Source organism: Streptomyces sp. NPDC002994 (assembly GCF_040611155.1).
In the GTDB taxonomy this organism is placed as follows: domain Bacteria; phylum Actinomycetota; class Actinomycetes; order Streptomycetales; family Streptomycetaceae; genus Streptomyces.
Genome location: NZ_JBEXNQ010000006.1, coordinates 1 through 110,585, shown reverse-complemented (window position 1 = coordinate 110,585; position 110,585 = coordinate 1). Strand labels below are relative to the sequence as shown.

Genomic DNA, 110,585 nt, shown 5'->3' with positions numbered 1-110,585 from the left:
CGTGCACCCCACGCCAAGTGGAGAAGTTCAAGAACCACAGCGCGAAGCCGACCACCTCCCCCTCCTCCGTCTCCGCGACATGCGCGTACGCAGCCGGCCGCTCCCCAAACAGGGCCTCGCGCAGCTGTTCCTCACTCGCACGCGCCTCATGCAGCGCCTTCTCGTACTCCGCGAGCTCGCGGACCATCTCGTGAATAACCGGCACATCAGCAGGTGTCGCGTTTCGAATCATCCCCGCAGCGTAAGCAACGCCCGCGCGACAGCCACCTGCTCCCCCACCAACTCCCCCTCCCCCTCCTCTTCCTCCTCCACCTCCCAAAGACAGTTCTGAAGCACGCGACCGAGCGTCCAAGCCCGCGCCCGCCCCCGATCCAGCCCCAGCACCTCCGTCATCAGGTCGAAGCGCCTCAGCACCTGCCCCTCGTCGAAACGGTTCACCAGCGCCGGCAGCAGCTCGAACCCCGGATCCCCCACCAGCGGCTTCGGGTCGATCACCACCCAAGGCTCAGTTCGCCCCGACCCCGGCAGCGGCGCGAGCACGTTGTCGTAATGCAGATCCCAGTGCAGAAGCTGCCCACCCGGCTCCCCCGCGACCTCCCGCACCGCCCCCGCGCACTGCTCAAGAAGCCGCCGTTCCGCCGGATCCGCGAGCGCCTTCACCGCCTGCGGTACGTCGTCGAGCATCGCCCCCGCGATGTCCCCGAGGCGGCGTACGCCCTCGGGCGCGGCCACCGCGTTCAGCCGCACCAGCAGCTCCGCGAGCACCCGCACCGCGGCCATGGTGTCCGGCACCACCGACAGATGCCTCCCGGCGTCCAGCCGCTCCAGCAGCATGGCGCCACTCACCTCGTCGTGCTCCAGCAGCCGCACCACGCGGTCCCCGCCCCACGCCCGCAGCGCCGCGGCCTCCCCCGCACTCTCCTCGTCCAGCAGCTGCAGCTTCAGAGCCGCCGGCGTCCCGTCGGCCCGCTCCACCGGCAGCACGAGCGAGGCGGCGCCGTGCATCGACGGCCCGGCGAGCCGCAGCCCCCACCGCTCCAGGTACGCCGCCACCTCCCCCGGCAGCGCGGCGATCCACTCCCGCCCCGCCTCCCCGTTGAACTCCACCTGCGTCACGGCCAGAGCTTCCGGAATCACGATCACGCCCCGGATCCTAAGACCACGCATTGCCGCACCCCACCCCCGCCCGCTAGCGTTCCGCGCCACCACCACTGGCCAGCACCGAAACGAAACGAACGCAGGGGCAACAGACACCATGAGCACCGTCAACGGCGGCATCTCCTACTGGTACGCGAACGAAGGCATACCCGACCCCCGCGAGCCCCTGCCCGGCGACGCGACGGCCGACGTCTGCATCGTCGGCGGCGGCTACACCGGACTCTGGACGGCGTACTACCTGAAGAAGGCCGTCCCCTTCCTCAACATCACCGTCCTGGAAGGCAAGTTCTGCGGTTACGGCGCCTCCGGCCGCAACGGCGGCTGGCTCTACAACGGCATCGCGGGCCGCGACCGCTACGCCAAGCTCCACGGCCACGACGCCGCCGTCCGCCTCCAGCAGGCGATGAACGACACGGTCACCGAGGTCATCAACACCGCCGCCGCCGAGAACATCGACGCCGACATCCACCACGGCGGCGTACTCGAAGTGGCCTACACCCCCGCCCAACTCGCCCGCCTCAAGCACTTCCACGCCGCCGAGATCGCCTTCGGCGAGAAGGAACGCACCCTCCACGGCGCCCGCGAGACCGCCGACCGCATCCGGGTAACGGGAGCCGTCGGCTCCACGTGGACCCCGCACGGCGCCCGCCTGCACCCGGTCAAACTCCTCAAGGGCCTGGCCACGGCAGTCGAATCCCTGGGCGTAACGATCCACGAATCCACCCCCGTCACGGAGATCAAGCCCAAACACGCCATAACCCCCTACGGCACGGTCCGCGCCCCGTACATCCTGCGCTGCACCGAGGGCTTCACTGCCGGCCTCAAGGGCCAGCGCCGCACCTGGCTCCCGATGAACTCCTCGATGATCGTCACGGACCCCATCCCCCAGTCCACCTGGGAAACGATCGGCTGGGACGGCCGCGAGACCCTCGGCGACATGGCCCACGCCTACATGTACGCCCAGCGCACCGCCGACGACCGCATCGCCCTCGGCGGCCGAGGCGTCCCGTACCGCTACGCCTCACGCACCGACAATGACGGCCGCACCCAGCCCGCCACCATCGAGGCCCTGCGCGAGATCCTGACCCGCTTCTTCCCCACCACGGCGGGCATCCCCATCGCCCACGCCTGGTCGGGCGTGCTCGGCGTCCCCCGCGACTGGTGCTCGACCGTCGCCCTCGACCGCTCGACCGGCATCGGCTGGGCGGGCGGCTACGTAGGCAGCGGCGTAGCCACGACGAACCTCGCCGCCCGCACCCTGCGCGACCTCATCCAGCAGGACTCCGGCCAGGGCGGCCCCACCGACCTGACCACCCTCCCCTGGGTCAACCACAAGGTCCGCAAGTGGGAGCCGGAACCCTTCCGCTGGCTAGGAGTCCAGGCCATGTACGCCGCCTACCGCACGGCGGACCGCCGCGAAGCCTCCGGCCGTACGACCGACACGGACCCCATAGCGAAGGCGGCCAACCGCATCGCCGGCCGCCACTGAGCACCACCCTTTGCAGAAAAAAACGCCCCGGACTGTGAAAGTCCGGGGCGTTTTCCCTGCTGGGGCCCCCTGTCGGATTCGAACCGACGACCTACGCATTACAAGTGCGTTGCTCTGGCCGGACTGAGCTAAGGAGGCGCGTCAGAGCAGTCTAACCGGATCGCCCGGCACCCCTGCCAACATTTTCGTCGCCTTCCGGCTACTGACAGGACGGGCATCGCCAGGTAGCGTCACGGCAGGTTCGCTCTAGTGGACCAGACCACACCACATCACTCCCTTACTCGGATCGTCCGGCACGTTCCTGCCGGTGAAGGAGAACATCACCATGGCAACTGTCTCGTTCGACAAGGCCACCCGGATCTACCCGGGGTCCACCAAGCCCGCCGTCGACCAGCTCGAGCTTCACGTCGAGGACGGCGAGTTCCTCGTCCTCGTCGGTCCCTCAGGCTGCGGCAAGTCGACCTCCCTGCGCATGCTCGCGGGTCTTGAGGACGTCAACGGTGGCGCCATCCGTATCGGTGAGCGCGACGTCACCCACCTGCCGCCGAAGGACCGGGACATCGCCATGGTGTTCCAGAACTACGCGCTGTACCCGCACATGTCCGTCGCCGACAACATGGGCTTCGCGCTCAAGATCGCCGGCGTGAACAAGAGCGAGATCCGCAAGAAGGTCGAAGAGGCCGCGAAGATCCTCGACCTCACCGAGTACCTGGACCGTAAGCCGAAGGCCCTCTCCGGCGGTCAGCGCCAGCGCGTCGCGATGGGCCGCGCCATCGTGCGTGAGCCGCAGGTCTTCCTCATGGACGAGCCGCTGTCGAACCTCGACGCCAAGCTCCGCGTCTCGACCCGCACGCAGATCGCCTCGCTCCAGCGCCGCCTCGGCATCACCACCGTGTACGTCACGCACGACCAGGTCGAGGCCATGACGATGGGCGACCGGGTCGCCGTACTGAAGGACGGTCTGCTCCAGCAGGTCGACTCGCCGCGCAACATGTACGACCGCCCCGCGAACCTCTTCGTCGCCGGCTTCATCGGCTCGCCCGCGATGAACCTCGTCGAGGTCCCGATCACCGACGGCGGCGTGAAGTTCGGCAACAGCGTCGTCCCGGTCTCCCGCGAGGCGCTCTCCGCCGCGGCCGACCGCGGCGACACGACCGTCACGGTCGGCGTACGCCCCGAGCACTTCGACATCGTCGAGCAGAACAGCGCGGCCGCGGCCGCGCTGACCAAGACCGCCGCCGACGCCCCGGCCGGCCTCGCCGTCACCGTCAACGTCGTCGAGGAGCTCGGCGCCGACGGTTACGTGTACGGCAGCGCGCAGGTCGGCGGCGAGCACCAGGACCTCGTCGTCCGCGTCAACGGCCGCGCCGTACCGGACAAGGGCACCGAGCTGCACGTCGTGCCGCGCGCCGGCGAGACGCACGTCTTCTCCTCGTCGACCGGTGAGCGCCTCAGCGACTGACCTCAACACGCGTACGTCAGCAGGCGTACGTCGCGTGAAGGGCCCCGTACCCAGGTGGTGCGGGGCCCTTCTCGCGCGCCCGGGTGTCGACAAATACCCCGGCAGACCGGTCATTTCGAACTCTGTTCGTCAACACGCAATTCGAAAAATGACATCGAACCATCACCCACCAGAGTGACTAAATGTCGCCAAATCATTACTGCCCGCTACGCTCACTGGCGTGACCCACACAGCCCGCCGAATCGGCCGAAGTCTCGCTCTCGTCCTGCCCGTCGTCCTGGTGCTCTCCGGGACCCTTGCGGTCGCCCGTGTCCCGTGGTCCACGAGCGGACCCGAGTCGCAGGTCCTGACCGCTGCGTCCTCCGAGAAAGTAAACGTACGCGCCAAGTCCCGCGCCCCGCAGGACATTCTGCGCGACAAGCTGCTCCTCGAACTCCAGGAGAAAGACCCCGGTGTCGCGCTGACGCATCTCCAGAGGGAAGTCGAGCGCCGTCCTTCGCTCGCCGAACACTGCATGTCGATCGCCCGCTCGCTCGGCCGCGCCGCGGTGAAGCAGTACGGTCCGACCCGCGCGCAGTCGTTCTCGCGCCCCGTGTGCGACACCTCCTACGCCTCCGGCGTGGCGCAGCAGACGGGCTGAGCAGCGGCCGGGCAACCGAGCTGCCGCATATCGTGCCCCGTATGACCCGTATGACGACGTCTCCGACGCAGGCCGTGGTCCTGGCAGGCGGCCAGGGCTCGCGACTGCGCCCGTACACCGACGACCGCCCCAAGCCGATGGTCGAGATCCCGGGCACCGGGACCCCGATCATCGGCCATCAGCTTGAATGGCTGGCCGCCGAGGGCGTGACCGACGCGGTCATCTCCTGCGGCCATCTCGCCGGCGTACTCCAGCAGTGGCTGGACTCCGCCGACCTCCCGCTGCGTGTCACGACCGTGGTGGAGAGCGAGCCGCTGGGCCGCGGCGGCGGCCTCAAGTACGCCGCCGCGCACCTTCCCGACCCCGGGCTCCCCTGGTACGCGACCAATGGCGACATCTGGACGCGCTTCTCGCTGCGCGAGATGGCCGCCTTCCACGCCGAGCGCGACGCCACCGCGACCCTCGCCCTCGCCCGCCCCCGGATCCCGTGGGGCGCCGTCGAGACGGACACCTTCGGCCACATCACGGACTTCATCGAGTCGCCGCCGTCGCCCTATCTCATCAACGCGGGCGTGTACGTCTTCTCCGCGGCCTTCACAGGGCTTCTCCCGGACCTCGGCGACCACGAACGCACGACGTTCCCCCGGCTGGCACGAGAGCGCCGCCTGGCGGGCTTCCCGCTGCCCCACGGGGCGTACTGGCGGGCCATCGACACCGCCAAGGACCTGAGCGAGGCCGCGAAGGAGCTCGCGGCCGCACGCGGCTGACCCGGCCCCGCCCGCCGCGTTCACCTCCCCCGTACGGCGAAGGGCCCGGCGCACATCGCGTGCGCCGGGCCCTTCGCGGTACGTACGGAACGTCGTCGCCGTCGCCTAGCCGAGCAGGCCGCCGATCACCCGGCCACCGCCGCTGCCGCCGCTCCCGCCCCCACTGCCGCCGGTGCCGCTGCCGCCCGTGGTGCCGCCGTCGGTGCCACCGCCCGTCGTGCCGCCGCCGGTGGTGCCGCCGCCGCCCGTGGTGCCGCCGCTGCCCGAGCCGCCGCTGGACGTCGGGCCCGCGCTGGTGGTGGGCGCCTGCGGGGGCGGGGGCTGCTGCTGCGTCGGGGCCTGGCCGGCCGTGCTGCCCTGCGTCTGGCTCGGCCGCTGGGCGTCCGGGCCGACCGTGCCGGTCTCGCGGACCGTGCCGGGCGTCGTGGTGCCGGCGGACGGCCCGGCGGAAGTGGTCGCCGACGGGGCGGGGTTCCGGCTGGCCGGAGCCTGCGAGGCGCGGCCCGTGCTGCTGCCGGTCTCCTGGGGCAGCGGGGCCCCGGGGAGGTGGTTGGTCGGGTCGTCGTTCGGGCCCGGCACCGTCACCAGGTCCGAGGAACGTACCGCCCCGCCCAGCATCGAGCCGATGAGCAGCGTCAGTCCGACCACCAGGGTGGCCACGACGGCGCCGCGCCGCAGTACGCGCCGCCGCAGCTCCCACAGTTCCGAGCGCGGCCCGAGCTTGCGCCAGGCCTCGCCGGCGAGCCGGCCGTCGATGGAGTAGACGGGCGCGCCGGCGATGATCAGCGGCGACCAGGCGGCGAGGTAGATGATGTCGGGCGCGTCGTACGCCGGTACGGTCTTCCAGCTCACCGTCATGAGCAGCGCGGCGGAGAGCAGGGTCCCGAAGCAGGCGGCGACGCGCTGCCACAGTCCCAGCACCGTCAGCACGCCGACCACGACCTGGAGGAACGCCACGGTCAGGCCGGCGCCCACCGGGTGGCTCAGCGCGAAGTCGCGCAGCGGCTCCGCGAGGGCCCAGGGGTGCAGCGACGTAAGCCACTTGACCATGGAGCCGCGCTCGCCGCCGTCGAAGTAGACGGGGTCGCAGAGCTTGCCCATGCCGGCGTAGATGGAGATGAAGCCGAGGAACACCCGGAGCGGCAGGAGCACCACGCCGAGGTTCATCCGCCGCCCGGGGTAGTACGCGTGCCGGACCGCGTCGGCGCCGCTGCGCCGGCCGCGCTCACCGTCCGCGCCGTACTCGTACTCGTCCTCGTCGTAATCGTCGTCGTCGAACTGGCGGGCGTAGGCATCGTCGGCGTCCCGCTCGGGGGCGTCGTACGCACCGACGGCCTGCTTCATCCTGGGCAGCATCTGCGTCATGGGCGGCTCGGACCTGCGCGGCCCCACGACGGTGGGGATCGCTGCGGTGTCCTCTGCGCTCCCGGCTTGCTCGTCGACGGAGATGCGGGGGATGACCTGCGTGGCGCCGCTGTCGGCGCGCTCGTCGACTGAGGAGGCGGAGGAGGAGTTGCGTACGGCCTGCAGCAGCCCGGTCGCGCCGGGGTCTCCCGGCTCGGACTTCCCGCTCCAGACAACGGGCGCCCGGCGTCGGCTCGCGGCCGCACCGGCCATCGCGGGAACGCGCGCCGTGTCCCCCAGCCCACTGCCCACACCGCCCGCCCCCGCGTACGGCGGGACGGGCCGTCGGCTCTGGGCCGGGGCGAGCTGCACGCGGAAGCTGGCGTGGTTGACGATGACCTGCGCTGGATCGCAGGGCACCTTGACCATGCTCAGGGCGGGCTGATCGTCGAACCCGGGTGTTCTGGTGTCCACACTCATCTAACCGAGTGACGTGTGCTTAGGACACTGCCTTGACGCTCCGGATCTGTCCGAGACCCGTCAAGACACCCTTACCGGGACATAACCGACCCCGCCCGCAACCCCGCTCAACGCCGACGCTGCGCCGCTTCGCGGGTGTGGCGGCCGGCACCGTCTGCCACCCTCGCACCGCTCCGCGGGCTTCGGCCGCCTGCGCCGGCCTCCGACCGTCGGCGCACAGCGAGCCAGGGCCGCACCCGCGCCTGCCCGCTCAACGCCGGCGCTGCGCCGCTTCCCACAGCACGATGCCCGCCGCCACACCCGCGTTCAGCGACTCCGCGCCGCCCGGCATCGGGATGCGGACCAGGTAGTCGCACGTCTCGCCGACGAGGCGGCCGAGGCCCTTGCCCTCGCTGCCGATGACGATCACGACCGGGCCGCCCAGCTGCTCAAGGTCCTGGACCGTGTGCTCGCCGTCCGCCGCCAGGCCGACGACCGTGATCCCGGCCTTCTGGTAGCCCTCCAGGGCGCGCGTCAGGTTGGTGACACGGGAGACCGGCGTACGGGCCGCCGTACCGGCGGAGGACTTCCACGCGCCGGCCGTCATGCCCGCCGCACGGCGCTCCGGCACGACCACGCCGTGGCCGCCGAACGCGGAGACCGAGCGGACGATCGCGCCGAGGTTGCGCGGGTCGGTCACGCCGTCGAGGGCGACGATCAGCGGGTCCTCGTGCTTGTCGTACGCCGCCGCCGTGAGGTCGTCCGGGTGCGCGTACTCGTACGGCGGGACCTGGAGGACGAGGCCCTGGTGGTTCAGGCCGTTCGTCATCCGGTCGAGCTCCGGACGCGGGGCCTCCATCAGGTTGATGTTGCCGCGCTCGCCCGCGAGCTGGAGCGCCTCGCGCACCCGCTCGTCGTTGTCGATGTACTGCTGGACGTACAGCGTCGTCGCCGGAACGCCGTCGCGCAGCGCCTCGAAGACGGGGTTACGGCCGACGACCATCTCGGACGTGCCCTTCGCGCCACCGCGGCGCGGAGCCGGGCGGCGGACCGCGGCCTGCTTGGCCTTGGCGGTGGCGATGCGGTTCTTCTTGTGCTTCTTACGGGCTTCGGCGGGCGGCGTCGGGCCCTTGCCTTCCAGGCCGCGGCGTCGCTGGCCACCGCTGCCGACCGTAGCGCCCTTCTTGTTGGACGTGCGGCGGTTCCTGCGCTGGCTGTTCCCGGCCATGACCTGTTACCTGTTCCGTTGCTTCAGACGTGCGTACGTATAAGTGAAAGTGTGCCCCGTGCCATGACCGGCGCGCCTCTCAGCGCGATCCGAGGCTCCATCGCGGGCCCGACGGACTGTCCTCGATGACGAGGCCGGTCTGCTGGAGCTGGTCCCGGATCGCATCGGCCGCGGCCCAGTCCTTGCGGTCACGGGCCGACTGCCGCTGGTCGAGTACGAGGCGTACGAGCGTGTCGACGACCCCGTGCAGGTCTTCGCCACGCTCCGAGCCGCCGCCCGACCACTGCTCGGCGAGCGGGTCGAGACCGAGGACGCCGAGCATGGCCCGTACCTCGGCCAGCCGCGCGACCGCCTCGTCCTTGTCGTCGGCGGCCAGCGCCGAATTGCCCTGGCGCACGGTGGTGTGGACGATCGCGAGCGCCTGCGGCACGCCCAGGTCGTCGTCCATCGCCTCGGCGAAGGCCGGCGGGACCTCGGCCGCGGGCTCGACGTCGCCCCCCGCCTTCTCGATCACTCGCTGGATGAAGCCCTCGATGCGCGCGAAGGCGGACTCCGCCTCGCGCAGGGCTTCCTCGCTGTACTCGATGGTGGAGCGGTAGTGCGGCGTACCGAGGTAGTAGCGCAACACGATCGGGCGCCACGCCTTGACCATCTCGCTCACGAGCACCGAGTTGCCGAGCGACTTCGACATCTTCTCGCCGGCCATGGTGACCCAGTGGTTGTGCACCCAGTACTTGGCGAAGTCGTCGCCGAAGGCCTTGGCCTGGGCGATCTCGTTCTCGTGGTGCGGGAAGATCAGGTCGATTCCGCCGCCGTGGATGTCGAACGCCTTGCCCAGGTACTTGTGGGCCATCGCGGAGCACTCCAGGTGCCAGCCGGGACGCCCGCGTCCCCACGGGGTCTCCCAGCTCGGCTCGCCGGGCTTCGCGGCCTTCCACATGGCGAAGTCGCGCTGGTCCCGCTTGCCCGTCTCGCCCTCGCCGGAGGGCTGGAGGAGGTTGTCGAGCTCCTGGTTGGAGAGTTCGAGGTACCCCGGGTACGACCGTACGTCGAAGTAGACGTTCCCGTCGGCCTCGTACGCGTGCCCGCGCTCGATGAGGCCGCGCATCATCTCGACCATCTCGGTGACGTGCCCGGTGGCGCGGGGCTCGTACGTCGGCGGGAGGCAGCCGAGGGCGGCGTAACCGTCGTTGAAGGCGCGCTCGTTCTCGTACCCGATGGACCACCAGGGGCGGCCCTGCTCCGCCGACTTCTTGATGATCTTGTCGTCGATGTCCGTGACATTGCGGATGAACGTCACGTCGTAGCCGCGGTAGGTGAACCAGCGGCGCATGATGTCGAAGTTCAGGCCCGACCGGATGTGGCCGATGTGCGGGGCGGCCTGCACGGTAGCGCCACAGAGGTAGATCGAGACGCAGCCCGGCGTGAGCGGGGAGAAGTCGCGAGTCTGCCGGGCGCTGGTGTCGTACAGCCGAATAGTCACTACACCAGGGTAGTGGGCGGACGACAGTGCCTTGCGACCCTTTCCCATACCAGTGGCTCACGCCGCCGGGCTCGCCGCCGTCGCGTTTCCCCCGTACGGCCGAAGCTGGGGGCAAGCCCCCTGGATGTTGCCGCTTGGGGCAACCTTCCAGCCCTCCGGCGTTTGAGGACACGCCCGCAGGGCGTCCGTGTTGTCTGGGGTGCTGGGGGGCTTGCCCCCCAGCACCGATCACTCAACCCGTACGGACCACCAGCGCCGTGGCGATCGCCGCCAGACCCTCGCCCCGGCCCGTGAAGCCGAGCCCGTCCGACGTCGCGGCCGACAACGAGACCGGCGCACCGACCGCCTCCGAAAGCACCTTCTGCGCCTCGTCCCGCCGCTTCCCGATCTTCGGGCGTACGCCGACGACCTGGACCGCGACATTGCCGATCGCGAAACCTTCGGCCCGTACGATCCGCGCCGCCTCCGTCAGCAGCGTGATGCCCGACGCGCCGGCCCACTCGGGCCGCCCCGTGCCGAAGTGCGCGCCGAGGTCACCGAGACCAGCCGCGGAGAAGAGCGCGTTGCAGGCGGCGTGCGCGACGACATCGGCGTCCGAGTGGCCGGCCAGGCCGGGCCCCTCGCCCTCCCAGAGCAGGCCGCCGCACCAGAGCTCGCGGCCTTCCTCGAAGGCGTGGATGTCGGTCCCGATCCCGACCAGCGGGAGCAAAGGCATGTCAGAAGCCATCGTTGGCCCTCCTGCGGGCGAGTACCGCCTCGGCCAGGACCAGGTCCAGCGGCCGGGTCACCTTGAATGCCTCTTCGTGGCCGGGTACGACCACGACCCGCACCCCGAGCTGCTCCACCATGCCGGCGCAGTCCGTCGCGCCTTCCCCGCTCGCCGCGACCGTCTCGTGCGCGCGCACCAGCGTGGCCCGGTCGAAGCCCTGCGGAGTCTGTACGGCGCGCAGCCGTGCCCGCACGGGCGTGGCGACAACCGGCTCGGGCTCGCCCTTCTCGCCGGGCTCGACCTCCTTGACGGTGTCGGCCAGCGGCAACGCGGGCACCACGGCCGGCGCGCCGTCCCGTACGGCCTCGATGACCGAATCGACGGTGTCGACGGGCACGAGCGGGCGGGCCGCGTCGTGCACCAGCACGGCGGTGATGTCGGCCGGGAGGGCTTCCAGCCCGAGCCGCACCGACTCCTGGCGGGTCTCACCGCCCGGTACGACCAGGAAGTCCGTTCGCTCGGGCAGCGCGTGCTCGCCGAGGAGGTTCTTGACCTCGACGGCGCCGTCCTTCGGGGCCACCACGACGACGAGCGAGACGGCCCTGGAGTTGGCCATGGCCCGTACGGCGTGGATCAGCATGGGGGTGCCGTTCAGCGCACGGAGCGCCTTGGGGGCGCCGGGGCCGAGCCGTACCCCGCGGCCGGCCGCGGGGATCACGGCGGCGGTGCGCGGGGTGGGCGTGGGGCGCGGTTCGTCTGTCATCGGTAGCTCCGGGGCCGACAGCTTCGGGGACGGGTTTGGGCCCGCCAGGTTTGTGTCCGCGGCCTTCGTGGGTATGGCCACAGCGTGCCGGGCGCGACGCCTTGACCGGCCCCTTCCGTGACGACTGGTCAAGCCAGCTGCCCGGGCCCGGCACACCAGAGAGCACCTGGGATCACACCTGGGACCCACTTGGAATCAGGGGCGCGCGGAGGAGAAAGCAACATGCCGCAGCGCCCGGCGACAAGGGCTGGAGACCTTGTCAGCGGGCACCACGGCATCGTTACTCATGATTGGGTATCAGGGAAGGAGCCCCTGGACCCGGAGTCAGGACGCGAGGACCTCGTCGAGCAGGGCCTCGGCCTTGTCTTCATTGGTGTTCTCCGCGAGTGCGAGCTCGCTCACCAGGATCTGGCGCGCCTTGGCGAGCATGCGCTTCTCACCTGCGGAGAGACCGCGCTCACGCTCACGGCGCCACAGGTCGCGCACTACCTCGGCGACCTTGATGACATCACCGGAGGCGAGCTTCTCGAGATTTGCCTTGTAGCGCCGGGACCAGTTCGTCGGCTCTTCGGCATACGGTGCGCGCAGCACCTCGAAGACCCGGTCGAGCCCTTCCTGACCGACTACGTCGCGTACACCGACGAACTCCGCATTGTCCGCAGGCACACGAACAGTCAAGTCACCCTGGGCAACCTTGAGCACCAAGTAGGTCTTGTCCACACCTTTGATCTGGCGAGTTTCGATAGCCTCGATCAGTGCGGCCCCGTGATGGGGATAGACCACGGTGTCGCCAACCTTGAACGTCATGTGACAGGTACCCCTTCCGTGGCTATCCAGAGTAACACGGAAACGGCTTCTTCTGAATGGCGTTTCCGCAGGTCAGGGCATATCTCGGGGCTTGACAACAGCAACAGGAACGTGCTGCGCAGACCTTCCGGAAGCGGGTATTCGCAGGTCGGAGCGGCTGTGCGGGCGGAGAGAAACGCGTACGTTACACACACCACAGAGCCCTCCGAAGGGGCCGAACGTCCCGGTTTGCCGGGTTCCAAGCGGTGAACTTGATGTACTCCGTTCGGTGATCGGTCACCCGTTCGGCCGGAATCCGGAATTGATCAGTGGCGGCGGTGATCAATTCTCCGGACCCCCATACATTCCTTACGGATAATCCGCACTCGGGACGCACGCACGCCCTCCCCGCGATATGTGAAGGGCGTACGAAACAAGCGTCCGGGCTTGCGGTGGCCGGTACGGGCGGGCCGGGTGGGGCGGGTCGGGTGCGAGGGCCGGAGGACGGCTCGGTAACCTAAGCGCGCTGACACACCCTTAGGGCGGCTTTACGCCGCTCGAACCCGTCTAACAGGAGATGCCTCCACCGTGAGCCGCAGCCTTCGACGCGGTGCCCTCGCCGCCACCGCCATCGTGTTCTCGATCGCTTCGCTTGCCGCGTGTGGTGCGGGCAACGACGCGCAGACGCTCGGGGTCAGGCCGGACAACGCCGCGACCACCGTCGACGACATCAAGATCCAGAACGCGACGATCGTCACCCAGCCCGAGCTCGACGCCAAGGGCCCCGCGGTCGTCACCGGGATGGTCTTCAACAACGGCACCAAGGCAGAGACGCTCGAATCGGTCACGCTGCCCGGCACCAGCGCCAAGGTGAAGCTCAGCCCTGCCAAGGGTTCGGGCCCGCTGACCGTGCCCGCCGGCGGCTCGCTCCTCCTCGGTGGCGACGGCAACGCCTCCGCCGTCATCCAGAACGGCAGCGAGGCGGCGAAGGCCGGCGACGCGCAGCCCGTGCGCTTCGAGCTCAGCGAGACCGGCGCGGTCGAGCTGCGGGCGTTCGTGGTTCCGGCGACGCACTACTTCAAGGGCGTCGGCCCGAGCGAGCTGCCGAAGCCGCCGGCCCAGGCGCCGTCCGGCTCGGCGACGGGGACGCCCGCGGGCACCGCTTCCGGCAGCCCGTCCGGCACCCCGGCGGGCACCCCGTCGCAGTCGGCTTCCGGCGCCGCGGGCGCCACTGCCACTACCCCTGCCGACGCCGATGCCGACGCCGACGAGCACGGCGCGGAGCACTGACGCCCGTACGCACGCAGCATGCTGATGGGGGCGCCCCGCCGGTCGGTACCGGCGGGGCGCCCCCATCTGCTTGAGCAAGCAGGCTGAGGTTTACGGCTTACGGCTCGAACTTGTAGCCGAGACCGCGCACCGTCACCAGGTACCTCGGTGCGCCCGGGTCCGGTTCGATCTTGGCTCTGAGGCGCTTCACGTGGACGTCGAGGGTCTTGGTGTCGCCCACGTAGTCCGCGCCCCAGACACGGTCGATCAGCTGCATACGGGTGAGGACCCTGCCCGCGTTGCGCAGCAGCATCTCCAGGAGGTCGAACTCCTTCAGCGGGAGATCGACCTTGCCGCCGCCGACGGTGACCACGTGACGGTCTACGTCCATCCGCACCGGGCCGGCTTCCAGGGCCGCCGGGGTGACCTCTTCCGGCTCTCCGCGGCGGCGCAGGACAGCGCGGATGCGCGCGACCAGCTCCCGCGAGGAGAAGGGCTTCGTGACGTAGTCGTCGGCTCCTATCTCCAGACCCACGACCTTGTCGATCTCACTGTCCTTGGCGGTCACCATGATGACCGGAACATTGGAATGGCTGCGGAGCTGGCGGCAGACCTCGGTGCCGGGCAGGCCCGGGAGCATGAGGTCCAGCAGGACGAGGTCGGCGCCGTTGCGCTCGAACTCGTCGAGCCCGTCGGGGCCGGTGGCCGCGATGGCGACCTCGAAGCCCTCCTTGCGCAGCATGTAGGACAGGGCGTCGCTGAAGGATTCCTCATCCTCGACGACGAGCACTCGGGTCACGGAAGGACCTCCGGGTGGGGAATGGGTTCGCGATCAGTGGTCTCGTACGGGCCGGCGTCGTGTGCGGACTCATTGACGCCGTGCGGGCGCGCGACCGATGACCGGTCGCGTGCTGCGGCTGCCTCGGGCAGTCGCAGGGTGAAGGTGGAGCCCTGTCCCTCGGAGCTCCACACCGTGACCTCCCCGCCGTGCGAGGCGGCCACGTGCTTGACGATGGCCAGGCCGAGGCCAGTGCCTCCGGTGGCCCGGGAGCGGGCCGGGTCCACACGGTAGAAGCGCTCGAAGACGCGCTCGCGGTCCTTCTCGGAGATGCCGATTCCCTGGTCGGTGACGGCTATCTCGATCAGGTCCCCGCCGGGGGCGGAGATCCGGCGGCCCGCTATGCCGACGCGGGTGCGGGCCGGGCTGTAGTTGACGGCGTTCTCGACGAGATTGCCGAGGGCGGCGGCGAGCTGGCCGCGGTGGCCCCAGACGTGCAGGCCCTCCGTTCCGCCCGACGCCATCGTGATGTTCTTGGTGGACGCGGCGTGGCGGCTGCGGTCCATGGCCTCGGCGACCAGTTCGTCCACGCGAACCGGCTCCGCGTCCTCCAGCGGGTCGTCGTTCTGGACGCGGGAAAGATCAATGAGCTCTTGGACCAGATTGGTGAGACGGGTCGCCTCGATCTGCATGCGGCCCGCGAAACGGGTGACCGCCTCGGGGTCGTCCGAGGCGTCCATGACGGCCTCGGAGAGCAGCGAGAGCGCGCCGGTAGGAGTCTTGAGCTCATGGCTGACATTCGCGACGAAGTCGCGCCGTACCGCTTCGATGCGGCGGGCCTCGGTGAGGTCCTCCACCAGGAGCAGCACGAGACGCGAGCCGAGCGGGGCGACGCGTGCGGAGACCGCCAGCGCCTCGCCGCGGCCGGTGCCGCGACGCGGAAGGTCCAGTTCGACCTGGCGTATCTCACCGTCCCTGCGGGTGTCGCGAGCCATGTGGAGCATCGGGTCCACGGCCAGCTTTCCGCCCCGGACCAGCCCGAGGGCGTACGCCGCCGAGCTGGCCTTGACGACGCTGTCGCTCTCGTCCAGTACGACGGCGGAGGAGCGGAGCACGGACAGCACGGTGTCGACGCCCGGCGGCAGCACGGCGTTGACGTCCGGCCGCATGGAGGACCGGGTGGGCCTGGCCTGCTCGCGCTCGCTCCAGCGGAACGTCAGCACGGCGATCACACCGGTCAGCAGACCGGCGATCGCTGCTGCTGCGGCGACTGCCGCGTTCACGTCCATGCACCCAGGTTAAGCGGGGGCTACGACACTCCCCCAGCCAAATGGGTGGCCGCTCGAACACTCGTCGCTCAGAGTTCACCGAGGGGATGGGGCTGGTTCACTTGGGGTGCCGGAATCGGACGCGTAACGGACAGAACGTGGGAGCGTGGGGTTCAGAGGCCTCAAGAAAGACAAGAGAGGGACTTTCATGCGCGACGCGTACCACGAGGAACTTGACTCGATCGGTGAAGCCCTGGTCGAGATGGCCCGGCTCGTCGGGTCCGCGATCGGACGGGCCACCACTGCCATGCTCGACGCGGACCTCAAGCTCGCCGAGAGCGTGATTGCCGGCGACCAGAAGGTCGACGATCTCCAGCACGAGCTGGAAGCGCGCGCGATAGCCCTGCTGGCCCGCCAGCAGCCGGTCGCGACGGACCTGCGGATCGTCGTCACGTCGCTGCGGATGAGCGCCGACCTGGAGCGCTCGGGCGACCTCGCCCAGCACGTGGCCAAGCTCGCCCGGCTGCGCTTCCCGGCCTCGGCCGTACCGCACGACCTGCACGCGACCATGCTCGAGATGGGGCAGCTCGCGCAGCGCCTGATGGCGAAGGCGGCGGAGGTCATCACCACGAAGGACGTCGACCTCGCGCTCCAGCTGGAGCACGACGACGACGAGATGGACCTGCTGCACCGCGCGCTGTTCCAGCACCTGATGGACGACCGCTGGAAGCACGGCATCGAGACGGCGGTCGACGTGACGCTGCTCGGCCGTTACTACGAGCGGTTCGCCGACCACGCGGTCTCGGTGGCGAAGCGCGTGGTGTACCTGGTGACGGGTGAGCACGCGGACGAGCTCCAGGCGGCGGCCGCGGCGGCGGCGACGCCGCCCGCCCAGGGCGAGTAACCGCAGTAACAATCGGAGCATTGCGCGTGTGCGCCGTTGATGCGCCCGCCGGGATGGGCATCCAATGGGCAGCAGGAGTACGCCACGTGCGTCGCCTTCGAGGAGGATCCCCATGGTCGATTCCCCCACGCCCAACTCCCAGCAGGAACCGCCGGTTGAAGTGGTCCACCACCGTCTCGCGCTACCCGTCCTCGGCGCCTGCGGGTGCGGGTCCGGCTGCGGCTGCGGCTGCCAGTCGGGCGGGCCGTGCCAGTGCGGCGGCTGCTGCGGCTAGGGCGACCGGTGAGTACGGAAAGGGCCCCGTCCGCTGAGGACGGGGCCCTTTCCGTACTGACGTGAGCCGCTTACGCCGCGTCGTCGTCGTACTCGTCCTCGTCGTCGTCCTCGAGGCCGAAGTTCTCCGGCACCTCCAGCATCGCCTCCCGGAACTCGGGCCGCGTCTCGTCCATGGCCGCTTCCCGGAAGAGCGCCGCGAGCCGGTGGCGGTCCTCGGCGGAGAGCCTGCCGAGGTGGTCGGCGACGTCTTCGAACCAGGTCGTCGCCAGATCCGGATCGACGTCGTCCTCGTCCGTCAGGTCGATGGCTGTGACCAACTGCGCCATGGCAGTGGCCAGTGTGGTCAGCAGGGTGTCGCTCATATCGTGCTCTCGCCTCTTCGCGGACCGCTCGGAACCTACACGTCACGCAGCACCGAGCCCCCTGCCGCGGAGAATCCGCGCCAGGGGGCTCGATCCGTACGTGTTACTTCTTCTTACCTTGGTTCTTCACGGCCTCGATGGCGGCCTTCGCGGCCTCCGGGTCGAGGTACGTGCCGCCCTTGGTGACGGGGCGGAAGTCGGCGTCGAGCTCGTAGTAGAGCGGGATGCCGGTGGGGATGTTCAGGCCGGTGATCTCCTCGTCGGAGATGCCGTCGAGGTGCTTCACCAGGCCGCGCAGCGAGTTGCCGTGGGCGGCGACCAGGACGGTGCGGCCGGCGAGCAGGTCGGGGACGATGCCGTCGTACCAGTACGGCAGCATGCGCTCGACGACGTCCTTGAGGCACTCCGTGCGCGGGCGCAGCTCGCTCGGGATCGTCGCGTAGCGCGGGTCGTCGGACTGGGAGAACGTCGTGCCGTCCTCGAGGACCGGCGGCGGGGTGTCGTACGAACGGCGCCAGAGCATGAACTGCTCCTCGCCGAACTCGGCGAGCGTCTGCGCCTTGTCCTTGCCCTGGAGGGCGCCGTAGTGGCGCTCGTTCAGGCGCCAGGAGCGGTGGACGGGGATCCAGTGGCGGTCCGCGGCCTCCAACGAGAGCTGGGCGGTGCGGATGGCGCGCTTCTGGAGCGAGGTGTGCAGTACGTCGGGGAGCAGGCCGGCTTCGACGAGCAGCTCACCGCCGCGCACCGCCTCCTTCTCGCCCTTCTCGGTGAGGTTGACGTCCACCCATCCGGTGAACAGGTTCTTCGCGTTCCATTCGCTCTCGCCGTGGCGGAGGAGGATCAGCTTGTACGGTGCGTCGGCCATGCGTACGAGACTAATGGACGCCTCGGACGGTTGACGGCTCGCGTCAATTGAGTGGCTCCGGACCACTCCCGCTTGTAAGTTGCGGATACCGCGTCAGCCGCTTACACGGGCGGTCCGCCACCGCCGCCGCCGAAGTCCCTGGGGGGATTGCTCATGTCCATGGCCTCGCTCAGACGTGCCGCGAAGGAAACGGTCTCGGGGCTTCCCGACGGTTTCTGGTGGCTGTGGACCTCGACCCTGGTGAACCGCACCGGGGCCTTCGTGCTGACCTTCCTGTCGCTGTATCTGACGCAGGAGCTGGGTTACTCGGCCTGGTACGCGGGGCTCGTCATCGCACTGCACGGGCTCGGCGGGGTGGCCGGTTCGCCGCTCGGCGGGATGCTCACCGACCGGTGGGGGCGGCGGCCCACGATGATCGCCGGGCACCTGGGTACGGCGGCGGGCGCGGCCGCGCTCGCCGTGGTGACCAGCGCGGTCGGCGTCGCGGTGGTGGTGCTGCTGATGGGTGTCGCCATGCAGGCGGTACGCCCGGCGATCGGCGCGACCATCGCCGACATGGTGCCGGAGCCCGAGCGGCGGCGCGCGTACGCCCTGAACTACTGGGCACTCAACCTTGGCTTCGCCATAGCCGCGCTCGGCGGCGGCGCGGCGATCGTCTTCGGCTACCGGACGCTGTTCCTGGTGGACGCGGCGGCGACTGTTCTGTGCGCGGTCATCGTCTTCATGAGACTGCCGGAAACCCGGCCCGTTGTGCCGCCCGTCGTCAAGGGCGAAGAAGCGGTCGCCGAGGCGAAGCTGAGCCTGCTGGAGGTGCTGCGGGACGCGCCCTTCCGGACGCTGGTGCTGCTCAACCTGCTCATCTGCCTCATCTTCACCGCGCCGTGGGTCGCCCTGCCGCTGACCATGGCCGGCGAGGGGCTGGAGCCGAGTGCGTACGGCATGGTCATCGCGGTCAACGGCGTCGTCATAGTGGGCTTCCAGTTGCTCGTCAACAAGATCACCGACCGGCGTTCGCCGGCCGCGCTGCTCACCGTCTCCGCGCTGCTGTTCGCCGCCGGGACCGGGGCGACCGCGCTGGCCGGGACGCCGCTGCTGTTCGCGGTGACCGTGGTGGTGTGGACGCTCGGCGAGATGGTGCACGTGCCGACCAACGCCGCCGCCACCGCGCGGCTGGCGCCGGAGCACGCGCGGGGGCGGTACCAGGGCGTGATGGGCATGTCCTGGGCGCTGGCCGGCTTCCTCGCGCCCCTCCTGGCGGGGTGGATCGTGGACGGGCCCGGGCCGGACGTGCTGTGGATCGGGTGCGGGGTCATCGGCGTGGTCGCCGCGGCGGGGTACGGGACGCTGCTGCGGCGGGTGCTCGCGGACTCGGAGGCCTCGCAGGCGGCGGTGGCTGTTGCCCCCGTCCCGGCTCCTGAGGCGGACGGGGAGAAGGTCAGCGGCTGAGGGCTCGTTGCGCCTCGTAGAGGTTGGACGGGCGTACGGAAGTGGGGGATCCGTATGCCTCCAGGCGGGAGTGCAGCGGGCCGGTGAAGTCGGGGACGTCGGTCTGGTCGAAGTCGCGGACCTCGCTGATGCCTACGGTCGCGCTGTACGGGGCGATGGTGTCGATCTTGACCAGGCCGGCGCGGGCGTTCGTGACGGTCACGTTCCAGTGGGTGAAGCGGGCCCCGTAGAGGGGGCCGGCGGAGGCGTCGCCGCCGTGGCGGCCGTTGTTGTTGACCGTGATCTCGGTGCGGACGTTGGCGAACGGCATGCCGCGGTGGGTGTCGAAGGTGCCCATGTGCATGACGCCGCGCGACCAGACGTTGTAGCTGGACAGCCCTTCGACGTTGATGCCGTGGAGCTGGGTGCCGGCGGGTGCGGGCGTGGTGCGCTGCGCGATGCTGAAGTCCTCGACGAGGTTGTCGTGGGAGCCCTCGCGGCAGAAGTACGGGTGGGTGGGAGCCGCGGCCTTCGACGCGGGTGCGGCGGAGCGTACACGCGGAGGCGGCGACGAGACCGAAGCCGTTGTCGACGTGGCGGACGGTGATGTCGTCGGCCCAGCAGTCGTACGCGCACTGGAAAGTGACGCCGTTGTAGCCCTTGTCGAGCAGGTGCGGGGACTGCGGTGTCTCGACCGCTTCGAGGGTCAGGCCTTCTACGCCGGAGCCGGTGAGCGGGGTGACGGGGGTGGTGAGGCGTGGGTCCCATGCGGGGCGGATGTCGAGGGGCAGGGGGCGTTCGAGGGTGATCCGGGCGCCGGAGACGCGGGTGATGCGTACGGGCCATTCGTACGGGACGTAGCTGGTCAACTTGGGCTTGTCGTCCCAGGTGTAGCTGTGGGCGCCGGGGCTGTCGCCCGCGATGTGCGCCAGGAGGGTGTGGGCGGGGTCGTCGGCGAGGCGCAGGAGGACCAGTTGGCCGGGGCGCAGGGGGACGGCCGGGTTGTGGACGGTGATCGTCCGGTCGCCGCGCTCGGCGGGTGCGACGGTGGCGAGGGTCTGCCATTCGTCGCGCTTGTTGCCGGTCCAGCCCTCGAAGGGCCAGGCCTTGGCCGTGATGGCGGCGGTGAGGGACTCGTAACGCTCCTGCGGGCAGAGCCAGATGAGGCCGCCGGCCCAGGACCAGGAGGATTTGTCGCCGCCGTAACGGCTGCCGTACGGGCCGATCAGCTCCGTGAGGCTCTTTGTCGCGAGCAGCTTGGTGCGAGCGCTACCGGCGCCGCGCAGGACGACGTCGCTGTGGCCGATGCGGATGACGTCGTCGATGCGGTACGTGCCGGGCGGGACGAGGACGGTGCCGCCGCCACGGGCTCCGGCGGCCGCGAGGGCGCGGTTGATGGCGGGGGCCGCGTCGGTCGAGCCGTCGGGCTTGGCGCCGTAGTGGAGGACGTTGGCGACGACGGGGCGGCGGGGAAGGCGGGTGGCCCCGGCGCGGGCTCCGGCTCGGCCGACGTACGGGATCTGGGGGTGGGTGTACGGCGCGGCGGCGAACTCCTGCCAGAGGAGGACGTTTTCCCGCTGCCCTGCCACCCCAGCCACCCCTGCCCCGAAGGCGGGCCGAGCGACGCCCGATGCTGCGACGGCTATCGCGCTGACGATCAACGCCCGCCTGGTGATGGCGCTTTGACCGATCCCCATGCTCGCCTCCATGTATGTGAACGGTGTTCAGGTGCGTGTCGGCGGTGAGCATGCCATGGCGCGGGACAGTGGGGAAGGGGGCGGTGTGCGACCGACCGGACGCATATGCCTCCTCCTTCTGGAGGAACCCAGGGCGTGTACGTCCGGCAGCCGTGCGCGAGTGGGGTGGAGTCAAACCCCCATCCGCCATATACGTACAGGAGAGCGCATCATGATTCGTCGCGTCGCGATCACCCTCGCCGGCCTCGCCGCTGCCGGCTTCATGGCAGCCGGACCCGCTGCCGCCGCCACCATGGACTTCGACGGGAACGGCGACCCCTACAACGGCGGCCCGTCCGACTCGGCCCCGTACAACAACGGGGGCATGAACGGCGGGGACATGAACGGCGACAGGAACGGGTTCGACAACGGCTTCGACAACGGGTTCAACAACGGGTTCACCAACAGGAACTCGAGCGGGGCCTTCTACCTCAGCAACGTCGGCGGCCCCTGGGGCATCACCGAAATCGAAGGCTCGCACTCCTCGGGCAACGGCAACGGCAACGGCAACTTCGACGACGAGGACTGACACGAAGCCGTCTGACGGCCTCCGTCGCCACTTACGAACCCGGCCCCGCCTTCACGTCTCTTCGTGGAGGCGGGGCCGTTCGTCAGCCGGAAGGCCGCTGGGTCAGGTGCGTGAACGCGTCCAGGTTTCTGGTCGACTCGCCGCGCGACACCCGCCACGCGTACTCCCTGCGGATAGCGCTCGCGAAGCCCAGCTCCAGCAGGGTGTTGAAGCTGCCGTCCGCCGCCTCCAGGACGCTCCCCAACAGACGGTCGAGCTCGTCCGGAGTCACTGCCGACAGCGGAAGCTTCCCTGCCAGGTAGATGTCGCCGAGGCTGTCGATCGCGTAACTCACCCCGTACAGGCGCAGATTGCGCTCCAGCAGCCAGCGGTGCACCGCCGCGTCGTTCTCGTCCGGGTGGCGGATCACGAAGGCGTTGATGGACAGCGAGTGCTTGCCGACGATCAGGGAGCACGTCGTGGACAGCTTGCGCGTGCCGGGGAGCTTCACCACGTACGAGCCGGGCTCAGGGCTCTCCCACTCGAGCTCCGCGTCCTTCAGCGTCTGCTCGAGCGTCTCGGTGACCTGATGCTGTACGTCAGCCATGGTGCGAGCGTACGCGACGGCGGTGTTCGTGCATCGCGGCCGTGTATACGTCGGCCGTGCCGGACGCGGCCGTGTCCCAGCCGAACGACTGCGCGTGGCGGGCGGCCGCCGCGCCCATCCGGTCCGCCAGGCCCGGCTCGTCGATGAAGCGCCGCAGCGCACGGGCGTATCCGGCCGGATCGTGGCCCTCGACCAGGATGCCGGTCCGGCCGTCCCGCACCGCGACCGGAAGGCCGCCCACCGCCGCCGCCACCACCGGTGTGCCCGACGCCTGCGCCTCTATCGCGACCAGGCCGAAGGATTCGCTGTACGACGGCATGACCAGGACCGATGCCGCCCGGAACCAGTCCGCCAGGCGGTCCTGGCCGACCGGCGGCCGGAAGCGTACAACGTCGGCGATGCCCAGCCTGGCGGCCAGCTTCTGCAGGCCCTCCGGCTTCGCGAGGCCGCTGCCGCTCGGTCCGCCGACGACCGGAACGACGAGCTTCGAGCGCAGCGACGGGTCCTCGTCGAGGAGCACCGCGACCGCGCGCAGCAGGATGTCCGGGGCCTTGAGCGGCTGGATGCGGCCGGCGAAGAGCGGAATGATCGCGTCCTGGGGGAGGTCCAGGCGGGCGCGGGCCGCCGCCCGCCCGTCGGCCGGACGGAAGCGCTCCAGGTTCACGCCGGGGTGTACGACGGCGAGCTTGCCGGGGTCGGCCTCGTAGAAGCGGGCCAGTTCGTCCGCCTCCTCCGCCGTGTTGGCGATGAGGCGGTCCGCCGCCCGTACGATCTGCGTCTCGCCGATGACGCGCGCGGCCGGCTCGGGGGTGTCGCCCTCCGCCAGCGCGGCGTTCTTGACCTTCGCCATGGTGTGCATGGCGTGGACCAGGGGCGCGCCCCAGCGTTCGGCTGCGAGCCAGCCGACGTGGCCGGAGAGCCAGTAGTGGGAGTGGACGAGGTCGTAGTAGCCGGGGCGCTGACCGGCCCAGGCCTGCATCACGCCGTGTGTGAAGGCGCAGAGCTGCGCGGGCAGCTCCTCCTTGGGCAGGCCTTCGTACGGGCCGGCGTCGATGTGGCGGACCAGCACGCCGGGCGCGAGCTCGACGCTGGGCGGCAGGCCGCCGGTGGACGCCCGGGTGAAGATCTCAACCTCGATATTGATCGCGGCGAGGCGCTTGGCCAGCTCGACGATGTAGACGTTCATGCCGCCCGCGTCGCCCGTCCCCGGCTGGTGCAGCGGGGAGGTGTGGACGCTGAGCATGGCGATCCGGCGCGGCTTGCGGTGGTGGCCGCCGGGCAGCCGGAGGCGGGGCGGCGCCGCCAGTGTGCCGGCGAATCGGGAGACGTACTGGCTCACGTCGACGGTCCTCATCGCTCGGGGTCATGGCATGGCGCACAGAGGGCGCGGGTGCGGCCCTCCGTTCAGCCCAAACAGCGGAATGCCTCCCTCCAATTTCCGTTTTACCAAATCATTACTTCACTGACTCAACCTTTACGAGCCGCAGCGGGCGCTTACCCTCGCTTCATGGCCTCCCGCATCTCCCCCTCGCGCCCCGTCGGCGCCGTCACCCGCGGGACGACCAATCCGAACCGCCTGCGCCGCATGGACCGCTGGATCGCCGCCGCGCACGGCGCTGAGCTGCGCCGCAGCGGTGACCCCGTCGCGGTCGACCTCGGGTACGGGGCCGCGCCCTGGACCGCCGTCGAGCTGCTCGGCCGGCTGCGCACCGCCGCGCCCGCCGCCGAGGTCGTGGGCATCGAGATCGAACCGGCCAGGGTGGCCGCCGCGAAGCCGTACGAGCGCGCGGGTCTCGCGTTCCGGCACGGCGGCTTCGAAGTGCCCCTGCCCGACAGCCGCCGCCCCGCCCTGATCCGGGCGGCGAATGTGCTGCGCCAGTACGACGAGGGGGAGGTCGCCTCGGTCTGGGAGCGGCTGTGCGCGCGGCTGGCGCCCGGGGGGCTGCTGGTGGAGGGGACCTGCGACGAGATCGGGCGGCGGCATGTGTGGGTCGCGCTGGGGGCGGAGGGGCCGCGGACGGTCACCTTCGCGACCCGGCTGGGGTCGCTGGAGCGCCCTTCCGATCTCGCGGAGCGGCTGCCGAAGGCGCTGATCCACCGCAATGTGCCGGGCGAGCCCGTGCACGCCTTCCTGCGGGACTTCGACCGGGCGTGGGCGGCGGCCGCCCCGTACGCCTCACTCGGTGCCCGGCAGCGCTGGATCAAGGCCGTACGCGATCTCTCGGCCGACTGGCCGCTGGCGGACGGGGAGCGGCGGTGGCGGCAGGGTGAAGTCACGGTGAACTGGGCCGCTCTCCAGCCGCGCACCGGCTGAAACCGTTTTGGATCTTCCCGAACGAGTGGCCGCCGAGGGGAACACGGCGGGCCGGCCGTTCGTCAGAAACCTGTGGGCGGGGGCCTCTGTCGTTTTCACGGACGGCATGGCAGCATCACCGCAGCGCACCTAAGTTACTGACGGTAAATCACATGCGGGGCATGTGATGTGGGATCTGGGATCCGGGGGAGCTTGTGAACCGACGTCGCAGCGCCGCGACCGCGATCGCGCTGATCTGTGCCTCGACTGCCTTGACCGTGCTGGGCTCAGCCGGACTGGCGTACGCCGATCCCACGCCTCCCAGGAGTGAGCAGCGCCTCCAGGAGGTGCGCGGCCAGATCGACGCCCTCTACCGCAAGGCGGGGGCGGCCACGGACGCCTACAACCTGGCCGAGGAGCGCGCCGACAAGCAGTCGTCCGAGATCGTGGCGCTGGCCAAGGAGATCGTCAAGGGCCAGAAGCGGATCGAGGAGCTGAAGAGCAAGGCCGGGGCCGAGGCGCGCGCCCAGTACCGCAGCGGCGGCCTGCCTCCCGAGGCGCAGATGATGCTCAGCGGCGACCCGCAGCTCTTCCTGGACGGGGCCGGCCGCCTCCGCGAGGGCCAGCAGGCGGCCAAGGGTCTGCTGGGCGAACTGTCGCGGACCCAGGCGGACTTGGAGGCGTACACCCAGGACGCGTCCGCCCAGTGGACGAAGCTGGAGTCCAGCCGCAAGAAGAAGGAAGCGGCGAAGAAGGAGATCAAGAAGCAGCTCGCCGCCGCCGAGAAGCTCGAGGCGACGCTGGAGAAGGAGGAGCGCGAGCGGCTCCTCAAGATGGAGCAGGACGCGGCGTACGAAGCGCAGACCGCCTGGCTCGGCTCCGGCGCGCTCAAGGACGTCGGCAGCAAGGCGACGAAGGGCGGCAAGGCGGCTGTCGCGTACGCCACGGCGCAGATCGGCAAGCCGTACGTCTGGGGCGCCGAGGGCCCGGGTTCCTTCGACTGCTCGGGGCTGACGTCGCAGGCGTGGCTCGCGGGCGGACGCGGCATACCGCGCACGTCGCAGGAGCAGTGGAAGCAGCTGCCGCGCGTCGCCATGAAGGACATACGGCCCGGCGACCTGATCGTCTACTTCGACGACGCCAGCCACATCGGGATGTACGTGGGCGACGGCGCGATGGTGCACGCGCCGCGTCCCGGCCGGGACGTGACGATCGCGGGGGCCGGCTCGATGCCGATTCTGGGCGTCGTACGTCCCGACAAGTAGATCCGGACCGGCCGGGCGGACCGGCGGGGCGGACAAGATCCGGTCGTGAGCGGTGTCGCGAGCAGTGTCGCGAGCGTGTCGCAGGCGGCTGTACGGGTGATCCGGGGCGTGATGTTCGTCATGGCCCGGCACCCCGCCGATCCCGCCGGATGCGTTGCGGGAGGCGGCAATATGACCCCGGCGGCTTTCAGAACGGCATTCCGTCGAGGCGCCGGGTAACGCTATGGTCCCCGTTTGGCGGAACGTCGATCGTCGTGCCGCCGCACCCTCGGGGGGAGGGAAGGAAACCGAAACCGATGCCCGTACCCGTACCGCGGCAGCGCGTGAGTCCGGCCGTGGAAAGCGGTCAGGCCGCCGTCCTGCCGAAACAGCAGGTCGGGAGCAGCATGGAGTCCGCAGCAGCCACAGCGTCCCCGGCAGCCACGGCCCCCGCCGCCCCGGCCGCCCCCGTCGTGTCCGCGAACAGCACCGACCTCACCCTGCTGGTGATCGAGGACGATCCGGCGGGGACGTTCACCGTCCCGTCGCTGCTCGACACCGCCGGCACCCGTGTCCGTATCCGCACCGCGCGCAACCTCACCGAGGCGGAGCGGCTGCTCACGGACGACGTGCACTGCATCCTGCTCGACCTGGCCCTGCCCGCCCCCTCCGGCGAGGACGGCGACGAGCTGGCCACGCTGCGGCACGTGCTGCGGCTCGCGCCCCGGCACGCCGTCCTGGCGCTGACCGCCGAGGCCGACGCCGAGCGGGCCGCCGAGGCGGTGCGCGTCGGCGCCCAGGACTTCCTCTTCCGCGACGAGCTCGACGGGCGCCAGCTCAGCCGCGCCATCCGGTACGCGGTCGAGCGCAAGCGCGCCGACACCGCGCAGCACAAGCTGGCCGAGTCGCGGCTGCGCGCCCAGGAGAACGCCCGCCTGGAGCGTGGTCTGCTGCCCACGCCGCTGCTGGAGGGCTCGAACCTGCGCTTCGCCTCCCGCTACCGGCCGGGGCGCTCGCGGGCCCTGCTCGGCGGGGACTTCTACGACACGGTCCGCACTTCCGACGGCACGGTCCACGCGATGATCGGCGACGTCTGCGGCCACGGCCCGGACGAGGCCGCCCTCGGCGTCGAGCTGCGCATCGCGTGGCGGGCCCTGACGTTCGCCGGACTGTGCGGCGACGAGCTGCTCTCCACGCTCCAGCAGGTCCTGGAGCACGAGCGGGAGAGCGAGGAGATCTTCGCGACTCTGTGCACGGTCGACATCGCGCCGGACGGACGGCGGGCCGGGCTGTGCCTGGCCGGCCACCCGTCACCGCTGATAGCCCGCCACGGCAGGGCCGCGCAGCTTCTTCCGTACGAGGACGGGGGCCCCGCGCTCGGCCTGCTGCCGCGAGCCCGATGGTCGCGCCGGCAGGTAGAACTGGGCGGCGCCTGGAGCCTGATGATGTACACGGACGGCCTGATCGAGGGCCGCGTCGGCCCGCCCGGGTCGAAGCAGCGGCTCGGTCAGGACGGGATGGTCGAGATGATCAACCGGCAGCTGACGGCCGGGCTCACCGGCGAGGCCCTGCTGGAGGCCGCGGTCAACGAAGCACGGGACCTCAACGGCGGCGAACTGACCGACGACGTGGCGCTGCTGCTCCTGGACCGCGGCTGAGCAGCGCCGCCGCGGCCGGTGGAGTCCGGCGTGACGTCTAACGTCCGCCGTTGTACGGCCCGTACGGACCGTCGCTGCTGCTGCCGCCGCCCCTGCGACCGCCACCGCCGCCGCCACCCGAGACCTGCTTGATCGCGGGCCGTACGTCGACCATGAAGACGATGGTCGCGACCAGACCGGCGATCTGCAGGAACAGCATCGGGACGAACAGATTCACGGCGACCGTGACGCCCAGAAGGACCAGCCAGAAGACCTTGGTCTGCTTGTCGGTGGCGCGGTACGCGTCCTCGCGGGCCGTCGCGGCGAAGAACAGCGCCACCACGGCGAGGATGAGCATGGCGAGGTTGAGCAACGACAACAGAGTGCCGAATGCCTGGAGCAACATGCTGTACACCGCCTAGAGAGTGGATGAGCGCCTCTCGGCCAAGGTACCCGGACAACGAGCCGGACACCCATAAAGGTGCCCGGCGCGCGCCCGTCCTACGTCACTTCTCGGTGGCCGGCGTGGCCTTCTTCGCCGGCGCCTTGCGGGCGGCAGGCGTCTTCTTCGCCGGAGCGGCCTTGGCCTCGGCTGCCTGCGGCGCGTCCGCCTTCTTCTCCGGCTCCGGGTCGGGCTCCACGGCGACGGCGATCTCGTTGATCTCCTCGGCCGCGTCGCCGCGCCACGCCTTCACGCTCTGCTCGCCGTGCTCGGCGACCTTCTCGTACGCCTCGCGCGCCTTGACCGCGTACTCCGCCGCCACGCCCACGCTCCGCAGCGCCAGGTCCTGGGCCTGCTCGCCCAGCTTCTTCACGTCGGTGTCGAGCGTGCCGAGCACCTCGGTGACCTTCGCCTGAACGGTGGCCTGGGCCTCCTTGGCCCGGCTCGTCACCTTCTCCTGTACGGCCTTGGGGTCGGTGTTGCGCACGGCGTCGATACGCGCCGGTGCCTCGGCGCGCAGCTGCTCGATCAGCGCGGGAACCTTCTTCGCCTGCTGTACGGCGAGGTCCGCGGTGCCGGCCGCGAAGTAGAGGGGAGTCGGGTCGGTGAGGGTCTTACGCAGGTCATCGGTGATGGCCATGACTGTGGTCCTCCCGGATCTCAGTTCACTATGAGGGTGATGTACCGGCATCACTGCCGTCGGCCGTGCGGGGGCCGTCAGCAGGGGCGTCCGTCGTGACGTCCGCTTCAGCGTCCGTCGCGTTCTCCTTGCGGAACGACTCGTAGATCTGCAGCAGCACTTGCTTCTGCCGCTCGTTGATCGACGGGTCGGCGAGGATGACGGCACGCGTCTCCAGCTCCTCGCGCTCCCGCTCGTCGAGAATCCCGGCCTGGACGTACAGCGTCTCCGCGGAGATCCGCAGCGCCTTGGCAAGCTGCTGCAGGATCTCCGCGCTCGGCTTGCGCAGGCCGCGCTCGATCTGGCTGAGGTACGGATTGGACACCCCGGCGGCGTCGGCGAGCTGCCGCAGCGACAGCTGCGCGTTGCGCCGCTGCTCGCGCAGATACTCGCCGAGATTGCCGACGTTGAGTGATGCCATGTCCCGATTGTGCGGCATCAGCGCTAACTATTGCAAGCGACTGCTTGCAATAGTGTTCCGTGTCGCACGCCCGGGCGGGCGGGGGGCGAAGGCCGCTCGCGCAACGGGAGTTCGGCCCCCGGGCGCCTTGGCTAGTCTGCACGGGTGACCACCGACCTGACCCTGCTGCCGCGTGTCGCCTATCGCGGACAGGAGGTCACCGCGCCCCGGCTCCGCGGCCTCCTCGCGCTGCTCGCGGGCGACTCGCGCACGGGCTGCAGCACCGAGCGGCTGGTGGCAGGGCTGTGGCCGGACGAGTTGCCGGAGCGGCCGGCGAAGGCGGTGCAGGTCCTCGTGTCCAGGGCGCGGGCGCAGCTGGGCGCCGACGTCATCGCCAGCACGCCGACCGGATACCGGCTCAGCCTCGCCGAGGATCAGGTCGACACCTCCGCCCTGCTGCTGCACGCCGCCGCGAGCGCGGACCGGGCCAGGGCCGGGGACCACGCGGGGTCGCTGGCCGCGGCCGAGGCCGGGCTCGCGCTGTGGGAGGGCACGCCCGACGGGGCCGGCGGGCCCGGCGAAAGCACAGACCCCGTAGCCGCGTTGCGCGCCGAGCGCGCCCCCGTCCGCGGCACGCTCGTACGCGCGCAGGCGCTCGCGCTCGCCCGCCTCGGACGGCACGCGGAGGCGGCCGGGCCGCTGGCCGTGGCCGCCGCGGAGTACCCGCGCGACGAGGAAGTGCTCGCCGAGCTGCTGCGCGGCGAGGCGGCGAAGGCGGGTCCGTCCGCCGCGCTAACGCGGTACGAGGCGTACCGCCGTGAGCTGCGCGACGAGCTCGGCACGGATCCGGGCGCCGGGCTCAAGGCCGTACAGCGGGAGCTGCTGCGCGGCGAGGCGCCCGTGGTCAGGCACGGCGTGCCGCACGAACCGAACCCGCTCCTCGGCCGGGACGAGGACATCGCGGCGGTGCGGCGGCTGCTGCGCGCCTCCCGCGCCGTCACCGTCGTCGGCCCCGGCGGACTCGGCAAGACCCGGCTCGCGCACGCCGTCAGCCGCCGGGCCGAGCAGCGCGTGGTGTATTTCGTGCCGCTCGCCGGCGTCACCGCGGACGCGGACGTGGCCGCGGAGGTGGCCTCCGCGCTCGGCGCGGGCGAGGGGCGGCCCGGCGCCGTGAACGGCCACGCCTCGGCCGACCCGGTGTCCGGCATCCGCGGCGTGCTCGGCTCCGGGCCCGCGCTGCTGGTGCTCGACAACTGCGAGCAGGTCGTCGGGGGCGCCGCCGACCTCGTACAGGCCCTGGTCTCGTCCTCGAAGGACCTGCGGGTGCTCGCCACCAGCCGGGCCCCGCTCGGTCTCAGCTCGGAAGCGGTGTACGCGCTGCCGGAGCTCGCTCTCGACACCTCGGTCGAGCTGTTCACGCAGCGGGCCCGGGCCGCCCGGCCCGGCGTGGAGCTGCCGCCGGACGCGGTGGCCGGGCTGTGCCGCCACCTCGACGGGCTGCCGCTCGCCGTGGAGTTGGCCGCGGCGCGGGTGCGGGTTCTCTCGGTGCCGGAGATAGCCCGCCGCCTCGGCGACCGGTTCGCGCTGCTGCGCGGCGGGGCCCGGGACGTGCCGGAGCGCCACCGCACGCTGCACGCGGTCGTGGAGTGGAGCTGGAACCTGCTCGCGGAGGACGCCCGGGCGGCGCTGCGCACGCTGTCCGTCTTCCCTGGCGGCTTCTCGGGCGAAGCGGCGGAGCGGGTGCTGGGCGAGGACGCGCTGTTCCTGCTGGAGCAGTTGGCCGATCAGTCGCTGATCACCGTCGCCGACACCCCGGGCGGCGTGCGGTTCCGGATGCTGGAGACCGTACGGGAGTTCAGCGCGGCCCGGCGCGCGGAGGCGGGCGAGGACGAGGAGGCCATCGGCCGGTTCCTCGCCTGGGCGCGGGACTTCGGGGTCGCGTACCACGACTGGTTCTTCGGCTCGGAACCGCGGATCGCCTGGGAGCGGATCAGGGCCGAGCAGGACAACCTCGTGCCGGCCCTGCGGCACGCCCTGGCCCGTACGGACGGCCCGACCATCGCCGCCCTCACCGCAGTCCTCGCCGCCCTGTGGTCGACCGACTCCAACTACCCCCGCCTCACCGCCCTCGCCGCGGACACCGGCCCGCCGCTGTCGCACTACTACCCCGAGCCCGAATACGTCGAAGTCGCCCGCGCCGCCGCGGTGTTGTGCACGGCGAGCCTGTTCATGGGCTACGGCCCGCACGTCGTACGCCAGCTCGTCACCCTCCGGCGGCTGCCCCCGGCCCCGCCGGACACGCTGCTGCGCGCCGTCGCGGCAGTGCTGAGCGCGGTCCCTGAGATGCTGCCTCCCGACTACGAAGTGCTGCACACGCTCTGCGACAGCGAGCAGCCGCTGCTCGCCGGCATCGCCGAGTGCGTCGCCACCTACGTCTGGGAGTACGAGCACGACATCGACCGCGCGCTCGCCTCAGCTCGCCGGATCATCGCCGCACTGGCGCCGGTCGACAACCCCTTCCTCCAAGTCATCGGCCACTCCCGGCTGAGCCAGCTGTGCTTGCAGATGGAGCAGGGCGAGGCCGCGTACGGGCACCTCAAGGCGGCGCTGGAGACGCTGCCGCGGCTCGGCGACGAGCGCGACTCCTTCGGCGTCCGCTGGGGCCTCGTCCTCGCCTGCCTGCAGCGGGGCGACCCCGACGAGGCCGAGTACTGGCTGCGGCAGGCGGAGGAGGTCAACACCTTGCAGCAGGACGACTCCAACAGCGCCGACCTCGGCGGCCGCGCCGAGATCGCGCTCGCCCGCGGCCTGACGGAGGTCGGGCTCGGCTTGTGGCGCAGCGCCGCGGAGCGGATGCCCGAGGCCGCCTCGACGCGCGGTAGCGACCCCTTCCTCGACCGGTGGGTGCTGCAGCTCCATTCGGCGGCGGTGACGGCGCACGCGCACGCCGGCCGTCTCGAGCTGGTCGCGGGGCCGGTCGGCCGGCTGCGGCAGGGGCTGCGGACCCTGCTCTCCGGTCCGTCCCGCTCGCCCATGGAGCTCCCTGTGATCGGGACGGTGCTGCATGCCCTTGGAATGGCGGGGCTCGCCTCCGGCGACGCAGGTGCCGGTGCCGGTGCCGGTGCCGGTGCCGGTGCCGTACGGATGATCGCGCTGGCCGAACGGCTGCGGGTGCTGCGCGATTACCAGCCGACGATGTCGGCGGACCGCGCCCGGCAGGCGGTCGGGGCCGCCGGGAACGCTGCCAGGGCGGCGTACGCCGACGCGGTGTCGGAGTACGCCGCCCTGGAGCGGGACGAGCTGCGGGAGGCAGCCCGCGCTGTCATGGCGGTTACTTCGGGTCGCGGTTGAACGACGCCGTCGACCAGCGGTAGCCGAGCGCGGTCAGGCCGACGCACCAGGCGATCGCGATCCACCCGTTGTGGCCGATCTCGGTGCCGAGCAGCAGGCCGCGCAGGGTCTCGATGGCCGGCGTGAACGGCTGGTACTCGGCGATCGGCTGGAACCAGCCCGGCATCGTGTCGGCCGGGATGAAGGCGCTCGAGATGAGCGGGAGGAGGATCAGCGGCATGGCCATGTTGCTGGCCGCCTCGGGGTTCGGGCTGGCCATGCCCATCCCGACCGCGATCCAGGTGAGCGCCAGCGAGAACAGTGCGAGCAGCCCGAACGCCGCCAGCCACTCCAGGGCCGTGGCGTCCGTGGAGCGGAAGCCGATGGCCACGGCGACGGCACCGACGAGGACCAGGCTGGCGAGCACCTGCAGCACGCTGCCGACGACGTGTCCGATGAGCACCGACCCGCGGTAGACCGCCATCGTACGGAAGCGGGCGATCAGGCCCTCGGTCATGTCCATGGAGACGGAGACCGCGGCCCCGATCACGGTGGAGCCGATGGTCATCATCAGGAGGCCCGGGACGATATAGGCGATGTAGTCGGAGCGGTCCGCGCCGCCGCCACCGATGCCCGCGCTCATCACGTCTCCGAAGATGTAGACGAAGAGCAGCAGCAGCATGATCGGCGTGAGCAGCAGGTTCAGGGTCATGGACGGGTAGCGCCGCGCGTGCAGCAGGTTGCGGCGCAGCATCGTGTTCGAGTTGCGTACGGCGAGGGAGAGGGCGCTCATCGGACAGTCTCCTTGGGCTGGTTGGGGACCTTCACGCCGCCGGTCAGGGCGAAGAACACGTCGTCGAGGTCGGGGGTGTGCACGGTCAGCTCGTCCGCCTCGATGCCGGCCGAGTCCAGCCAGTCGAGGATCGAGCGCAGCTCGCGCTGGCTGCCGTCGCTGGGGATCTGCAGCGACAGCGCCTCGTCGTCCCGGGTGACCTCGCGCAGGGCGACGGCGGCGGACTGGTACGCGGCCGGGTCGGAGAACCGCAGCCGCACGTGCCCGCCCGGGATGAGCCGCTTCAGCTCGTCGGCACTCCCTTCGGCGGCGATCTTGCCGTCGCTCAGCACCGCGATGCGGTCGGCGAGCTGGTCGGCCTCCTCCAGGTACTGGGTGGTGAGGAAGACGGTGACGCCGCCGGAGACCAGCTCGCGGATGATCCCCCACATGGTGTGGCGGCTGCGCGGGTCGAGGCCGGTGGTCGGCTCGTCGAGGAAGATGATCCGCGGATCGCCGACCAGCGTCATGGCGATGTCGAGGCGGCGCTTCATGCCGCCCGAGTAGGTGGAGACAGGCTTCTTCGCGGCGTCCACCAGGTCGAAGCGCTCAAGGAGTTCGGCGGCGGTACGGCGGCCCGCGCTGCGGGAGAGCAGGTGCAGGTCCGCCATGAGGAGCATGTTCTCCTCGCCGGTGATCAGGCCGTCGACGGCGGAGAACTGCCCGGTGACGCCGATCGCGGCCCGTACCGCCTGAGGGTGGGTGGCCAGGTCGTGGCCGCCGACGTGGAGGTCGCCGGCGTCGGCGGCGATGAGGGTGGAAAGGATCTTGACGGCGGTGGTCTTGCCGGCGCCGTTGGGGCCCAGGAGGGAGAAGACCGTGCCCTGCGGCACGGCCAGGTCGATGCCGTCGAGGACCGTCTTGTCCCCGTAGGCCTTGCGCAGCCCCTTGGCCGCTATGGCGAGTGAGTGCGATGTCGTTGGCGTCATGCCGCAGAGGTTGCGGCAGGGCGCGTTCAGCGCGGTTTCACGAGGGTTTCAGCGCCCTGGAACCGGGGTTGCCGCGCGCGAATTCGCACCCTGCCCGTGATTGCGGACCCATCCTGTCCGCAGGCGGTGTCAGGGTGGCTCTGCCCGCACACGGAAGCCGCTACGAACGGAGCAACCCGATGAGCCGCCACATCCAGGTCACCTTCGACGCCCACGACCCGCGGGCGCTGTCGTCCTTCTGGCGCGACGTACTGGGCTACGTCCACCCCGGCCCGCCCGGAGTCGACCTCCCCGAGGGCGCCGACCGGCTGGCCGCGTGGGACGACTTCCTCGCGCGGGTCGGCGTACCGGAGGAGCAGCGCAACACGAGATCGGCCATCGAGGACCCGGACGGGCACGGCCCACGGGTGTTCTTCCAGCAGGTCCCGGAGGACAAGGTCGCCAAGAACCGCGTCCACCTCGACGTCCGTGCGGCTCCCGGGCTGCGGGGAGAGGAGCGGATGGCGGCGCTGGAGGCCGAGTGCGGCCGGCTCGTCGCGCTGGGAGCGACGCGGGTACGTCGCTACGAGCCCGATCCCCCGATGAGCTCCGGCTTCATCGTGATGACCGACCCCGAGGGCAATGAGTTCTGCCTGGACTGACGCAGCGCAGCCGCAGTCCCCCGACTAGCGGCCCGTACGGCCGTCGGCCAGCTCCCGCAGGATGTCGAGGTGACCGTTGTGCCGGGCGGTCTCCTCGATCAGGTGCAGCATGATCCAGCGCAGATTGACGCGCTTCCCGTTGTCCCTGGCGCGCTGCGCCTCGGTGTCCAGGTCGTGGTCGGCGACCAGCTTCCGGTACCGGGCGCACTGGGCGTCGTACGCCGAAAGGAGGTCGGCCAGCGGGACGTCGAGCGCGATGCGCATCTCGCGGTCGGGGTCCTCGTCGGTCCACGGCCCCTCGTCCTCCTCGCCGAGGAACACCACCTGGAACCAGTAGTACTCGACCCAGTGGAGGTGGCTGATGAGCCCGCAGAGCGTCATCAGCGGAGATCCGGGCAGCGGGGCCCTGCGGGCGTCTTCTTGCGACACGTCGTCGCACTTGGCGCGCGCGGTGTCGCGGACGTAGTCGAGGAACGTGGCGAGCGAGGCGCGCTCGTCGGGCGCGGGAGGCATATCGGTTCGTGTCATCGGGGTGAATGTTCTTTGCCCGTACGCCCGCTGTCGAGCGATTTTGAGTCACCGCAGGCTCCAGGGGTGACTCTTGAGAAGGTCCGGCACTACGCCGGGACCAGCGATACGGCGAGAAGGAGCAGCACACGTGACAGCACACGTGACACACGAAAACAGCGGTGGCGACGGCATCGGTACGCGTGCGGTCAAGCTCAGCCCCAGCGGCTGGGTGGCCGAGCAGGCCGAGCTGTACGAGGAGTCCGGCGGTACCAAGGGCACCACCATGCAGGGGGCGCCCTGCCTGCTGATGGACTACCTCGGGCGGCGCAGCGGCGCCATCCGGCGCACCGTGCTGATCTACGGGCGCGACGGCGACGACTATCTGGTCGTGGCGTCGAAGGGCGGCTCGGACGAGCACCCGCTGTGGTACCTGAACATCCAGGACAACCCGCACGTGCAACTGCGCGTCGGCACCGAGCGGTTCGCGGCCCGCGCCGAGACGCTTTCTCCTGAGGAGAAGGCCCGCGTGTGGCCGCACCTGGTGGACATCTTCGCGCCGTACGAGACGTACCAGAAGAAGACCACCCGTGACATCCCGGTGGTGCGGCTGCGGCGCACGGACGCGACGAACGGCTGAGGCGGCGGGCCGCCCGGCGCCGCCCGTCGACCGGCGGCACGGGCGGTTCCCGCTGGGCATCCCAGAGGACACGCACAGCGCTGGTGGCCCTCAGGCAGGGCGCACTCAGGCAGGGCGGCCTCAGGCCCGCAGGGGCGCCGGGAGCGGAAGGCGGTGCAGTACGTCGAGGCGGCTGACCGCCCGGGTCAGCACCACGTAGAGCCGGTGCGGCCCCCGCTCCTCGGCGCCGGCGATCTCGGCCGGTTCGACGGCGATGACGTGGTCGTACTCCAGGCCCTTGGCGAGCGTCGCGGGCAGCACGGACAACCGGGGCGCCTCGCCGAGCCCCGCCGCGTCCAGCGCCTCCCGCAACTCCCGCACCCGGCCGGCGTCCGCGATGACGCCCACCGAGCCCTCCCGGGTCAGGGCCGCCCGTACCGCATCGACCGTCGCAGCCACCACATCCCGCACCTCACGCACCGCCAGTTCGCCGTCCGCGCGCAGCGACCGGCCCGGCGGTACGTCGACGTCCAGCGCCCCGAGCAACCGGTTCGCCAGCTCCACGATCGCGGCCGGGACCCGGAAACCGGTGGTCAGCGGCACGACGGCGGCCGCTTCCTTGCCGAGGTGGGCGAGGAGTTCGGGCCAGGTGCGGGCGGCCCACGGCGTCGTGCCCTGCGCGAGATCGCCCAGCACCGTCACCGAACCGAACGCGACGCGTCGCGCGATCGCCCGGCACTGCATCGGGGAGAGGTCCTGCGCCTCGTCGATGACGACGTGGCCGTAGCTTTCGGGGCGCTCGACGAGCCCGGCGACCTCGTCGATCAGCACCAGGTCCGCGGCCGACCACCTGGCGCTCTTCCAGGAGCGCGGCGGCTTCACCCAGCGGATCGCCCGCCGCTCGTCCGGGGTCAGGAGCGGATCGCAGGGGTCGGTGAGCACCGCGGCCACGATCTCCTCCGGCTGGACCTTCGGCCACACGGAGTCGACGAACGCCCCGATCGCCCGCGACCGCCCCATCCGGCGCAGCCACTCATTGCCCGGCGGACCGGCCCGGCGTTCGGCCTGGAGCTGGAGCGCCCGCACCGCGCGCGTGCGCACGCGCTCACGGCCGACGGCGTACGGGGGCGCCTCGGCCCGCACCTCCTCCACGATCCGCTCCAGCTCACCGCGCGCAATCCGCCAGCGGTACGAGCCGTCCGGCACGGCGACGGTCTCGGTCGGCGCCGACACCCGCCCGTACAGCGCCCGGTGGAGCACCTCGCCCATCCGGGCGTCGTGCTTGACGACGGCGGCCGCGGGGCTGTCCTCGGCGCGGACGGGATGACGCCCGATCTCGTCGTCGACGGTCGACTGTCGGATGCCGCTCTCCCCCAGCGCGGGCAGCACCTCTGCGATGTACGAGAGGAAGGTCCGGTTGGGCCCGAGGATGAGCAGGCCGCTGCGCTGGAGGCGCTGCGGATACGTATAGAGGAGGTACGCCGCGCGGTGCAGGCCGACGGCGGTCTTGCCGGTGCCGGGGGCGCCCTGCACGCAGACGGATTCGGTGAGTCCGGAGCGTACGAGATCGTCCTGCTCGGGCTGGATGGTGGCGGCGATGTCGCGCATCGGGCCGACGCGGGGCCGCTCGATCTCGTCGGCGAGGATGCCGCTTTTCGCCGCGCCGCCGCTTTCCTCCCCGGCCGCGAGCCGCTCGTCCTCCAGCCCGGTCAGGTCCTCGGACGCCCCCTTGCTCCACGGCGCCCAGCCGAACCGCCGGCGTACCAGAACGCCCTGCGGGTCCTGCGCGCTCGCCTGGTAGAAGGTGCGGGAGACGGGGGCGCGCCAGTCGATGACCAGCGGCGGATCGGCGGGGTGCTCGGCGATGCGGCGCCGGCCGATGTGGTGGCTCTGCCCGTCGGCCAGATCGAGCCGCCCGAAGAAGAGCGGACCTTCCGGCTCCTCCCTCAACTCCTTGGCGTACGAGCGCAGATGGAAGCCGAGGGCTTCGGCGTCCGCGCCGGAGGCGGAGACGTCCGCGCCGGTGACGACCTGTTCACCGGCGCCTTCGGTCATGCGGGTCAGGGCTGCGCGGCAGAGGTCGTGGAAGGTCCGCTCCTGGCTGAGGGCATGGTCGAGTGACGTCATCCACCCAAGATAACGTAACCGAGTAACGAATTTAACCGAGGCCTAGAATCGCACGGGGAGGCCGTTCCTCAGCTGGTCGAAGGCGAGCTCGGCCGCCGCCACAGCCCCCGGAAGTACGGCCTGCGCGCTCTCGCCCGCCGCGATCCGGCGCCAGTTCTCCTCGGCGAGGATCCGCTGTACGGCCACGATCTGCCCGGCCGCGAGCCGCGCCGCCAGGGGATCGGGCCCGTCGAGGGCGGCGGCGAGCGCTTCCTCGGAGCGCTTCACGTACGCGTGGAGCCGGGCCACCAGGCTCGGCGTCCCGTACAGCAGCCGGTGGAAGGCGAGCACGTCGGCGTCGTCGCTGAGCCCGGTCACGGGATCGCGCCGGTCGAGGCCGGCGAGGAAGTGCCGCCGCAGGGCGTCCAGCGGCGTGAGCCCGTCCGCGCGCCCCTCGGCGACCACCCGGGCCGCCTCGTCCTCGTGGTCGGCGAACCGGTGCAGCGCGAGGTCTTCCTTGGCGGGGAAGTACCGGAAGAGGGTCGGCTTGGAGATCTCGGCCGCGGCCGCCACCTCGGCCACGGAGACCTTGTCGAAGCCCTTCTCCAGGAAGAGGGCGATCGCGGCATCGGAGATGACCCGGTACGTCCGCTGCTTCTTCCGCTCGCGCAAACCACTCATGAGGACGAAGCGTACGCGCTTGACCTCAACAGAACTTGAGGTCACAGACTCACAGACGCACGGACAGATACGGCGTCGGAGTGGGGAGTGAGCGTCATGCGCGCGATACAGGTGACGGAGTTCGGCGGTCCGGAGGTACTGGTGGCGACCGAGCTGCCGGACCCGGTGGCCGGTCCCGGAGAAGTGGTCGTGGAGGTCGCCGTGGCCGACACGATCTACGTCGAGACGCAGATCCGGGGCGGCTGGGGCCCGCAGTTCGGCATCGAGCCGCCGTACGTTCCGGGCGGCGCGGCCGCGGGCACGGTGCTGGCGGTGGGCGCGGGCGTGGACCCGGCGTGGACCGGCCGCCGGGTGGTGGCGGGCCCGGGCACTGCGGGCACGTACGCCGAGCGGGTCGTCACCACGGTCGACCGCCTGATCCCGGTCCCCGACGGCCTCGGCCTGCGCGAGGCGGCCGCGCTGGCGCACGACGGCGTCACCGGCACCGGCATAGCGGAGGCGGTCGGCATCCGGCCCGGCGAGCGGGTGTTGATCCTGGGTGCTTCGGGCGGCATGGGAACGCTGTTGGTACAGATGGCGAAGGCGGCCGGGGCGCACGTCGTGGGGGCGGCGCGCGGCAAGCGGAAGCTGGATCTCGTACGGGAACTGGGCGCCGACGCGGTGGTGGACTACTCCGAGGAAGGCTGGACCGAGCGCGCCCGGGAGGCGCTCGGGGGCGCCGGGGCGGATGTGCTGCTGGACGGCGTGGGCGGCGAACTGGGCCTGGCCGCCTTCACGTTGGTGGCCGACGGCGGCCGCGTATCGGCGCACGGCGCGTCCAGCGGCGGCTTCTCGGGGATCGACGCCGACGAGGCCGGGAGGCGCGGGATCACACTGCGGGGGATCGCGGAGGTCCAGTTCGCGGCGGCCGACATCACGCGGCTGGCGGCGAAGGCCCTGGCAGAGGCGGCGGCGGGCCGCCTGCGCCCGGTGATCGCGGCGACGTTCCCGCTGGCGCGGGCGGCACAGGCGCATACGGCGATCGAGGCGCGGTCGGTGGCGGGCAAAGCACTGCTGATGGTGGCGGGGGCGGTGTGAGCTGAGTGGCGCGGGCGGCCGGGGGCGAGCTGAGTGGGGCGGGGGCGGGCCCTGCGGGGCTTTCCCGACCAACCCCTTCCCGGTGTGACATTGGGCGACTCCGCCGCGCGGGGGGCTCCGCCACGCGGGGGGCTCCGCCACGCGGGGGGCTCCGCCACGCGGAGGCCCACCACGTGGAGGCCCACACGACGTACGGGGCTCCGCCCCTCAAACGTCGTAGGTGCTGAAAGTGCGGCCGAATCAAGCCCGTCCGGCGTTTGAGGACCACACCCGCAGGGCGTCCCGGGGCCCGGGGGCCTGGGGGCCTGCCCCCAGTTCGGGAAGGGGCGGGGTGGGGAAGAAGCCCGCCGCAGGCGCGGCCTAACCCCCCGACCGCTTCCCCACCAGCACCTCGACCCCGTCCAGCAACCGCTCAAGCCCAAAAACAAACTCGAAGTCGGGCTCGTCCGGCAGCTCCATCACCCCCGACTCCAGCAGCCGCGCCACGGCCGGATAGCGCGTCGGATCCGCCAGCTTCGCCAGGGTCCGCCCGTACCGACTGAGCACTTCCTCCGGCGTCGCATCCGTACGCGCGTTCGCCGCCGCGAGATCCGCCATGAGCCCCGCCTCGTGCCGCACGAAGCCGTTGACCAGCAGAAGCACCGAGAGCTTCTCGCCCTCGTCGAGGCCCGTGCCGGCCAGTGCGCCCAGCCCCTGGTCCATCCAGGCCACGGAGTTGGGGGTGATCGGCGGCCCGGAGGTCGGGATGTGCAGCGCCCAGAGATTGCGGCCCAGCACCTCGCGCTGGGCCCACGCCCACCGGCTGAGTGCCTCCCGCCAGCCGATGCCGGGCTCCGGCGGGGCGGGCGGGCCCCCGAGGGCGGCTTCCATCATGAGGACGTACAACTCGTCCTTCGCACCGACGTACCGGTAGAGGGACATCGTCGAGGCGCCGAGTTCCTTGGCGACCCGCCCCATGGACACCGCCGCCAGCCCCTCGGCCGCCGCGACCCCGACTGCCGCGTCGACGATCCGCTCCAGGCTCAGCCCGGGCCTCGGCCCCTTCGCCGGGCGCTCCCGCAACCCCCACGCGAGTTCGAGGCTCGCGGGCAGACCTGTGCCGCGATCACTGTCGCCGGCCATCCACGCTCCCTTGCTCCCTCTGCTCCCCTTGCCGCTCTTGACCGCCATCCTAGTTATGCGTAACCCTTACGCAGTAGTGCGTATGCCATACGCAGAACGGCGAACGGGGAGCGGACTCATGCCAGGACATCAACCTCCAGCGGTCGAAGCGACCGGCCTCACCAAGTCGTACGGAAAGCTCACCGTCCTCTCGGGCATCGACCTGTACGTCGCCCCGGGCAGCGTCTTCGCCCTCCTCGGCCCCAACGGCGCGGGCAAGACCACCGCCGTACGCATCCTCGCCACCCTCACCACCGCCGACGCCGGCGCCGCACGCGTCGCCGGTTACGACGTACGGGCCGAGCGGAGCCGGGTGCGTCGGGCGATCAGCCTGACCGGCCAGTTCGCGGCGGTCGACGAACGCCAGACCGGCGCCGAGAATCTCCGCATGATGGCGAGGCTGGCCCGCCTCCCCCGCCCCGAGGCCCGCGCCCGCGCCGCCGCCCTCCTCGACCGCTTCGGGCTCGCCGACGCCGGGGACCGCCTGGTCGCGACGTACTCCGGAGGCATGCGGCGCAGGCTCGACCTCGCGGCGGGCCTGGTGGGCGAGCCCGAGGTGATCTTCCTCGACGAGCCGACGACCGGCCTGGACCCGCGCAGCCGACGCGAGTTGTGGGCGGCCGTACGCGAACTCTCCGACCGGGGCGTCACGGTCTTCCTCACCACCCAGTACCTGGAGGAGGCCGACCAACTGGCCGACCGCATCGCGGTCCTGGACCGGGGCCTGCTGGTGGCGCAGGGCACGGCGGCGGAACTGAAGTCACGCGTCGCGGGCCACCGCCTGGACCTGACCCTCACCACCAGGGCCGATTACCTGCGTACGACGTCCCAGCTCGGCACCCGCGCCACCCACCACACACCCGAGACCCTCACGCTCTCGGCCCCGACCGACGGCACGGCAGCCCACGTACGGGCCCTGCTCGACGAAATCGACCCGTCACGCACGGCGGTAAGCCACTTCCGCGTCCACACGGCAACGCTGGACGACGTCTTCATGACCCTGACCAAGCACCGGCCCGCCGAGGAGCCGACCGAGGAGCCGACCCATGTCTGAAGCCACAGCGCCGCTCCCCACCATGACAGGCCGCGCGCTCCGCCTGAGCCGCCGCAACGTGGACGCGGTCATCACCTCGATGATGCTGCCGGTCATGATGATGCTGATCTTCGTCTATCTCTTCGGCGGAGCGATCAACACCGGCACGGCGTACGTGAATTACGTCGTCCCGGGTGTCCTCGTGCTCTGCGCCGGCTTCGGCTCGGCGACCACCGCCGTAGGCGTGACCGAGGACATGAAGACCGGCATCATCGACCGCTTCCGCACCCTGGACATCGGCGGCATCCCCATCCTCACCGGCCACGTGCTGGCCAGCACCGCCCGTAACCTCGTCTCGACCACCCTGGTCCTCGGCGTCGCCCACGCCATCGGCTTCCGCCCCTCGGCCACCCCCACCGACTGGCTGGCGGCGGCCGCCGTCCTCCTCGCGTACATCACCGCGCTCTCCTGGCTGTCGGCAGCGGTGGGGCTCCTCGCCAAGTCCCCCGAGGCGGCGGGCGGGTTCACCTTCTTCGTCTCGTTCCTCCCCTACCCGAGCAGCGCCTTCGTCCGCACCGAAACGATGCCCACCTGGCTCCACGGCTTCGCCGACCACCAGCCGATCACCCCGGTCATCGAATCCCTGCGCGGCCTGCTCATGAACCAGCCGGTGGGAAACACACCATGGATCGCGCTGGCGTGGTGCGCGGGAATCCTGATGGTCTCCATCGCCCTGTCGGAGGCCCTCTTCAGGCGGCGGACGGCGTGAGACTCAGGCCGGGGGCGGCGGAACACGCCAGGAAGGCTGAGCAGCCAGCAGCCACAGCCCCTGGAAGTGCTTGACCCAGGTGTCAATGGCAACCCTCGTGGTCTCCGTCCCGTCCTTGCGGGACCACACGGTCAGATCCGTGCCGTAGCCCTCGGGGTCGTAGAGCTCCCGGTCCTGCCGGTCCTGGCCCTGGTGCCGCTGCCTGGCTGTGACGTCGTACAGACCGTGGAACACCAACTCACCGTTGAAGATGCATATCTTGTCCCGCGGAATCCCCTGGTACTGCCTGTACTGGCACAGCACGTGCACCCGGCCCGCGGCCCCGAGCCTGGCCTGGAGGCCTGAGAGCTGCTGCTCGAAGTCTTGACACTTCAACTCGAGACGTCTGCGAAACTCCGGGTCGTCGACGGGAACACCGGCCGGGCCGACGCGGGCAGGTACCGCCATCGGGACGGAAAAGTCTGGCACCAGGATGCTGATGGTGACCTTCCGCGTAGGCCCCGGCTCTCGCAGCAGCCGCTCCAGCCGATGCTTCAGCTCGAGGAATAGGGTCTCCCCCGTGTAACCGAGGAAGCAGATGCCGACCTCCTCACGACCGGAGAAGGCCTCTCGCACATGGCGTCCCAGATCGCTGGAGTTGACGGCCACGGCCACCGGTGCTGTCTGCAGGGTTCCCGAGAGCTCTCTCACCGCGTCGTACAGCACATAGCCGACCAGGCTGAGCAGAGCGCCGCCCAGGAATGCCTTGTCCTGGAGTGCGTCCCCGACGGGTTTGACGAATTGCGCCACCAGCCCCGTGGCGAAGATCCCCAGGAGCAGCACACGTGTGACGCCCGATTCGATCCGCTCCCGGTAATCGTGCAGGCGCCTGCCCAACCCGCCCGGTCCGCCCCCGTCCCCTCCCCCAGCCACCCATGTCCCCCCAACTCGCGGTCAAGCATGGGTCGTTGCACCGCCCGGAACGCTGACCTACCGTGGCGTCACATGGTGACCCGGCGGTAGCCCCTGCGCAAGGTATCGATTCGCCATAGCCACACTCAGGGTCATCAGGGGTGCCGACGTCCCCCCACGGGAGGCACCCGTGCGGCGAACCTCGCCATCGCGTCCTCCTGAACACCGAGCGCTGCGAACAACCCACCGAACTCGGCCCAACTGTCCTGGCGAACCCGCTGGTCGGTGAGCACACCTTCCACGTCCCCGGGAACGTGGGGCAGCACGCGATGGACGGCGCCGACGATCCCGTACTCGTACTGCCAGGTCCTGATGCCGACAGGTGTCGACGCGTGAAACGCGCTCGCCAAGGGGCCATCCACGGGCTGATCCTGGGTGCTCGCGGGGCGACATCGTCGATGATGCGCACGCCGGCTGCCACCTTTGCCCGTCCTTTCGCGCCGGTCACGTGTCCTGCTAAGTGCTGAGCAGGTTCCAGTGCGAGTCGAACCAACTGCGAGCCGCGTCGACAAAGAGCGAGCCTTGCGATCCCGCCTCTTGATCCTTCACATAGTGGAAGAGCGTTGCTCCGAGCCCCAGTACGTCGAGGGCGTCGATCACCTCGCCGTCGTCGAGCGCGATGGGCCGCTCGACGACTTCGTACAGGCCGTGCAGCGCGGCCGTGCCGTTGAGCAGGTAGAGCTTGAAGGAGGGGGTGAGGGGTGTGTGCTTCACCTCCACGTCGACCTGCGGGACCAGGCCCTCCGTACGAAGGTCGAAGAGCGCCGAGCCCAGCGAAGCGAGGTGGCGGCGGCTGATCGCGTGCAGCCGCTGCAGGGGCCGCGGGTCGGCGTCGTCGGTGATGTGGCGGGGGTAGGCCAGCCGCACCTCTTCGCTCGGGACCAGCAGGCGGACAGTGATGCGCTGCGGCGCGATCTCTCCCGCCCGTACGCGCACGGCCTGCAGGTGAATGTGTGCGTCCAGGGACTGCGAGGTCAGCGTGAAGACGTCGAGAGTGACCACTGGCGCCTCGAAGGCGCCGGCGATGAGCGGTCCGAGCGTGACCTTGCCGGCGCGGGCCGACTGGGCGTCGGGCGAGTGGATGCGCTGCGTCTTGACGACGCGCGTGCCGCTGCCTTGCCGGGAGTGGATCCAGCCCTCGTCGGCCAGCTCCCGCAGAACGCGCTGCACGGTGTCTCTGGATACGCCGAACCGTTCGGCGAGGACCCGCTGAACCGGCAGGAGGTCCCCGACACGATAGGTGCCATCAGTCAGCTGGGTGTGCAGCGCGTCCGCCACGCGCTGGAACTCCTTGCCGCCGCCGTCCGCCTGTCCGCTCACCACATCGCGAACCTACTGCTTTCGGCATACGGCCACACCACTTTCAGTCACATTGGTCGGCTTGCCCGCTGCCCGGTTAGGGGATCTCCATGTCCGGGGACGACCAATCCAAGTCAACCAGTCCAATTGGGCTGAGAGTTGATCAGATGACTGCATCTGACTGAGGGGGCGACCACCATGGCCGTACTGATAGTTCTGGGCACAGTCTTCGTGGCAGGCATCGAGCAGTTCGTCCAGTGGAAGTACGGCCTCCCGGGGGCTGTCGCTCTCTCCCTGCTGGGAGTGGGCTTCAAGGCGTGCAGCACCAACTGCACCACCCTGGGTGCCGTCATCTTCGTACTGCTGATGCTTCAGGCCTGAGCCGTCGCCCGCACCATCGCTAGAACCGGCTCCAGGCCGTCGACGACCACCTCCGCACCCGCCCTGCGTAGCCGCTGCACCCGCATCTCGTCGCGCGCGTAGCCGAGGAACCGTACGCCCGCCTCCTGAGCCGCGGCCAGGTCCGACGGGGTGTCGCCGATCATCAGCGTCACGTCCGGGCGGGCGTCCAAGCCGGTCAGGGCGCGGTTGAGGCTGTCCGGGTTCGGCTTGAGCCGGCTCAGGTCGGTCGTACGGCCATAGATGTGCGGTACGAAGCAGTCGGCGAGGCCCCGGCCTGTCAGGTACTGCTCCGCAACCAGCGCGGAGTTGTTCGTCGTGATCGCGAGGCGGCTGCCGACCGCGCTCCAGGTGCGTATCAGCGGGTCGGCGTAGGGGGTGGGCCTGGCCGTGGCAGCGGCCCGGAGTTCCTCGCGGGTGAGTTCGTCCTCCAGGGCCTCGACCAGCTCGCTGCCGGGACGGATCCGGGCAACGGCGCGCAGTACGGCGTGCGGGTTGTCCGAAGCGAGTTCGTCATCCGTCAGCAACACATGCTGGCCGCGCTTCTCCAGCCAGTTGACCAGGCTGTCCGCCACGTTGTGCGCCTGGTGGCCGGCGAAGAGCCGGCAGACAGGGCCGTCGAAGTCGAAGAGCACGCATTCCGCACCCGTGATCAGATCCCGCAGCTTCTCTATCACCGACGCCGCCTGTTCGATCTGTCGCATCAGAAGTCCCTATGGGAAGAGTGTCAGTTCCGACGAGATGGTGTTCCAGAGCGCGTCGAACCACTTCTGCGCCTCACTCACAAATACACCGTCCCTGGAGCCGGTGCCGATATCGAAGGGAAAGAGCAGCGCCTGAGTGCCGAGCGCGTCGAAAAGCTCGACCGTGGTGTCCTCGATATCCTCCTCCCGCTTGGTCAGGGTGTAGAAGCCGATCAGCGCTTCGGAGCCGTTGAGCAGGTACAACTTGACCAGCGGCGTGAAGGGCAACGCCCGGAACTCCACCGTGACATCAATGCCGTGCGAGCGGCGCAGAGCGAGCAGGTTGTGGCGCAGCACCTGCCCGTGGGTGTTGCGCAGCCGCAGCCAGTAGTCGTGGACCGAGTTGTCTGTGGCGGCTCCGCCGACCGGTGTGGGGAAGGCGAGCTCGATGTTCCGGCTCGGCAGCAGAACGCGCACCTCCACCTTCTCGGGCTTGATCCGGCCCTCATGGATCAGGCGCAGCGGTTCACCGAGGGCCGGCTGGAGGGTCTCCGTGGTCAGACTGAGGACGTCGATACGAACCTCGGGGGCCGAGAACGCCTCCACGATCCGTGGCCCCAGCCCGATCATCGTGGGCTGAGGCGCCTCGGGCTCCGCAGGGGCCGCCTGTGCCGGGAGGGCGATGCGGGCCGGCGCGCCCCGGGTGACGTCGGTGAGCAGGCCCTCGTCCTGGAGTACCCGCAGGGCCTGTCGGACCGTGCCCCGCTCGACGCCGAACTCGACGGCCAGCCGCGACTGGGTCGGCATGGGGTCCCCGGCCTTGAGACCCCCTGCGCGGATCCGCTCGCGCAGGGCGTCGGCGACGTCTCGGCACGAAGGCCTTCCACCGTCCACTCCCACGCTCTCCCGAGTCACAACCCGACGCTATAACCAATGAGTTGCCAAAGCGAGGTCGAGGTGAGGCAGAGCGCGTCGATCACCACGTGCGGGGCCGAGGAGGCGGCTTCGATACGGTGCCCACCTTCGGCTGAGAGCAGGGCCCAGAGGGCCGCGGATCAGAAGATGTCCGGGCACCACGGTCGCCTGGGTGTACGGAACAGGGCGTCGGCAACGGCGGCGGCGCCCGCCGCCTCCTCCACGACCCGGCCCAGCGCCACGAGCCGCACCGCGGACTCCTCGCCCAGGTACAGCGCCCCCAGCTCCCGTACATCCAGCGTCAGATCGGGCGACTCGGCCGAAGGGGCACACACCGCCCCGTCCGCCGAGGCATCCAGCCGGAACCGTCCGCCGGCCAGCCCCGCCGCATCGTGCACCTCCAGCACGAGTGATGCGGGCACCGCGTACGTACGAGCCTCCAGGGCCCGTACGACGTCGAGCAGCCGCACCCACAGGAAATCCGCCTGAGTGACGATCCTGGCAGCCCGGGGATCCGGGAGCAGGAGGGGAAGCAGATCGTCACTGGCGCGGTATCCGGACCGTACCGTCGAGATCCAGTCGATGGCGCAGACGAAGTGCCACAGCGCGCGCTCCGCCGCCGGCGACACCGCGATCATGTCGCGTACGTTCGCTATGTTGAGCGGCTGCTTCGCGTCGCCCCACTTCTCCTCGGCCCGGTAGACCAGCAGGCCCTCGACCTCGCCGTGCGCCGAGCGGTAAACGGCGTAGAACGGCTCGCGCCAGGGATCGTGCGCCATGACCACTTGCCCCGTGTTGAGCTGCCACCACCGCTCGTCGCGGGTGATCGCGCCGTGCCGCATCGCACGGAAGCGCTCATACAGCTCGGGCCCGATCTTGCGTACGTCGGCCCCGTCGACCAGATCGACCCGGCCGCCACCGTCGTCGGGCCCCGCCCAGCGCGCGTCGAGCCCCGCCCGGGGTACGTCGATCTCCCACTCGCTGACCGACGCGGCAGGCCCGAACCCGTACCGCCCGTAGATCGGATACTCAGCGGCGATCAGCGTCGACAGCACATCGCCGCGCTCCTTCGCCGCCGCGAGATCCGCGTCCATCATCCGGCTGAGCAGACCGCGGCGGCGGTGCGTCGGCGACACGGTCACGTTCGACACGGCACTCGCCGGGACCGCCGCGCCGCCCGGCACCGTGAGCTCCTGCGCGAAGGAGCGGTACGTCGCGACACAGCGCCCGTCGTCGAACGCGCCCTGCACGCGCGACAGGTCCATGTGTGCCAGGCGTTCCGCCGCTTCCTCTTCCGAGGCGAGGGGCGCCCGGAGGAATCCGGTGGCCAGGGCCCGCAGCCAGTCGCGGAACTCGGACGCGGTGATCGTACGGACGTCGACGCTCATGCGCCCACGCTATGCACACCGGCCACCGCCTGTCGCCCGTATTTTTCCGGCACCCGGGCGCCGCGACATCCAGCCAGGCGCCGCTCAGAACGCCGCGCGTATCTCCCCGACCTCGGCCGCCCCGCCCATCAGCGGCGCCCGCCCGATCCGGTCCACCACCGGCCCTTCCACACCGAGCCGCCGCAGCGCCCGCGCCAGCACCGGCCCCAGCGCCCGCGTCGCACCGTCGTCGACCTTGAACGCGACGGCGCGGCCGTCCGGCAGCGCCACCGCCTGGACCGCCTCGGCGCCCATCTTCGACAGCGCGCCCGGCACCTCGCGCATCAGCCAGGTGTCGGGGCGGCGCGTACCCGCGACGAACTCCGGGTGCGCGCGCATCGCGTCCGCGACGCGCCGCTCGGCCGTACCCGGCTCGGCGAGCACGAAGCCGCGGAAAGCCGTCGCCAGCCCGACCAGGCTGATGCCCATCAGCGGCGCGCCGCAGCCGTCCGTACCCACCGCCGTGACGCGCTCGCCGCTCGCTTCCTCGACCACCCGCAGCACGAGCCGCTGCAGCGGATGAGCGGGGTCCAGGTAGGAGCCCGTGTCCCACCCGTTCAGGCCGCAGGCCGCCAGCATCGCCGCGTGCTTGCCGGAGCAGTTCATGATGACCCGCTCGCGCACCCCGCCCCCGGCGAGGTACGCCTCCGCCTCCACCGGGTCCAGCGGCAGGTCCGGCGGAGTCTGCAGGTCCGCCTCAGTGAGCCCGTACTCCGCCAGCATCTTGCGTACGAGATCCAGCTGGAACCGCTCCCCCGAGTGGCTCGCGGCCGCCAGCGCCAGCCGCTCCCCCGAGAGGTCGAGCCCGGCCCGCAGGATCGCGGCGGCCTGCATCGGCTTGTTGCTGGAGCGCGGGAAGACCGGGGCGTACGGGTCCCCGACCGCCAGCTCCACACTCCCGTCCGCCGCCAGAACGACCAGCGACCCCCGGTGATGGCCCTCGACGAAGCCGGAACGGACGACTTCCGCGAGGACCGGGGATATGGCGGTTACGGCGGCGGTGCTGGAGGACATCTCGACCTTCCGGGGGCGGGAACAGGACCAGGCTCCCGTACGGCCGGATCGCGGCGTCAGGTCAGCAGGTCGTCTACTTGGGCTTCCCCATCACGGTACCTGCGGGCGATCTCCGCACTGCAATCGTCCGCCGTCCGCTGCAGATGCTGCCGGCGCCGCGAGACCTGCTGTTCGTAACGGACCAGCCGCCCCATGGCCGCGTGCAGCTCCTCGTCCGTACGGGCGGCGAGATCCGACAGCTCGACCTCGGCCAGCATCTCGGCCGCCAGCAGCCGGAACTCCTCGCTGTGCGGTGTGGAAAGCGTCACGTGACGGGCGGAGGAACGGTGCCGCGAAGGGGCGTCCGCGAGGATCTCCGACAGCCGGTCGACGACAGGGGACTCCGGCCCCGTACGCCGCGCCAGCTCGGCCCGCAGAATGTCGATCCGCCCGTGCAGCAGACGCCGCACATAACTGAGGTCCGCCTCGTCCCGTTGCGAGTCACGGCGCAGACCGCGCAGCTCCGGCAGCCCCAGCGCACCGAGATCGGTCTTCTGCTGACGATCCGCGCTCTCGCCGGTCCGCTGCGCGGGTGGTCGTGCGGCGGGAGCGGAAGACGTCAGCTGAATCATTGGCATAGGTACGGGACCGAGCGGCTGCCCGGCGCCAGATGTGCTCATGGATTGTTCCGTCCCCTCGACCGGTGCGGGGCGCGCACCGCCTCCGTGCATCGTGCCACTCCTGACGGCGGCTACGCAGGCGCTCTACGCCCGTTCAGCCCCGGATAGATTGGGCCGCATGCGTGCAGTGGTGCAGAGGGTCGACGGCGCGAGCGTCGTCGTGGCCGGACAAACGGTCGGCGAAATCGTGGGCGAAGGCCTGTGTGTGCTGGTGGGAGTCACCCACGGGGACACAACGGACAAGGCCGCACAGCTCGCCCGGAAGCTGTGGTCGGTTCGGATCCTTGCGGGCGAGAAGTCCTGCTCCGATGTGAATGCGCCACTTCTGGTCATTTCACAGTTCACTCTCTACGGGGACGCCCGCAAGGGCCGCCGCCCCACCTGGAACGCCGCGGCCCCCGGCGAGAGTGCCGAGCCGCTGGTCGAGGAGGTCGTGGCCCAGCTGCGCGCGCTGGGCGCGCACGTGGAGACGGGCCGCTTCGGAGCGGAGATGAGGGTCTCCCTCACGAACGACGGCCCGTTCACGATCCTGATCGAAATCTGAGGACCGAAATCTGAGGACTACGGCTCTACGACGACTTCCTGCGCCGCGGCCGTGTTCCCCGCCAGCAGCTCCGCGTCCACCGGCACATTGCGCTTGACCAGCGCGAGAGCGATCGGCCCCAGCTCGTGGTGGCGGGCCGACGTCGTGACGAACCCGAGCTGGCGCCCCTCCTCGCCGTCCGCCGCCAGCCGCACCGGCGTCCCCGGCCCCGGCAGCAGCACATCGCTGCCGTCCAGGTGCAGGAAGACGAGCCGCCGCGGCGGCTTCCCCAGGTTCTGGACGCGGGCGACGGTCTCCTGGCCCCGGTAGCAGCCCTTCTGGAGGTGTACGGCGCTGCCGATCCAGCCCAGCTCGTGCGGGATGGTGCGGTGGTCGGTCTCGAAGCCGAGGCGGGGCCGGTGCGCTTCGACGCGCAGGGCCTCGTAGGCCAGAATGCCGGCCGCGGGGCCATGGGCCTCGGCGTACGCCTCCAGCTGACCGCGCGGCAGGAAGAGATCACGGCCGTGCGAGGTCTCCCGTACCGCCACACCCTCCGGTACGGAGGCGATCGAACCGGCCGGGAGGTGGACGACCGCGAAGTCCTCCGTCCGATCAGCCGTCTGCACCCGGTAGAAGAACTTCATCGACTCCAGGTACGCGATGAGATCGCCCTGCGTACCCGGCTCGACGTGCATCCACACCGTCTCGCCGTCGTCGACCAGGTACATCGCGTGCTCGACGTGGCCGTGCGCGGTCAGGATCAGCGCCTCGGTGGCCCGGCCGGCCGGAAGGTCGCTGACGTGCTGCGTGAGCAGCAGGTGCAGCCAGGTCAGCCGGTCGTCACCGGTGACCGTGACGACCCCGCGATGCGAGAGGTCGACGAAGCCGGCGCCGTCGGCGAGCGCGCGCTGCTCGCGGAACAGGTCGCCGTAGTGCGCGGCGACGCCTTCGTCGCGCCCTTCGGCGGGGACGGCACCGGGCAGGGACAGCAGGGGGCTCTTCATACCGGCAAGCCTACGACTCGGTAGTTGAAGTCTCCGCGGAAGTCTCCGCGGCGCACTTCTCACAGCGCCCGAAGATCGCGAAGTGCTTCATGTCCGTCTCGAAGCCGAACGTCTCGCGCAGCTTGGCCGTGAAGTCCGCGGCGATCGCGATGTCCGCCTCGATCACGTTCGTACAGTCGCGGCAGACCAGGTGGATGTGGTGGTGGCGGTCCGCCAGGTGGTACGTCGGGGCCCCGTGCCCCAGGTGCGCGTGACTGACCAGACCCAGCTCCTCCAGGAGCTCCAGGGTCCGGTACACGGTGGAGATGTTCACGCCGGACGCGGTCCTGCGCACCTCGACGAGGATGTCGTCGGGCGTCGCGTGTTCCAGGGCGTCCACGGCTTCCAGGACAAGCTGACGCTGGGGCGTCAGCCGATAGCCGCGCTGCCGCAGGTCGCTTTTCCAGTCGGTGCTCACCACGTGCCCAGTGTAGGCAGCGCGGCAAGCAACCCACGTGGTGTCGGCCTACTTGAGGGCTTACTTGAAGGCTTACTTGAAGAACGCGATGCCGTCGTCGGGCAGGTCCTTGAGGTCCTTCGCCCACTCGCTCGGGTCGACGACCTTCTTCAGGTGCGCCGACATGTAGGGGCGGAGCTCGACGTCCGGGGTGGCCTTCTCGCCGACCCACATCAGGTCGCTCTTGACGTAGCCGTAGAGACGCTTGCCACCGGTGTACGGCCCGGAGGCGCCGGTGCGCGCGACCGCGTCGGTCACCAGGTCGATCTGCGGCTTCTGGTCGGCCAGCTCGCCGTACCAGATCTCGACGACGCCCTGGTCGCGGATCATGACGACCTCGACCTTGCGGTCCTTGTCGACGCGCCAGTAGCCGGACTCGCTCTCCAGCGGCCGGACCTTCTTGCCGTCGTTGTCGAGCACCCACGTGTGGGAGACGTACTCAAGGAAGTCCCGGCCGTCGTGGGTGAAGGTGACTTCCTGGCCGAAGTTGCACTTCTCGGCGCCGGGGAAGTCAGAAACGCCCGCACCCTCCCAGTTTCCGAGGAGGAAGACGAGGGGGACGAGGTCCGGGTGGAGGTCGGACGGGATCTCGATCATGAGCTGCTCAGACGATCTGTGAGGGGAGGGGTGGCGGGGTGGATCAGCGCTGACCCTGGTAGAGCTTCTTCACGGCCAGGCCGGTGAAGGCGAGAACGCCGACGCAGACCAGAACCAGCAGGGCTTCGAAGAAAATCGTCAGCACGGGGTTGCTCCTTGCACGAGCGGTGGGCAGTACGGGGCCGGGCCCCAGCTTAGTCGGCGGGGGCCGGTACGGCCGTCGGGGGTTCAGCCGAGCAGCTGCGCCTGGAGGACGACCGTCTGCCGGAACGGGACCGCGGGGGCGGTGCCCTTCCTGGACTGCACGATGACGGCGAGAGTATCCCCAGCGTTGATGTAGCCCTGCCGGACGTGGGCCGCACCACGCGGCTCGGTCTCGTCGTAGGCGGTCAGCTGCGTGCCCTCCACGCCCTCGCCGGACGGGAACCACTTGTCGATCAGCTCGGAATCCGGGGCACCCGACACCGGGGTGCGCGGCGTCAGCGCACCGCCCAGCGCCTCGTCGTAGAAGCTCCTGGCGAGCGTGCCGGTGTTGAACTGCAGCAGGTAGATGCGCGTGTGCGTGCCGTCGGGTGTGGTCCAGCCGCGTGCGGCGATGTGCCGGAGGCCGTCCTCCACCAGCTGCTCGCCGAGCTCCCGCCGGTCCGCCTTCGGGTACGCCCGGAGGTACGTCGCCGTGGAGAGCCAGCCGTCCCGGCCGGCCAGTGCCTTGTCCGGCCTCGCGCCCTTGGGGGCGGGCAGGACCAGGGCACGCAGGTCGGCGTGGTGCGCCTCGGCGACGTTGTTCTCGTCGGCGAAGGCCGACGCGCCCGCCGGCAACACCGGCCGCTTGATCTCCGGATACGCCCAGCGGCCGTCGTCCCGGGTCGCGAGACCCGGCAGGTCGCCACGCTCCTGCGCGGCGACGGCGAACGCGGTTGCGGCACCGAGCGAGCCGAGGACCAGGACGGCGACTGTCCAGCGCAGTACGGCACGCAGGCGGCGGCGGTCGTTCTTCGGGGATACCGGGGGCATGAGCTTCGGAGCTTCGGCCCCCGGTGTGAGGGGCGCAAGGGGGTCGAGGGGGTCGGCGGGTGCCGGTTCCCTGGTGTTCAAGTCGCTCACACGTACTCCCCGGGCGAGGCCACGAGGTCGAGCTGCTTCCGCAGCAGTTCCGCGGCGGATTCGGCGTACAGCGGCTGCTTGCCGTACGACGTGGTGCTGATGAACAGATCGTCCTCGTACGCCAGGCAGAACATCGCGCCGAGCCGCTCGCCTCCGCTTTCCCCTGCGGGCGGCTTGGGGGCGACGTAACACCTGGCGTTCTTGTGGCCCTTGATCTTCGGGCCCTTGCGGAGTACGTCGAAGGCGTCGACCATCGCTGTGAAGCCGCGGATGCGATCACGGGCAGCGCCCGGCTTCATCTGGACGAGCTGCGCCTCGACGACGAGCTCGCTGTCGTCCGAGGCGTACGAGCGCATGGCGAAACCCTGGACCCGCATTCTGTCGATGCTGCGCAACCGCTCCTTACGGAGGTCGCGGGGCAGGGCGGCGGCGCTCTCCTGCATGAGAGCCACAGCTTGGCGCTCCCCCAGCTCGGCATCGTTGCCGTACTCGCCGATGTCCGGGCCCGGGGTGTATCCGTCCGGCACGGGAAGCAACCGCTGAGCAAGCTTGCCCCCGGTCTTGCGCGGCGCCTTGGGGGACTTCGCCGAATCATCCGCCGGATTCCCGGACGACGCCCACTCACGGGTGGGCGCGGTGCGGTCGGCGGCGCTGACTTCGGCCACCGTGAAACTGACACCGGCGCCGATTGTGCCGAGTGCCAGGACAGAGATGACGGCCACGACTGCCTGGCGCCGCTTGGGAGACCGGGGCGTAGGGGCAGTCACAGGCGCGGGCGCGGGCGCGGGCATGGATACGGGCTCGGGCTCAGGCACAGTCACAGTCGCTCCAGTTGCTTCTCGGCGAGGGACAGAGCCTGCTTCTCGCTGACCGGCCGCCCGTTGCGCACGAACCACATCTCCAGATGGATGTCACCGCGGCGCATCAGCGCGCGGGCCTTGTACCGCGGGACGTACCCGGCCTCGCGCTCCGGCTCCCCGTACATGGCGAGTCCGCCGTCCAGGGCGCCGTGGACCGGTGTGACCACGTCCCCCGGGGCAAGTTCCAGCCGCGCGAAGCCGAGCTGGTCCTTCAGCCGGCCGAGCGAGGCGACCTGGGACTCCTCACGGAACTGGACCAGCCGTATTTCTACGTCCAGACCGTTGCTCTCGGTCCAGCTTCTGACCGCGATCCGCCGGAAACCGGAGTCCAGCAGGTTCCTGAAGGCGTCCCCGGGATGGCCGTGCCCGTCGGCGTACGTCATCAGGCTCATCCAGCCGTCGTTGCCGGGCGGCGAGGGCCAGTCCTTCGCGCCCGCCGGCTTCTTGAGCAGCAGCTTGCGTAGGTCGCCGTCCGTCTTGACCAGGCGGTCCTGAGCGGCGGACAGCGGATCGGGCGCCTTGCCCTCCGCCTGGGCGACCACTGGCTGAGCCAGCGCCGGCAGCGGCGTCGGAGCACCCCCGGCCTGGACGACGTAACCGGTGCAGACTCCGCCGAGTACGCCGAGCGCGGCGGCGGATGCGATGAGCGTGGCCGTACGCCCGCGACGGCGCGGCGGCGGTGTCGGCTCGTGCTCGGGTATCGGTACTTCTTGCGGTTCCAAAGGGTCCCCCCACGAGACCTGAAGCGCAGGTTCCATTCACCTGCGGCGCACTACAGACCTGCGAGGGGCGGCCGCGGTTGTACGGCGGCGGATTACAGTTCGGACATGGCGAAGAAGCTCGTGATCAAGGTGACCGCCGGGGCAGACTCCCCCGAGCGGTGTTCGCAGGCGTTCACGGTGGCGGCGGTGGCCGTCGCCAGCGGGGTCGAGGTCTCGCTCTGGCTGACCGGCGAGTCCTCGTGGTTCGCGCTGCCGGGGCGCGCGGCGGAGTTCGAGCTGCCGCACGCGGCGCCGCTGCCGGACCTGATCGAGTCGATCACGGCGGCCGGACAGATCACCCTGTGCACGCAGTGCGCGGCGCGCCGCGAGATCACCGAGAAGGACGTGATCGAGGGCGTGCGGATCGCGGGCGCCCAGGTCTTCGTCAGCGAGATCATGGCGGACGACGTCCAGTCCCTTGTCTACTGAGCGTGTCTACTGAGCGTCTACTGAGCCCTCACTGACGGGGCTTCTTGCCGTCCAGCTCGTCCCACCAGTCGTCGGACTTCGGGTCCCCGGACGGATCGTCCCACCAGCGGTCGTCCGGCCCCCGCCGGTTGGCGACCATTGCCGCGATCGGCGGAATGACCATCGCGACGAAGCACATCCCCACGGCCACCGGCACCGACCACAGCCGCACGAGGGCCCAGGCGGAGACGAAGAGAACGATGCATCCGCCCATCAGCAGGAAGTAGGCGTGCCGCCGCCGCTCGTACATACCTCCACGGTACGACCGAAGGACCGCACCTGGTCCGGGACAGCGTCCAACCTCCCGGGGGTGCGGCCCTTCGGCCAGTAGAAAGCGCGTCGTCAGACGGCGATCGCGACCTCCGCGAGGCCGCCCGTCTGGGCGACGACCGTACGGTCGGCCGTGCCGCCCGGGACGAGTGCGCGGACGGTCCACGTGCCCTCGGCCGCGTAGAAGCGGAACTGGCCCGTGGCCGAGGTCGGGACCTCGGCGGTGAACTCGCCGGTCGAGTCCAGGAGGCGGACGTAACCGGTGACGGGCTCGCCGTCGCGGGTCACGCTGCCCTGGATGGTGGTCTCACCGGGCTTGATCGTCGAGGCGTCGGGGCCGCCGGCCTTTGCTCCACACATGTTGAATCCGTCCTTCAAGTCGCAGGCGATGAGGGGTTACTTGTTGGCGCCGAGCTCGATCGGCACGCCGACCAGGGAGCCGTACTCGGTCCACGAGCCGTCGTAGTTCTTGACGTTGTCGACACCGAGCAGCTCGTGCAGGACGAACCAGGTCAGGGCCGAGCGCTCACCGATGCGGCAGTAAGCGATGGTGTCCTTGGCCAGGTCGACCTGCTCGGCCTCGTAGAGGGCCTTGAGCTCGTCGTCCGACTTGAAGGTGCCGTCGTCGTTGGCGTTCTTCGACCACGGGATGTTGCGGGCGGACGGGACGTGACCCGGGCGCTGCGACTGCTCCTGCGGGAGGTGGGCCGGGGCGAGGAGCTTGCCGCTGAACTCGTCGGGGGAACGCACGTCGACGAGGTTCTGGTTGTTGATCGCGGAGACCACGTCGTCGCGGAAGGCGCGGATCGAGGTGTCCTGCGGCTGGGCCTTGTACTGCGTGGCCGGGCGCTCGGGGACCTCGGCGACCAGGTCGCGGGAGTCGAGCTCCCACTTCTTGCGGCCGCCGTCCAGCAGGCGGACGTCGCTGTGACCGTAGAGCTTGAAGTACCAGAAGGCGTACGAGGCGAACCAGTTGTTGTTGCCGCCGTAGAGGACGACCGTCGTGTCGTTCGCGATGCCCTTCTCGGACAGGAGCTTCTCGAAGCCGGCCTGGTCGACGAAGTCGCGGCGGACCGGGTCCTGGAGGTCCTTGGTCCAGTCGATCCGGATCGCGTTGCGGATGTGGTTCTTCTCGTACGCCGAGGTGTCTTCGTCGACCTCGACGATGGCGACCTTCGGGTCCTCGATGTGGGCCTCGACCCAGTCTGCGTCTACCAGGACGTCGCTGCGGCTCATGCTGTTCTCCTCCGGGGCAGTGTGCGGCGGTTATGCGCGAGGTGCGGGTGTGCGGGTACGCCGGTCCACGGAACGGAATCGGGACGGCGTACGACCGCACGGGGGGTCGGCCCTGACTTCGACTGCACCAGTTCGGTCGGTCGGAGGGCCGGGAAGGCGGGTACCGGACTGTTCCGGTCAGAACCCGCTCAGGCAGTTCGACAGAGCATGGCGGCGACGCGGCACAGGTCTACTGCCCGCCGCTTCGTGAGGTCCGCCTGTCGCTGCTGCATGGGACCGATCGTAGGGATGTCACGACCGGCATGTCACCGGCGTGTCGCATGTTGAGACGCGATCGTCCGGGATGTGGGATGCGGTGCCGGCGCAAGGCCTTCCTCACGGGGCGGCGCGCCGCCCGCGTCCACCCGCTGCTTGAGGGGCGGACGCAGGCGTCTCACTATCCGGCGAGGCCCACATTCCTACCGGTGACGGAGATCTCCAGCCCGTCCTTCGTCGCCTCGGCCTTTTCGAGCTTCAGGCCGCCGGGCAGCCCGCTGATCTGCCGGTCGAAGTCGGTCTTCTCGCGGACCTTTTCCTCGATGCCGGGCAGCCCCTCCCCCGGAACCTCGTCCGCCCGCACCCTGAGCGTGTCACCGTCGACGACGGTCACGCTGGACAGCACGCTGCGGGTGATCTCGCGGCCGAGGAGCTGGACGGAACCCGTGACCTTCACCTTGCCGTTGCCGCCGTAGGCGACGGGAAAGCCGCTCTCGGAGGCCTTGGACAGGTCCTCGTACGAGATGCGCGCCTTGCCCGTGGCGAGCTCCGCCGTCGCGTCCGAGAAACCGCCCAGGCTGCCGCGCACCCGCACGTCGTGGAGTTCGGCGGTCATCTCACTGATCCGGACCTTGCGGCCCTCCGCGCTCGCCTCGACGCCCTCGACGGTGACGTCGACCTGGTCGAGATGCTTCGCGGCGACCTGGGTCAGGAAGGGAAATCCCTTGATCGATACGTCGGTTCCGCCGGCCAGACCCTGTTGGCTCTGGAGGCGCTTCGCGACCTCGGACTCGGCGAAGTTGACCGCGAGGCGGTCCACGGCGACGAAGATGCCGCCGAGGATCACAGCGACGATCAGCAGTATTCGCAGCGCACGCATTTCTTACGGATCCCCCACAGTCGTCGGTCTCGGGTCGCGATCGTCCAAGCCCCCTTGACGATCGTCGACTACTGCCAGGTAACCACAGGCGTCAGGAGATGACCCGGCCGATCAGGTAGACAGCGGGTGCGGCGGCGGTCAGCGGCAGGGCCACTCCGGCCGTCATGTGGACGAACCGGGAGGGGTAGTCGTAGCTGGCCACGCGCAGACCGATCAGCGCGCAGACCCCGGCCGCGAGCCCGAGCAGTGCGCCGTCGCCACCCACGTCCGTCATCCCGCCGGCCGCGACCCCGGCGCCCGCCGCGGCGAGCAGCGCGACGATCACGGAGGCGACGCCGGGCAGCGGCAGCGCGCGGGCCAGTACGGCCACGGCGACGGCCACGCCGCCGACCGTCACGGCCTCGGCGGCCGCCGCGAGGTGACCTGCGGCGATTACGGCCAGGGCGGCCGAGGTGACGGTGGCCGTCAGGCCGTACATCCGCTCGTCGGCGGGGGCGCGGTTGCGCAGCTGGAGTACGAGCGTGAGCAGCACCCACACGCCGAGCGTGCCGATGATCGCGGCGGGCGCGTGCTCGGCGTCGACAGCCAGCAGCGCGATGTCGGCGGTGACGCCGCCGAGGAACGCGAGCGCGATGCCTTGCCTGGCGGGCCACATGCCGTTGAGCCGGAACCAGCCGGCGGCGGTGACGGCCTGGAGGAGCACGAGCGGCACGACGAGCGCGTACTGGCCGACGGCAGCGGCGCCGGCGAGCAGCAGCGCGAGCACGGCGGTCAGGGCGGCGGGCTGCATGCCGGGCGCGATGATCGGCGAGCGGCCCTCGGCGCGGGCGCGCTGGGCGTCGGTGATGCGCGCGTTGCCGCCGGTGGTGGGCGAGGTGTACGACGCGGAGCCGGTGCCTGCTGCGGGATGGGGGTGCGGCGCGGGAGCCCCGGTGGCCGCCGGTGCGGGTTCGTACGCGGCCGCTGCGGACGCGTCCGCCTGCGGGCCCGGCTCGTATGCGCCCGAGGACGCGGGTGCCTGAGCCGATGAGGACTGGTAGGCGGCCGGGGCCGGTTCGTACCCGGCGGTTGCCGGTGCCTGCGTCGGCTGGGACTGGTACGCCCCTGGGGCGGGCTCGTACGCCGTCGGGCCGGCCGGGTACTGGGCGTACGACGCCGGGGCCTCCGGGGGCAGCGGGTACCCGCCGGTCCCGGGCTCTCCGTACGCCGTGTCGGCGGCGGACGGGGCGGAGTCCTGCGGCCGGTACGGCTGCTGCACGGGCTGGAACTGCGTGTCCCAGGTCTGCCCCTCCCAGGTCTGGGTGAAGGGCTCCTGCGCGGACGGCGACGCCTGCTGACCCTCATGAGGGTCGTGTCCGTCGTACGACGACGGGTAGGGCTGCTGGTTGCTCATGGTGTGGGGGTCATCCTCCTGCGAACGGCGGGAGCACCTCGACCGTGCCGCCCTCGGCCAGCCGTACGGTCTCATGACCGCGGGTCCCGACGGGGTCGCCGTCGATGAGGAACGAACACCGCTGGAGTACGCGCGTCAGCTCCCCGGGGTGCCGTTCGCGCACCGCGTCGAGCGCCTCGGCGAGCGTCCCGGCCGCGTACGGCTCCTCTGCGGTGCCGGCGGCGGCCTTGGCCGCGGCCCAGAAGCGGATGGTGCCTACTGCCATAGCGGCGGCTCCTTTCGTCGGGTTCCATGATGAGCTATGCCGCTGTCAGCCAGGCGCCGATGCGGGTGAGGAGTGTCTCCTCGGCCGCGTTCTCGGCGTGGCCCATGCCGGGCACGATCCACAGTTCGCCGTGGTCAGCGGCTGCGGCGAGTGCGCGCGGGTGGTCCAACGGGAAGTACGGGTCGCGGTCGCCGTGCACGACCAGCAGCGGCGTCGGGCCGAGCCTGGCCGCCGCCTCGACCGGCGAGAGCGGCACCGGGTCCCAGTCCCGGGCGTGGATCCGGGTACGCAGCCCGAAGCGCCCGACGAGGCGCCCGGCGGGCCGGGTGATCACCCAGTGCAGCCGCCGCATCGGCGCCGTACCCCGGTAGTACCAGCGGGCGGGGGCGCTGACCGCCACCACGGCGTCGGCGCGCGCGGACACGTGCCCCGGCGGGTGCGCTTCCGTGCGCCCCCCATGCGGGGAACCGGTGCCGTCCCGGTACAGCGCCGCGTGTCTGACGACCACCGAGCCGCCCATCGAGAAGCCGACGGTGACCACCCGCTCGTGCCCCAGCGAGCGTGCCCAGCGGACCGCCGCCGCCACGTCGAGGACCTCGCGGTCGCCGACCGTGGAGCGGCCCCCTGAGCCGCCGTGTCCACGGAATGAGAACGTGATCACGGCGGCGTACTGCCTGAATACCCGCGCCGCCCGCCGCACGGCGGGCCGGTCGACCGACCCCGTGAAACCGTGCGCGACGACGATCGCCAGGTCGGCGCGGCCCCCTTGCGACGGCTCGTACAGCGCCTCGATCCGGACCCCGTCGTCCGCCCGCAAAACCGTGCGCCGGGAGCCGTGCGTGACCGAGGGAACACGCGATCTGCCGACTTGACCCTCCGGTTCGGAACTCATGTGGGCTATTGTGCTGGGCATAGGACCTGGGCAACGTTGCCCCCGGGTCCTTTTGTGTTTTCTGACCGTTGTTACGGACAGATGACGCGGTGAGGTCTCAGGGCGCGGGGCCGAACCGTACGAAAGCAGTGCCGCATACGTCCTCGCAGGGACCGAGGAGGAACCGACGTAATGGGCAAGCGAAACGTGCACGACCGGACGACCCGGGCAGGTGGCCGACGATGAGTTCTCTGCTGCTCCTGACCAATGCCCTTCAGCCGTCGACGGAGGTGCTTCCCGCCCTCGGCCTGCTGCTGCACAGTGTGCGGGTGGCCCCCGCCGAGGGCCCGGCCCTCGTCGACACCCCAGGTGCCGACGTGATCCTGATCGACGGCCGCCGTGACCTTCCGCAGGTCAGGTCGCTGTGCCAGCTGCTGCGGTCCACCGGACCCGGCTGTCCGCTGATACTCGTCGTCACGGAAGGCGGCCTCGCGGCCGTCACCGCCGACTGGGGCATCGACGACGTACTGCTCGACACGGCAGGTCCGGCCGAGGTCGAGGCGCGGCTGCGCCTCGCGACGGGCCGCCAGCAGATCACCTCGGACGACAGCCCGATGGAGATCCGCAGCGGCGACCTGTCGGTCGACGAGGCGACGTACAGCGCGAAGCTGAAGGGGCGGGTCCTGGACCTGACCTTCAAGGAGTTCGAGCTGCTGAAGTATCTGGCGCAGCACCCCGGGCGGGTCTTCACGCGCGCCCAGCTCCTCCAGGAGGTGTGGGGCTACGACTACTTCGGCGGTACGCGGACGGTCGATGTGCACGTACGGCGGCTGCGCGCGAAGCTCGGCCCGGAGCACGAGTCGCTGATCGGGACCGTACGCAATGTGGGCTACCGCTTCGTGACTCCGGAGAAGGTCGAGCGGGCGGCCGCGGCCGAGGAAGCCAGGGCCGCCAAGGCCGCGCAGAATGCGACGCCCGCGGCCGTCACCCATACGGCGGACACGGGCTCAGAGGTGACCCAGCGGGAGGAACAGGCAGTACGGCCTGCCCAGCGGTAGGTCCCCCCGCGTAGACTGCCGCGCGTGGCCAAGGTGACGCGGGACGATGTGGCACGACTTGCGGGGACTTCGACCGCTGTCGTCAGTTACGTCATCAACAACGGACCCCGGCCGGTCGCCCCGGCCACGCGCGAGCGTGTCCTCGCGGCGATCAAGGAGCTCGGCTACCGGCCGGACCGGGTCGCGCAGGCCATGGCGTCCCGCCGCACCGACCTCATAGGCATGATCGTCCCCGATGCGCGGCAGCCGTTCTTCGCCGAGATGGCGCACGCGGTCGAACAGGCCGCCGCCGACCGCGGAAAAATGGTCCTCGTCGGCAACTCCGACTACCGCGACGAGCGCGAGGTCCACTATCTGCGGGCCTTCCTCGGCATGCGGGTCTCCGGCCTGATCCTGGTCAGCCAGGGCCCGAGCGAGTGGGCGGCCGCCGAGATCGAGGCGTGGGACGCCCGGGTGGTGCTGCTGCACGAGCGGCCGGAGACGATCGACGACGTGGCGGTCGTCACGGACAACATCGGCGGCGCGCAGCTCGCGACCCGCCACCTCCTGGAGCACGGTCATCCGTACGTCGCCTGCCTGGGCGGCATGGAGTCGACGCCGATGGTGGGCGACCCGGTGGCCGACCACGTGGTGGGCTGGCGCCGGGCGATGCGGGAGTCGGGGCGCTCGACCGACGGCCGGCTTTTCCACGCTCCGTACAACCGGTACGACGCCTACAAGGTGGCCCTGGGGCTGCTCGCGGGACCGGACCGGCCGCCGGCGATCTTCTGCTCGACGGACGACCAGGCGATCGGCGTGCTGCGGGCCGCGCGTGAGCTGCGGATCGACGTACCGGGCGAGCTGGCGGTCGCGGCGTTCGACGACGTGAAGGAAGCGGCGCTCACCGATCCGCCGCTGACGACGGTGTACTCCGACCGGCCGGCGATGGCGCGGGCGGCGGTGGACCTGGTGCTGGACGACTCGCTGCGGGTGGCGGGGTCGCGGCGCGAGCGGCTGAAGCAGTTCCCTTCGGCGCTGGTGGTACGCCGCTCCTGCGGCTGCCCGGCGACGTAACCCCTCTTTATTCAGGGCATACGCGCTTCTGTCGGGCTTCTCAGCGGCTCCTCAGACGGTTCTCACAATCGCTGGCCAAGCTCTGAGACATGACCCAGTACCCGGAGCCCGAGCAGCAGCCTTCCTCCTCCTCGCACGGTGCCGCGTATCCGCCGCCGCCCGCGTACGCACCTCCGGTGGCCGCACCCCCGCGAGCCCGGCGGCCGGTCGCACTCCTCGCCGCCGTCGCCATCGTCGCGGCCATGATCGGCGGCGGAACGGCGGCCTTCGCGGAGCGCCTGACCGGCACGGAGCCCGCCACCGGCGGCAACTCGGTCAGCGGTACGAACGTCTCGCAGAGCAGCAAGGGCACCGTCTCCGGGGTCGCGCAGGCCGTGAGCCCCAGCATCGTCGAGATCAGCGCCACGTCCGCCTCGGGCGACTCCACCGGCTCCGGGGTGATCATCACCGCCGACGGCGAGATCATCACGAACAACCACGTCGTGTCCGGCGCCGACACGGTCAAGGTCAAGCTGAGCGACGGCAAGACGTACACCGCCGAGGTCGTCGGCACCGACCCGGACAAGGACCTCGCCCTGATCAAGCTCCGGGGCGCGAGCGGCCTGAAGGCGGCGACGCTCGGGGACTCCGAGGACGTGAAGGTCGGCGACGAGGTGGTGGCGATCGGCTCCCCGGAGGGCCTGACGGGGACGGTGACCAGCGGAATCGTCTCCGCGCTCGACCGGGACGTGGCCGTGTCGAAGGACGAGAACCCGGGCCAGGGTCAGCAAGGTCAGCAAGGTCAGGACAGCGGTCAGTGGCCGTTCGAGTTCGGGGGGCAGCAGTTCAACGGCGACACGGGCTCCTCGAAGACGACGTACAAGGCGATCCAGACCGACGCCTCGCTCAACCCCGGCAACTCGGGCGGCGCCCTCATCAACATGGACGGCGAGATCATCGGGATCAACTCCGCGATGTACGCGCCGAGCGGAGCGAGCGGTTCCACGGCGGGCAGCGTCGGTCTCGGCTTCGCCATCCCCATCGACACGGTGAAGGCCGACCTGGGCAAGCTCCGCGCCGGGGACGCCGGCTGACATCCGTACCGTGCGAGGCTGAAGGCGACGTACGCGCCCACGCAGCGACCGAGCCCGAGGAAGACCGAAGACCGATGAACACCCCCGCCGAGCGCATCCTGATCGTCGACGACGAGCCCGCTGTGCGCGAAGCGCTTCAGCGCAGTCTCGCCTTCGAGGGGTACGGGACGGAGGTCGCCGTCGACGGCCTCGACGCGCTCGCGAAGGCGGCGTCGTACGACCCGGACCTGATCATCCTCGACATCCAGATGCCGCGCATGGACGGCCTGACGGCGGCCCGCCGCATCCGCTCGTCCGGCGACACCCTTCCCATCCTCATGCTCACCGCCCGCGACACGGTCGGCGACCGCGTGACCGGGCTCGACGCGGGCGCCGACGACTACCTGGTGAAACCGTTCGAGCTGGACGAACTGTTCGCCCGCATCAGGGCGCTGCTGCGGCGCAGTTCGTACGCCGCCGGGGCAGCGGTCGGCGAGGAGGCGCCGGGCGGGCCCGGCCAGGTCCTGTCCTTCGCCGACCTGCGGATGGATCTGGCGACGCGCGAGGTGATGCGGGGCGGGCGGCCGGTGGAGCTGACGCGCACCGAGTTCACGCTGCTTGAGATGTTCCTCGCGCACCCGCGCCAGGTGCTGACGCGCGAGCAGATCCTCAAGGCGGTGTGGGGCTTCGACTTCGAGCCCAGCTCGAACTCCCTCGACGTGTACGTCATGTACCTGCGCCGCAAGACAGAGGCCGGCGGCGAGCCGCGCCTGGTGCACACGGTGCGGGGTGTCGGGTACGCGCTGCGGGGCGGTGAGGCGTGAGCGGTGCGCTGAGCAGATTCCGGGCGCTGCCGCTGCGTTCGCGGCTGGCGCTGCTGACGGCGACGGCGGTGGCGATCGCGGTGGCGGCGGTGGCGGCGGCGTGCTGGTTCGTGACGCGGGCGCAGTTGGAGAAGCAGCTGGACGCGTCGCTGCGCGTCAAGGTCGACGCCGGGTATGTGCAGGCGCTGCGGCTGTCCTGCGCGGGCAGCGACGCCGCCGTGACGGCGCCGCAGACGTACACCATCCAGCTCGTCATGGCCTCCGGCCCGCCCTGCACCTCCCCCGGTGTCTCGCCGATCCCCCCGCAGGCAGCCGACACCGCCGTGGCCTCCGGCGAGCGGGAGGACGCGCTGCACACGACGGAGGCGGCCGACGGCAGGGAGATGCGGGTCTACACCTACCTGTTCAGGGACGCGCGGCAGAATCTGATCCCCGGCCCGCCGTTCGCGGTCTCCGTGGCCCGGCCCATGAGCGAGGTCGACGGTCCCCTGAGCTCCCTCGCCTGGGTTCTCCTCACCCTGTCCGGCATCGGGGTGCTGGGGGCGGGCGCCACCGGACTGTGGGTCGCCCGTGCCGGGTTGCGCCCGGTGGACAAGCTGACCGACACCGTCGAACACGTCGCGCGTACGGAGGACCTGACCGTACGCATCCCGGTCGAGGGCGAGGACGAGATCGCCCGCCTGTCGCGCTCCTTCAACGCGATGACCAGTGCCCTGGCCTCCTCCCGGGACCGCCAGGCGCAGCTGATCGCCGACGCGGGCCACGAGCTGCGCACCCCGCTGACGTCTCTGCGTACGAACGTGGAACTCCTCGCCCGCAGCGACGAAACGGGGCGGGCGATCCCGCCCGACGACCGGGCCGCGCTGATGGCGTCAGTCAAGGCCCAGATGACGGAACTGGCCGCCCTCATCGGCGACTTGCAGGAGCTGGCGCGCCCCGACACGGCCGACCAGGGAAGCCCGCTGCGCGTTGTCGCCCTGCACGAGATCGCGGCCGCCGCCCTGGAGCGCGCCCGGCTGCGCGGCCCGGAGCTGACGATCAACGCGGACCTCTCCCCCTGGTACGTACGGGCCGAGCCGGCCGCGCTGGAGCGGGCGCTGGTCAACGTCCTCGACAACGCGGTGAAGTTCAGCCCGCCGGGCGGCGCGGTCGACGTGGCCCTGAACCGCCACGGCGAACTGACGGTGCGCGACCACGGCCCCGGCATCCCGGACGGCGAACTCCCGCACGTCTTCGAACGCTTCTGGCGCTCGCCGTCCGCCCGCGCCCTGCCGGGTTCGGGCCTGGGCCTGTCCATCGTGGCCCGCACGATCCAGCAGGCGGGCGGCACGGTAACCCTGCGCCGCCCGGCGGATGGAGCCGGGGGCACGGAGGCCCTGATCCGCCTCCCGGGCGCCCCGACCCCACCGCCGGCCACGACGGACTGACGCGGTTGCCCTGCGGGGAAAAGCCAACGCACCGAGGGGCGGCACCCGGCGTCCTGGGTGCCGCCCCTCGGTGAACTCGCCGCGCCGCAGCGCGCCTACTTAACGATCGTGATCCGATCGGCGGCCGGCGGAGCGATCGGGCTCGCCGCGCTGGAGTTCTTCGCCAGGTAGGCGTTGAAGACGTCCAAGTCGGAGGCGCCGACCAGCTTGTTCTTGTGCTCCTTGAAGACCGGGAAGCCGTCGCCGCCGCCCGCGAGGAACTCGTTCATCGCGACGCGGTACGTCTTCGCCGGGTCGAGCGCGACCCCGTTCAGCTTCACCGAGGCGACGTCGATGCGGGCGGCGCCCGTCTTCGTCATGTCGAGGGTGTACGTGAAGCCCTTCGACACCTGAAGGATCTTCGGCGAGGCCTCGTTGCCGCCGCTGACCTGCTGCTGGAGCGCGGTGATCAGCTGGGCGCCGGTCAGGTCGACGACGTTCATCATGTTGGTGAACGGCTGGACGGTGAACGCCTCGCCGTACGTCACGACACCGTCGCCCTCACTGCCGCTCGCCTTGAAGACAAGGTCGGAGCGGATCCCGCCGGGGTTCATGAGGGCGAGCTGCGCGCCGCCCTTGTCGGCCGGGGCCATGCCCTCCAGCTGCGCGTCCGCGATCAGGTCGCCGAGCGGCCGCTCGGGGGCCGTCGAGCCGCGCCCGTTGATGTCGGCGGAGATGAAGCCCTGCGGCCTGTTCGCGATGGGGGCCGCCAGCTCGTTCCAGCGGCCGATGAGCGAGGTCATGTCCTTCGCCCAGATCTTGGCCTGCTCCTGGTCGCGCACGACGATGTGGTTCGCGCTCTTGACGCCCGTACGCACGATGTCCTTGGTGCGGCGGTCGTAGGTGAGCGTGGTGTCCGTGTAGAGCTTGCCGTACGAGGACGCCGAGGTCACCATGCGCGGCTTGCCCGCCGGGTCGGGGACCGTGCACACGTACGCCTGGTGCGTGTGTCCGGTCACGAGCGCGTCGACCTTCGGGGTGATGCCCTTCGCGATGTCGACGATCGGGCCGGAGATGCCGTCACCGGCGCCCGGCGAGTCGCAGTCGTAGTTGTACGAGGAGGAGGCCGGCGAGCCGCCCTCGTGGATGAGCGCGACGATCGACTTGACGCCCTGGCGGTCCAGTTCCCTGGCGTACTTGTTGACCGTCTCGATCTCGTCGTGGAACTTCAGGCCCTTGATGCCGTTGGCGTTGACGATCTCCGGCGTGCCTTCGAGCGTCACGCCGATGAAGCCGATCTTGACGCCGTCCTTCTTCCACACCGTGTACGGCTTGAGGACCGGCCTGCCGGTCTTCTCGTTGGTGACGTTCGCGGCGAGGTACGGGAAGTCCGCGCCCTCGAACTCCTTGCCCTTCTCGAAGCAGCCCTCGACCGGGTGACAGCCGCCGTTCTGGATGCGGGCCAGCTCGGTGGCGCCCTCGTCGAACTCGTGGTTGCCGACGGCGGACACGTCGAGGTCGAGCTTGTTCAGCGCCTCGATCGTCGGCTCGTCGTGGAAGAGCCCGGACAAGAGCGGGCTGGCGCCGATCATGTCGCCGCCGGCCGCGGTGACGGAGTACCGCTCCCCTTGGCGCGCCTTGCGCAGCGAGGTCGCCAGGTGCTCGACGCCGCCGGCCGGGATCGCCTTCGTGGTCCCGTCGGGCTGCGTCTCATTGACCGTGCCGGCCGAGCCCGCCGGGGGCTCCAGGTTCCCGTGCAGGTCGTTGAAGGACAGCAGCTGTACGTCAACGGTCCGCGGGTGCGCCGAGGACGCAGCCTCGGGCTGCGACGCCCCGGCGGTCGGCATCACGGCGACGAGGGCGCCGAGGGTGGCGAGTCCGGCGGCGGAGGCGAGTATGCGCCGGGTCGCGCGGTGCTTGCGGTTGGTACGAGGGTTCGCTGACATCTGTCCCCTTGTGAGTTCAGCGTGACGGACGAACCGCAGCCTAAAGTCAACGCGCGTAGAGCAACAGGGGGTGACGGTTACAAGCTGATTGCCTTCGGCGGTATCTCAGCCCCTGGACGCCCGTCACTCGTACGGCGGATGTTGTCCGTAACTGAGCGCGACGACAGGGGAGATCACGAAACTCTGTGCGCATGAACGACGAGATCACCGCCAAGCCGGTCGTCCCCGCCCAGTCCTCGGAGCTGCCCCCGGGCTTCTTCGAGCTGGTGGCCGAACTGAAGAACCTCGTGCGCGGGGCGCATGTACGGGCACAGCTCAAGGTCAACACCGAGATGCTCCAGATGTACTGGGACATCGGGCGGACGATCCTGGAGCGGCAGCGCAAGGAGAGGTGGGGGACCAAGGTCATCGACCGCATCTCGGCAGAGCTGCGCACGGAATTCCCGAACCAGCGCGGCTTCAGCCGCGCCAACCTCCACTACATGCAGCAGATGGCTCGCACCTGGCCGGAGCCAATTGTCCAGCAACCTGTTGGACAATTGCCCTGGGGCCACATCGTCACCCTCATGGGCAAGTGCAAGACCCGCCCTGAGCTGGACTTCTACGCCCACCACGCGGTCCGTAACGGCTGGTCACGAGACGACCTGGCATCAGCGGTGCACCGCGCCCTGCACCTTTCGCACGCCGCTGCCACCAACAACTTCGACGCGGTCATCCCCGAGCAGTCCGAGGCCGCCAAGGAGATCGTCAAAGATCCGTACCGGCTCGACTTCACCCGGCTGACCGGCAAGCCCGCCGAACGAGACCTCGAAGACGCCCTCGTCGCCAACCTGGTCCCGTTCCTCATCGAGCTCGGCATGGGATTCGCCTTCGTCGGCCGCCAGTACCCGGTCCAGGTCGGTGGTGAGGAGTTCCGCATCGATCTGCTCTTCTACCACTACAAGCTGCACTGCTTCGTCGTCGTCGAACTCGAAACGCGTGCGGCCGCGCCCCAGCACCTCGGCCAGCTCGGTTTCTACGTCGAAGTGGTCGATGACCTGGTCCGCGACAAAGCCGTCGACGGGCCCACCCTCGGAATCCTCATCGCGGCGAGCAAGAACCAGCCAGTTGTGGAATACGCCCTCCGCAGCCAGCGCAACCCGCTGGCCGTCGGCACCTATGCGGCTCTTCCCGAGCCGGTACGGAAGCAGCTGCCCAGCGGCGAAGACCTGGCCCGCCTGGCGGACCGGATTCTTCACCCTGCCGGAGACGGCCAATGAGGGCCGGGACGCCACCCCAACGATTTGGGCAGCGGCCTGCTGCCCAATTGCCGCCGTACGCTCGTACTCATGACGACTGACCCCACCGCCCCCGGCTCCCTCAGGAAGATCCAGACCCTCGACGCGCTCGACGAGCAGCAGGCCCAGGAAGTCCTGGCGCTCCTCGAAGAGGCCACCCGCGTGGACGGCATGCAGGCCGTCTCCGAGCAGGGCCGGCTTCAGTTGCGTGGCGGACGCCGGGAAGGGATCCGGCACTTCCTGCTGTACGTCGGCGACGGGCCCCTCCTCGGATACGCGCAGCTGGAGGACACCGACCCCGTAGAGGCACCGGCCGCCGAGCTCGTCGTACACCCCTCGCATCGCGGTCAGGGGCACGGCCGCACGCTCGGCATGACCGTGCTGGACGCGTCGGGCAAGCGGTTGCGGGTCTGGGCGCACGGCGGAAAGTCGGCCGCGCGGCACCTCGCGCAGGTCCTCGGGCTCACCCTCTTCCGCGAACTGCGCCAGATGCGGCGCCCGTTGAGCCCGCTGGACATCCCCGAGCCGGTCTACCCGGCCGGCGTGAGCCTGCGGACCTTCGTGCCGGGGCAGGACGACGCCGCCTGGCTGGCCGTGAACGCCGCCGCGTTCGCCCACCACCCCGAGCAGGGCGCTATCACGCAGCGTGACCTGGACGACCGCAAGGCAGAGCCGTGGTTCGACCCCAAGGGGTTCTTCCTGGCGGAGCGCGCGGGCGAACTCATCGGCTTCCACTGGACGAAGACGCACGCCGAGGAGCAGCTCGGCGAGGTGTACGTCATCGGCATCCGCCCCGACGCGCAGGGCGGCGGCCTCGGCAAGGCCCTGACGGCGACGGGCCTTCGGTACCTGGCGGCGCAGGGGCTGCTGACCGCGATGCTGTACGTCGACGCGGACAACACGGCGGCCGTGACGGTGTACGAGCGGCTCGGCTTCACCACGCACGAGACGGACTTGATGTACCGAACCGAGTCGTAGCCAACACCGAAGGGGGCGGCGTCTGTTGACACCGCCCCCTTCCTTGCACCACTCTTCCACTACTTAACTAGTGAAAGGGTGGTGCAGCACGTGGTCGAGTTCCGCATCGACCGGCGCACCGGCGTCGCCACCTACGTCCAGATCGTGCAGCAGACCAAACACGCCCTCCGCCTGGGCCTCCTGGAGCCCGGCGACAAACTCCCGACCGCCCGCGAGGTCGTCGAAGCGACCGCGATCAACCCCAACACCGTGCTCAAGGCGTACCGCGAGCTGGAGCGCGAGGGGCTGGTCGAGGCGCGCAGGGGACTGGGCACGTTCGTCACCCGCTCCCTCGGGGGCGGGCAGGCCACCGCGGACACTCCGCTGCGCGCCGAGCTCACCGAGTGGGTCGCGCGGGCCCGCGAGGCCGGGCTGGAAAGGGACGACATGGCCGCGCTCTTCACTTCCGTACTGGACGACCTGGACGACTTGAACGACATGGGGGACGACGCATGACACCGGCGATCGAGGCGACCGGCCTCGGCAAGACCTACGGCAGACGGCGCGGCGGCGGCTGGGCCCTGCGCGAGTGTTCCTTCCGGGTGCCCACGGGGCGTATCTGCGCACTCGTCGGACCCAACGGCGCCGGCAAGTCGACACTCCTGGCCCACGCGGCCGGCCTCCTGCGCCCCACCGAGGGCACGGTACGCATCCTCGGCGTCTCACCGGCCGAGGCCCGCTCCCGGATGGCTTACGTCGCCCAGGACAAGCCGCTGCTGCCGCAGTTGAGCGTCCAGGACACCCTGCGCATGGGCCGCGAGCTCAACCCCGCCCACTGGGACGCGGCAGCGGCCGACCGGATCGTACGGGAGGGAAATCTGGCCCCGCACACCCGCGTCCGCGCCCTCTCCGGCGGCCAGCGCACCCGCCTCGCGCTCGCCCTCGCCTTCGGCAAGCGGCCGGAGCTGATGCTGCTGGACGAGCCGATGGCCGACCTGGACCCGCTGGCCCGCCACCAGCTGATGGGCGCGCTCATGGCGGAGTCCGCCGAACGCGGCACGACCATCGTGATGTCCTCGCACGTCCTCGCCGAACTGGAGGGCTCCTGCGACTACTTGCTGCTCGTCGACGGCGGCCGGGTCCGGCTCGGCGGCGAGACGGAAGACATCCTCGCGGCGCACACCCTGCTCACCGGCCCGGTACGGGACCTGGCCCCCCACACGGTCGTCGAGTCCCGTACGACCGGCCGTCAGCTCACGGCGCTGGTCCGCCGCGAGGGCCCGGTCCGCGAAGACTGGCAGACCATGGAACCGTCACTGGAGGAACTGTTGCTCGCCCACCTCCGCTCCCCCGGAGCGCCCGCCCTGCTCACCCCCAGCGCCGCAGCGGCAGGGACGGTGGCGGGCGAATGAGCGCGATCACACTCCGCGGCCCGGCCTGGGTCACGGTCCGACAGCACCGCCGCGCGGTGTGGGTGACCCTGGCCCTGCTCGTGGCGTCCGCCGGGACCGTCGTCGCACTGCGCGTCTGGATGGCGTCCGCGCAGGCGAAGTGCCCGGACGGCGACATCACGATCTGCGGCGACGACATCTTCCAGTACAGCGAGGTCCAAAGCGCCGCCATGTGGGTCATGGAGTACGGCGCTCTGGGGATGCTGCTGATCCCGCTGCTAGTCGGGGCGTTCGTGGCGGGGCCGATGGTCGCACGCGACCTGGAGAGCGGCACATACAAGATGCTGTGGACCCAGGCGGTGACGCCCCGCCGCTGGCTCGCGGCGAAGGTCGCCGTGCCCGCCATCACCGTGCTCGCCGGCGTGGCCGTGCTGACCGCGGTCTACCGCTGGGGGTGGACGTACCTGGCGAAGGACGCGTTCAACCACAGCTGGTACGAACCGCACGTGTATGCGGCGATCGGCCCGGTCACCGTCGCGTACGCCCTGCTCGCCGTGGCCGTCGGCGCCCTCGTCGGGTTGCTGGTGCGCCGCACCGTTCCCGCCATGGCCGTCACCGCGCTCGTCACCGGCGCAGTCATGGTGGCGCTGGCCAACGCGCGGGGCGGGTTCTGGACCACCAGAACGATCAGCGGGCCCAATATGAACATGCTGGACACCCCCGAAGGCGCCTTTACCGTCGCGGAGTGGATGACCAACGCCGAGGGAGGGCGCATCTCCGGCGCGCAGTGCTGGAACGACACCGACATCAATCAGTGCTACGTCCACCACGGCATCACCGGCTTCCGCGAGTACCACCCGGTGTCGCACTTCTGGCCACTGCAGCTCGTGGAGACCGGCATCGTGCTGGCCCTGGCGGCCCTGCTGACGGCCGCCGCGTTCTACGTACTGCGCCGCCGGAGCGCCTGACGGGGGAGCGATCGACGGCCGCCGGGCTCCGGGGAACGCATCCCGGCGGCCCCGGCGGCCCCGGCCCCGCATCCTGCACGTCATGTCTCCGTTACCGCGCATTCAGACACGCTTGCGAACCTCTCGGAATGCAGCCCGCTGTGCCACCCTCCCCGAACGGGAGAGCCTCCCGCACATCACCCCTTCTCGGCGCGCCCGGCGACCCCCGGGCGCGGAACAATGGGGTCATGAGCCAGCAGCCGAGCGCCGATGTCCCCGTCCAGCATGCTCAGCCGTCCGTCGGTTCCATCGCCGCGCACCGCCCGCACACCCTGGCGGGGTCCCCGGTGACCAACCTGGACCCCGACATCGACGCCGATCTTGATGCGTACGTCGAGGATGCCGAGGCGGACACCGAGCTGCCCCAGGGCCGATTCCTCGACCGCGAACGCAGCTGGCTCGCCTTCAACGAGCGGGTGCTCGAACTCGCCGAGGACCCCGCCACGCCCCTCCTCGAACGAGCGAACTTCCTCGCGATCTTCGCCTCGAACCTGGACGAGTTCTTCATGGTCCGGGTGGCCGGACTGAAGCGCCGTATCGCGACCGGTGTCGCCACCCGTTCCGCGTCCGGCCTCCAGCCCCGTGAGGTCCTGGAGCTGATCTGGACCCGCTCGCGCGAGCTCATGGCCCGGCACGCCGCCTGCTACCAGCAGGACATCGCCCCGGCCCTCGCCGACGAGGGCGTCCACCTGATCCGCTGGCCCGAGCTGACCGAGAAGGAGCAGGCGCGCCTCTTCACGCTCTTCCGCCAGCAGATCTTCCCGGTCCTGACCCCGCTGGCCGTCGACCCCGCGCACCCCTTCCCGTACATCTCGGGTCTCTCCCTCAACCTCGCCGTGGTCGTCCGCAACCCGGTCAGCGGCCACCGCCACTTCGCGCGCGTCAAGGTCCCGCCGCTGCTGTCCCGCTTCCTGGAGGCCTCGCCGCAGCGGTACGTACCCCTTGAGGACGTCATCGCCGCGCACCTCGAAGAGCTCTTCCCGGGGATGGAGGTCCTCGCGCACCACATGTTCCGGGTCACGCGCAACGAGGACCTCGAAGTCGAGGAGGACGACACCGAGAACCTCCTCCAGGCGCTGGAGAAGGAGCTCATGCGGCGCCGCTTCGGCCCGCCGGTGCGGCTGGAGGTGGAGGAGTCGATCGACCCGTACGTCCTCGACCTCCTCGTTCGCGAGCTGAAGATGTCGGACGCCGAGGTGTACCCGCTGCCGGGCCCGCTGGACCTGACCGGGCTGTTCGGGATCGCGGCGCTGGACCGGCCGGAGCTGAAGTTCCCGAAGTACATCGCGGGCACGCACCGCGAGCTGGCCGAGGTCGAGTCGGCGTCCGCGCCGGACGTCTTCGGCGCGCTGCGCGAGCGCGACGTGCTCCTGCACCACCCGTACGACTCCTTCTCCACCTCCGTGCAGGCGTTCCTGGAGCAGGCGGCGGCCGACCCGGACGTCCTGGCGATCAAGCAGACGCTGTACCGGACGTCGGGCGATTCCCCGATAGTGGACGCGCTGATCGACGCCGCCGAATCCGGCAAGCAGGTCCTCGTACTCGTCGAGATCAAGGCCCGCTTCGACGAGCAGGCCAACATCAAGTGGGCGCGCAAGCTGGAGGAGTCCGGCTGCCACGTCGTATACGGCCTGGTGGGCCTCAAGACCCACTGCAAGCTGTCGCTCGTGGTCCGCCAGGAGGGCGACCAGCTGGTCCGCTACTCGCACGTCGGTACGGGCAACTACCACCCCAAGACGGCCCGGCTCTACGAGGACCTCGGGCTGCTGACCGCCAACCCGCAGGTCGGCGCGGACCTCTCCGACCTCTTCAACCGGCTGTCCGGCTACTCGCGTCGCGAGACCTACCGCCGGCTGCTCGTGGCACCGAAGTCCCTGCGTGACGGCCTGATAGCCCGTATCAACAAAGAGGCCGCGAACCACCAGGCGGGCCGTCCCGCGTACGTCCGGTTCAAGGTCAACTCGATGGTCGACGAAGCGATCATCGACGCGTGCTACCGGGCGGCGAAGGTGGGCGTACCGGTCGACATCTGGGTACGCGGCATCTGCGCGATACGCCCCGGAGTCGCCGGCCTCTCCGAGAACGTCCGGGTCCGCTCGATACTGGGCCGCTTCCTCGAACACTCGCGGATCTTCGCCTTCGGCAACGGCGGCGAGCCCGAAGTCTGGTTCGGCAGCGCCGACATGATGCACCGCAACCTCGACCGCCGCATCGAGGCACTGGTCCGGGTCACCGACCCGGCCCACCGTGCGTCCCTGACCCGGCTGCTGGAAACCGGAATGTCCGATTCCACAGCCTCCTGGCACCTCGGCCCCGACGGCAACTGGACGCGCCGCGCGACGGACGCCGAGGGCCAGCCGCTGCGGCACGTACAGGAACTGCTCATTGACGCCCGGAGGCGCCGGCGTGCGAAACCGTGACACCGCATCCCGACCCCGCCACCGGCCGCAGTCCCGGCCGGGCACCGGCCCGGACTCGGCCGCGGCCCCGGCCTTCCCGCCCGCGGAGGGCGTGCCGGACGTGCTCTCCCGGGAGCTCCTGGCGCCGTACCTCCACGCCCAGGCCGCCGACTTCCTGCGCAGCCTGCGCCTGCACCGCGAGAGTGGCCAGGACCCGCAGGGCGCGGCGGACGCGGCCGAGGCGGTCCATGCGCTGCGCGGCTCGGCGCGTCGGATCAGCGGGACGCTGCATACGTTCCGGCCCCTGACCGACACCGGCTGGGCGGACACCCTGCGCGCCGAGCTGGCCTGGCTCTCCGGCACCCTGGCCCGCGAGCACGCCTACGCCGCCCGCCTGACCCGGCTGCTGGGGGCGCTGAACCGGCTCTCCGGGGCGGGCGGCGCCGACGCCGGACCCGCCTCGGTGCCTGCGGCGCGCGGTGGCGGGGCCGAGCACGCGGGCTCGCTGACCGTGGGGGCCGCGCGGGCCGGGGCGCTGCTGGAGCGGCAGCTGACGCTGGCCAGGACGCGGGCACACTCGGCGGCGCTTCAGGCGCTGGGCTCCTCGCGGTTCCACGCGGTCGCCGACGCCGTGGCTTTACTGGCCTCGGACGTGCCGCTCGGCCCTGCCGCCGCCGCGCCCGCCGCCGAAGTGCTGGCGCCGCTGGCGACCGGCGCCGAGCAGCGGCTCAAGGAAGCGGTGGCCGCGCTGCCGCTGGGGCGCGCCTCCCACCCGTACAACGCCGAGGCACTGGTCCACGGCCTCGCCCCGGCGCCCGGCGGCGAGACGCAGGACGCCCCCTGGCACCACGTACGCCTGCTCCTGCGCCTCCACCGCTACGCGCAGGAGGTCGTCGCGGCCCCCGCCGACACGCTCCCGGCGGCGCAGGCCCTGGACCGGCACCGCGACGCGGCCGAGGCGGCGACCGCGGCGGCTTCGGCGGCCCGTACCCCGCGCATCGCCCCGGCGACGGCGTACGCCCTGGGCGTCCTGCACGCCGACCAGCGGCACGAGGTCGAGGCGGCACGCTTCGCCTTCCAGCAGGCATGGCAGCCGGAGGCGGCGACAACCCCATGACAGTGCTCGCCGCCGGCTGCGTGCTGTGGCGCCGGTCGCCCTCCGGCAATGGGATCGAACTCGCCCTGATTCATCGACCCAAGTGGGCAGATTGGTCTCATCCGAAAGGCAAGCTCAAGCCTCGAGAGGCAGCTCGAGATGCGGCCCTCCGCGAAGTGCTGGAAGAGACCGGCATGACCTGCGTCCCGGGTCCGGAGCTGCCCACGGTCCGCTACGTGGTCGACGACCGCCTCAAAGAGGTCCGCTATTGGGCAGCCGAAGCCACCAGCGGCTCCTTCCAACCCAACAGCGAGGTGGACCGGATGGTGTGGCTGCGTCCCAATGCGGCGCTCGGCCGTCTCACTCAGAACAGGGACAAAGAGCTGGTCACCGCTCTTCTCAGCATCCTTCGTACGACCATGGAGGGGCCCATGACACTTTGAGCAGAGTCGGGTCAAATGGGGCCTTGTCACTGACGCCTTCGGGGATCGGCATGACGACAACGGATGTGACGGCTTGCCCAATTACTTCCCGCTTCTCCGACAGCTCCATGTCATCCCATTTGGCGCGACTCCAGCCCCTGAGTAGATTTCTTTTCGCCTCCGCCTTCAAATGGCCCTTCTCTTCGCACTCAAGCGTCTTGATGTTCCGGTCCAGGCGCATCAGCAGGTCGCTGAGGTCGCTCCAATCGCCAGTCCCCGAAGCCACCGAGTCCCTGATGTCTCTCCGCTTCTTACGCAAATGTGCGAGCTTGTCCTTGCCGCGCCAAGGGCTCGTGGTGGCTTCACTCCCGGAGAAGTACTGATCCAGGAAGGCCAAGACAAGGCCCTCCAAGTGCTCGTCCACGGGCGCAACGCGACGACCGACACCCCTGCAATTGGCGTCTCCGCATCGGTAGTAGTCACCGTATTTGGCATTCTTCCCAGACGCTTTGTTCCCCGTAAGTTTCGAGTAACAGACTTCTTCGAGATCATTGATGCGCCCGCATCGGAGATGACCGGAGAAGAGGTAAACACGTGTCCGCATTTCCTGGTCCGGCCGCTCGGCGTCCTCCTTGTTCCTCATTCCTCTGTGCAGACGATTCGCCTGGACCCCGGTCATGATGCTCTGCCACGTCTCGTAGGTGACTTCGTCAGATTTTTCGTCGGCGTGATCCCAGTCCCCAATCGTGGGCTCACTGGTCTTGGCATCCCTCACCATTTCGCCGTTGAGGACTCTGCCGCCCCACCACGCCGGATTGGTTACGAGACCCTTGACTCCTTGTTCCGACCAGGCTCCACCTCTGGCGGTCTTGACCTTGCGCCTGTTCATCTCTGCCGTGATGCCTCGCCACGACTTCCCCGCATGCCGCATCTTGATCATGTCGATCAGGTGCGGCCACTCCTCTGCGTTCTGGTGCTTGTTACCGACCCGGAACGGGTCCTTGGACGCCCCAAGCCAGCCGAAACGGCGTGGCGCACCGTAACTCCTCCCTTCCTCTGCCCTGTCCGCAGCGTTCCGCGCCGTGCGCTCACGCACCTTCTTCACCTCGGCCTCTTCGGCGCCCGAGGAGACAAGGCCGACGATGGCGGTTCCGTCGTCGACCAGATTCAGGGGGGCCTTGCCGTCGATGAAGATGCCATTGCCGATCATGACGAGTGCGTCTTGCAAGGCGACGAAGTCGCGTGGGAGTCGGTACACGCGTTCCTTCTCGACGGCTACGCAGCCACGAACAGGCACGCCTGAAACCTCCTCCTGCCCATGAGCGATGTCAGTGCACATCTGCCGGAATGCTGGGCGCATGACTTCACGCCTCGCGGCCGTGAGGTTGTTGTCCTCGTAGTGCAGGACAACAACGCACCCATGTAGCTCCGCGTTCCTGGTGTTGTTCTTGTGCTGGCGTCCAACGGCGATGGCGTCACCATTCAGCCGGTCGGCAGAGACGCGAGCGTAGGAGATCAAAGGCGTGCGGCCGCGGAGCCAGTCCTCGACCGTTCCGCCCTCGTCCAGCCACGCCTGGAGCGGTGGGGCGACGTACGAACGCGAGAACGTCTTGGACCGGCGAGCCTGGTTACGGGTGTCGAGCACCCTCGCAACCGTAGCCCACCGTAAGTAGCCATGCAGCAGCACTGAGTTACACCCCAAGGGTAAAAAGGGCGGGACACATCACCCGTTTCGGGCACCGCCGACAAGGGGAGCATCCCGGCGGCCACCGACCCCCACCCCAGCCACCCCATCCGCACCCCATCGCCAGCCGCGAGGCGCCCCCGCACACCACACCGTTCAGCACGGTTCACCTCCCGTTCACTCTCTCCCGTCGGCGGCTTCACCTGTTCTGCCTAATTTCGGACGTACACAGTGCGAGGCACATCGCGAGATGACCGCCCCACTGGGTAGCTGGAACCCGAGAACACAAACCTCTTCGCACGCCGCCACCACCCAGGCCCGGCGGCTCCTGGAAGGAACACCCGAAAGTGAAGCTTCAGCGCAAGAACCGGCTTCGCGCCACAGCGCTCGGCGCCCTCGCCGTCTCCGGCGCCCTGGTCCTCACGGCGTGCGGCTCGGACGACAACACAGGCTCCACCGGTGGCACCGGTGAGAACACCAAGGCCGCCAGCAACATCAAGTGCGACGACGCGAAGGGCAAGCTCCTCGCGTCCGGGTCGAGCGCGCAGAAGAACGCCATGGACCTCTGGGTCAAGAACTACATGGCCTCCTGCACGGGCGTAGAGATCAACTACAAGTCCTCGTCCTCGGGCGAGGGCATTGTCGCGTTCAACCAGGGCACCGTCGGCTTCGCCGGCTCCGACTCGGCGCTGAAGCCCGAAGAGGTCACCGAGTCGAAGAAGATCTGCAAGGGCGGCCAGGGAATCAACCTCCCGATGGTCGGCGGCCCGATCGCGATCGGCTACAACCTGGAGGGCGTCGACAACCTGAACCTCGACGCCTCCACCACCGCCAAGATCTTCAACAACAAGATCAAGAAGTGGAACGACAAGGCGATCGCCAAGCTCAACCCGGGCGTCAAGCTCCCGGACAAGGCGATCCAGGCCTTCCACCGCTCCGAGGACTCCGGCACCACCCAGAACCTCGGCAAGTACCTCGGCGCCACCGCCGAGAAGGACTGGCCGTACGAGGCCGAGAAGAAGTGGCCCGCGCCCGGTGGCCAGGCCGCGTCCGGCTCCGCCGGTGTCGCCGCCCAGGTCAAGCAGGAGGACGGCTCGATCGGTTACTTCGAGCTCTCGTACGCCACCTCGCAGGACATCTCCACCGTCAAGATCGACACGGGTGCGGCCGAGCCGGTCGCCGCGACCTCCGAGAACGCCTCGAAGGCCATCGGCGCCGCGAAGATCGAGGGCCAGGGCAAGGACCTCGCCCTGAAGCTCGACTACGCCACCAAGGCCGAAGGCGCGTACCCGATCGTCCTGGTGACCTACGAGGTCGTCTGCGACAAGGGCAACAACGCCGAGACCCTGGGCACGGTCAAGTCCTTCCTGACCTACGCCGCCAGTGAGGACGGCCAGAAGGTCCTCTCCGAGGCCGGCTACGCGCCGATCCCGACCGAGATCAACGCCAAGGTCCGCGAGACGGTCAGCTCCCTCTCGTAACACCGAAGCGCCGCACACCCCGGCTGCCCGGCCCGCCGCACTCTCCGGGCCGGGCAGCCACCACCCATCCGGTGCACCGCCGCCAGGGGAACGGAAGCCCCGCTCCCCCACACAGACCGGAAAGACATGGCTATTACGTCCTCACCCTCACCACAGGCACCACCAGTCATAGAACCGAGCGGCACGTCCACGGGCCGCGCGGGCGACAAGGTCTTCGTCGGCCTGTCCCGCGGCTCCGGCATCCTGCTCCTGGTGGTCATGGCGTCCATCGCCGCCTTCCTGACTTACCGCGCCGTACTGGCCATCTCGAAGGACGAGGGCAACTTCCTCACGACCTTCGACTGGAACCCGGCCGGCGACCCGCCGGTGTTCGGTATCGCGGTCCTGCTCTACGGCACCGTCGTCAGCTCGATCATCGCGATGGTCATCGCGGTTCCGATCGCTGTCGGCATCGCCCTGTTCATCTCCCACTACGCGCCGCGCAGGCTGGCCGCGCCCCTCGCCTACGTCGTGGACCTGCTGGCAGCCGTGCCGAGCATCATCTACGGCATCTGGGGCGCCCTGTTCCTCGTCCCGTACCTGGGGGGCCTGAACTCCTGGCTCGACGAGTACATGGGCTGGACGTACATTTTCGACAAGACGGAACTGGGCGCGGCCCGGAACCTCTTCACCGTCGGAATCCTGCTGGCGATCATGATCCTGCCGATCGTCACCAGCGTCAGCCGTGAGGTCTTCCTCCAGGTCCCGAAGATGAACGAAGAAGCCGCACTCGCGCTCGGCGCCACGCGCTGGGAAGTCATCCGCATGTCGGTGCTGCCCTTCGGCCGCTCCGGCGTCATCAGCGCCTCGATGCTGGGCCTGGGCCGCGCACTGGGCGAGACGATGGCCGTCGCGACGGTCCTCTCCCCGAGCTTCCTCATCTCCGGCCACCTGCTCGACCCGGGCGGCGGCACGTTCGCCCAGAACATCGCTGCGAAGTTCGACGAGGCCAACGAGTTCGGGCGCGACGCCCTGATCGCCTCGGGCCTGGTCCTCTTCGTCCTCACCCTGCTGGTCAACGGCGCGGCACGCCTCATCATCGCCCGCCGCAAGGAGTACTCGGGGGCCAACGCATGAGCAACACAGCCATACAGGACAAGCGTCCGGCGCCCCCCGCCCGTACCCAGAGCCTGTCCCGCAAGGGCCTGCCCCGCTGGGCACCGGCCGTCTTCGCGGTCGTCTCGATCGCGCTCGGCTGCGGCCTCGGTCTCGTGGCCGGCTGGCAGAGCCGCGTCCAGTGGGGCCTGCTCTCCGCGCTGTTCTTCGTCCTCATCACGTACACCACCGCGACGGTGGTCGAGGGCAAGCGACAGGCCAAGGACCGGGTCGCCACCAGCGTCGTCTGGGTCTGCTTCGTCCTCGCGATCGTGCCCCTCTTCTCCCTCATCTGGGTGACGGTCAGCCGCGGCATGAAGGTGATGGACGGCTACTTCCTGACCCACTCGATGGCCGGCGTCCCCGGCTTCGAAGCAGGCGGCGGCGTCTACCACGCCCTCATCGGCACCCTCGAACAGGTGGGCCTCGCCACCCTCATCGCCGCCCCGCTGGGACTGCTCACCGCGATCTACCTCGTTGAGTACGGCACGGGCCAGCTGGCCAGGGCCGTAACGTTCTTCGTGGACGTCATGACCGGCATCCCCTCGATCGTCGCGGGCCTGTTCATCCTCTCGATCATGCTGATCGCGGGCCTCCAGCCGTCCGGCCTGATGGGCGCCCTCGCCCTGACGATCCTGATGGTCCCGGTCGTGGTCCGCTCCACCGAGGAGATGCTCAAGCTCGTACCGAACGAGCTGCGCGAGGCGTCCCTCGCCCTCGGCGTACCGAAGTGGCGCACGATCCTGAAGGTGGTCCTGCCCACCGCGGTCGGCGGCATCACCACGGGCGTCATGCTCGCCATCGCCCGTATCGCCGGCGAGACCGCCCCGATCATGCTGCTCGTCTTCGGCACCCAGCTGATCAACTCGAACCCCTTCGACGGCGCCCAGTCCTCGCTCCCCTTCTACATCTGGGAGCAGTACCGGGTCGGCAGTGAGGCGTCGTACGACCGCGCCTGGGCCGCCGCCCTGGTCCTGATCGCCTTCGTCATGATCCTCAACCTGGTGGCCCGCGGCATCGCCCGCTGGAAGGCCCCGAACACCGGCCGCTGAGCGTGGCTACGAAAGAAGCGTGATCAAAGATGGCCAAGCGAATCGACATCAGCGGCCTGTCGGCCTACTACGGCACCCACAAGGCGATCGACGACATCTCGATGACCGTCGAGCCCCGCTCGGTGACGGCCTTCATCGGCCCGTCCGGCTGCGGCAAGTCCACCTTCCTGCGCACCCTCAACCGCATGCACGAGGTCACCCCCGGGGGCCGCGTGGAGGGCAAGGTCCTCCTGGACGACGAGAACCTCTACGGCAAGGACGTCGACCCGGTCGCCGTACGCCGTACGGTCGGCATGGTCTTCCAGCGCCCGAACCCCTTCCCCACCATGTCGATCTTCGACAACGTGGCGGCGGGCCTGCGCCTCAACGGCTCGTACAAGAAGAACAAGCTGGCCGAGGTCGTCGAGAAGTCCCTGCGCGGCGCCAACCTCTGGAACGAGGTCAAGGACCGCCTGAACAAGCCCGGCTCCGGCCTCTCCGGCGGCCAGCAGCAGCGTCTGTGCATCGCGCGCGCCATCGCCGTCGAACCTCAGGTCCTCCTCATGGACGAGCCGTGCTCGGCCCTGGACCCCATCTCGACGCTCGCCATCGAGGACCTGATCGGTGAGCTGAAGGAGCGCTTCACGATCGTCATCGTGACGCACAACATGCAGCAGGCGGCGCGCGTCTCGGACCGTACGGCGTTCTTCAACCTCGCGGCGGTCGGCCAGCCCGGCAAGCTCATCGAGATAGACGACACCGAGCGCATCTTCTCCAACCCGTCCGTCCAGGCGACGGAGGACTACATCTCCGGCCGCTTCGGCTAGAAGCCGGCCGCCACGCCTGTCCTGCGGTGCTGCATGGCGGTGCCACCGCAAGGCAATGGGCCCGTCCTCCGATCGAGGGCGGGCCCACCCACGTTCGGGAGCTGTTCCGAGATCCGGCATCCCTAGCACCTCGGAGAACCTGGACCACTTCGGCGCGGCGGTCGGCGTCGTCGACGCGGACAGGGACGGCAAGGCCGAGGTGTACGTCGGTGGCAACGGCGAGGACGCCTACAAGGGCCGGGTGTGGAAGCGAGCGCACCAGCTGACCGTACGCACACGACTTCGCCCCGCCGGATCGAATCAGGCGGGGCGAAGTGATACGTGGTGACTGTGCGACCTCACCCGAAGGCGAGGAGCACCACCCAATAACAGGTGGCCGCGACCAGCGCGGCGGCCGGCATCGTGATGAACCAGCCCAGCACGATGTTCTTCGCGACACCCCACCGCACGGCACGCGACCCCTTGGTGGAGCCGACGCCCATGATCGCGGACGTAATGACGTGCGTAGTGGAGATCGGCGCGTGGAACATGAACGAAGCCGTGTACATCACAGACGCCGCGGTGGTCTCCGCCGCGAACCCCTGCGGCGGGTCCAGCTCAATGATGCGCCGGCCCAGCGTCCGCATGATCCGCCAGCCGCCCGCGTACGTACCGAGCGAGAGCGTCACCGCGCAAGCGATCTTGACCCAGATCGGGATCGCGTCGCCCTGACCCTCAACATCGGCGATGACCAGCGCCATCACCACGATGCCCATGGTCTTCTGCGCGTCCTGAAGACCATGCCCGAGCGCCATACCGGCCGCGGAAACCGTCTGAGCGATCCGGAAGCCCCGCTTGGCCTTGTGCGGATTCGACTTACGGAACATCCACAGGATGACGACCATCACCAGATAGCCGAGCAGCAGCCCGACGAACGGTGAGATGAACATCGGGATGACGACCTTCTCCAGCACCCCGGACCAGATGACCTCGGTGCCGCCCGCGAGCGCCGCTCCGACCATGCCGCCGAAGAGCGCGTGCGAAGACGACGAAGGAAGCCCGTAGTACCAAGTGACAAGGTTCCAGACGATCGCCCCCACCAAGGCGGCGAAGAGGATCCCCATCCCCTTGTCACCGTGCGGAGTGGCGATCAGCCCCTCACTCACGGTCTTGGCGACGCCACTCCCCAGAAATGCTCCGGCGAGGTTCATCACGGCGGCCATGGCGAGGGCCGCGCGCGGGGTCAGCGCCCGGGTGGAAACCGAAGTCGCGATGGCGTTCGCAGAGTCGTGAAAGCCGTTGGTGTACGTAAATCCGAGCGCGACCCCGATGGTCACGATGAGCGCAAAGGTGTCCACCGGGGGTCAGGACTCCTTGACGGCGATCGTCTCGACCGTGTTGGCGACGTGCTCGAAGGCGTCGGCCGCCTCCTCCAGTACGTCCACGATCTGCTTCAGCTTGAGCACGTCCATGGCGTCGTACTTGCCATTGAAGAGGTGCGCGAGCAGCTTGCGGTGGATCTGGTCGGCCTGGTTCTCGAGCCGGTTGATCTCGATCCAGTACTCGGTCAGATTGGTCATGGTCCGCAGGTGCGGCATGGCCTCGGCGGTCAGCTCGGCGGCTCGCGCCAGGACCTCGATCTGCTGCTCGACACCCTTGGGCAGCTCCTCGATCTGGTACAGCACGACCAGGTCGACGGCCTCCTCCATGTAATCCATGATGTCGTCAAGCTGCGACGCGAGGTTGTAGATGTCCTCGCGGTCGAACGGCGTGATGAACGAGGAGTTGAGCTGGTGGAAGATCGCGTGGGTGGCGTCGTCCCCCGCGTGCTCCGCTGCCCTCATCCGCTCCGCGATCTCGGCTCGGGCGGAGGAGTCCGCTCCGAGCAGTTCCATCAGGAGCTTCGAGCCCGTGACGATGTTGTCCGCGGATGCGGAGAACATGTCGTAGAAGCTCGTCTCCCTGGGGGTCAGACGAAAGCGCACGTGGGGTCCTCGGGGTGCATTGGATTCGGTCAGGGTGATGCTAGGCGCATCATCCGGCCACGGCTAACCGGCGTTCTTCAGTGTCGCCCATCAGGCACAGTGCTGAGTACGGGCCCCCGGGCCCCTACCCGCGAAATTCGATACCATATACCCATGAGGGGTATACAACCCCTTTCAGGACAACGGGAGGACGCCATGACACCCACCGAGGCGGCCGGCGCCACTACAACCGAAGCGCCCTCCGGAGCCTCCGAAGCCGTGGTGACCGACCACGACCACGGGGTGCACGGATACCACAAGCAGAAGGACGAACACCTCAAGCGACTGCGCCGGATCGAGGGCCAGATCCGCGGCCTGCAGCGGCTGGTCGACGAGGACGTCTACTGCATCGACATACTCACCCAGGTCTCAGCATCCACGAAGGCTCTCCAGTCCTTCGCGCTGCAGCTCCTGGAGGAACACCTGCGGCACTGCGTGGCGGACGCGGCGGTCAAGGGCGGCGGCGGGATCGACGAGAAGGTCGAAGAGGCCACCAAGGCGATCGCCCGCCTGCTGCGGACCTGAGGCCGGGCGGGCCCCGGGGGCCGACGGCTCCCGGGGCGGCCGCCCTAAGCCTTGGCCGTCCTCAGCACGAGCCGGCACCACCCGCGCCACGGCGCTGCCTGGGCCACTCGACGGCTTCGGCCACCCCGGCCGCCGCTCCCACCTTCAGCACCTCGTCGATACGGTCCGGACTGAGCCGTTCCCCGTCGGCGGCGGATGCCGCGATCATCAACTCACCGCACAGCTCGATCTCGGCGAGGGCGACGTGGTCCTGGACGGGCGTACTACTGCCGAGCGGAGCCACGTGCATCACCTCTTTCAGCCGTCGTCGGCTTCCTAGCGTAGGCAGCGCGGCACACGCCGCGCATGGCACGGACGGACCATTTCCCCGCCACCCACGCAGGAGCAGCGGCCGCCCTACGCCTGGATCTTCCCGGCGTAGATGTCCCGCCCGGCGGGCAGCCGCACCTCCACCGGCACCCCGAACGCGTACAGCAGCGTCGTCGAGGCGACGGCCACCGTACGGCCCGCGTTGGTGAAGTCGAAGCGGTGGCGGACCTTGCGCAGCCGCCCCTCGTCGTCGAGGTACGCGTCGAACGGGACCGCGTCTTTGGAGAACCCTTTCGCCGCCGCGGCGAGCGCCCCGCGCGCGTGCGGCGCGGCAACGCGAGCGGCCCGGCCGATATCCGTAACCCCGCGGTAGTGCCGCACCCCGGTACCGGCCAGATCGGCCCTGCCCATGTACGTAGCTTCCTTCGCCCCGCGCAGCAGCTCCGCGGCGGCGAGCGGATCCGTCGCCCCGCCGGTGACGAGGTTCCCGTCGTCCAGCGTCGTCGTATCGATCCGCACCCACTTGTCGGCGGGCACGCCGGCGCCCCGGTTCTTCATATAGAGCGCACCGGGAGCAAGCAGCTCAGTGATCGGCCGGTGCTTGTCCACACCATTCGGATCGGGCGGCAGCAGCACCTTGAGCTGCCCCATCCGCTTCCTGAAGTCGTACGCCCCTTCGCCCCGGATGGTGACGCGGGTGCCGCCGGTGGCCATGACCATGGACGTACGGGCCTTGGAGCTGCCCGCGGCGACCAGGGCGTCCGCCGCACCGCGCACGATGACGAGGGGATCACCGCCCTGCTGGTCCTCGGCGACCGCACCGCCACCGGAACACCCGGAGGAAGTCGCGATCAGCCCGGCCACGACGGCCACAGTGACCGCCCCACCCTTGCTCCTGTGCTGCTGCACCACCATCGCCGCCAACCCCCAACGCCCGGTGTCAAATCCCACCCGCCCCGCCTAACGACCCCCCACCACCCCGGTCACGCCCGAAGCGGACACGTCGCCCGGGACGGGGACGGCTGACCGCTGTCCACGCCCCCCAAGTCCCCCGGTACGGTGGACGCGTGCTGCAAGAAGCCACACAGGACGCCGAGACCCACCGCACCGGCACATCCGAACGCGGTTCCTTCTGCTTCGCCCACTGCTCCTGCGGCTGGCGCGGCCCGGCCCGCCGCTCCCGCGAACGAGCCCGAACAGACGCGGACCTGCACGCCCGCACCACCTGACCCCACGCACACTGCCCGTGCCACGCCCCCGCCTCGCGAACCACGGTGCCAGGAGGGGACGTGCCGGGGCGCTCCCCGCAGGGCGTCGAATGCAACGCGCCCGAATACAAAAACGAGTACCCGAACGTTCGACGCCCGAGGAGACGCCCCGGCGCGGCACCGACCCCGAAGCCCGGCCCGCGAAGCCACCGCGCCGCGCACCGGGTTTCGGGAAGGGGCAAGGCTGGGAGGAACCCGTTCCGCCGCAAAGCCGTCTCGCATTCGGGAGGCAACATGGAACGGCGCACATTTCTCACCGCGGCCACGGCCCTGGCGGCCACCACCGCGGCAGCAGCGTGCACCGGCACCGCCACGGGCACAGGCACCGGCCACGGCCCACCCGCCCGCACCTCCACCGCAGCCACCAGCACCACACCCACGGTCCCCCGCACCCCCGCCTGGACCGCCCTGGCCCGCAGCCTCGAAGGCCCGCTCGTCCGCCCCGAGGACGCCGCCTACAAGACCGCCCGCCAGCTCTACAACACCCGCTTCGACAACCTGAAGCCCGCCGCAGTCGCGTACGTCGCACACGAAGCAGACGTCAAGGAATGCCTGGCCTTCGCCAAGACGCACCGCACCCCCGTAGCCATTCGCAACGGCGGCCACTCCTACGCCGGCTGGTCCACCGGCACCGGCCGCCTGGTCATCGACGTATCGAAGCTCGCCCAGGTCAAAGCGGACGGCACCGCCGCAACCATCGGCGCCGGCGCCAAGCTCATCGACGTCTACCAGGGCCTGGCCCGCCAGGGCAGCCGCACGATCCCGGCAGGCTCCTGCCCCACCGTCGGCATCTCCGGGCTGACCCTGGGCGGCGGCCACGGAGTCGTCTCCCGCGCGTACGGCCTCACCTGCGACAGCCTCACCTCAGCCACCCTCATCACCGCCGCAGGGGAACGCCTGCACTGCACGGCCACCGAGAACCCGGACCTCTTCTGGGCCCTGCGCGGCGCGGGAAACGGCAACTTCGGCGTAGTGACCGAGCTGACCTTCCACACCCACCCGGCCCCCGCGGCCGTCACCGCGTTCCTCTCCTGGCCCTGGGCAAAGGCTCAGGCCGTCATCACCGCCTGGCAGGAGTGGGGCCCGGACCAGCCCGACGAGATCTGGTCGTCCGCGCACCTGGCCGCCGGCCCGGGCGGCACGACGCCCAACGTCTCCATCTCGGCGTTCTCGCTCGGCACCTACACGGATCTCCAGAACGCCGTAGACCGCCTCGCCGACAAGATCGGCTCCCCCGCCCGGTCCGTCTCCCTGCGCCGCCGCAGCTACCAGGAGTCGATGCTCGTGTACGCCGGCTGCGCCGGTTTCAGTGACGCCCAGTGCCACCTGCCGGGCACCACCCCCGGCCGCACCCCGCAGGGCGTCCTCGGCCGCGAGACGTACGCGGCCCGCAGCGACTTCTTCGACCGCTCGCTCTCACCCTCCGGCGTACGCGAGCTGCTCGTCCAGACCGAGGCCTTCACCCGCATCCCCGTGTCCCGGGGCGGTGGCGGCGGCAGCATCGCGCTGACCGCGCTCGGCGGTGCGGTGAACCGGGTCGACCCGCTGGCGACGGCGTTCGTGCACCGCAGGCAGCGGATGCTCGCCCAGTACATCGGCGCCTGGCGGGCGGGCACCGCCGGCACCGCCCAGCAGACGTGGCTGAAAAACGCCCACGGAGCGATGCGCCGGTACGCCTCCGGGGCGGCGTACCAGAACTACACCGACGCGACCCTGACGGACTGGCGGAAGGCGTACTACGGCGCGGCAGCGGATCGCCTGACGACGCTGAAGCAGCGTTATGACCCGGACAGGCTCTTCGACTTCCCGCAGGCCCTGTAACCAACCAACCCGCCGTCAGGCAGCGAGGTCGTTACGCTCGCTGTCTCCGGCCCGCGGCCCGGGAAACGCCCCGGACCCACCATCATCCGGCCCAGAACCAGGCCCAGAACCAGAACCGGAACCAGATCCGGAACCCAACTCCAGCCCCCCACCCACAGCAGCAGCCGCCGCCGCCCCACGCTCCACAGACGCCCCCTTGGCCCGTACGAGCCAACCCACCTTCTGGGAACGCGAGATCGCCGCCATCAGCGGCGTGAGCAGCGCCATCGCGACCGGCGCGAGCAGCAGCGCCACGGCCGTACCGAGGGCGAATCCGCCGATGACGTCGGTCGGGTAGTGCACGCCCATATAGACGCGGCAGAAGCCTGCGACAACGGCCAGCCCGATCGCCGCGAGCCCGAACTTCCGGTTGGCCACGAAGACTCCGACGGCGATGGCCATCGCCAGCGTCGCGTGATCGCTGACGAACGAGAAGTCCGTCTTCCCGGCCACCAGGACCTCAAGTCCCTTGTGGTCGTTGAACGGCCGCGGCCGTTCAACGAACCCACGAATCGGGATATTGATCAGCAGCGCGATCCCGGCCGCCAGCGGCGCCCACACGAGCCCTGCCACCGAGGTGACCGCGTCCTCACGCCTGCGCACGCTCCACCAGCACCAGAGTGCCACCAGGACCATGCCGAACATGGTCCCGTACTCACCGACGAACTCCATGACCCGGTCGAACCAGTGCGGCGCATCCGCCGCCAGTCCGTTGATGTCGTAGAGCAGACTGACGTCGGGGTTCGCCCCATCCAGTGCGAGTCCAGCCATCTGCCGCGGCCCCTTGCCTTGTTGCCTGCTGCGCGGCACACGTGTCTGCGTGCCGCTCCTGCGAACCCCCGTGGTTCCCTACGGATTGCCGTGGCCGTGCATGGTCAGCGCACAGCTGTTTGCGTGGTCAGCACGCGTAGTCGGCTACGACTCCTCGACTGTCCCATTCCCCCAGTCCAGGGAACGTCCAGCCGGCCCCCGCCGTTCCAGTCTCCACCGAAAGATCACCATGACGTTATCGAAGAGAGACACATCGCCGCAGCTCAGAGGGCGGCGATAACGGAGAGTTCCAGCCACGTCACGCGCCGCCGCGGTCCTCCGGCAGCTCTGTGGGAAGCGCCTTCGCACCGTCCTCGGTGACCCGGGTCGCACCAAAGTAATCCGGCGTATCGATCTTGTCGAAGCGAATCACGGCTCCGGTGAACGGAGCGTTGATCATGTACCCGCCTCCCACGTACAACCCGACGTGCCGGATCGCGCGCGAGTTCGTGAGGTCGTCCGAAAAGAAGACCAGATCGCCCGGCAGCAGCTCGTCCCGCGAAGGGTGCGGCCCCGCGTTGTACTGATCGTTGGCCACCCGCGGCAGCTCGATCCCGACAGTCCGGTACGCGGCCTGGGTGAGCCCGGAGCAGTCGAACCGCCCACCCTGCTCAGGCGTACCGTTCCCGCCCCACAGGTACTTGGTCCCCAGCTTCTTCTGCGCGAAATAAATGGCTCCGGCGGCCTGCCGCGACGGCTCGACGCGCCCGACGGGCCGGGCGAAGCTCTGCTCCAGGCTGGTGATGATCTTCACGTAGTTCTGCGTCTCGCGGTATGGGGGAACGCCCCCGTACTTGATGACTGCGTACGCGCCCGCGTTGTAGGCGGCGAGCATGTTCTTGGTCTGATCCCCCGGCACCTTCTTCACGTACCCGGCCAGTTCGCAGTCGTACGACGCCGCCGACGGAATCGCATCGGCCGGATCCCAGATGTCCCGGTCCCCGTCCTTGTCCCCGTCGACCCCGTGCGATGCCCAGGTCCCGGGGATGAACTGCGCGATGCCACGCGCGTCGGCCGGGCTCTGCGCCTGCGGGTTCCAGCCGCTCTCCTGGTACAACTGCGCGGCGAGCAGCGCGGGGTTGATGGCCGGGCAGAGGTTGCCCCACTTCTGCACGAGCGGCTGGTACAGCGCGGGCACGGCACCCTTGGCCAGCCCGACCGTCCGCCCGGCGCCCGTACCGCCGGCCAGCCCCGCGGCCGCGGAGAAGGTCCCGACGACGAGCAGCGCGACGAAGCTCAGGCAGAGCCCGATCCCGATCCCACTTGCCACCCAGACTTTGCGCACTCCTCAACCCTCCCCCATCCGGGACGGGTTCACAGCCGTTTTCGTGCGCGCGTCCGATGCGGTATCGCACACGTCCGAAACACTGTGCCCGCCAAGCGACGCCGGACACAGCGCTCACGTACCGCCTCGGACGGCGCGCAAGGCAACGGCGAGCGCCTGACCGTCGGCCCAGCGGTGCGATAATCCGCACCACGCCCGCCACCTGGGCCACCCTCCTCCGTACCGTCAAGGAGAACGCGAACCGTGGCTGAGATCCCCACCGACCTCGACTGGATCCGCGCCGCCCCCGAGGGCGAAGAAGGGCCCGGCCCCTGGATCGAGATCGCCTTCGGGCCGGGGGACCTGGTCTACCTCCGCGAGACCAGCGACCCCGAAAACGTCGTCACGACGACCCAGAAGAAGTGGGACGCGTTCGTACTCGGCGTACAGGCCGGCGAGTTCGACCACTTCGCCGAGCTCCCGGACGAGTAACCGCCGCGCGCCCGGAACCCCTCGCCGGGAGGCGAACCCGCGGCCCCGGCCTGCCTACCCCTCGGCGACCGGCAGGTAGGTGCACACGTGCACGCCCGCGTCGCTGATGACCGTGGAGACCAGCTTGAGCGTCCGCAGCGCACCGTCGTCGGGGAAGATCGTCTTACCGCCACCGAGGAGCACCGGCATGATCATGAGCCGGAGCTCGTCGACCAGGCCCTCGCTCAGGAGCGTGCGTACGAGCGTGGGGCTGCCCATGACCAGCAGGTCACCGCCCGCGGTCTCGCGCAACTTCCGGATGCGGGCGACAGCGTCGTCGCCGGGGATGCGCGTGGTGTTGTTCCAGGTCAGCTCGTCGTCGCCCAGCGTCTGGGACACGACGTACTTCGGAAGGGCGTTCATCCGGTCGGCGAACGGGTCGCCGGCTCGCTCGGGCCACGCCGAAGCCATCGTCTGCCACGTGCGGCGCCCGAAGAGCAGCGCGTCGGCCTTGGACGTCGCATCGTCGAAGGCGCCGCCCACTACCTCCGGGTCGAAGAACGGGTGCGTCCAGCCACCGTTGGCGAAGCCACCCTCGGTGTCCTCGTCGGGTCCGCCCGGCGCCTGCACGACGCCGTCCAAGCTCATGAACTCACTGATGACGATGCGCATGGGACTCGCTCCTCTTCCTCGCTCCGGGTTACGCCAATACAGACGCTCGCGCCGCGCCGAAGTCATCGCGCCCACCCGATCTCACGATAGTGATCTAGAACACACGGCCTCTGAAGAGACGCCCAGGGGGCCCCGGCGCTACAGGAACTTGGGCTTGTCCCAAACGAGCGAGTAACGCCACAGCAGGTGGCGGCGGAAGCGGCATCCAGGAAGCAGCCGGTTCGCTGCCCGGCGTACGTCGCCCCAGGCGAGGGTGGGCATCTGGAGGGGCATGTCGTCCGGGTCGGATTTTCCGCCATGGCGGAGGGCAATCAGCCTGGCTGCTGGGACACCGGCGGCGCTGATAACCCAGTCCAGCGGCGTCTTGTTGCGAGCAAGACCCACGATCACCAGACGACCGCCCGGGGCCAGCAGGCGGACCACGCTCTCGATCGCCTGGGAAAACCCCACATGGTGGATCACGGCCACCGCACTGATGAAGTCGTACCCGCCAGTCGTCAGCAGACCACGTGAATCGTCGAGGAAGTCCGCCTCTACGAACGTCACACTGCGCACTCCCGAGCTGCGTTCGCGAGCAAGACGGACCATCGCTGTGGAGCAGTCCACGCCAGTCACCGCCCCGGCCTGCCGGGCCAGCTTGCGCACCAACGCCCCTTCACCACAGCCGACATCGAGGGCGGTGCGACACCCGCCCGGCACGGCGCCAAGTACGAGTGGGTGGTAATGCACGTTGTGGTTCCAGTAGTCCATCACCTCACGGTATTCACCAGCGGATTCATCTGGCGGTCTCGCCTGCGAGTAGAGCTGCGCGGTGCTGGCTGGGACGGATTCCGTACACACGCTTGAAGGCCACGCTCAACCCGAAGGCGCTTCGGTAGCCGACCTGTCGGGCGATCGATTCCACGGTGGCCTCTGTACGCACCAGCAGGTCGGCCGCCAGGGCGAGGCGCCAGCTGGTCAGGTAGGCCATGGGCGGCTCACCGACCAGGTCGCTGAACCGGCGGGCGAAGGTGGCTCGCGACACGCCGGTCTCCTCGGCGAGGGCGGTCACGGTCCACGGACGCGCGGGCCGGTCGTGGATCAGTCGCAGTGCCCTGCCCGCGACGGGGTCGCCGAGCGCCCGGTACCACGCGGGCGGGTCGGCCTCCGGGCGGGTGAACCACTCCCGCAGCGTGGACAGCAGCAACAGGTCCAGGAGCCTGTCGAGAACGGCCTGCTGTCCCGGGTCTTCCCGGCTGATCTCCATGTCGGTGAGGTCCAGGATCGGGCCGAGCTTGCCGTCGTGGCGAACGACGAGCACCCGGGGGAGGCCGCTCAACAGCCGTTCGGAGACTCGGCCGTCGACCTGATAGCTGCCGGTGAGCAGCACGGTCGAGCCGTCCGGGCTGTTTCCGCAGGTACGAAGGCCCAGTATGACGTCGTCGCTGATGTCCTCGCCGTCGGCCGTCGTGCATTGGTCGGGGTGCACCACGTAGAGCGGCGGCGTACCTGCCCCGGCGTCGTCGGCGATGGAGAACGGCTCCGCCCCGGCCACGATGGCCACATCGCCACGGCCGAGGGCGACGGGCGCGGCGTCGCCGGGGACGACCCAGCCCGCGCCGCGCAGCATGGTGATGACGGCGAGCGGCGTCCCGTCCGCGAAGCGGACCGACCAGGGCGGGGCCACGATGTTCCGGCTGAACAGGGCGCCGTCGGATCTCACTTCGTACAGAAGGCTCGCCAGCGGATCCACGCGGCGAGTCTAGACGCTGAGACATCAATGTGAGCGCATGGACCATTCCCTGACTCACCGGCACACCGTTTGACTGATCACATGATGACGAAACCGAAACCAATCCTGGTCCTTGGCGGCACGGGCAAGACGGGACGCCGCGTGGTCTCCCGCCTCCAGCAACGCGGATACGAGGTGCGGTCGGCCTCCCGGAAGGGGCCGGCCCGCTTCGACTGGAACGACGAGAACACCTGGGAGCCGGTGCTGGATGGCGTCGGCGCGGCCTACCTGGTCGACTCACAGTTCAGCGACGCCGCGACATCGCTGAGCTCCTTCAGCAAGCTCGCCGCGACCGGCGGTGTCGAGCGGTTGGTGCTGTTGTCACACCGCGACTGGGTGGTGTCCGCCGACGAGGAAAAGCTTCCCTGTGAGCGCGCGGTGCGGGAATCCGGCGCGGAGTGGACGCTCCTGAAGCCGGCTTGGTTCGCGCAGAACTTCAGCGAGGAGTCATTCTTCCGAGGGCAGGTCGCTGACGGCGAAGTCGTGTGGCCGACCGGGGACGGCGTCGAGCCGTTCGTTGACGTCGAAGACATCGCCGACGTCGCCGCGGCCGCCCTCACGGAGGACGGCCACGGCGGGCAGGCCTACGAGCTGTCCGGACCGCGACTGCTGAGCCTGGGCGCCGTGGCCGACGAGATCGCCCGGGCCACCGGCCGGGACATCACCTACCGCGCCGCCTCACCGACCGACTTCGCGGCCTACGCCACGGAGCGCGGCCTGCCGGAGGACTTCGTGGCCATGCTGAACATGCTCTTCGGCTGGATCAGCGAGGGCCGCTTCGCCCAACTCGCCGACGGCGTTCAGCGGGCACTCGGCCGCGAACCCCGCGACTTCACCGACTACGTCAGAACCACCGCCGCGACCGGGGTGTGGCACGGCTGATCAGGCCTCCGCCAGGCCCGTACGGGGTGGCTCACCGCTTCTCCGCCCGGGCCTGGTCACCCCGGCAGCGTCCGCCGGGGTCCGGTCCGGCGTGCTGGGATTCATCAAGCGGGTTTGTGATGGGGCAAAACACCCACTTGAGGTGCACCCGTCGGCCTCAGAGAAGCCAACGGCCTTGCCGATGCCGACACGACCATCACGCCCCTCCCCCACGCGAGGGTCTCCGCCCGACAGGCGGGGTGGGCCGGGGCAGCGGTGGTGGCCTCCTGACCGGCTTCTTCTTCATCACCACGGCCCCTATGCCGATGCCGGCAACCGCCCGGGCGCACGGCGGGTGGTGAGCGTGTCGGCCGCGACTGCGGCAGTCGTGCTGCGGTTCTCCCTCACGCCCAGCCGCGAGGAAGAACCGCATCCCGACTTCCGAGCGACGCTTGACTCCACCAGCCGTTCGCACGGCAGAGGTCGAGGTTTTCGAGCGGGACCACGTTCTCTACCTCAACGTTGGAATACCCGACGATCTCGCAGAGGGGACAGTCAAGCCAGCCGCAAGGAGCAGATCACGCGGCTACCAGGGGGCGTCGATGTCCGCCTGTTCTGCTCATCCCACAACTGCGAAGAGGTCAATTAGCACGCGAAGTCACATCCGCCTCCCACGCGCCTACAGCGCTCCGGGTTGGCTCGCGACTCGCCAAGCGCCGGATTCATCGCGGCCCGACGCGGCTGATGTGACTGGTGAGGCGTCCTGAACCGCCTTCTGCTGGGCTGGGTGCGCTCCGACGCCTACGCCAGCCCACCAGCCCGCAACAAACCCCGCACATGACGCACGCCGAGGCCCATCTCATGCACCAACAATGGGACGAAATGGACACCCCCGTGCGTCACGTGCGGGGTTCGTCCCATACGCCGTGGGCACCGAGACTGTCGAGCCGACCTGCGGGCCGGGCAGTCCGTCCGACCGGACCGTCGGCAGGACCGCCGCCCCCTGGAAGCCCTTCCACCCACCCACACCAGCAACCTGCTTGCGGCCCAACCGACCACCCGCCGGGGCGGACGCCACACCCACCCGAGTCCCCCATTCAACTCATGCGCCCCACCCGCACACCGGACAGTCCGCAGGTCGACCGAAGAGGCCGACCGCCCACCGACGCGGGGGGCTCGCGTGCGCAGGAATGGGGATGTCGCACCAACGACCGTCCCCGCACCCGCCGAGCCAGGGGCCGAGCCACCCCCTCAACAGACCGCGCCCCACCCACTCACCCGCAAGCCACCAACCCCACCCGCGCCACTCCCCCCACCCCTCGTGCAGGGCGTTTTTCTTGGGCCGTCCCCGTATAAGCGTTAGCGGTGGGCCGGGGCGGCGGGTCAAGGGGAGCCCGAAGGGGTCTCGCGCAGCGACGCGACCGCAGGGAGCGCCCTTGACGCGCCGTCACGGCCCACCGACACTCGAGCGCTCGGGACGGCCCGAAACCCCCAGAAGCAAGCCGTTCGGGTGAGCCCGGCCCCCAGAAGCAGCCGCCGCTACCTCCGCACCGCCTCCGCGCCCCTCCGCGCCACGTCCGACCAAAGGTGCATAACGCCAGTCATTGCCCGCAGTCACCCCTCGTGATACACAGAGTGACCATACGCGTTTCCGAATACAGCCGGTAGGCACCGCAGGTCAGCGCGGTCCGACCGGCGATACGTGCGGAGGTCGGGTAAAGACAGCCACCAAGTCGACATACCAGTGCGGTTTCATCAGCGAAGATAGAGCGTGACCCCTGCCGTGCGGCAGGGGCAACGAACTACCCGACAGGGGCGGTGACTTACATGAACCTGGCAGCCGAAAAGGGCGACATCACCACCATCATCGGTGGAATCGCCCCGAACTGGGGTCCGTTCGGGACCCTGGGTAACGAAGCCCGCGTCATGATCGAGGTCGTGATGGCTATCGCCATCCTCCTCTGCCTCGGAATCGCTATCTGGGGAGCCGCAAAGCAGCGGATCGGCGCAACGGCCCTGAGGGACACGTTCAGCGCGGAGCAGGGCAAGGGCCTGATCGTCGCCGGCCTCACCGGCGTCTTCATCATCGGCTCGCTCGGCACGCTCTTCACCATCGTGTACGGGATGGCCGTTTAACCCACCGTCAGCCGGCACCGGGTGTTCCCGGCCCACCCACCCATCCCACCCGTCCGTCGTGCCCATTGGCTGAGGTTGCGTCTCCCTGATGTCGAGTCACCACACCGCGCCCGCGCGGGAACCAGCACGGCTACCGTCGTACTACGCGGAACTGCAAACGGTTGAGGGGGCGCACGCGGCATGAGTCTCGGCGACGAGCACGGCTACGGCAGCGACAGCGGTCGTTCGGACCGTGTCGGCGGCTCCGGCCAGACCCGTACCCGCCTGCCCGAGGGCGGCGGGAGCGATGTGTACGGGGGCGCGCGGCGGCCCGTACGGACCTCGCGTTCCCTCATCACCGTGGTGGGCGTGGTGGTGCTGCTGATCGCGGCTATCGCATTCGCGAACCGGGGTGGTGGCGGCACCGGCTCGGGCGACGAGGCGAAGCGGGGCGGCGGCGCGGAGCCGTCGTCTGCGACGGGCGTGAGGCCGGTCGCGGGCAAGAACGGACTGATCCCCTCCGGCTTCGCGCATGACGAGCAAGGTGCGCAGAGCGCGGCGTCCAACTACGCGGTGGCCCTCGGCTCCGACGGCATGTTCAAGGAGAACACCCGCCACGAAATCGTGGACGCCGTCTACGCGCCGGAGGCCGCCCAGAAACTCAGAGGCCCCCAGGACAAGGCCTACTCCGCGGCTTTTCTCCAGAAGCTCGGCCTGGATGCAGCCGGCAACCCGCCCGCCGGTAGCACTTTCGTCTCGCGCACCATCCCTGTCGGCACGAAGGCGGAGAACTACAGCGAGTCCACCGCCAAGGTCTCAGTCTGGTACACGGGCCTGATCGGAATGTCCGGAGAGGGATCGACCGACCCGGTGAGCAGTACCTGGAAGACCTGGACCTTCGATCTGAAGTGGATCGACAACGACTGGAAGGTCACCTCTGACTCCCAGCAGGACGGCCCCGCCCCCGTCCCCGGGGATGTCGCAGCGGCGACCTCCGACGAAATCAGCGAAGCAGTCGCAGAGTACGGAGGGTTCACTTATGCCAGGTAGCCTCCGTCTCCGCATCCAATCGGTCGTTGCCGCACTGGCAGCTGCACAGGCTGCCGTCCTGCTCTTCGCAGTGCGCGCTGTCGCCGCCCCGACTCCGCCCCCGTCGCCCGGCAAGAGCGACGACCCCTGCGACCTGCTGATCGGTCCCGCCAAGGAGTACTGCGAAGACGGCGAAGGCGGCGGCTCCAACCTCCGCGCCCCCACCGACCCCGCCGAGTCCCTCGACCCCCTCTCCTCCCTCGCCAAGGGCTGCGCCGACGCCGCCGCCTGGATCGTCGGGAAGTTGAGCGACGCCGTGAAGTCGACCGCCAACGTCGACTTCACCAACCCCACGTTCCTCAAGCAGTACGCCATCGTCTTCGCCGCCTCCGCCATCCTCACCCTCGTCCTCTGGCTGCTCGCCGTAGCCAAGCGCGCCATCCGTGGCGTGCCGCTCGCGACCGCGCTCTCCGAGGCCATCGGGTTCCTCTGGCTCACCGTCCTCGCGTCCGCCTTCACGCCCCTGATCCTCTACACCGTCGTATCAGCCACCGACGGCGTCACCGAGGTCATCGCCGCTGGCACCGGCGGGCAGACCGACGTGTTCTTCGGGTCCTTCGCCGAGGCGCTCAAAAAGGGCGACGACATCGGCGGCGGTCCGATCATGCTGATCGTCGTCTCCCTGGTCACCATCCTCGCGGCCGGGATCCTCTTCCTCGAACTGTTCATCCGCGCCCTGCTGCTCTACGTCGGCGCACTCCTCGGCGTGGTCGTCTACGCGGGGCTCGTCGACAAGAACATGTGGGGCCACGTACGCCGCTGGGCCGGCATCATGATCGCGATCATCATGGTCAAGCCCGTCATCGTGATCGTCCTCGGCCTCGCCGGGGCCCTCTCCGCCGACGACGGGCCGAACGCCTTCTCCGCCGTCGTCTCCGGCCTCGCCATCATCCTGCTGGCGATCTTCGCGTCCGGCATGATCTACCGCTTCGTCCCCGGCTTCGGCGACGAGATCGCCTCCGCCCGCAGCAACCGCAACAAGGCCACCGACGGCGCCCAGGCGGCCGCAGTCATCAGTTCCCCCGCCGCCCTCGTCTCGCAGGGCATCAAGACCCACAGCAGCCGTGGCGGCGGCGGAGCGGGTAACGGCAACGGCGGGAACAGCTCGCCGCCCCGCCAGGCCAATCCGGTCAGCGGCGGCGTAGCAGCCCACAGCAGTCGCGGTGGTGGAGGCGGCGGTACGGGAGCAGGCGGAGGCGGAGGCGGAGCTGTCCCCTCCGCAGCCCCCTCCCCTCGTAGCAACAGCACCCACACCAACCGCAGCACCGGAATCCACGGCACCGGAAACACAGGCACCGGCACAGGCACAGGCACAGGCACCGGAACCAGCAACAACAGCACAGGAGGTGCAGGGCGTTGACGACGCAGTCCCAACCCATCACGCCCCGCCGCACGTATCTCATCGGCCGCGCCCGGCCGAACGCGATCGTCGGCAAGAACCGCGAGACCGGCGAGATCGCGCTGATCATCGCCGGCGCGTTCCTCGGCATGATGAGCGGCCTGCTGGTCCCCGTCCTGTCCCTGCGGATCGTGCTGCTCATGGGCTTCCCCATGCTGGCCCTGATGGCGGTGTACGTCCCGTACAAACACCGCACCTTCTACAAATGGTTTGAGATCAACCGCAGTTACAAGCGCACCCTCCGCAACGGCACCACCTACCGCAGCGGCGCCATGGAAGCAGGCGTAAACAGCCTCGACGGCCGCGAGGTCGAAGTCGGCCCCCCGCCCGGCATCGGGCGTATCAACTGGCTCGCCGCCCCCTTCGGCCCCGACGAGATCGCCGTGCTCCTCCACGCCGACCGCCGCACCGTCACCGCCTGCATCGAGATCGAAGGCCCCGGCGTCGGCCTGCGCGACAGCGAGGACCAGGAAGCCCTGGTCGACCGCTTCGGCACACTCCTCAAGCACGTAGCGAACGGCGACGGCTTCGTCACCCGCCTCCAAATGCTCGCCCGCACCCTCCCCGCCGACCCGGACGCCCACGCCAAGGACGTAGCCCAGCGCGGCGACACGCACGCCCCCGGCTGGCTGAAGGACTCGTACGACCAGCTCCAGTCCATGGTGTCCACGTCCAGCGAGCAGCACCGCGCCTACCTCGTCGCCTGCATGCACTACTCCCGCGAGCTCGCCGCCGAGGCCAACGCCATGGCCCGCGCCGCCCGCCCCCACGGCGGCCGCAAGCTCGACCGCGACGCCGGTCTCGCCGTCGTCATGGCGCGCGAGCTCACCGACATCTGCGCGCGGCTCGCGGAGGCCGACATCCGCGTACGCCAGCCCCTCGGCCAGGGGCGCCTCGCCTCCCTCGTGCACTCGATGTACGACCCCGATCACCCCATGGACCACATCCAGGCCATGACGAAGCGCAACGCCTGGCCGGCCGAGCTGGACGCCATGGAAGCGACGTATCTGCAAGCCAAAACGCGCGAATCCTCCACCCGCGCGCCCTGGTGCCACGCCACCGCCTGGGTGAAGGAGTGGCCGATGACGCCCGTCGGCGTCAACTTCCTCGCCCCTCTCCTCGTCCACACCCCTGACGTCATCCGTACGGTCGCCGTCACCATGGACCTCGAGCCCACCGAGATCGCGATCGAGCGCATGCTGACGGAGAAGACGAACGACGAGGCGGAAGCCAGCCGCCAGGCCAAGATGAACCGCACCGTAGACCCCCGCGACATCGCCGCCCACGGCCGGCTCGACCAGCGGGGTGAAGATCTCGCGAGCGGTGCGGCCGGGGTAAACCTGGTCGGGTACATCACTGTGTCGTCGCGTTCACCCGAGGCGCTGGCCCGCGACAAACGGACCATCAGAGCCTCGGCCGGTAAGTCGTATCTGAAGCTGGAGTGGTGCGACCGGGAGCACCACCGGGCGTTCGTCAACACCTTGCCGTTCGCCACCGGCATCCGTCGTTAGCCGAGAGGGCAGACCCGCCATGCGAGATCCGCTGTCCGCCGTCACGGATGCCTTCACCAGCTTCCTCTTCGGGAAGGTCGAGACGACCAGACTTCCGGTCCGTACGTCGACGGGCCAGGCCCAGGCCGTCTACCTCCCCACCGCCGCGCCCGGCCTCGGCGACTCCGGCGTGATCATCGGCCGCGAGGTCTACAGCGGCAAGGGCTACATCTACGACCCCTTCCAGCTGTACGGGCAACAGCTGCCCGCGCCTCACTGGCTGGTCCTCGGCGAGTCCGGCAACGGCAAGTCGGCGCTGGAGAAGACGTACGTACTGCGGCAGCTGCGCTTCAAGGACCGGCAGGTCGTCGTCCTCGACGCGCAGGGCGAGGACGGGGTCGGCGAATGGAACCTGATCGCCGAGGAGCTGGGAATAACCCCCATCCGGCTCGACCCGACGGCGGCCCTCAACGGCGGCATCCGCCTCAACCCCCTCGACCCGTCGATCACGACGACCGGGCAGCTGGCCCTTCTCCGTACGATCATCGAGGTCGCGATGGGGCACGGCCTCGACGAGCGATCCGGCTTCGCGCTCAAGGTCGCGCACGCGTACGTGAACGAGACCATCCTCGACCGGCAGCCGGTCCTGACGGACATCGTCGAGCAACTGCGCCACCCCGAACCGGAGTCGGCGGAGGCGATGAACGTCGACCTGGACGACGTACGGGCATGGGGCCTGGACGTCGCCCTGGTCCTCGACCGCCTGGTCGACGGTGACCTGCGAGGCATGTTCGACGGCCCGACCACCGTGGGCATCGACCTCGACGCCCCACTCATCGTCTTCGACCTCTCCCACATCGACCGCAACTCGATCGCGATGCCGATCCTGATGGCGATCGTGGGGGTGTGGCTCGAACACACCTGGATCCGGCCGGACCGCAAGAAGCGCATCTTCCTGGTGGAGGAGGCGTGGCACATCATCAACTCGCCCTTCGTCGCGCAGCTCTTCCAGCGCCTGCTGAAGTTCGGCCGCCGGCTCGGCCTGTCCTTCGTGGCGGTGGTCCACCACCTCTCCGACGTGGTGGACGGCGCGGCGGCGAGGGAGGCGGCAGCGATCCTCAAGATGGCCTCCACCCGGACGATCTACGCCCAGAAGGCGGACGAGGCGCGAGCGACGGGCCGGGTGCTGGGCCTGCCGCGCTGGGCGGTCGAGATCATCCCCACCCTCACCCCCGGCATCGCGGTGTGGGACGTGAACGGCAACGTCCAGGTCGTCAAACACCTGATCACGGAGGCGGAACGACCACTCGTCTTCACGGACCGCGCCATGACGGAGACCTCGGCGGAGATGATTTCGGACGACCTGCGAGCCGCGGAGTTGGAGGCGGAGCAGAGGGCGGCGCTCATCGAGCAGCAGATGAACGAGTCCTCGTCCTCGGAATCGACGGTCGCCTGACATGAGACACCACGACAGGCAGCAGGGCCACCACGAACGCCCGGGCGAGCGGGGCATCCCCGACTCCCTGCTGGTCGGCCTGCTGGCCTTCCTGCTGGGCCTGACGGTCTTGGCGTGGCTGGCGACGGGCCTGGCGGGGCTGTTCGCCCACGGCGCGTGGCCGGACGGCGTCACGTTCACCCGTACGCCGCTGGCCCTGCGCAGCCTGATGGGCGCGCCGCACGACATCCCGGCCGCGTGGCCGGACACGTCGCCGGAGCAGTTGTCCGGGTACGGGCTTTTCTGGGGGCTGTTGATCGGCGAGCTGATGGTGCTGTTGGTGCTGACGATCTTCGTGATGGGCATACTGGCCCGCCTGAGGGTGCAGCGCGAGACGGCGAGGGCGGCCAGGACCGCAGCCGCGGAAGGCGGCACCGGAACGGCGGGCACGCCGGGCCGGCGCGACGCGTATGCGGGCGCGGGCGCGGGCGGCGCGGGCGACGGCGACGGCCACGGGCCACCTGGGGGCCTGCCCCACGGGAGTACGGGCGTCGGACCGGGTACGGGTACGGACGTCGGCCACAGCAACGGGACTTCCCCCCACCCACTTGCGGGCGTCGGGTCGCTCGCCGGTGCGGGCTTCGGTTCCGGCGTAGGCGCCGGGGCAGGTGCCGACGGCAGTGCGGGCCACGTACCCGGCGCAAACCACGGCCCGGGCGGCGCCCCCCACACCGCTGCCGGTACGGCTACCGGTACAGCCACCGGCGGCCCAACCGGCACCTCCCCGACCCTGAACGGCACCCAAGGCGTAACCGCGGAGCCGGAGCCGCCTCGCCTCCCGGGCGCCGATGCGAGCCCGTACACCGCAGCAGCCCCGCCCCTCCCCTCCCCCCTGCCCTCTCCCCGCGCCCCCCGCCTCCTCTACGGCACCGCCGAAGCCCGCCGCCCCACCGCCGTGCAGGCCGTCCTCGACGCCGAAGGCCCGGCGCTCGTCGTCACGTCCGCCCCCACCCTGTGGGCCGAGACAAAGGACGCCCGGGCCAAACTCGGCCCCGTCCTCGTCTACGACCCCGGCCACCTCTGCGACACCCCCGCCCGCCTTCACTGGTCCCCCACCACCGGCTGCGAGCGCGCCGACATCGCCGCCGCCCGAGCCGTGGCCCTGCTGGCGCCGATACGGCCCCAGGCGCGGCTGGACGCCGCCATGGCCGACACCGCGGAGACGCTGCTGAGCAGCTGGCTGCACGCCGCCGCCGTGGACGGCCGCCCCTTCCGGCAAGTGCACCGCTGGGCGCAGGGACACAGTGCGCACGAAGCGGTACGTATCCTCCGCACCCACCCCAAGGCGTCGAGCGGCGCCGCAGGTCTCCTGGAGTCCGCGCTCACCGCGTACCCGGAACGCCGGGAGGTCGCCCAGGAGTTGACGGTGCGAGCGCTCGCCGCCCTCTCCTCGATCCATATCCGCGAGGCCTGCACACCTAATCGAACCGATTCGGTCACCTTGGAATCATTTGCGGGCGAGGGGGGCACCCTTTATGTGGTGGGTGAAGCAATCGAGGACCCCAAGTCGCGTCCCGGAGCGATGCCTCTGCTCACCGCACTCGCATCAAGCGTGGTCGAGCACGGCCGCCGCATGGCCGCACGGTCATCCGACGGTCGGCTCGACCCACCAATGACGTTCGTCCTGGACGACGTCGCGGCCGTGGCTCCGCTTCCCCAGGTTCCCGAGCTGCTGTCGACCGGTCAGGACCGGGGCCTGCCGACCCTGGTCCTGCTCCGTTCGCAGGAACAGGGCCGGGCCCGCTGGCCGGACCACACACTGACGGCCGGGTAGGGCGAGTCCCGGGGAACTCAGCAGCGCGCTGTTCGCTACGGCGTGCGCGTGAACGAGCGGCGATAGGAGCGCGGCGGCACCCCGCGACGGCGTACGAACTGCTCGCGCAGAACGGCCGCGCTGCCGTATCCAACCCGGCGGGCGATCTCCTCGACCGGCAGGTCCGTGGTCTCCAGGAGCTCCTCCGCACTGCTCAGTCGCAGGTTACGCAGCCACGCGTGCGGCGTCGTGCCCGTCGCGGCGGCGAAGCGGCGGGCGAAGGAACGCCGGCTCATCAGGGCGCGCCGGGCCAGTTCCGCGACCGGTAGTGGCTGGTGGAGGTGCTCGCGCGCCCAGGTGAGCACTTCGGCGAGACGATCGTCCTGGCAGTCTTCCGGGGCGGGTGCGGCCAGGTACTGGGCCTGTCCGCCGTCGCGGTGCGAGGGCAGCACCAGGTCCCGGGCGATGGCGTTGGCCGTCGCTGCGCCGTACTCCCGCCGCAGCAGGTGCAGGCAGAGGTCGAAGCCCGCGGCGGCTCCCGCACCCGTGATGATGCGCCCCTCGTCGACGTACAAAGCATCGGCTTCCACCACGACGTCCGGGTGGCGGCCGGCCAGCAGTTCGGCGAACCGCCAGTGGGTGGTCGCCCGTCGGCCGTCGAGCAGACCGGCCGCAGCCAGCGCGAAGGCGCCGACGCAGTGCGCCGCGACCAGCGAACCGCGCTCCTGCGCGGCCGACAACGCGGCCAGCACCGCCGGAGCAGGCGGCGTACGGAAGTCGGCCCACGGCAGGGCGATCACCAGATCGGCGGCGGCCAGCCGGTCCAGGCCGTGCGTGATCGTGAGCGGCACACCGACGTCGGTGAGGACCTGCCCCGGGCGGTCGGTGCACAGGGTGAAGTCGAAGGTGGGCAGCCCCTGTCCGCGTACGCCGAACACCTCGGCCACCAGTCCGACCGCCAGCATGCCGACACCGGCCGGAGCGTAGGCGACGACGGTCACGAAAGGAGACACGGGGGCAGTGTGGCACGTTTCCTGCGATCAGTGGCAAAGCAGCCACTCGTGAACGGCCGCCCCGCACGGAAAGCTGGAGCACATGACAGACACACGCATGACAGACGCACAGGTGACGAACGCTCAGATGATGAACGCAGACGCACCGCTCGGCCGCAGCGCCGCATTCGCGATCCTGACCACCGGCTACACCCTCTCCACCGGCCCCGGAGTCGCCGCCACCGTCTCGTACGTAACCGACGGAGACCGGCACGTGATCGTCGACCCGGGCATGGTGGCGAACCGCGACCGCATCCTCGGCCCGCTCGCGGAGCTGGGGCTCGGACCCGACGACATCACCGACGTGATCCTCAGCCACCACCACCCGGACAACATCATGAACGTCGGGCTGTTCGGGCGGGCCCGGGTCCATGACCACAAGGCGATCTACCAAGCGGACCAGTGGACCGACCGGGACGCGGAGGGCCACGAGCTCACCGCGTCACTACGCCTCATCCGCACCCCCGGACACAGCCCCGAGGACATCACGCTGCTGGCGGGCACGGAGGCGGCAGGCGTCGTGGCATTCGTCGGCGACCTGTGGTGGCGCCCCAACGGGCCGGCGGACGACCCGGTGGCCCCGGACCGCGAGATCCTTCGGAGCTCCCGGCTTCGCGTGCTGGCCGCGGCGGACGTGATCGTGCCCGGCCACGGCGGCCCGTTCGCAGCCGACGACAACGCGCCCCGCTAACCCCCCGGCCGCACCGCCACCATCTCGTACTCCTTCTCGTACTCCTTCTCCTTCACCTTCGCCGAAGCATCCCCCGGCATCGCCATCGTCACCCCGCTCCGTACGAACCCCGCCTTGGCGTAGAGCGCCCCCGCCCGCTCGTTGCGCTCGTGCACGAACAGCCGCACCTGGTCGACCCGCGGCTCCGTCAGCGCCCACGACCACTCCAGCGCCGCCCGGAAAAGCTCCTCCGCCACCCCGGTGCCGCGCGCCTCGGGGCGTACGAAAACACCGACCACATGGACTTGGTCGACCTCCGGCGAAGGGGCGAAATGGGCCTCCGACCCGGCCAGTTCAACGAGCGCGGCGACAGACCCCACCCACCGCCCGTCCGGCGCCTCCGCGACGAACTGCCGAGCGTCTCTGCCCTCGACGACCCTGTCCGTACGCTCCTCCCAGAAGGAATCGGGCTGGGCCGCAGCCTTCTCGTACGTCTCCAAAAACGCGATGCTCGCCACCGGATCCTGAAGCGCGGCAAGCCTCAGCTCCTTCACCTTGGCCCACTCACCAGCGCGTACCGCCCGAATCACATAATCCATCCACCGATACTCGCCCGCCCCCGACCCCGAGCCAAACGATTTCCGCGTCGTACCCGGGTACTACTCCCCGCGCCGCACTCCCGCCCACGGTCGGACGATGCGCCGCCGCCCGCTCCGTAGCGTCGCTCGCATGACCAGCCCAGACACCCCACGCAGCTCACACACTCCACGCAACGGAATCGAAGCAGTCGGACTCACCAAGCGGTACGGCACCAAGACAGTCGTCGACGGCCTCACCTTCGCCGTCCGCCCCGGCACCGTCACCGGCTTCCTCGGCCCCAACGGCGCCGGCAAATCCACCACCATGCGCATGCTTCTCGGCCTCGACGCACCGACCCACGGCCACTCCACCGTCGGCGGCCGCGCCTACGCCGCCCACGCCGCCCCACTCCACGAGGTCGGCGCCCTCCTGGAGGCCCGGTCCGTCCACCCCGGCCGCACGGCCCACAACCACCTGATGGCACTCGCCCACACCCACGGCATCCCGCGCAGCCGCGTCACCCGCGTCCTGGACATCGCCGGCCTCTCCGACGTCGCCCACCGCCGAGTGAAGGGTTTCTCCCTCGGCATGGGCCAGCGCGTCGGCATCGCGGCCGCCCTGCTCGGCGACCCGGCCACGCTCATCCTGGACGAGCCGGTCAACGGACTCGACCCGGAGGGCGTGCTGTGGATCCGCAACCTCCTCAAGTCACTTGCCGGCGAAGGCCGTACGGTCCTCATCTCCTCCCACCTGATGAGCGAAATGGCACTCACCGCCGACCACCTCGTCATCATCGGCCGAGGCAAGCTGCTCGCCGACACGACGGTCGCGGACTTTGTACGGTCCTCGGGGCAGGACGTCATCAAGGTCGTCACCCCCGACTCCGCCCTCCTCTCCCAACTCCTCACCACCCAGGTCACCACGCGGGGCCGCGGCGCAGTCGACATCGCCTCCCCCACCCCCGGCACCCTCCACATCAGCGGTACGGACGCCGAGCACATCGGCCGCACCGCAGCCGCCCACTCCATCCCCCTCTTCGAACTCACCCCGCAGACCGCATCGCTGGAACAGGCCTTCATGGACCTGACCCGCGACGCGGTCGAATACCAGGCAACGCCCACCAAGGGAACCGCAGCAGGAACCGCAGCAGGAGCCGCAGCATGAGCACGCTCACCGACCAGGTGACCCCCGCCCGCATCCTGCGCTCCGAGTGGCACAAGCTGTGGACGCTGCGCTCCACCTGGATCGCCCTGCTCACGGCGAGCACACTGATGCTCGGCATCGGCCTGCTGATGGGCGCGACCTACACGTCGGGCGGCGGCGACGGAGACGTCGACACTGTCGTTCTGATCCTGATCGGCATCCAGTTCTCACAGATAGCTCTGGCCGTCCTCGGCATCCTCATCACCGCGGGCGAGTACTCGACCGGCATGATCCGGGCCTCGCTGACCGCCGTACCGCGTCGGCTCCCTGTCCTGTGGTCCAAGGCGGCGGTCTTCGGCGCGGTCACCTTCACGCTCACGCTCATCACCACCTTCGTCACCTTCCTGGCCGCACAGCTCTTCCTCTCCGGCACCGACCAGGCGGCCTCACTCGCCGATCCGGGCGTGACGAGGGCCCTGGCGGGCAGCGCGGCGGGCCTGACGCTGCTCGGCGTGATCGCGCTCGGCCTCGGCGCGCTGCTGCGTTCGGTGCCGGGTGCCATCGGGGCGTTCATCGGCGGCGTCATGATTCTCCCGGAGGTGCTCGGCATGCTGCCGTACGCCGTCGTCAGCGGCGCGGCGAAGTACTTCCCCGCCAAGTCGGTCGAGGCCCTCACCTCCGCCCACGTCACACCGGGCTCAGCATCACCAGGGGCGGCCCTGCTCGCCATGATCCTGTGGGCGGCCGCCTCGCTGGCGGTGGCGGGCGTGGCGCTGAAGCGCCGCGACGTATGAGACCTATGAGACCCATGAACGCTGAACGCTGGACTCTGAATGCTGAACTCCCCAACCCAGCGCTCTCGTACGAGGATGCCCAGGTGACGCCCGCCCCGAACAGCACCCCGGACGCCCCGCCGCTAACCCGGCGGATCCAGCGCCTCATACAGCGCGTACGCGCCTTCGACCGACGCCACCCGTCGGCCTGGGACCTCCTCCTGACCGGCTTCTTCGTAACGGCCGCGCTGATCGACTACGGCGAGGGCGGCTGGCAGACCATCGCGCACAACGCGAATCTCCCGGACTGGCTGGTCTGCTCCATGAGCCTCGGCTTGTCGGTCCCACTGCTGTGGCGGCGCCGCCACCCACTCCCCGTCCTCACGGCAATGTCGTTGATCGCCCTCGCCAACAGCCTGACCGGGGCAGTCCTGCAGGCGGCCCTTCTCCAGTTCTTCCTCGTCTTCAACATCGCGCTGCGCCTGCCACTCAAAACTCTCTGGTGGGCGGCGGTCCTAGTGGTGGGACCGTCCGTGGCAGGCGCGCTCCGCTTCCCCGACGGCGGCTGGGACGGCCAAGTCATCCCAGCGATCTGGGTATTCAGCGTCGTCGCGCTCCTCGGCATCGCGGTCCGCACCCGCCGCGACTACACAGAGGCGCTGCTCGACCGCGCCCGCCGCCTGGAGGTCGAACGCGACCAACAGGCCCAGCTCGCCGCCGCCGCAGAACGCACCCGTATCGCACGGGAGATGCACGACATCATCGGCCACAACCTGTCGGTCATCACGGGCTTGGCAGACGGCGGCAGATACGCGGCGGCCAAATCGCCGGAGCGCGCCGTCCAGGCCCTCGACGCCATCAGTACGACCAGCCGCACGGCCCTGACGGAACTGCGCCGCCTCCTCGGCGTCCTGCGCGACGACGAACCGCCGGCGGCGGAGCTGACCCCGCAGCCCACTCTCACAGACCTGCACCAACTCATGGACGGCGTACGGGCAGCAGGCCTCCCCGTACGCATGACGGTCAGCCGCCACCCCGACTCCGTACCACCACCGGGCCCGGGCCAACAGCTCACCGTCTACCGAGTCGTCCAGGAAGCCCTAACGAACACCCTCAAACACGCTGGCCCGGACGCGACGGCAGAGGTGAACGTCAACTACACCCCCCAGGCCATAACGGCCACCATCACCGACAAGACCACCAGCACCCACACCAGCATCCCCTCCCCCGAAGGCCGGGGAATCACGGGCATGCGCGAACGAACAGCCCTGTACGAAGGCACACTCGAAACCGGCGCCCGTCCGACCGGCGGCTGGCGCATCCACCTGCATCTCCCCCGGAACGAGGACCCCGAGCCGTGACGACCGTGCTCATCACCGACGACCAGCCCATGCAGCGCTTCGGCTTCCGCATGCTCCTCGAAAGCCAGGACGACATGACAGTCCTGGGCGAGGCGCCGAACGGGGCCGAGGCGGTGCGCCTGGTGTCCCAACTCCGCCCGGACGTCGTACTGATGGACATCCGCATGCCCGGCCTCGACGGCATCGAGGCCACGCGCCGCATCGTCGCCGCCGGAGACCGTACGAAGGTCCTCATCATGACCACCTTCGACCTGGACGAGTACGCCTACGCCGGCCTGCGCGCCGGTGCCTCCGGCTTCCTCATCAAGGACGCGCTCCCGGAAGAACTCCTGTCCGGCATCCGCGCGGTGGCGACGGGCGACGCGGTGGTAGCCCCCCGCCTGACCCGCCGGCTTCTCGACGCGTACGCCCACCACCTGCCAAAGGGCCCAGCCGACGGGACAACCGCAACAACCGCCCCGGACGCCCGCCTTTCCCCACTCACCGACCGCGAGCTGGAAATCCTCACCGTCATCGGCCAGGGCTGGACGAACATCGAAATAGCCGAACGCCTACACCTCGCGGAATCAACGGTAAAAACCCACGTCTCCCGAATCCTCGCCAAGACGGGCGCCCGCGACCGGGTCCAGGCAGTAATCCTGGCCTACGACGCCAAGCTGGTGCACCCGGCCCTATAACGCAGAAAAGCCCCGCACCATGAATGGTGCGGGGCTTTCCCACAATGATTGTTCGGCGGCGTCCTACTCTCCCACAGGGTCCCCCCTGCAGTACCATCGGCGCTGAAAGGCTTAGCTTCCGGGTTCGGAATGTA

110 protein-coding genes, 1 tRNA gene, 1 rRNA gene and 2 pseudogenes (1 of these 114 running past the window's edge) are annotated in these 110,585 nt (G+C 70.0%); 53 read left to right on the top strand and 61 right to left on the bottom strand.

Features of this window, described 5'->3' with window-relative positions; translation table 11 throughout:
• Positions 1-232, bottom strand: partial view of a GNAT family N-acetyltransferase gene (locus ABZX79_RS09580; RefSeq protein WP_355253928.1) — the 5' end (the start) only. It extends 239 nt beyond the left edge of the window; the window shows 232 of its 471 coding nt (coding positions 1-232); it begins with the start codon at positions 230-232; its stop codon lies off the left edge, out of view.
• Entirely contained in the window at positions 229-1,143 is a 915-nt protein-coding gene (locus tag ABZX79_RS09575; protein ID WP_355253926.1) for an aminoglycoside phosphotransferase family protein, read from the bottom strand. Before ABZX79_RS09575 ends, ABZX79_RS09580 begins: the two co-directional genes overlap by 4 nt.
• Positions 1,144-1,255: 112 nt before the next feature.
• Here ABZX79_RS09575 and ABZX79_RS09570 point away from each other — a divergent pair, with 112 nt between their 5' ends.
• Positions 1,256-2,647 carry an FAD-dependent oxidoreductase gene (locus tag ABZX79_RS09570; protein ID WP_355253924.1) on the top strand — a complete coding sequence of 464 codons (1,392 nt, stop codon included), beginning with the start codon at positions 1,256-1,258 and terminating at the stop codon, positions 2,645-2,647.
• A 60-nt stretch (positions 2,648-2,707) separates the two neighbouring features.
• Here the strand turns inward: ABZX79_RS09570 and ABZX79_RS09565 are convergent.
• Positions 2,708-2,785, bottom strand: a tRNA-Thr gene (locus tag ABZX79_RS09565).
• A 187-nt stretch (positions 2,786-2,972) separates the two neighbouring features.
• Between ABZX79_RS09565 and ugpC the strand changes: the two genes are divergently transcribed.
• The 3 genes from ugpC to ABZX79_RS09550 all read left to right on the top strand — a co-directional run bounded on the left by ugpC (position 2,973) and on the right by ABZX79_RS09550 (position 5,516).
• On the top strand, positions 2,973-4,109 hold the full coding sequence (ugpC, locus tag ABZX79_RS09560) for a sn-glycerol-3-phosphate ABC transporter ATP-binding protein UgpC (RefSeq protein WP_355253922.1): 1,137 nt from the start codon (positions 2,973-2,975) through the stop codon (positions 4,107-4,109).
• A gap of 220 nt (positions 4,110-4,329) precedes the next feature.
• Positions 4,330-4,749 (top strand): hypothetical protein, encoded by a 420-nt coding sequence (locus tag ABZX79_RS09555; protein ID WP_355253920.1) that lies wholly within the window; start codon positions 4,330-4,332, stop codon positions 4,747-4,749.
• A gap of 50 nt (positions 4,750-4,799) precedes the next feature.
• A complete protein-coding gene (locus ABZX79_RS09550; protein ID WP_355254280.1) occupies positions 4,800-5,516 on the top strand; it encodes a nucleotidyltransferase family protein in 717 nt (238 codons plus the stop codon).
• Between the two features lie 105 nt (positions 5,517-5,621).
• Here ABZX79_RS09550 and ABZX79_RS09545 read toward each other — a convergent pair whose 3' ends face one another.
• The 6 genes from ABZX79_RS09545 to ABZX79_RS09520 form a co-directional block, all read right to left on the bottom strand.
• Complete coding sequence (locus tag ABZX79_RS09545; RefSeq protein ID WP_355253918.1) at positions 5,622-7,340, bottom strand: DoxX family membrane protein; 1,719 nt, start codon at positions 7,338-7,340, stop codon at positions 5,622-5,624.
• A 250-nt stretch (positions 7,341-7,590) separates the two neighbouring features.
• Complete coding sequence (gene rlmB, locus ABZX79_RS09540) at positions 7,591-8,547, bottom strand: 23S rRNA (guanosine(2251)-2'-O)-methyltransferase RlmB (RefSeq protein ID WP_355253916.1); 957 nt, start codon at positions 8,545-8,547, stop codon at positions 7,591-7,593.
• Positions 8,548-8,626: 79 nt separating this feature from the next.
• Positions 8,627-10,030: a cysteine--tRNA ligase gene (gene cysS, locus ABZX79_RS09535; RefSeq protein ID WP_355253914.1), complete on the bottom strand. Its 1,404-nt coding sequence runs from the start codon at positions 10,028-10,030 to the stop codon at positions 8,627-8,629.
• Positions 10,031-10,262: 232 nt separating this feature from the next.
• Positions 10,263-10,757: a 2-C-methyl-D-erythritol 2,4-cyclodiphosphate synthase gene (gene ispF / locus ABZX79_RS09530; RefSeq protein ID WP_355253912.1), complete on the bottom strand. Its 495-nt coding sequence runs from the start codon at positions 10,755-10,757 to the stop codon at positions 10,263-10,265.
• A complete protein-coding gene (ispD, locus tag ABZX79_RS09525; RefSeq protein WP_355253910.1) occupies positions 10,747-11,502 on the bottom strand; it encodes a 2-C-methyl-D-erythritol 4-phosphate cytidylyltransferase in 756 nt (251 codons plus the stop codon). The genes ispF and ispD overlap by 11 nt, the downstream gene beginning before the upstream one ends.
• A 324-nt stretch (positions 11,503-11,826) precedes the next feature.
• On the bottom strand, positions 11,827-12,309 hold the full coding sequence (locus tag ABZX79_RS09520; protein ID WP_006380568.1) for a CarD family transcriptional regulator: 483 nt from the start codon (positions 12,307-12,309) through the stop codon (positions 11,827-11,829).
• 567 nt (positions 12,310-12,876) lie between these two features.
• Between ABZX79_RS09520 and ABZX79_RS09515 the strand changes: the two genes are divergently transcribed.
• Positions 12,877-13,578: a DUF461 domain-containing protein gene (locus tag ABZX79_RS09515; protein WP_355253908.1), complete on the top strand. Its 702-nt coding sequence runs from the start codon at positions 12,877-12,879 to the stop codon at positions 13,576-13,578.
• Positions 13,579-13,675: 97 nt separating this feature from the next.
• Here ABZX79_RS09515 and ABZX79_RS09510 read toward each other — a convergent pair whose 3' ends face one another.
• Together ABZX79_RS09510 and ABZX79_RS09505 are read right to left on the bottom strand one after the other, a co-directional pair.
• Positions 13,676-14,356, bottom strand: coding sequence for a response regulator transcription factor (locus ABZX79_RS09510; protein WP_028814608.1), 681 nt, complete (start codon positions 14,354-14,356; stop codon positions 13,676-13,678).
• Positions 14,353-15,624 carry an ATP-binding protein gene (locus tag ABZX79_RS09505; RefSeq protein WP_355253905.1) on the bottom strand — a complete coding sequence of 424 codons (1,272 nt, stop codon included), beginning with the start codon at positions 15,622-15,624 and terminating at the stop codon, positions 14,353-14,355. Before ABZX79_RS09505 ends, ABZX79_RS09510 begins: the two co-directional genes overlap by 4 nt.
• Before the next feature lie 187 nt (positions 15,625-15,811).
• Here ABZX79_RS09505 and phoU point away from each other — a divergent pair, with 187 nt between their 5' ends.
• Positions 15,812-16,507: a phosphate signaling complex protein PhoU gene (phoU, locus tag ABZX79_RS09500; RefSeq protein WP_355253903.1), complete on the top strand. Its 696-nt coding sequence runs from the start codon at positions 15,812-15,814 to the stop codon at positions 16,505-16,507.
• 344 nt (positions 16,508-16,851) lie between these two features.
• Here the strand turns inward: phoU and ABZX79_RS09495 are convergent, their stop codons facing one another.
• Positions 16,852-17,145 (bottom strand): hypothetical protein, encoded by a 294-nt coding sequence (locus ABZX79_RS09495; protein WP_355253901.1) that lies wholly within the window; start codon positions 17,143-17,145, stop codon positions 16,852-16,854.
• A 103-nt stretch (positions 17,146-17,248) separates the two neighbouring features.
• Positions 17,249-18,010 carry a phosphoglyceromutase gene (locus tag ABZX79_RS09490; RefSeq protein WP_215129592.1) on the bottom strand — a complete coding sequence of 254 codons (762 nt, stop codon included), beginning with the start codon at positions 18,008-18,010 and terminating at the stop codon, positions 17,249-17,251.
• A 159-nt stretch (positions 18,011-18,169) separates the two neighbouring features.
• Here ABZX79_RS09490 and ABZX79_RS09485 point away from each other — a divergent pair, with 159 nt between their 5' ends.
• A complete protein-coding gene (locus ABZX79_RS09485) occupies positions 18,170-19,456 on the top strand; it encodes an MFS transporter (protein ID WP_355253899.1) in 1,287 nt (428 codons plus the stop codon).
• Here ABZX79_RS09485 and ABZX79_RS09480 read toward each other — a convergent pair.
• Positions 19,446-21,132: pseudogene (locus ABZX79_RS09480) on the bottom strand (glycosyl hydrolase family 28-related protein). The gene ABZX79_RS09485 and the pseudogene ABZX79_RS09480 overlap by 11 nt on opposite strands.
• 211 nt (positions 21,133-21,343) lie before the next feature.
• On the opposite strand from ABZX79_RS09480, the gene ABZX79_RS09475 reads away from it, so the two are divergent.
• Positions 21,344-21,700: a hypothetical protein gene (locus tag ABZX79_RS09475; RefSeq protein ID WP_355253897.1), complete on the top strand. Its 357-nt coding sequence runs from the start codon at positions 21,344-21,346 to the stop codon at positions 21,698-21,700.
• Positions 21,701-21,782: 82 nt separating this feature from the next.
• Here ABZX79_RS09475 and ABZX79_RS09470 read toward each other — a convergent pair whose 3' ends face one another.
• Together ABZX79_RS09470 and mshA are read right to left on the bottom strand one after the other, a co-directional pair.
• The gene (locus ABZX79_RS09470) at positions 21,783-22,286 is read right to left on the bottom strand and encodes a YbjN domain-containing protein (RefSeq protein ID WP_355253895.1); all 504 of its coding nucleotides are present in this window, start codon (positions 22,284-22,286) and stop codon (positions 21,783-21,785) included.
• Positions 22,279-23,625, bottom strand: coding sequence for a D-inositol-3-phosphate glycosyltransferase (mshA, locus tag ABZX79_RS09465; protein WP_355253893.1), 1,347 nt, complete (start codon positions 23,623-23,625; stop codon positions 22,279-22,281). Before mshA ends, ABZX79_RS09470 begins: the two co-directional genes overlap by 8 nt.
• A 168-nt stretch (positions 23,626-23,793) precedes the next feature.
• Here mshA and ABZX79_RS09460 point away from each other — a divergent pair, with 168 nt between their 5' ends.
• The 3 genes from ABZX79_RS09460 (at position 23,794) to ABZX79_RS09450 (ending at position 27,481) form a co-directional block, all read left to right on the top strand.
• Positions 23,794-24,600 (top strand): class I SAM-dependent methyltransferase, encoded by an 807-nt coding sequence (locus tag ABZX79_RS09460; RefSeq protein ID WP_355253891.1) that lies wholly within the window; start codon positions 23,794-23,796, stop codon positions 24,598-24,600.
• Between the two features lie 194 nt (positions 24,601-24,794).
• A complete protein-coding gene (locus ABZX79_RS09455) occupies positions 24,795-25,844 on the top strand; it encodes an NlpC/P60 family protein (RefSeq protein WP_355253889.1) in 1,050 nt (349 codons plus the stop codon).
• 296 nt (positions 25,845-26,140) lie between these two features.
• Positions 26,141-27,481: a fused response regulator/phosphatase gene (locus ABZX79_RS09450; protein ID WP_355253887.1), complete on the top strand. Its 1,341-nt coding sequence runs from the start codon at positions 26,141-26,143 to the stop codon at positions 27,479-27,481.
• A 37-nt stretch (positions 27,482-27,518) separates the two neighbouring features.
• Here ABZX79_RS09450 and ABZX79_RS09445 read toward each other — a convergent pair whose 3' ends face one another.
• The 3 genes from ABZX79_RS09445 to ABZX79_RS09435 all read right to left on the bottom strand — a co-directional run bounded on the left by ABZX79_RS09445 (position 27,519) and on the right by ABZX79_RS09435 (position 29,002).
• Positions 27,519-27,866: a DUF2516 family protein gene (locus tag ABZX79_RS09445; RefSeq protein ID WP_355254278.1), complete on the bottom strand. Its 348-nt coding sequence runs from the start codon at positions 27,864-27,866 to the stop codon at positions 27,519-27,521.
• 100 nt (positions 27,867-27,966) lie between these two features.
• On the bottom strand, positions 27,967-28,542 hold the full coding sequence (locus tag ABZX79_RS09440) for a hypothetical protein (RefSeq protein ID WP_355253885.1): 576 nt from the start codon (positions 28,540-28,542) through the stop codon (positions 27,967-27,969).
• Between the two features lie 28 nt (positions 28,543-28,570).
• Entirely contained in the window at positions 28,571-29,002 is a 432-nt protein-coding gene (locus ABZX79_RS09435) for a helix-turn-helix transcriptional regulator (RefSeq protein WP_355253883.1), read from the bottom strand.
• 144 nt (positions 29,003-29,146) lie between these two features.
• On the opposite strand from ABZX79_RS09435, the gene ABZX79_RS09430 reads away from it, so the two are divergent.
• A complete protein-coding gene (locus ABZX79_RS09430; protein WP_355253881.1) occupies positions 29,147-32,332 on the top strand; it encodes a BTAD domain-containing putative transcriptional regulator in 3,186 nt (1,061 codons plus the stop codon).
• On the opposite strand, the gene ABZX79_RS09425 is transcribed toward ABZX79_RS09430, so the two are convergent.
• On the bottom strand, positions 32,313-33,104 hold the full coding sequence (locus ABZX79_RS09425; RefSeq protein WP_355253879.1) for an ABC transporter permease: 792 nt from the start codon (positions 33,102-33,104) through the stop codon (positions 32,313-32,315). The genes ABZX79_RS09430 and ABZX79_RS09425 overlap by 20 nt on opposite strands.
• A complete protein-coding gene (locus tag ABZX79_RS09420; RefSeq protein WP_355253877.1) occupies positions 33,101-34,072 on the bottom strand; it encodes an ATP-binding cassette domain-containing protein in 972 nt (323 codons plus the stop codon). The genes ABZX79_RS09425 and ABZX79_RS09420 overlap by 4 nt, the downstream gene beginning before the upstream one ends.
• Before the next feature lie 179 nt (positions 34,073-34,251).
• On the opposite strand from ABZX79_RS09420, the gene ABZX79_RS09415 reads away from it, so the two are divergent.
• Entirely contained in the window at positions 34,252-34,713 is a 462-nt protein-coding gene (locus ABZX79_RS09415; RefSeq protein ID WP_355253875.1) for a VOC family protein, read from the top strand.
• Between the two features lie 24 nt (positions 34,714-34,737).
• Here the strand turns inward: ABZX79_RS09415 and ABZX79_RS09410 are convergent, their stop codons facing one another.
• The gene (locus tag ABZX79_RS09410; RefSeq protein ID WP_355253873.1) at positions 34,738-35,241 is read right to left on the bottom strand and encodes a DinB family protein; all 504 of its coding nucleotides are present in this window, start codon (positions 35,239-35,241) and stop codon (positions 34,738-34,740) included.
• Positions 35,242-35,413: 172 nt separating this feature from the next.
• On the opposite strand from ABZX79_RS09410, the gene ABZX79_RS09405 reads away from it, so the two are divergent.
• On the top strand, positions 35,414-35,860 hold the full coding sequence (locus ABZX79_RS09405) for a nitroreductase family deazaflavin-dependent oxidoreductase (protein ID WP_355254276.1): 447 nt from the start codon (positions 35,414-35,416) through the stop codon (positions 35,858-35,860).
• A gap of 120 nt (positions 35,861-35,980) precedes the next feature.
• Here the strand turns inward: ABZX79_RS09405 and ABZX79_RS09400 are convergent, their stop codons facing one another.
• Both ABZX79_RS09400 and ABZX79_RS09395 read right to left on the bottom strand, forming a co-directional pair.
• The gene (locus ABZX79_RS09400; RefSeq protein WP_355253871.1) at positions 35,981-37,966 is read right to left on the bottom strand and encodes an AAA family ATPase; all 1,986 of its coding nucleotides are present in this window, start codon (positions 37,964-37,966) and stop codon (positions 35,981-35,983) included.
• Positions 37,967-38,008: 42 nt separating this feature from the next.
• Entirely contained in the window at positions 38,009-38,626 is a 618-nt protein-coding gene (locus ABZX79_RS09395) for a TetR family transcriptional regulator (protein WP_355253869.1), read from the bottom strand.
• A gap of 96 nt (positions 38,627-38,722) precedes the next feature.
• On the opposite strand from ABZX79_RS09395, the gene ABZX79_RS09390 reads away from it, so the two are divergent.
• A complete protein-coding gene (locus tag ABZX79_RS09390; RefSeq protein ID WP_355253867.1) occupies positions 38,723-39,703 on the top strand; it encodes a zinc-binding dehydrogenase in 981 nt (326 codons plus the stop codon).
• Between the two features lie 360 nt (positions 39,704-40,063).
• Here the strand turns inward: ABZX79_RS09390 and ABZX79_RS09385 are convergent, their stop codons facing one another.
• Entirely contained in the window at positions 40,064-40,825 is a 762-nt protein-coding gene (locus ABZX79_RS09385) for a TetR/AcrR family transcriptional regulator (protein WP_355253865.1), read from the bottom strand.
• Between the two features lie 118 nt (positions 40,826-40,943).
• On the opposite strand from ABZX79_RS09385, the gene ABZX79_RS09380 reads away from it, so the two are divergent.
• Entirely contained in the window at positions 40,944-41,918 is a 975-nt protein-coding gene (locus tag ABZX79_RS09380) for an ATP-binding cassette domain-containing protein (protein ID WP_355253863.1), read from the top strand.
• The gene (locus ABZX79_RS09375) at positions 41,911-42,666 is read left to right on the top strand and encodes an ABC transporter permease (protein WP_355253861.1); all 756 of its coding nucleotides are present in this window, start codon (positions 41,911-41,913) and stop codon (positions 42,664-42,666) included. The genes ABZX79_RS09380 and ABZX79_RS09375 overlap by 8 nt, the downstream gene beginning before the upstream one ends.
• 3 nt (positions 42,667-42,669) lie before the next feature.
• Here ABZX79_RS09375 and ABZX79_RS09370 read toward each other — a convergent pair whose 3' ends face one another.
• The 3 genes from ABZX79_RS09370 to ABZX79_RS09360 form a co-directional block, all read right to left on the bottom strand.
• Complete coding sequence (locus tag ABZX79_RS09370; protein ID WP_355253859.1) at positions 42,670-43,542, bottom strand: hypothetical protein; 873 nt, start codon at positions 43,540-43,542, stop codon at positions 42,670-42,672.
• Positions 43,543-43,712: 170 nt separating this feature from the next.
• Positions 43,713-43,979 (bottom strand): hypothetical protein, encoded by a 267-nt coding sequence (locus ABZX79_RS09365; RefSeq protein WP_355253857.1) that lies wholly within the window; start codon positions 43,977-43,979, stop codon positions 43,713-43,715.
• 94 nt (positions 43,980-44,073) lie between these two features.
• Positions 44,074-44,940: a winged helix-turn-helix domain-containing protein gene (locus ABZX79_RS09360; protein WP_355253855.1), complete on the bottom strand. Its 867-nt coding sequence runs from the start codon at positions 44,938-44,940 to the stop codon at positions 44,074-44,076.
• A 174-nt stretch (positions 44,941-45,114) separates the two neighbouring features.
• On the opposite strand from ABZX79_RS09360, the gene ABZX79_RS09355 reads away from it, so the two are divergent.
• Positions 45,115-45,297, top strand: coding sequence for a hypothetical protein (locus ABZX79_RS09355; protein WP_355253853.1), 183 nt, complete (start codon positions 45,115-45,117; stop codon positions 45,295-45,297).
• Here the strand turns inward: ABZX79_RS09355 and ABZX79_RS09350 are convergent.
• The 5 genes from ABZX79_RS09350 to ABZX79_RS09330 all read right to left on the bottom strand — a co-directional run bounded on the left by ABZX79_RS09350 (position 45,288) and on the right by ABZX79_RS09330 (position 50,013).
• Positions 45,288-46,019 (bottom strand): HAD-IA family hydrolase, encoded by a 732-nt coding sequence (locus ABZX79_RS09350; protein ID WP_355253851.1) that lies wholly within the window; start codon positions 46,017-46,019, stop codon positions 45,288-45,290. The genes ABZX79_RS09355 and ABZX79_RS09350 overlap by 10 nt on opposite strands.
• A 9-nt stretch (positions 46,020-46,028) precedes the next feature.
• Positions 46,029-46,913 (bottom strand): winged helix-turn-helix domain-containing protein, encoded by an 885-nt coding sequence (locus ABZX79_RS09345; RefSeq protein WP_355253849.1) that lies wholly within the window; start codon positions 46,911-46,913, stop codon positions 46,029-46,031.
• Between the two features lie 140 nt (positions 46,914-47,053).
• Positions 47,054-48,301: a GNAT family N-acetyltransferase gene (locus tag ABZX79_RS09340; RefSeq protein ID WP_355253847.1), complete on the bottom strand. Its 1,248-nt coding sequence runs from the start codon at positions 48,299-48,301 to the stop codon at positions 47,054-47,056.
• A gap of 84 nt (positions 48,302-48,385) precedes the next feature.
• Entirely contained in the window at positions 48,386-49,354 is a 969-nt protein-coding gene (locus ABZX79_RS09335; RefSeq protein WP_355253845.1) for an asparaginase, read from the bottom strand.
• A gap of 56 nt (positions 49,355-49,410) precedes the next feature.
• Positions 49,411-50,013, bottom strand: coding sequence for an ABC transporter substrate-binding protein (locus ABZX79_RS09330; protein ID WP_355253843.1), 603 nt, complete (start codon positions 50,011-50,013; stop codon positions 49,411-49,413).
• A 118-nt stretch (positions 50,014-50,131) separates the two neighbouring features.
• Here ABZX79_RS09330 and dtd point away from each other — a divergent pair, with 118 nt between their 5' ends.
• Positions 50,132-50,557 carry a D-aminoacyl-tRNA deacylase gene (gene dtd / locus ABZX79_RS09325; RefSeq protein ID WP_215129642.1) on the top strand — a complete coding sequence of 142 codons (426 nt, stop codon included), beginning with the start codon at positions 50,132-50,134 and terminating at the stop codon, positions 50,555-50,557.
• Between the two features lie 17 nt (positions 50,558-50,574).
• On the opposite strand, the gene ABZX79_RS09320 is transcribed toward dtd, so the two are convergent.
• The 6 genes from ABZX79_RS09320 to ABZX79_RS09295 form a co-directional block, all read right to left on the bottom strand.
• On the bottom strand, positions 50,575-51,540 hold the full coding sequence (locus ABZX79_RS09320) for a folate-binding protein (RefSeq protein ID WP_355253840.1): 966 nt from the start codon (positions 51,538-51,540) through the stop codon (positions 50,575-50,577).
• Between the two features lie 10 nt (positions 51,541-51,550).
• On the bottom strand, positions 51,551-52,000 hold the full coding sequence (locus tag ABZX79_RS09315) for a transcriptional repressor (RefSeq protein ID WP_355253838.1): 450 nt from the start codon (positions 51,998-52,000) through the stop codon (positions 51,551-51,553).
• Positions 52,001-52,069: 69 nt separating this feature from the next.
• Positions 52,070-52,633 (bottom strand): FABP family protein, encoded by a 564-nt coding sequence (locus ABZX79_RS09310; protein WP_214979809.1) that lies wholly within the window; start codon positions 52,631-52,633, stop codon positions 52,070-52,072.
• A gap of 228 nt (positions 52,634-52,861) precedes the next feature.
• Positions 52,862-53,737 carry a hypothetical protein gene (locus tag ABZX79_RS09305; protein ID WP_355253836.1) on the bottom strand — a complete coding sequence of 292 codons (876 nt, stop codon included), beginning with the start codon at positions 53,735-53,737 and terminating at the stop codon, positions 52,862-52,864.
• Positions 53,734-54,459, bottom strand: coding sequence for a hypothetical protein (locus ABZX79_RS09300; RefSeq protein ID WP_355253835.1), 726 nt, complete (start codon positions 54,457-54,459; stop codon positions 53,734-53,736). Before ABZX79_RS09300 ends, ABZX79_RS09305 begins: the two co-directional genes overlap by 4 nt.
• 95 nt (positions 54,460-54,554) lie before the next feature.
• Entirely contained in the window at positions 54,555-55,319 is a 765-nt protein-coding gene (locus tag ABZX79_RS09295) for a hypothetical protein (protein ID WP_355253833.1), read from the bottom strand.
• A 105-nt stretch (positions 55,320-55,424) separates the two neighbouring features.
• Here ABZX79_RS09295 and ABZX79_RS09290 point away from each other — a divergent pair, with 105 nt between their 5' ends.
• A complete protein-coding gene (locus ABZX79_RS09290) occupies positions 55,425-55,787 on the top strand; it encodes a DsrE family protein (RefSeq protein WP_355253831.1) in 363 nt (120 codons plus the stop codon).
• Between the two features lie 28 nt (positions 55,788-55,815).
• On the opposite strand, the gene ABZX79_RS09285 is transcribed toward ABZX79_RS09290, so the two are convergent.
• The 8 genes from ABZX79_RS09285 to ABZX79_RS09250 form a co-directional block, all read right to left on the bottom strand.
• On the bottom strand, positions 55,816-56,076 hold the full coding sequence (locus tag ABZX79_RS09285; RefSeq protein WP_355253829.1) for a DUF3099 domain-containing protein: 261 nt from the start codon (positions 56,074-56,076) through the stop codon (positions 55,816-55,818).
• A 92-nt stretch (positions 56,077-56,168) separates the two neighbouring features.
• Positions 56,169-56,456, bottom strand: coding sequence for a DUF1416 domain-containing protein (locus ABZX79_RS09280; protein WP_018101653.1), 288 nt, complete (start codon positions 56,454-56,456; stop codon positions 56,169-56,171).
• 36 nt (positions 56,457-56,492) lie between these two features.
• Positions 56,493-57,332 (bottom strand): sulfurtransferase, encoded by an 840-nt coding sequence (locus tag ABZX79_RS09275; protein WP_355253827.1) that lies wholly within the window; start codon positions 57,330-57,332, stop codon positions 56,493-56,495.
• A gap of 188 nt (positions 57,333-57,520) precedes the next feature.
• Entirely contained in the window at positions 57,521-57,604 is an 84-nt protein-coding gene (locus ABZX79_RS09270) for a putative leader peptide (protein WP_355254274.1), read from the bottom strand.
• Positions 57,605-57,768: 164 nt separating this feature from the next.
• Positions 57,769-58,467 (bottom strand): DUF2993 domain-containing protein, encoded by a 699-nt coding sequence (locus ABZX79_RS09265; RefSeq protein ID WP_355253825.1) that lies wholly within the window; start codon positions 58,465-58,467, stop codon positions 57,769-57,771.
• 91 nt (positions 58,468-58,558) lie between these two features.
• Positions 58,559-59,860: a hypothetical protein gene (locus ABZX79_RS09260; RefSeq protein WP_355253823.1), complete on the bottom strand. Its 1,302-nt coding sequence runs from the start codon at positions 59,858-59,860 to the stop codon at positions 58,559-58,561.
• 10 nt (positions 59,861-59,870) lie between these two features.
• The gene (locus tag ABZX79_RS09255; protein ID WP_214979827.1) at positions 59,871-60,125 is read right to left on the bottom strand and encodes a MoaD/ThiS family protein; all 255 of its coding nucleotides are present in this window, start codon (positions 60,123-60,125) and stop codon (positions 59,871-59,873) included.
• 34 nt (positions 60,126-60,159) lie between these two features.
• Positions 60,160-61,017, bottom strand: coding sequence for an alpha/beta fold hydrolase (locus ABZX79_RS09250; protein WP_355253820.1), 858 nt, complete (start codon positions 61,015-61,017; stop codon positions 60,160-60,162).
• Between the two features lie 221 nt (positions 61,018-61,238).
• On the opposite strand from ABZX79_RS09250, the gene ABZX79_RS09245 reads away from it, so the two are divergent.
• The 5 genes from ABZX79_RS09245 (at position 61,239) to ABZX79_RS09225 (ending at position 66,410) form a co-directional block, all read left to right on the top strand.
• Complete coding sequence (locus tag ABZX79_RS09245) at positions 61,239-62,054, top strand: response regulator transcription factor (protein ID WP_355253818.1); 816 nt, start codon at positions 61,239-61,241, stop codon at positions 62,052-62,054.
• 24 nt (positions 62,055-62,078) lie between these two features.
• On the top strand, positions 62,079-63,107 hold the full coding sequence (locus ABZX79_RS09240) for a LacI family DNA-binding transcriptional regulator (protein ID WP_214979833.1): 1,029 nt from the start codon (positions 62,079-62,081) through the stop codon (positions 63,105-63,107).
• An 89-nt stretch (positions 63,108-63,196) separates the two neighbouring features.
• Entirely contained in the window at positions 63,197-64,180 is a 984-nt protein-coding gene (locus ABZX79_RS09235) for a trypsin-like peptidase domain-containing protein (RefSeq protein ID WP_355253816.1), read from the top strand.
• Positions 64,181-64,254: 74 nt separating this feature from the next.
• Entirely contained in the window at positions 64,255-64,983 is a 729-nt protein-coding gene (locus ABZX79_RS09230; protein ID WP_355253814.1) for a response regulator transcription factor, read from the top strand.
• Positions 64,980-66,410 carry a HAMP domain-containing sensor histidine kinase gene (locus tag ABZX79_RS09225; protein WP_355253812.1) on the top strand — a complete coding sequence of 477 codons (1,431 nt, stop codon included), beginning with the start codon at positions 64,980-64,982 and terminating at the stop codon, positions 66,408-66,410. Before ABZX79_RS09230 ends, ABZX79_RS09225 begins: the two co-directional genes overlap by 4 nt.
• A gap of 95 nt (positions 66,411-66,505) precedes the next feature.
• Here ABZX79_RS09225 and ABZX79_RS09220 read toward each other — a convergent pair whose 3' ends face one another.
• Positions 66,506-68,335, bottom strand: a complete 1,830-nt coding sequence (locus ABZX79_RS09220) for a bifunctional metallophosphatase/5'-nucleotidase (protein WP_355253810.1) — start codon at positions 68,333-68,335, stop codon at positions 66,506-66,508.
• Between the two features lie 191 nt (positions 68,336-68,526).
• Here ABZX79_RS09220 and ABZX79_RS09215 point away from each other — a divergent pair, with 191 nt between their 5' ends.
• The 8 genes from ABZX79_RS09215 to ABZX79_RS09180 all read left to right on the top strand — a co-directional run bounded on the left by ABZX79_RS09215 (position 68,527) and on the right by ABZX79_RS09180 (position 76,905).
• Positions 68,527-69,594, top strand: a complete 1,068-nt coding sequence (locus ABZX79_RS09215) for a PDDEXK nuclease domain-containing protein (protein ID WP_355253808.1) — start codon at positions 68,527-68,529, stop codon at positions 69,592-69,594.
• A gap of 69 nt (positions 69,595-69,663) precedes the next feature.
• Positions 69,664-70,590 (top strand): mycothiol synthase, encoded by a 927-nt coding sequence (gene mshD, locus ABZX79_RS09210; protein ID WP_355253806.1) that lies wholly within the window; start codon positions 69,664-69,666, stop codon positions 70,588-70,590.
• A 90-nt stretch (positions 70,591-70,680) separates the two neighbouring features.
• Positions 70,681-71,085 carry a GntR family transcriptional regulator gene (locus tag ABZX79_RS09205; protein ID WP_355254273.1) on the top strand — a complete coding sequence of 135 codons (405 nt, stop codon included), beginning with the start codon at positions 70,681-70,683 and terminating at the stop codon, positions 71,083-71,085.
• On the top strand, positions 71,082-71,981 hold the full coding sequence (locus tag ABZX79_RS09200; protein WP_355253804.1) for an ABC transporter ATP-binding protein: 900 nt from the start codon (positions 71,082-71,084) through the stop codon (positions 71,979-71,981). The genes ABZX79_RS09205 and ABZX79_RS09200 overlap by 4 nt, the downstream gene beginning before the upstream one ends.
• Positions 71,978-72,928: an ABC transporter permease gene (locus tag ABZX79_RS09195; protein ID WP_355253802.1), complete on the top strand. Its 951-nt coding sequence runs from the start codon at positions 71,978-71,980 to the stop codon at positions 72,926-72,928. The genes ABZX79_RS09200 and ABZX79_RS09195 overlap by 4 nt, the downstream gene beginning before the upstream one ends.
• Positions 72,929-73,155: 227 nt before the next feature.
• Positions 73,156-75,387 (top strand): RNA degradosome polyphosphate kinase, encoded by a 2,232-nt coding sequence (locus ABZX79_RS09190; RefSeq protein ID WP_355253800.1) that lies wholly within the window; start codon positions 73,156-73,158, stop codon positions 75,385-75,387.
• 91 nt (positions 75,388-75,478) lie between these two features.
• Positions 75,479-76,483 carry a CHAD domain-containing protein gene (locus ABZX79_RS09185; protein ID WP_355254271.1) on the top strand — a complete coding sequence of 335 codons (1,005 nt, stop codon included), beginning with the start codon at positions 75,479-75,481 and terminating at the stop codon, positions 76,481-76,483.
• The gene (locus ABZX79_RS09180; RefSeq protein ID WP_355253798.1) at positions 76,480-76,905 is read left to right on the top strand and encodes an NUDIX hydrolase; all 426 of its coding nucleotides are present in this window, start codon (positions 76,480-76,482) and stop codon (positions 76,903-76,905) included. The genes ABZX79_RS09185 and ABZX79_RS09180 overlap by 4 nt, the downstream gene beginning before the upstream one ends.
• Here the strand turns inward: ABZX79_RS09180 and ABZX79_RS09175 are convergent.
• The gene (locus ABZX79_RS09175) at positions 76,862-78,529 is read right to left on the bottom strand and encodes a recombinase family protein (RefSeq protein WP_355253796.1); all 1,668 of its coding nucleotides are present in this window, start codon (positions 78,527-78,529) and stop codon (positions 76,862-76,864) included. The genes ABZX79_RS09180 and ABZX79_RS09175 overlap by 44 nt on opposite strands.
• A 386-nt stretch (positions 78,530-78,915) precedes the next feature.
• Between ABZX79_RS09175 and pstS the strand changes: the two genes are divergently transcribed.
• From pstS to pstB, 4 genes are all read left to right on the top strand, one after another.
• Positions 78,916-80,049 carry a phosphate ABC transporter substrate-binding protein PstS gene (gene pstS / locus ABZX79_RS09170; RefSeq protein ID WP_355253794.1) on the top strand — a complete coding sequence of 378 codons (1,134 nt, stop codon included), beginning with the start codon at positions 78,916-78,918 and terminating at the stop codon, positions 80,047-80,049.
• 126 nt (positions 80,050-80,175) lie between these two features.
• On the top strand, positions 80,176-81,165 hold the full coding sequence (gene pstC, locus ABZX79_RS09165) for a phosphate ABC transporter permease subunit PstC (protein ID WP_355253792.1): 990 nt from the start codon (positions 80,176-80,178) through the stop codon (positions 81,163-81,165).
• Positions 81,162-82,235 (top strand): phosphate ABC transporter permease PstA, encoded by a 1,074-nt coding sequence (gene pstA, locus ABZX79_RS09160; RefSeq protein WP_355253790.1) that lies wholly within the window; start codon positions 81,162-81,164, stop codon positions 82,233-82,235. Before pstC ends, pstA begins: the two co-directional genes overlap by 4 nt.
• A gap of 29 nt (positions 82,236-82,264) precedes the next feature.
• On the top strand, positions 82,265-83,041 hold the full coding sequence (gene pstB, locus ABZX79_RS09155) for a phosphate ABC transporter ATP-binding protein PstB (RefSeq protein ID WP_355253788.1): 777 nt from the start codon (positions 82,265-82,267) through the stop codon (positions 83,039-83,041).
• 338 nt (positions 83,042-83,379) lie between these two features.
• Here the strand turns inward: pstB and ABZX79_RS09150 are convergent, their stop codons facing one another.
• On the bottom strand, positions 83,380-84,378 hold the full coding sequence (locus ABZX79_RS09150; protein ID WP_355253786.1) for an inorganic phosphate transporter: 999 nt from the start codon (positions 84,376-84,378) through the stop codon (positions 83,380-83,382).
• Positions 84,379-84,384: 6 nt separating this feature from the next.
• Positions 84,385-85,005 carry a DUF47 family protein gene (locus ABZX79_RS09145; RefSeq protein ID WP_355253784.1) on the bottom strand — a complete coding sequence of 207 codons (621 nt, stop codon included), beginning with the start codon at positions 85,003-85,005 and terminating at the stop codon, positions 84,385-84,387.
• 195 nt (positions 85,006-85,200) lie between these two features.
• On the opposite strand from ABZX79_RS09145, the gene ABZX79_RS09140 reads away from it, so the two are divergent.
• Entirely contained in the window at positions 85,201-85,569 is a 369-nt protein-coding gene (locus ABZX79_RS09140; protein WP_355253782.1) for a metal-sensitive transcriptional regulator, read from the top strand.
• A gap of 61 nt (positions 85,570-85,630) precedes the next feature.
• Here ABZX79_RS09140 and ABZX79_RS09135 read toward each other — a convergent pair whose 3' ends face one another.
• Both ABZX79_RS09135 and ABZX79_RS09130 read right to left on the bottom strand, forming a co-directional pair.
• Positions 85,631-85,858, bottom strand: a complete 228-nt coding sequence (locus ABZX79_RS09135; protein ID WP_355253780.1) for a hypothetical protein — start codon at positions 85,856-85,858, stop codon at positions 85,631-85,633.
• A gap of 107 nt (positions 85,859-85,965) precedes the next feature.
• Positions 85,966-86,793: a hypothetical protein gene (locus ABZX79_RS09130; protein WP_355253778.1), complete on the bottom strand. Its 828-nt coding sequence runs from the start codon at positions 86,791-86,793 to the stop codon at positions 85,966-85,968.
• Positions 86,794-86,945: 152 nt separating this feature from the next.
• Between ABZX79_RS09130 and ABZX79_RS09125 the strand changes: the two genes are divergently transcribed.
• Positions 86,946-87,107 carry a hypothetical protein gene (locus tag ABZX79_RS09125; protein WP_355253776.1) on the top strand — a complete coding sequence of 54 codons (162 nt, stop codon included), beginning with the start codon at positions 86,946-86,948 and terminating at the stop codon, positions 87,105-87,107.
• Positions 87,108-87,380: 273 nt separating this feature from the next.
• Positions 87,381-88,967 carry an FAD-binding oxidoreductase gene (locus ABZX79_RS09120; protein ID WP_355253774.1) on the top strand — a complete coding sequence of 529 codons (1,587 nt, stop codon included), beginning with the start codon at positions 87,381-87,383 and terminating at the stop codon, positions 88,965-88,967.
• 192 nt (positions 88,968-89,159) lie between these two features.
• Here the strand turns inward: ABZX79_RS09120 and ABZX79_RS09115 are convergent.
• Positions 89,160-89,777: pseudogene (locus ABZX79_RS09115) on the bottom strand (phosphatase PAP2 family protein); the annotation flags it as partial.
• Between the two features lie 298 nt (positions 89,778-90,075).
• Positions 90,076-91,086, bottom strand: a complete 1,011-nt coding sequence (locus ABZX79_RS09110; RefSeq protein WP_355253772.1) for a bifunctional lytic transglycosylase/C40 family peptidase — start codon at positions 91,084-91,086, stop codon at positions 90,076-90,078.
• 258 nt (positions 91,087-91,344) lie between these two features.
• On the opposite strand from ABZX79_RS09110, the gene ABZX79_RS09105 reads away from it, so the two are divergent.
• Complete coding sequence (locus ABZX79_RS09105) at positions 91,345-91,572, top strand: DUF397 domain-containing protein (RefSeq protein WP_355253770.1); 228 nt, start codon at positions 91,345-91,347, stop codon at positions 91,570-91,572.
• A 54-nt stretch (positions 91,573-91,626) separates the two neighbouring features.
• On the opposite strand, the gene ABZX79_RS09100 is transcribed toward ABZX79_RS09105, so the two are convergent.
• From ABZX79_RS09100 to ABZX79_RS09090, 3 genes are all read right to left on the bottom strand, one after another.
• On the bottom strand, positions 91,627-92,223 hold the full coding sequence (locus tag ABZX79_RS09100; protein WP_355253768.1) for a dihydrofolate reductase family protein: 597 nt from the start codon (positions 92,221-92,223) through the stop codon (positions 91,627-91,629).
• 138 nt (positions 92,224-92,361) lie between these two features.
• Positions 92,362-92,973, bottom strand: coding sequence for a class I SAM-dependent methyltransferase (locus tag ABZX79_RS09095; protein WP_355253766.1), 612 nt, complete (start codon positions 92,971-92,973; stop codon positions 92,362-92,364).
• A 25-nt stretch (positions 92,974-92,998) separates the two neighbouring features.
• Positions 92,999-93,955 carry an AraC family transcriptional regulator gene (locus tag ABZX79_RS09090; RefSeq protein WP_355253764.1) on the bottom strand — a complete coding sequence of 319 codons (957 nt, stop codon included), beginning with the start codon at positions 93,953-93,955 and terminating at the stop codon, positions 92,999-93,001.
• Between the two features lie 81 nt (positions 93,956-94,036).
• On the opposite strand from ABZX79_RS09090, the gene ABZX79_RS09085 reads away from it, so the two are divergent.
• The 7 genes from ABZX79_RS09085 (at position 94,037) to ABZX79_RS09055 (ending at position 104,217) form a co-directional block, all read left to right on the top strand.
• Positions 94,037-94,876 carry an NAD(P)H-binding protein gene (locus tag ABZX79_RS09085; protein ID WP_355253762.1) on the top strand — a complete coding sequence of 280 codons (840 nt, stop codon included), beginning with the start codon at positions 94,037-94,039 and terminating at the stop codon, positions 94,874-94,876.
• 1,806 nt (positions 94,877-96,682) lie between these two features.
• On the top strand, positions 96,683-96,991 hold the full coding sequence (locus ABZX79_RS09080; protein WP_138904791.1) for a hypothetical protein: 309 nt from the start codon (positions 96,683-96,685) through the stop codon (positions 96,989-96,991).
• Between the two features lie 180 nt (positions 96,992-97,171).
• Positions 97,172-98,020, top strand: coding sequence for a hypothetical protein (locus ABZX79_RS09075; protein WP_355253759.1), 849 nt, complete (start codon positions 97,172-97,174; stop codon positions 98,018-98,020).
• The gene (locus tag ABZX79_RS09070; protein WP_355253757.1) at positions 98,010-99,419 is read left to right on the top strand and encodes a hypothetical protein; all 1,410 of its coding nucleotides are present in this window, start codon (positions 98,010-98,012) and stop codon (positions 99,417-99,419) included. The genes ABZX79_RS09075 and ABZX79_RS09070 overlap by 11 nt, the downstream gene beginning before the upstream one ends.
• Complete coding sequence (locus ABZX79_RS09065; RefSeq protein ID WP_355253755.1) at positions 99,416-100,969, top strand: SCO6880 family protein; 1,554 nt, start codon at positions 99,416-99,418, stop codon at positions 100,967-100,969. Before ABZX79_RS09070 ends, ABZX79_RS09065 begins: the two co-directional genes overlap by 4 nt.
• A gap of 19 nt (positions 100,970-100,988) precedes the next feature.
• Positions 100,989-102,404, top strand: coding sequence for an ATP-binding protein (locus tag ABZX79_RS09060; protein WP_355253753.1), 1,416 nt, complete (start codon positions 100,989-100,991; stop codon positions 102,402-102,404).
• 1 nt (position 102,405) lies between these two features.
• Positions 102,406-104,217 carry a type IV secretory system conjugative DNA transfer family protein gene (locus ABZX79_RS09055; protein ID WP_355253751.1) on the top strand — a complete coding sequence of 604 codons (1,812 nt, stop codon included), beginning with the start codon at positions 102,406-102,408 and terminating at the stop codon, positions 104,215-104,217.
• 35 nt (positions 104,218-104,252) lie between these two features.
• Here ABZX79_RS09055 and ABZX79_RS09050 read toward each other — a convergent pair whose 3' ends face one another.
• Positions 104,253-105,161: a helix-turn-helix domain-containing protein gene (locus tag ABZX79_RS09050; protein WP_355254269.1), complete on the bottom strand. Its 909-nt coding sequence runs from the start codon at positions 105,159-105,161 to the stop codon at positions 104,253-104,255.
• Between the two features lie 145 nt (positions 105,162-105,306).
• On the opposite strand from ABZX79_RS09050, the gene ABZX79_RS09045 reads away from it, so the two are divergent.
• The gene (locus ABZX79_RS09045) at positions 105,307-105,939 is read left to right on the top strand and encodes an MBL fold metallo-hydrolase (protein ID WP_355253749.1); all 633 of its coding nucleotides are present in this window, start codon (positions 105,307-105,309) and stop codon (positions 105,937-105,939) included.
• On the opposite strand, the gene ABZX79_RS09040 is transcribed toward ABZX79_RS09045, so the two are convergent.
• Complete coding sequence (locus tag ABZX79_RS09040) at positions 105,936-106,517, bottom strand: GNAT family protein (protein WP_355253747.1); 582 nt, start codon at positions 106,515-106,517, stop codon at positions 105,936-105,938. The genes ABZX79_RS09045 and ABZX79_RS09040 overlap by 4 nt on opposite strands.
• Before the next feature lie 130 nt (positions 106,518-106,647).
• Between ABZX79_RS09040 and ABZX79_RS09035 the strand changes: the two genes are divergently transcribed.
• From ABZX79_RS09035 to ABZX79_RS09020, 4 genes are all read left to right on the top strand, one after another.
• On the top strand, positions 106,648-107,661 hold the full coding sequence (locus ABZX79_RS09035) for an ATP-binding cassette domain-containing protein (RefSeq protein ID WP_355253745.1): 1,014 nt from the start codon (positions 106,648-106,650) through the stop codon (positions 107,659-107,661).
• A complete protein-coding gene (locus ABZX79_RS09030; protein WP_355253743.1) occupies positions 107,658-108,434 on the top strand; it encodes an ABC transporter permease in 777 nt (258 codons plus the stop codon). The genes ABZX79_RS09035 and ABZX79_RS09030 overlap by 4 nt, the downstream gene beginning before the upstream one ends.
• Positions 108,435-108,517: 83 nt before the next feature.
• Positions 108,518-109,774, top strand: a complete 1,257-nt coding sequence (locus tag ABZX79_RS09025; RefSeq protein WP_355253741.1) for a histidine kinase — start codon at positions 108,518-108,520, stop codon at positions 109,772-109,774.
• Positions 109,771-110,451, top strand: coding sequence for a response regulator transcription factor (locus ABZX79_RS09020; protein WP_355253739.1), 681 nt, complete (start codon positions 109,771-109,773; stop codon positions 110,449-110,451). The genes ABZX79_RS09025 and ABZX79_RS09020 overlap by 4 nt, the downstream gene beginning before the upstream one ends.
• 50 nt (positions 110,452-110,501) lie before the next feature.
• On the opposite strand, the gene rrf is transcribed toward ABZX79_RS09020, so the two are convergent.
• Positions 110,502-110,585, bottom strand: a 5S ribosomal RNA gene (gene rrf, locus ABZX79_RS09015); the annotation flags it as partial.

What these genes read in the sequence shown, in the direction of transcription:
- ABZX79_RS09570 (WP_355253924.1), top strand. Translation starts at nt 1,256, where the DNA reads ATGAGCACCGTCAACGGCGGCATCTCCTACTGGTACGCGAACGAAGGC.
- ugpC (WP_355253922.1), top strand. Translation starts at nt 2,973, where the DNA reads ATGGCAACTGTCTCGTTCGACAAGGCCACCCGGATCTACCCGGGGTCC.
- ABZX79_RS09550 (WP_355254280.1), top strand. Translation starts at nt 4,800, where the DNA reads ATGACGACGTCTCCGACGCAGGCCGTGGTCCTGGCAGGCGGCCAGGGC.
- ABZX79_RS09545 (WP_355253918.1), bottom strand. Translation starts at nt 7,340, where the DNA reads ATGAGTGTGGACACCAGAACACCCGGGTTCGACGATCAGCCCGCCCTG.
- rlmB (WP_355253916.1), bottom strand. Translation starts at nt 8,547, where the DNA reads ATGGCCGGGAACAGCCAGCGCAGGAACCGCCGCACGTCCAACAAGAAG.
- ispF (WP_355253912.1), bottom strand. Translation starts at nt 10,757, where the DNA reads ATGGCTTCTGACATGCCTTTGCTCCCGCTGGTCGGGATCGGGACCGAC.
- ispD (WP_355253910.1), bottom strand. Translation starts at nt 11,502, where the DNA reads ATGACAGACGAACCGCGCCCCACGCCCACCCCGCGCACCGCCGCCGTG.
- ABZX79_RS09520 (WP_006380568.1), bottom strand. Translation starts at nt 12,309, where the DNA reads ATGACGTTCAAGGTTGGCGACACCGTGGTCTATCCCCATCACGGGGCC.
- ABZX79_RS09505 (WP_355253905.1), bottom strand. Translation starts at nt 15,624, where the DNA reads ATGGACGTGAACGCGGCAGTCGCCGCAGCAGCAGCGATCGCCGGTCTG.
- phoU (WP_355253903.1), top strand. Translation starts at nt 15,812, where the DNA reads ATGCGCGACGCGTACCACGAGGAACTTGACTCGATCGGTGAAGCCCTG.
- ABZX79_RS09495 (WP_355253901.1), bottom strand. Translation starts at nt 17,145, where the DNA reads ATGAGCGACACCCTGCTGACCACACTGGCCACTGCCATGGCGCAGTTG.
- ABZX79_RS09490 (WP_215129592.1), bottom strand. Translation starts at nt 18,010, where the DNA reads ATGGCCGACGCACCGTACAAGCTGATCCTCCTCCGCCACGGCGAGAGC.
- ABZX79_RS09485 (WP_355253899.1), top strand. Translation starts at nt 18,170, where the DNA reads ATGGCCTCGCTCAGACGTGCCGCGAAGGAAACGGTCTCGGGGCTTCCC.
- ABZX79_RS09475 (WP_355253897.1), top strand. Translation starts at nt 21,344, where the DNA reads ATGATTCGTCGCGTCGCGATCACCCTCGCCGGCCTCGCCGCTGCCGGC.
- ABZX79_RS09470 (WP_355253895.1), bottom strand. Translation starts at nt 22,286, where the DNA reads ATGGCTGACGTACAGCATCAGGTCACCGAGACGCTCGAGCAGACGCTG.
- ABZX79_RS09460 (WP_355253891.1), top strand. Translation starts at nt 23,794, where the DNA reads ATGGCCTCCCGCATCTCCCCCTCGCGCCCCGTCGGCGCCGTCACCCGC.
- ABZX79_RS09450 (WP_355253887.1), top strand. Translation starts at nt 26,141, where the DNA reads ATGCCCGTACCCGTACCGCGGCAGCGCGTGAGTCCGGCCGTGGAAAGC.
- ABZX79_RS09445 (WP_355254278.1), bottom strand. Translation starts at nt 27,866, where the DNA reads ATGTTGCTCCAGGCATTCGGCACTCTGTTGTCGTTGCTCAACCTCGCC.
- ABZX79_RS09440 (WP_355253885.1), bottom strand. Translation starts at nt 28,542, where the DNA reads ATGGCCATCACCGATGACCTGCGTAAGACCCTCACCGACCCGACTCCC.
- ABZX79_RS09435 (WP_355253883.1), bottom strand. Translation starts at nt 29,002, where the DNA reads ATGGCATCACTCAACGTCGGCAATCTCGGCGAGTATCTGCGCGAGCAG.
- ABZX79_RS09425 (WP_355253879.1), bottom strand. Translation starts at nt 33,104, where the DNA reads ATGAGCGCCCTCTCCCTCGCCGTACGCAACTCGAACACGATGCTGCGC.
- ABZX79_RS09420 (WP_355253877.1), bottom strand. Translation starts at nt 34,072, where the DNA reads ATGACGCCAACGACATCGCACTCACTCGCCATAGCGGCCAAGGGGCTG.
- ABZX79_RS09415 (WP_355253875.1), top strand. Translation starts at nt 34,252, where the DNA reads ATGAGCCGCCACATCCAGGTCACCTTCGACGCCCACGACCCGCGGGCG.
- ABZX79_RS09410 (WP_355253873.1), bottom strand. Translation starts at nt 35,241, where the DNA reads ATGACACGAACCGATATGCCTCCCGCGCCCGACGAGCGCGCCTCGCTC.
- ABZX79_RS09400 (WP_355253871.1), bottom strand. Translation starts at nt 37,966, where the DNA reads ATGACGTCACTCGACCATGCCCTCAGCCAGGAGCGGACCTTCCACGAC.
- ABZX79_RS09395 (WP_355253869.1), bottom strand. Translation starts at nt 38,626, where the DNA reads ATGAGTGGTTTGCGCGAGCGGAAGAAGCAGCGGACGTACCGGGTCATC.
- ABZX79_RS09390 (WP_355253867.1), top strand. Translation starts at nt 38,723, where the DNA reads ATGCGCGCGATACAGGTGACGGAGTTCGGCGGTCCGGAGGTACTGGTG.
- ABZX79_RS09385 (WP_355253865.1), bottom strand. Translation starts at nt 40,825, where the DNA reads ATGGCCGGCGACAGTGATCGCGGCACAGGTCTGCCCGCGAGCCTCGAA.
- ABZX79_RS09380 (WP_355253863.1), top strand. Translation starts at nt 40,944, where the DNA reads ATGCCAGGACATCAACCTCCAGCGGTCGAAGCGACCGGCCTCACCAAG.
- ABZX79_RS09375 (WP_355253861.1), top strand. Translation starts at nt 41,911, where the DNA reads ATGTCTGAAGCCACAGCGCCGCTCCCCACCATGACAGGCCGCGCGCTC.
- ABZX79_RS09355 (WP_355253853.1), top strand. Translation starts at nt 45,115, where the DNA reads ATGGCCGTACTGATAGTTCTGGGCACAGTCTTCGTGGCAGGCATCGAG.
- ABZX79_RS09350 (WP_355253851.1), bottom strand. Translation starts at nt 46,019, where the DNA reads ATGCGACAGATCGAACAGGCGGCGTCGGTGATAGAGAAGCTGCGGGAT.
- ABZX79_RS09340 (WP_355253847.1), bottom strand. Translation starts at nt 48,301, where the DNA reads ATGAGCGTCGACGTCCGTACGATCACCGCGTCCGAGTTCCGCGACTGG.
- ABZX79_RS09335 (WP_355253845.1), bottom strand. Translation starts at nt 49,354, where the DNA reads ATGTCCTCCAGCACCGCCGCCGTAACCGCCATATCCCCGGTCCTCGCG.
- ABZX79_RS09330 (WP_355253843.1), bottom strand. Translation starts at nt 50,013, where the DNA reads ATGAGCACATCTGGCGCCGGGCAGCCGCTCGGTCCCGTACCTATGCCA.
- dtd (WP_215129642.1), top strand. Translation starts at nt 50,132, where the DNA reads ATGCGTGCAGTGGTGCAGAGGGTCGACGGCGCGAGCGTCGTCGTGGCC.
- ABZX79_RS09320 (WP_355253840.1), bottom strand. Translation starts at nt 51,540, where the DNA reads ATGAAGAGCCCCCTGCTGTCCCTGCCCGGTGCCGTCCCCGCCGAAGGG.
- ABZX79_RS09310 (WP_214979809.1), bottom strand. Translation starts at nt 52,633, where the DNA reads ATGATCGAGATCCCGTCCGACCTCCACCCGGACCTCGTCCCCCTCGTC.
- ABZX79_RS09290 (WP_355253831.1), top strand. Translation starts at nt 55,425, where the DNA reads ATGGCGAAGAAGCTCGTGATCAAGGTGACCGCCGGGGCAGACTCCCCC.
- ABZX79_RS09285 (WP_355253829.1), bottom strand. Translation starts at nt 56,076, where the DNA reads ATGTACGAGCGGCGGCGGCACGCCTACTTCCTGCTGATGGGCGGATGC.
- ABZX79_RS09280 (WP_018101653.1), bottom strand. Translation starts at nt 56,456, where the DNA reads ATGTGTGGAGCAAAGGCCGGCGGCCCCGACGCCTCGACGATCAAGCCC.
- ABZX79_RS09275 (WP_355253827.1), bottom strand. Translation starts at nt 57,332, where the DNA reads ATGAGCCGCAGCGACGTCCTGGTAGACGCAGACTGGGTCGAGGCCCAC.
- ABZX79_RS09270 (WP_355254274.1), bottom strand. Translation starts at nt 57,604, where the DNA reads ATGCAGCAGCGACAGGCGGACCTCACGAAGCGGCGGGCAGTAGACCTG.
- ABZX79_RS09265 (WP_355253825.1), bottom strand. Translation starts at nt 58,467, where the DNA reads ATGCGTGCGCTGCGAATACTGCTGATCGTCGCTGTGATCCTCGGCGGC.
- ABZX79_RS09260 (WP_355253823.1), bottom strand. Translation starts at nt 59,860, where the DNA reads ATGAGCAACCAGCAGCCCTACCCGTCGTCGTACGACGGACACGACCCT.
- ABZX79_RS09255 (WP_214979827.1), bottom strand. Translation starts at nt 60,125, where the DNA reads ATGGCAGTAGGCACCATCCGCTTCTGGGCCGCGGCCAAGGCCGCCGCC.
- ABZX79_RS09250 (WP_355253820.1), bottom strand. Translation starts at nt 61,017, where the DNA reads ATGAGTTCCGAACCGGAGGGTCAAGTCGGCAGATCGCGTGTTCCCTCG.
- ABZX79_RS09245 (WP_355253818.1), top strand. Translation starts at nt 61,239, where the DNA reads ATGAGTTCTCTGCTGCTCCTGACCAATGCCCTTCAGCCGTCGACGGAG.
- ABZX79_RS09235 (WP_355253816.1), top strand. Translation starts at nt 63,197, where the DNA reads ATGACCCAGTACCCGGAGCCCGAGCAGCAGCCTTCCTCCTCCTCGCAC.
- ABZX79_RS09230 (WP_355253814.1), top strand. Translation starts at nt 64,255, where the DNA reads ATGAACACCCCCGCCGAGCGCATCCTGATCGTCGACGACGAGCCCGCT.
- ABZX79_RS09220 (WP_355253810.1), bottom strand. Translation starts at nt 68,335, where the DNA reads ATGTCAGCGAACCCTCGTACCAACCGCAAGCACCGCGCGACCCGGCGC.
- ABZX79_RS09215 (WP_355253808.1), top strand. Translation starts at nt 68,527, where the DNA reads ATGAACGACGAGATCACCGCCAAGCCGGTCGTCCCCGCCCAGTCCTCG.
- mshD (WP_355253806.1), top strand. Translation starts at nt 69,664, where the DNA reads ATGACGACTGACCCCACCGCCCCCGGCTCCCTCAGGAAGATCCAGACC.
- ABZX79_RS09200 (WP_355253804.1), top strand. Translation starts at nt 71,082, where the DNA reads ATGACACCGGCGATCGAGGCGACCGGCCTCGGCAAGACCTACGGCAGA.
- ABZX79_RS09195 (WP_355253802.1), top strand. Translation starts at nt 71,978, where the DNA reads ATGAGCGCGATCACACTCCGCGGCCCGGCCTGGGTCACGGTCCGACAG.
- ABZX79_RS09190 (WP_355253800.1), top strand. Translation starts at nt 73,156, where the DNA reads ATGAGCCAGCAGCCGAGCGCCGATGTCCCCGTCCAGCATGCTCAGCCG.
- ABZX79_RS09180 (WP_355253798.1), top strand. Translation starts at nt 76,480, where the DNA reads ATGACAGTGCTCGCCGCCGGCTGCGTGCTGTGGCGCCGGTCGCCCTCC.
- pstC (WP_355253792.1), top strand. Translation starts at nt 80,176, where the DNA reads ATGGCTATTACGTCCTCACCCTCACCACAGGCACCACCAGTCATAGAA.
- pstA (WP_355253790.1), top strand. Translation starts at nt 81,162, where the DNA reads ATGAGCAACACAGCCATACAGGACAAGCGTCCGGCGCCCCCCGCCCGT.
- pstB (WP_355253788.1), top strand. Translation starts at nt 82,265, where the DNA reads ATGGCCAAGCGAATCGACATCAGCGGCCTGTCGGCCTACTACGGCACC.
- ABZX79_RS09140 (WP_355253782.1), top strand. Translation starts at nt 85,201, where the DNA reads ATGACACCCACCGAGGCGGCCGGCGCCACTACAACCGAAGCGCCCTCC.
- ABZX79_RS09135 (WP_355253780.1), bottom strand. Translation starts at nt 85,858, where the DNA reads ATGCACGTGGCTCCGCTCGGCAGTAGTACGCCCGTCCAGGACCACGTC.
- ABZX79_RS09130 (WP_355253778.1), bottom strand. Translation starts at nt 86,793, where the DNA reads ATGGTGGTGCAGCAGCACAGGAGCAAGGGTGGGGCGGTCACTGTGGCC.
- ABZX79_RS09120 (WP_355253774.1), top strand. Translation starts at nt 87,381, where the DNA reads ATGGAACGGCGCACATTTCTCACCGCGGCCACGGCCCTGGCGGCCACC.
- ABZX79_RS09100 (WP_355253768.1), bottom strand. Translation starts at nt 92,223, where the DNA reads ATGCGCATCGTCATCAGTGAGTTCATGAGCTTGGACGGCGTCGTGCAG.
- ABZX79_RS09095 (WP_355253766.1), bottom strand. Translation starts at nt 92,973, where the DNA reads ATGGACTACTGGAACCACAACGTGCATTACCACCCACTCGTACTTGGC.
- ABZX79_RS09085 (WP_355253762.1), top strand. Translation starts at nt 94,037, where the DNA reads ATGATGACGAAACCGAAACCAATCCTGGTCCTTGGCGGCACGGGCAAG.
- ABZX79_RS09080 (WP_138904791.1), top strand. Translation starts at nt 96,683, where the DNA reads ATGAACCTGGCAGCCGAAAAGGGCGACATCACCACCATCATCGGTGGA.
- ABZX79_RS09075 (WP_355253759.1), top strand. Translation starts at nt 97,172, where the DNA reads ATGAGTCTCGGCGACGAGCACGGCTACGGCAGCGACAGCGGTCGTTCG.
- ABZX79_RS09070 (WP_355253757.1), top strand. Translation starts at nt 98,010, where the DNA reads ATGCCAGGTAGCCTCCGTCTCCGCATCCAATCGGTCGTTGCCGCACTG.
- ABZX79_RS09060 (WP_355253753.1), top strand. Translation starts at nt 100,989, where the DNA reads ATGCGAGATCCGCTGTCCGCCGTCACGGATGCCTTCACCAGCTTCCTC.
- ABZX79_RS09055 (WP_355253751.1), top strand. Translation starts at nt 102,406, where the DNA reads ATGAGACACCACGACAGGCAGCAGGGCCACCACGAACGCCCGGGCGAG.
- ABZX79_RS09050 (WP_355254269.1), bottom strand. Translation starts at nt 105,161, where the DNA reads ATGCTGGCGGTCGGACTGGTGGCCGAGGTGTTCGGCGTACGCGGACAG.
- ABZX79_RS09045 (WP_355253749.1), top strand. Translation starts at nt 105,307, where the DNA reads ATGACAGACGCACAGGTGACGAACGCTCAGATGATGAACGCAGACGCA.
- ABZX79_RS09040 (WP_355253747.1), bottom strand. Translation starts at nt 106,517, where the DNA reads ATGGATTATGTGATTCGGGCGGTACGCGCTGGTGAGTGGGCCAAGGTG.
- ABZX79_RS09035 (WP_355253745.1), top strand. Translation starts at nt 106,648, where the DNA reads ATGACCAGCCCAGACACCCCACGCAGCTCACACACTCCACGCAACGGA.
- ABZX79_RS09030 (WP_355253743.1), top strand. Translation starts at nt 107,658, where the DNA reads ATGAGCACGCTCACCGACCAGGTGACCCCCGCCCGCATCCTGCGCTCC.